Source organism: Streptomyces meridianus (assembly GCF_023703325.1).
GTDB classification, from domain to species: Bacteria; Actinomycetota; Actinomycetes; order Streptomycetales; family Streptomycetaceae; genus Streptomyces; species Streptomyces meridianus.
In genome coordinates, this window is the sequence record NZ_JAMQGM010000019.1 from 1 (window position 1) to 112,476 (window position 112,476).

General features: G+C 71.9%; 108 protein-coding genes, 1 pseudogene and 1 riboswitch (1 of these 110 only partly in view). Of the genes and pseudogenes, 53 read left to right on the forward strand and 56 right to left on the reverse strand.

What is annotated here, in order from left to right:
- Window positions 1-316: 316 nt before the first annotated feature.
- Window positions 317-1,003, reverse strand: coding sequence for a DNA-3-methyladenine glycosylase (locus M1E25_RS08920; protein WP_251412330.1), 687 nt, complete (start codon window positions 1,001-1,003; stop codon window positions 317-319).
- A 154-nt stretch (window positions 1,004-1,157) separates the two neighbouring features.
- Here M1E25_RS08920 and M1E25_RS08925 point away from each other — a divergent pair, with 154 nt between their 5' ends.
- From M1E25_RS08925 to M1E25_RS08935, 3 genes are all read left to right on the forward strand, one after another.
- Window positions 1,158-1,940 carry a sporulation protein gene (locus M1E25_RS08925; protein WP_251412333.1) on the forward strand — a complete coding sequence of 261 codons (783 nt, stop codon included), beginning with the start codon at window positions 1,158-1,160 and terminating at the stop codon, window positions 1,938-1,940.
- A gap of 294 nt (window positions 1,941-2,234) precedes the next feature.
- On the forward strand, window positions 2,235-2,768 hold the full coding sequence (locus tag M1E25_RS08930; RefSeq protein ID WP_251412335.1) for a YbhB/YbcL family Raf kinase inhibitor-like protein: 534 nt from the start codon (window positions 2,235-2,237) through the stop codon (window positions 2,766-2,768).
- Between the two features lie 171 nt (window positions 2,769-2,939).
- Window positions 2,940-3,443 carry an HNH endonuclease gene (locus M1E25_RS08935; RefSeq protein WP_251412336.1) on the forward strand — a complete coding sequence of 168 codons (504 nt, stop codon included), beginning with the start codon at window positions 2,940-2,942 and terminating at the stop codon, window positions 3,441-3,443.
- Window positions 3,444-3,527: 84 nt separating this feature from the next.
- On the opposite strand, the gene M1E25_RS08940 is transcribed toward M1E25_RS08935, so the two are convergent.
- The 4 genes from M1E25_RS08940 to M1E25_RS08955 form a co-directional block, all read right to left on the reverse strand.
- On the reverse strand, window positions 3,528-4,295 hold the full coding sequence (locus tag M1E25_RS08940) for a sulfite exporter TauE/SafE family protein (RefSeq protein ID WP_251412338.1): 768 nt from the start codon (window positions 4,293-4,295) through the stop codon (window positions 3,528-3,530).
- A gap of 59 nt (window positions 4,296-4,354) precedes the next feature.
- Window positions 4,355-5,293, reverse strand: coding sequence for an SPFH domain-containing protein (locus tag M1E25_RS08945; RefSeq protein ID WP_251412341.1), 939 nt, complete (start codon window positions 5,291-5,293; stop codon window positions 4,355-4,357).
- Window positions 5,294-5,371: 78 nt separating this feature from the next.
- A complete protein-coding gene (locus tag M1E25_RS08950) occupies window positions 5,372-5,794 on the reverse strand; it encodes an NfeD family protein (protein WP_251412344.1) in 423 nt (140 codons plus the stop codon).
- A 61-nt stretch (window positions 5,795-5,855) separates the two neighbouring features.
- Window positions 5,856-6,647 carry an ABC transporter ATP-binding protein gene (locus M1E25_RS08955; protein ID WP_251412347.1) on the reverse strand — a complete coding sequence of 264 codons (792 nt, stop codon included), beginning with the start codon at window positions 6,645-6,647 and terminating at the stop codon, window positions 5,856-5,858.
- Window positions 6,648-6,758: 111 nt separating this feature from the next.
- On the opposite strand from M1E25_RS08955, the gene M1E25_RS08960 reads away from it, so the two are divergent.
- On the forward strand, window positions 6,759-7,568 hold the full coding sequence (locus tag M1E25_RS08960; protein WP_251412350.1) for an Rv1486c family protein: 810 nt from the start codon (window positions 6,759-6,761) through the stop codon (window positions 7,566-7,568).
- A gap of 93 nt (window positions 7,569-7,661) precedes the next feature.
- On the opposite strand, the gene M1E25_RS08965 is transcribed toward M1E25_RS08960, so the two are convergent.
- Window positions 7,662-8,306: a response regulator gene (locus tag M1E25_RS08965; RefSeq protein WP_251412352.1), complete on the reverse strand. Its 645-nt coding sequence runs from the start codon at window positions 8,304-8,306 to the stop codon at window positions 7,662-7,664.
- Window positions 8,299-9,441 carry a GAF domain-containing sensor histidine kinase gene (locus M1E25_RS08970; protein ID WP_251412354.1) on the reverse strand — a complete coding sequence of 381 codons (1,143 nt, stop codon included), beginning with the start codon at window positions 9,439-9,441 and terminating at the stop codon, window positions 8,299-8,301. The genes M1E25_RS08965 and M1E25_RS08970 overlap by 8 nt, the downstream gene beginning before the upstream one ends.
- A gap of 600 nt (window positions 9,442-10,041) precedes the next feature.
- On the opposite strand from M1E25_RS08970, the gene M1E25_RS08975 reads away from it, so the two are divergent.
- Window positions 10,042-10,824, forward strand: coding sequence for a transglycosylase SLT domain-containing protein (locus M1E25_RS08975; RefSeq protein WP_251412356.1), 783 nt, complete (start codon window positions 10,042-10,044; stop codon window positions 10,822-10,824).
- A gap of 107 nt (window positions 10,825-10,931) precedes the next feature.
- Here M1E25_RS08975 and M1E25_RS08980 read toward each other — a convergent pair whose 3' ends face one another.
- The gene (locus M1E25_RS08980) at window positions 10,932-13,463 is read right to left on the reverse strand and encodes an ABC transporter ATP-binding protein/permease (RefSeq protein ID WP_251412358.1); all 2,532 of its coding nucleotides are present in this window, start codon (window positions 13,461-13,463) and stop codon (window positions 10,932-10,934) included.
- A gap of 323 nt (window positions 13,464-13,786) precedes the next feature.
- Here M1E25_RS08980 and serB point away from each other — a divergent pair, with 323 nt between their 5' ends.
- The gene (gene serB / locus M1E25_RS08985; RefSeq protein WP_251412359.1) at window positions 13,787-15,022 is read left to right on the forward strand and encodes a phosphoserine phosphatase SerB; all 1,236 of its coding nucleotides are present in this window, start codon (window positions 13,787-13,789) and stop codon (window positions 15,020-15,022) included.
- A gap of 115 nt (window positions 15,023-15,137) precedes the next feature.
- Here serB and M1E25_RS08990 read toward each other — a convergent pair whose 3' ends face one another.
- From M1E25_RS08990 to M1E25_RS09025, 8 genes are all read right to left on the reverse strand, one after another.
- Entirely contained in the window at window positions 15,138-15,686 is a 549-nt protein-coding gene (locus tag M1E25_RS08990; RefSeq protein WP_251412361.1) for a SixA phosphatase family protein, read from the reverse strand.
- Between the two features lie 191 nt (window positions 15,687-15,877).
- A complete protein-coding gene (locus M1E25_RS08995; protein ID WP_251412364.1) occupies window positions 15,878-15,994 on the reverse strand; it encodes an SGM_5486 family transporter-associated protein in 117 nt (38 codons plus the stop codon).
- A 97-nt stretch (window positions 15,995-16,091) separates the two neighbouring features.
- A complete protein-coding gene (locus tag M1E25_RS09000; protein ID WP_251412367.1) occupies window positions 16,092-17,405 on the reverse strand; it encodes a CynX/NimT family MFS transporter in 1,314 nt (437 codons plus the stop codon).
- Between the two features lie 50 nt (window positions 17,406-17,455).
- Window positions 17,456-17,818 carry a hypothetical protein gene (locus M1E25_RS09005; RefSeq protein WP_372500547.1) on the reverse strand — a complete coding sequence of 121 codons (363 nt, stop codon included), beginning with the start codon at window positions 17,816-17,818 and terminating at the stop codon, window positions 17,456-17,458.
- 187 nt (window positions 17,819-18,005) lie between these two features.
- A complete protein-coding gene (gene fabI / locus M1E25_RS09010) occupies window positions 18,006-18,776 on the reverse strand; it encodes an enoyl-ACP reductase FabI (RefSeq protein WP_251412369.1) in 771 nt (256 codons plus the stop codon).
- Window positions 18,777-18,780: 4 nt separating this feature from the next.
- Window positions 18,781-19,497 carry a 3-oxoacyl-[acyl-carrier-protein] reductase gene (gene fabG / locus M1E25_RS09015; protein WP_251412371.1) on the reverse strand — a complete coding sequence of 239 codons (717 nt, stop codon included), beginning with the start codon at window positions 19,495-19,497 and terminating at the stop codon, window positions 18,781-18,783.
- 163 nt (window positions 19,498-19,660) lie between these two features.
- A complete protein-coding gene (locus M1E25_RS09020) occupies window positions 19,661-20,047 on the reverse strand; it encodes a PIN domain-containing protein (RefSeq protein WP_251412636.1) in 387 nt (128 codons plus the stop codon).
- Between the two features lie 5 nt (window positions 20,048-20,052).
- A complete protein-coding gene (locus M1E25_RS09025; RefSeq protein ID WP_251412374.1) occupies window positions 20,053-20,340 on the reverse strand; it encodes a type II toxin-antitoxin system Phd/YefM family antitoxin in 288 nt (95 codons plus the stop codon).
- Between the two features lie 152 nt (window positions 20,341-20,492).
- On the opposite strand from M1E25_RS09025, the gene M1E25_RS09030 reads away from it, so the two are divergent.
- From M1E25_RS09030 to M1E25_RS09055, 6 genes are all read left to right on the forward strand, one after another.
- Complete coding sequence (locus M1E25_RS09030) at window positions 20,493-22,016, forward strand: TldD/PmbA family protein (protein WP_251412377.1); 1,524 nt, start codon at window positions 20,493-20,495, stop codon at window positions 22,014-22,016.
- The gene (locus M1E25_RS09035; RefSeq protein ID WP_251412380.1) at window positions 22,013-23,425 is read left to right on the forward strand and encodes a metallopeptidase TldD-related protein; all 1,413 of its coding nucleotides are present in this window, start codon (window positions 22,013-22,015) and stop codon (window positions 23,423-23,425) included. Before M1E25_RS09030 ends, M1E25_RS09035 begins: the two co-directional genes overlap by 4 nt.
- Before the next feature lie 86 nt (window positions 23,426-23,511).
- A complete protein-coding gene (tyrS, locus tag M1E25_RS09040; protein ID WP_251412381.1) occupies window positions 23,512-24,780 on the forward strand; it encodes a tyrosine--tRNA ligase in 1,269 nt (422 codons plus the stop codon).
- Between the two features lie 103 nt (window positions 24,781-24,883).
- Window positions 24,884-25,669, forward strand: a complete 786-nt coding sequence (locus M1E25_RS09045; RefSeq protein WP_251412384.1) for a GNAT family N-acetyltransferase — start codon at window positions 24,884-24,886, stop codon at window positions 25,667-25,669.
- A 232-nt stretch (window positions 25,670-25,901) separates the two neighbouring features.
- Window positions 25,902-26,303, forward strand: a complete 402-nt coding sequence (locus M1E25_RS09050; RefSeq protein WP_251412386.1) for a DUF3099 domain-containing protein — start codon at window positions 25,902-25,904, stop codon at window positions 26,301-26,303.
- 214 nt (window positions 26,304-26,517) lie between these two features.
- A complete protein-coding gene (locus M1E25_RS09055; protein WP_251412388.1) occupies window positions 26,518-26,763 on the forward strand; it encodes a hypothetical protein in 246 nt (81 codons plus the stop codon).
- On the opposite strand, the gene moaA is transcribed toward M1E25_RS09055, so the two are convergent.
- From moaA to M1E25_RS09070, 3 genes are all read right to left on the reverse strand, one after another.
- Complete coding sequence (gene moaA, locus M1E25_RS09060; RefSeq protein WP_251412389.1) at window positions 26,746-27,735, reverse strand: GTP 3',8-cyclase MoaA; 990 nt, start codon at window positions 27,733-27,735, stop codon at window positions 26,746-26,748. The genes M1E25_RS09055 and moaA overlap by 18 nt on opposite strands.
- Before the next feature lie 141 nt (window positions 27,736-27,876).
- Window positions 27,877-29,496, reverse strand: a complete 1,620-nt coding sequence (locus tag M1E25_RS09065) for a monocarboxylic acid transporter (protein WP_251412398.1) — start codon at window positions 29,494-29,496, stop codon at window positions 27,877-27,879.
- Window positions 29,493-29,837 (reverse strand): DUF485 domain-containing protein, encoded by a 345-nt coding sequence (locus M1E25_RS09070; protein WP_251412400.1) that lies wholly within the window; start codon window positions 29,835-29,837, stop codon window positions 29,493-29,495. The genes M1E25_RS09065 and M1E25_RS09070 overlap by 4 nt, the downstream gene beginning before the upstream one ends.
- 584 nt (window positions 29,838-30,421) lie before the next feature.
- Between M1E25_RS09070 and M1E25_RS09075 the strand changes: the two genes are divergently transcribed.
- A complete protein-coding gene (locus M1E25_RS09075) occupies window positions 30,422-31,963 on the forward strand; it encodes a S8 family peptidase (protein ID WP_251412402.1) in 1,542 nt (513 codons plus the stop codon).
- 181 nt (window positions 31,964-32,144) lie between these two features.
- Window positions 32,145-33,692, forward strand: a complete 1,548-nt coding sequence (locus M1E25_RS09080) for a S8 family peptidase (RefSeq protein ID WP_251412404.1) — start codon at window positions 32,145-32,147, stop codon at window positions 33,690-33,692.
- A gap of 91 nt (window positions 33,693-33,783) precedes the next feature.
- On the opposite strand, the gene M1E25_RS09085 is transcribed toward M1E25_RS09080, so the two are convergent.
- A complete protein-coding gene (locus M1E25_RS09085) occupies window positions 33,784-34,827 on the reverse strand; it encodes a zinc-dependent alcohol dehydrogenase family protein (RefSeq protein WP_251412406.1) in 1,044 nt (347 codons plus the stop codon).
- Between the two features lie 67 nt (window positions 34,828-34,894).
- The gene (locus M1E25_RS09090) at window positions 34,895-35,785 is read right to left on the reverse strand and encodes a sterol desaturase family protein (protein WP_251412408.1); all 891 of its coding nucleotides are present in this window, start codon (window positions 35,783-35,785) and stop codon (window positions 34,895-34,897) included.
- 260 nt (window positions 35,786-36,045) lie between these two features.
- On the opposite strand from M1E25_RS09090, the gene M1E25_RS09095 reads away from it, so the two are divergent.
- The 5 genes from M1E25_RS09095 (at window position 36,046) to M1E25_RS09115 (ending at window position 40,904) form a co-directional block, all read left to right on the forward strand.
- The gene (locus M1E25_RS09095; RefSeq protein WP_372500548.1) at window positions 36,046-37,065 is read left to right on the forward strand and encodes a DEDDh family exonuclease; all 1,020 of its coding nucleotides are present in this window, start codon (window positions 36,046-36,048) and stop codon (window positions 37,063-37,065) included.
- Window positions 37,066-37,129: 64 nt separating this feature from the next.
- The gene (locus tag M1E25_RS09100; RefSeq protein WP_251412413.1) at window positions 37,130-37,363 is read left to right on the forward strand and encodes a metallothionein; all 234 of its coding nucleotides are present in this window, start codon (window positions 37,130-37,132) and stop codon (window positions 37,361-37,363) included.
- An 82-nt stretch (window positions 37,364-37,445) separates the two neighbouring features.
- Window positions 37,446-38,234, forward strand: a complete 789-nt coding sequence (locus M1E25_RS09105) for an SURF1 family cytochrome oxidase biogenesis protein (RefSeq protein WP_251412415.1) — start codon at window positions 37,446-37,448, stop codon at window positions 38,232-38,234.
- Between the two features lie 124 nt (window positions 38,235-38,358).
- Window positions 38,359-40,143 (forward strand): glycoside hydrolase family 15 protein, encoded by a 1,785-nt coding sequence (locus M1E25_RS09110; RefSeq protein ID WP_251412416.1) that lies wholly within the window; start codon window positions 38,359-38,361, stop codon window positions 40,141-40,143.
- 5 nt (window positions 40,144-40,148) lie between these two features.
- Window positions 40,149-40,904: an SDR family oxidoreductase gene (locus M1E25_RS09115; RefSeq protein WP_251412418.1), complete on the forward strand. Its 756-nt coding sequence runs from the start codon at window positions 40,149-40,151 to the stop codon at window positions 40,902-40,904.
- Here the strand turns inward: M1E25_RS09115 and amaP are convergent.
- From amaP to M1E25_RS09140, 5 genes are read right to left on the reverse strand one after another with little or no spacing between them, the layout of a single operon-like run.
- Complete coding sequence (gene amaP, locus M1E25_RS09120) at window positions 40,850-41,518, reverse strand: alkaline shock response membrane anchor protein AmaP (RefSeq protein WP_251412419.1); 669 nt, start codon at window positions 41,516-41,518, stop codon at window positions 40,850-40,852. The genes M1E25_RS09115 and amaP overlap by 55 nt on opposite strands.
- A complete protein-coding gene (locus M1E25_RS09125; protein ID WP_251412421.1) occupies window positions 41,515-42,210 on the reverse strand; it encodes a DUF6286 domain-containing protein in 696 nt (231 codons plus the stop codon). The genes amaP and M1E25_RS09125 overlap by 4 nt, the downstream gene beginning before the upstream one ends.
- Entirely contained in the window at window positions 42,207-42,650 is a 444-nt protein-coding gene (locus tag M1E25_RS09130; protein WP_251412424.1) for an Asp23/Gls24 family envelope stress response protein, read from the reverse strand. The genes M1E25_RS09125 and M1E25_RS09130 overlap by 4 nt, the downstream gene beginning before the upstream one ends.
- 3 nt (window positions 42,651-42,653) lie before the next feature.
- Window positions 42,654-42,842 carry a hypothetical protein gene (locus tag M1E25_RS09135; protein WP_251412427.1) on the reverse strand — a complete coding sequence of 63 codons (189 nt, stop codon included), beginning with the start codon at window positions 42,840-42,842 and terminating at the stop codon, window positions 42,654-42,656.
- Window positions 42,843-42,888: 46 nt separating this feature from the next.
- Window positions 42,889-43,371 carry an Asp23/Gls24 family envelope stress response protein gene (locus M1E25_RS09140; protein ID WP_251412428.1) on the reverse strand — a complete coding sequence of 161 codons (483 nt, stop codon included), beginning with the start codon at window positions 43,369-43,371 and terminating at the stop codon, window positions 42,889-42,891.
- Window positions 43,372-43,563: 192 nt separating this feature from the next.
- On the opposite strand from M1E25_RS09140, the gene M1E25_RS09145 reads away from it, so the two are divergent.
- Complete coding sequence (locus tag M1E25_RS09145) at window positions 43,564-44,421, forward strand: hypothetical protein (RefSeq protein WP_251412430.1); 858 nt, start codon at window positions 43,564-43,566, stop codon at window positions 44,419-44,421.
- 33 nt (window positions 44,422-44,454) lie between these two features.
- Here M1E25_RS09145 and M1E25_RS09150 read toward each other — a convergent pair whose 3' ends face one another.
- From M1E25_RS09150 to M1E25_RS09180, 6 genes are all read right to left on the reverse strand, one after another.
- Window positions 44,455-45,240: an enoyl-CoA hydratase/isomerase family protein gene (locus tag M1E25_RS09150; RefSeq protein ID WP_251412431.1), complete on the reverse strand. Its 786-nt coding sequence runs from the start codon at window positions 45,238-45,240 to the stop codon at window positions 44,455-44,457.
- A gap of 120 nt (window positions 45,241-45,360) precedes the next feature.
- On the reverse strand, window positions 45,361-45,582 hold the full coding sequence (locus M1E25_RS09155; RefSeq protein ID WP_030544574.1) for a helix-turn-helix domain-containing protein: 222 nt from the start codon (window positions 45,580-45,582) through the stop codon (window positions 45,361-45,363).
- A 356-nt stretch (window positions 45,583-45,938) separates the two neighbouring features.
- The gene (abc-f, locus tag M1E25_RS09160; RefSeq protein ID WP_251412433.1) at window positions 45,939-47,537 is read right to left on the reverse strand and encodes a ribosomal protection-like ABC-F family protein; all 1,599 of its coding nucleotides are present in this window, start codon (window positions 47,535-47,537) and stop codon (window positions 45,939-45,941) included.
- A gap of 617 nt (window positions 47,538-48,154) precedes the next feature.
- Window positions 48,155-49,573 carry a hypothetical protein gene (locus M1E25_RS09170; RefSeq protein ID WP_251412434.1) on the reverse strand — a complete coding sequence of 473 codons (1,419 nt, stop codon included), beginning with the start codon at window positions 49,571-49,573 and terminating at the stop codon, window positions 48,155-48,157.
- Between the two features lie 85 nt (window positions 49,574-49,658).
- A complete protein-coding gene (locus M1E25_RS09175; protein ID WP_251412435.1) occupies window positions 49,659-50,786 on the reverse strand; it encodes an alpha/beta hydrolase family protein in 1,128 nt (375 codons plus the stop codon).
- 5 nt (window positions 50,787-50,791) lie between these two features.
- The gene (locus M1E25_RS09180) at window positions 50,792-51,517 is read right to left on the reverse strand and encodes a class II aldolase/adducin family protein (RefSeq protein WP_251412436.1); all 726 of its coding nucleotides are present in this window, start codon (window positions 51,515-51,517) and stop codon (window positions 50,792-50,794) included.
- Window positions 51,518-51,722: 205 nt separating this feature from the next.
- Between M1E25_RS09180 and M1E25_RS09185 the strand changes: the two genes are divergently transcribed.
- The 11 genes from M1E25_RS09185 to cbiE all read left to right on the forward strand — a co-directional run bounded on the left by M1E25_RS09185 (window position 51,723) and on the right by cbiE (window position 66,973).
- Window positions 51,723-52,949, forward strand: a complete 1,227-nt coding sequence (locus tag M1E25_RS09185; RefSeq protein WP_251412439.1) for an inorganic phosphate transporter — start codon at window positions 51,723-51,725, stop codon at window positions 52,947-52,949.
- A 27-nt stretch (window positions 52,950-52,976) separates the two neighbouring features.
- On the forward strand, window positions 52,977-53,225 hold the full coding sequence (locus M1E25_RS09190; RefSeq protein ID WP_251412442.1) for a hypothetical protein: 249 nt from the start codon (window positions 52,977-52,979) through the stop codon (window positions 53,223-53,225).
- A 147-nt stretch (window positions 53,226-53,372) separates the two neighbouring features.
- Window positions 53,373-53,567: riboswitch (cobalamin riboswitch) on the forward strand.
- 104 nt (window positions 53,568-53,671) lie between these two features.
- On the forward strand, window positions 53,672-54,622 hold the full coding sequence (locus M1E25_RS09195; RefSeq protein ID WP_251412445.1) for a cobalamin biosynthesis protein: 951 nt from the start codon (window positions 53,672-53,674) through the stop codon (window positions 54,620-54,622).
- On the forward strand, window positions 54,619-56,160 hold the full coding sequence (locus M1E25_RS09200) for a cobyric acid synthase (RefSeq protein ID WP_251412449.1): 1,542 nt from the start codon (window positions 54,619-54,621) through the stop codon (window positions 56,158-56,160). The genes M1E25_RS09195 and M1E25_RS09200 overlap by 4 nt, the downstream gene beginning before the upstream one ends.
- 58 nt (window positions 56,161-56,218) lie before the next feature.
- Window positions 56,219-59,890: a cobaltochelatase subunit CobN gene (cobN, locus tag M1E25_RS09205; protein WP_251412452.1), complete on the forward strand. Its 3,672-nt coding sequence runs from the start codon at window positions 56,219-56,221 to the stop codon at window positions 59,888-59,890.
- Window positions 59,887-61,998 (forward strand): putative cobaltochelatase, encoded by a 2,112-nt coding sequence (locus M1E25_RS09210; RefSeq protein ID WP_251412455.1) that lies wholly within the window; start codon window positions 59,887-59,889, stop codon window positions 61,996-61,998. Before cobN ends, M1E25_RS09210 begins: the two co-directional genes overlap by 4 nt.
- The gene (gene cobO, locus M1E25_RS09215; RefSeq protein WP_251412457.1) at window positions 61,998-62,594 is read left to right on the forward strand and encodes a cob(I)yrinic acid a,c-diamide adenosyltransferase; all 597 of its coding nucleotides are present in this window, start codon (window positions 61,998-62,000) and stop codon (window positions 62,592-62,594) included. The genes M1E25_RS09210 and cobO overlap by 1 nt, the downstream gene beginning before the upstream one ends.
- Entirely contained in the window at window positions 62,588-63,988 is a 1,401-nt protein-coding gene (locus tag M1E25_RS09220) for a cobyrinic acid a,c-diamide synthase CobB (RefSeq protein WP_251412459.1), read from the forward strand. The genes cobO and M1E25_RS09220 overlap by 7 nt, the downstream gene beginning before the upstream one ends.
- 8 nt (window positions 63,989-63,996) lie before the next feature.
- Window positions 63,997-64,728 (forward strand): precorrin-2 C(20)-methyltransferase, encoded by a 732-nt coding sequence (gene cobI / locus M1E25_RS09225; RefSeq protein WP_251412461.1) that lies wholly within the window; start codon window positions 63,997-63,999, stop codon window positions 64,726-64,728.
- A gap of 86 nt (window positions 64,729-64,814) precedes the next feature.
- On the forward strand, window positions 64,815-65,669 hold the full coding sequence (cobM, locus tag M1E25_RS09230; protein WP_251412645.1) for a precorrin-4 C(11)-methyltransferase: 855 nt from the start codon (window positions 64,815-64,817) through the stop codon (window positions 65,667-65,669).
- The gene (cbiE, locus tag M1E25_RS09235; RefSeq protein WP_251412462.1) at window positions 65,666-66,973 is read left to right on the forward strand and encodes a precorrin-6y C5,15-methyltransferase (decarboxylating) subunit CbiE; all 1,308 of its coding nucleotides are present in this window, start codon (window positions 65,666-65,668) and stop codon (window positions 66,971-66,973) included. Before cobM ends, cbiE begins: the two co-directional genes overlap by 4 nt.
- 35 nt (window positions 66,974-67,008) lie before the next feature.
- Here the strand turns inward: cbiE and M1E25_RS09240 are convergent, their stop codons facing one another.
- Window positions 67,009-68,229, reverse strand: a complete 1,221-nt coding sequence (locus tag M1E25_RS09240) for an RNA-guided endonuclease InsQ/TnpB family protein (protein ID WP_251412464.1) — start codon at window positions 68,227-68,229, stop codon at window positions 67,009-67,011.
- Between the two features lie 203 nt (window positions 68,230-68,432).
- Here M1E25_RS09240 and cobJ point away from each other — a divergent pair, with 203 nt between their 5' ends.
- The 3 genes from cobJ (at window position 68,433) to cobC (ending at window position 72,226) form a co-directional block, all read left to right on the forward strand.
- Complete coding sequence (gene cobJ, locus M1E25_RS09245; protein WP_251412466.1) at window positions 68,433-70,163, forward strand: precorrin-3B C(17)-methyltransferase; 1,731 nt, start codon at window positions 68,433-68,435, stop codon at window positions 70,161-70,163.
- A 70-nt stretch (window positions 70,164-70,233) separates the two neighbouring features.
- Window positions 70,234-71,166, forward strand: a complete 933-nt coding sequence (locus M1E25_RS09250; RefSeq protein ID WP_251412648.1) for a sirohydrochlorin chelatase — start codon at window positions 70,234-70,236, stop codon at window positions 71,164-71,166.
- Window positions 71,150-72,226, forward strand: coding sequence for an Rv2231c family histidinol phosphate aminotransferase CobC (cobC, locus tag M1E25_RS09255; protein WP_251412467.1), 1,077 nt, complete (start codon window positions 71,150-71,152; stop codon window positions 72,224-72,226). Before M1E25_RS09250 ends, cobC begins: the two co-directional genes overlap by 17 nt.
- A 32-nt stretch (window positions 72,227-72,258) precedes the next feature.
- Here the strand turns inward: cobC and M1E25_RS09260 are convergent, their stop codons facing one another.
- Complete coding sequence (locus M1E25_RS09260) at window positions 72,259-73,347, reverse strand: choice-of-anchor P family protein (RefSeq protein WP_251412469.1); 1,089 nt, start codon at window positions 73,345-73,347, stop codon at window positions 72,259-72,261.
- Between the two features lie 365 nt (window positions 73,348-73,712).
- Here M1E25_RS09260 and M1E25_RS09265 point away from each other — a divergent pair, with 365 nt between their 5' ends.
- The gene (locus M1E25_RS09265; RefSeq protein WP_251412651.1) at window positions 73,713-74,492 is read left to right on the forward strand and encodes an isocitrate lyase/phosphoenolpyruvate mutase family protein; all 780 of its coding nucleotides are present in this window, start codon (window positions 73,713-73,715) and stop codon (window positions 74,490-74,492) included.
- 75 nt (window positions 74,493-74,567) lie between these two features.
- Here M1E25_RS09265 and M1E25_RS09270 read toward each other — a convergent pair whose 3' ends face one another.
- Window positions 74,568-75,659, reverse strand: a complete 1,092-nt coding sequence (locus tag M1E25_RS09270; RefSeq protein ID WP_251412471.1) for an amidohydrolase family protein — start codon at window positions 75,657-75,659, stop codon at window positions 74,568-74,570.
- Window positions 75,660-76,044: 385 nt separating this feature from the next.
- Here M1E25_RS09270 and ectA point away from each other — a divergent pair, with 385 nt between their 5' ends.
- The 4 genes from ectA to thpD all read left to right on the forward strand — a co-directional run bounded on the left by ectA (window position 76,045) and on the right by thpD (window position 79,345).
- Window positions 76,045-76,599, forward strand: coding sequence for a diaminobutyrate acetyltransferase (ectA, locus tag M1E25_RS09275; protein ID WP_251412474.1), 555 nt, complete (start codon window positions 76,045-76,047; stop codon window positions 76,597-76,599).
- A gap of 49 nt (window positions 76,600-76,648) precedes the next feature.
- On the forward strand, window positions 76,649-77,917 hold the full coding sequence (ectB, locus tag M1E25_RS09280; protein ID WP_251412476.1) for a diaminobutyrate--2-oxoglutarate transaminase: 1,269 nt from the start codon (window positions 76,649-76,651) through the stop codon (window positions 77,915-77,917).
- Between the two features lie 57 nt (window positions 77,918-77,974).
- Window positions 77,975-78,379, forward strand: a complete 405-nt coding sequence (locus tag M1E25_RS09285; protein ID WP_251412478.1) for an ectoine synthase — start codon at window positions 77,975-77,977, stop codon at window positions 78,377-78,379.
- A 66-nt stretch (window positions 78,380-78,445) separates the two neighbouring features.
- Window positions 78,446-79,345 (forward strand): ectoine hydroxylase, encoded by a 900-nt coding sequence (gene thpD, locus M1E25_RS09290; protein WP_251412479.1) that lies wholly within the window; start codon window positions 78,446-78,448, stop codon window positions 79,343-79,345.
- 216 nt (window positions 79,346-79,561) lie between these two features.
- On the opposite strand, the gene M1E25_RS09295 is transcribed toward thpD, so the two are convergent.
- On the reverse strand, window positions 79,562-80,626 hold the full coding sequence (locus M1E25_RS09295) for an aminotransferase class V-fold PLP-dependent enzyme (RefSeq protein WP_251412481.1): 1,065 nt from the start codon (window positions 80,624-80,626) through the stop codon (window positions 79,562-79,564).
- 111 nt (window positions 80,627-80,737) lie between these two features.
- On the reverse strand, window positions 80,738-82,258 hold the full coding sequence (locus M1E25_RS09300) for an aldehyde dehydrogenase (NADP(+)) (RefSeq protein WP_251412483.1): 1,521 nt from the start codon (window positions 82,256-82,258) through the stop codon (window positions 80,738-80,740).
- A 262-nt stretch (window positions 82,259-82,520) separates the two neighbouring features.
- Between M1E25_RS09300 and M1E25_RS09305 the strand changes: the two genes are divergently transcribed.
- Window positions 82,521-83,693 (forward strand): TerD family protein, encoded by a 1,173-nt coding sequence (locus tag M1E25_RS09305; RefSeq protein ID WP_251412654.1) that lies wholly within the window; start codon window positions 82,521-82,523, stop codon window positions 83,691-83,693.
- A gap of 75 nt (window positions 83,694-83,768) precedes the next feature.
- Here M1E25_RS09305 and M1E25_RS09310 read toward each other — a convergent pair whose 3' ends face one another.
- Both M1E25_RS09310 and M1E25_RS09315 read right to left on the reverse strand, forming a co-directional pair.
- Window positions 83,769-85,208: an alkaline phosphatase PhoX gene (locus tag M1E25_RS09310; protein ID WP_251412656.1), complete on the reverse strand. Its 1,440-nt coding sequence runs from the start codon at window positions 85,206-85,208 to the stop codon at window positions 83,769-83,771.
- A gap of 138 nt (window positions 85,209-85,346) precedes the next feature.
- Entirely contained in the window at window positions 85,347-86,861 is a 1,515-nt protein-coding gene (locus M1E25_RS09315) for a hypothetical protein (protein ID WP_251412485.1), read from the reverse strand.
- Between the two features lie 187 nt (window positions 86,862-87,048).
- On the opposite strand from M1E25_RS09315, the gene M1E25_RS09320 reads away from it, so the two are divergent.
- Window positions 87,049-88,878 carry a DUF8508 domain-containing protein gene (locus M1E25_RS09320; RefSeq protein WP_251412491.1) on the forward strand — a complete coding sequence of 610 codons (1,830 nt, stop codon included), beginning with the start codon at window positions 87,049-87,051 and terminating at the stop codon, window positions 88,876-88,878.
- 80 nt (window positions 88,879-88,958) lie between these two features.
- Here the strand turns inward: M1E25_RS09320 and M1E25_RS09325 are convergent.
- From M1E25_RS09325 to M1E25_RS09335, 3 genes and pseudogenes are all read right to left on the reverse strand, one after another.
- Window positions 88,959-89,429, reverse strand: a pseudogene (locus tag M1E25_RS09325) (DinB family protein); the annotation flags it as partial.
- A gap of 44 nt (window positions 89,430-89,473) precedes the next feature.
- Entirely contained in the window at window positions 89,474-89,854 is a 381-nt protein-coding gene (locus M1E25_RS09330; protein WP_251412495.1) for a PIN domain-containing protein, read from the reverse strand.
- On the reverse strand, window positions 89,851-90,108 hold the full coding sequence (locus M1E25_RS09335) for a hypothetical protein (RefSeq protein ID WP_251412497.1): 258 nt from the start codon (window positions 90,106-90,108) through the stop codon (window positions 89,851-89,853). Before M1E25_RS09335 ends, M1E25_RS09330 begins: the two co-directional genes overlap by 4 nt.
- A 408-nt stretch (window positions 90,109-90,516) precedes the next feature.
- Between M1E25_RS09335 and rox the strand changes: the two genes are divergently transcribed.
- Window positions 90,517-91,986, forward strand: a complete 1,470-nt coding sequence (rox, locus tag M1E25_RS09340; RefSeq protein ID WP_251412499.1) for a rifampin monooxygenase — start codon at window positions 90,517-90,519, stop codon at window positions 91,984-91,986.
- A 169-nt stretch (window positions 91,987-92,155) separates the two neighbouring features.
- Window positions 92,156-92,677 carry a hypothetical protein gene (locus M1E25_RS09345; RefSeq protein WP_251412501.1) on the forward strand — a complete coding sequence of 174 codons (522 nt, stop codon included), beginning with the start codon at window positions 92,156-92,158 and terminating at the stop codon, window positions 92,675-92,677.
- 87 nt (window positions 92,678-92,764) lie between these two features.
- On the opposite strand, the gene M1E25_RS09350 is transcribed toward M1E25_RS09345, so the two are convergent.
- Window positions 92,765-92,980: a DUF397 domain-containing protein gene (locus M1E25_RS09350; RefSeq protein WP_251412504.1), complete on the reverse strand. Its 216-nt coding sequence runs from the start codon at window positions 92,978-92,980 to the stop codon at window positions 92,765-92,767.
- Window positions 92,977-93,804, reverse strand: coding sequence for a helix-turn-helix domain-containing protein (locus M1E25_RS09355; protein WP_251412507.1), 828 nt, complete (start codon window positions 93,802-93,804; stop codon window positions 92,977-92,979). The genes M1E25_RS09350 and M1E25_RS09355 overlap by 4 nt, the downstream gene beginning before the upstream one ends.
- Window positions 93,805-93,937: 133 nt before the next feature.
- Here M1E25_RS09355 and M1E25_RS09360 point away from each other — a divergent pair, with 133 nt between their 5' ends.
- The 4 genes from M1E25_RS09360 to M1E25_RS09375 all read left to right on the forward strand — a co-directional run bounded on the left by M1E25_RS09360 (window position 93,938) and on the right by M1E25_RS09375 (window position 97,448).
- The gene (locus tag M1E25_RS09360; RefSeq protein ID WP_251412509.1) at window positions 93,938-94,174 is read left to right on the forward strand and encodes a hypothetical protein; all 237 of its coding nucleotides are present in this window, start codon (window positions 93,938-93,940) and stop codon (window positions 94,172-94,174) included.
- Window positions 94,175-94,236: 62 nt separating this feature from the next.
- Complete coding sequence (locus M1E25_RS09365; protein ID WP_251412658.1) at window positions 94,237-94,416, forward strand: hypothetical protein; 180 nt, start codon at window positions 94,237-94,239, stop codon at window positions 94,414-94,416.
- A 149-nt stretch (window positions 94,417-94,565) separates the two neighbouring features.
- Window positions 94,566-95,948: an FAD-binding oxidoreductase gene (locus tag M1E25_RS09370; protein ID WP_251412518.1), complete on the forward strand. Its 1,383-nt coding sequence runs from the start codon at window positions 94,566-94,568 to the stop codon at window positions 95,946-95,948.
- A gap of 42 nt (window positions 95,949-95,990) precedes the next feature.
- Entirely contained in the window at window positions 95,991-97,448 is a 1,458-nt protein-coding gene (locus M1E25_RS09375; RefSeq protein WP_251412520.1) for an MFS transporter, read from the forward strand.
- 39 nt (window positions 97,449-97,487) lie between these two features.
- On the opposite strand, the gene M1E25_RS09380 is transcribed toward M1E25_RS09375, so the two are convergent.
- From M1E25_RS09380 to M1E25_RS09395, 4 genes are read right to left on the reverse strand one after another with little or no spacing between them, the layout of a single operon-like run.
- Window positions 97,488-98,087, reverse strand: a complete 600-nt coding sequence (locus tag M1E25_RS09380; RefSeq protein WP_251412522.1) for a GNAT family N-acetyltransferase — start codon at window positions 98,085-98,087, stop codon at window positions 97,488-97,490.
- Window positions 98,080-99,474 carry a hypothetical protein gene (locus tag M1E25_RS09385; RefSeq protein WP_251412524.1) on the reverse strand — a complete coding sequence of 465 codons (1,395 nt, stop codon included), beginning with the start codon at window positions 99,472-99,474 and terminating at the stop codon, window positions 98,080-98,082. Before M1E25_RS09385 ends, M1E25_RS09380 begins: the two co-directional genes overlap by 8 nt.
- Window positions 99,471-100,922: a DUF4145 domain-containing protein gene (locus M1E25_RS09390; protein ID WP_251412526.1), complete on the reverse strand. Its 1,452-nt coding sequence runs from the start codon at window positions 100,920-100,922 to the stop codon at window positions 99,471-99,473. The genes M1E25_RS09385 and M1E25_RS09390 overlap by 4 nt, the downstream gene beginning before the upstream one ends.
- A gap of 5 nt (window positions 100,923-100,927) precedes the next feature.
- The gene (locus M1E25_RS09395; RefSeq protein ID WP_251412529.1) at window positions 100,928-101,686 is read right to left on the reverse strand and encodes a TSUP family transporter; all 759 of its coding nucleotides are present in this window, start codon (window positions 101,684-101,686) and stop codon (window positions 100,928-100,930) included.
- Between the two features lie 262 nt (window positions 101,687-101,948).
- Between M1E25_RS09395 and M1E25_RS09400 the strand changes: the two genes are divergently transcribed.
- From M1E25_RS09400 to M1E25_RS09410, 3 genes are all read left to right on the forward strand, one after another.
- The gene (locus M1E25_RS09400) at window positions 101,949-102,584 is read left to right on the forward strand and encodes a DUF4291 domain-containing protein (RefSeq protein ID WP_285830565.1); all 636 of its coding nucleotides are present in this window, start codon (window positions 101,949-101,951) and stop codon (window positions 102,582-102,584) included.
- 127 nt (window positions 102,585-102,711) lie between these two features.
- A complete protein-coding gene (locus tag M1E25_RS09405; protein WP_251412535.1) occupies window positions 102,712-103,032 on the forward strand; it encodes a putative quinol monooxygenase in 321 nt (106 codons plus the stop codon).
- Between the two features lie 93 nt (window positions 103,033-103,125).
- A complete protein-coding gene (locus M1E25_RS09410; RefSeq protein ID WP_251412537.1) occupies window positions 103,126-103,503 on the forward strand; it encodes a YybH family protein in 378 nt (125 codons plus the stop codon).
- A 41-nt stretch (window positions 103,504-103,544) separates the two neighbouring features.
- Here the strand turns inward: M1E25_RS09410 and M1E25_RS09415 are convergent, their stop codons facing one another.
- The gene (locus M1E25_RS09415; protein WP_251412539.1) at window positions 103,545-105,155 is read right to left on the reverse strand and encodes an FAD-dependent oxidoreductase; all 1,611 of its coding nucleotides are present in this window, start codon (window positions 105,153-105,155) and stop codon (window positions 103,545-103,547) included.
- A gap of 209 nt (window positions 105,156-105,364) precedes the next feature.
- Here M1E25_RS09415 and M1E25_RS09420 point away from each other — a divergent pair, with 209 nt between their 5' ends.
- Window positions 105,365-105,781 carry a hypothetical protein gene (locus M1E25_RS09420; RefSeq protein ID WP_251412541.1) on the forward strand — a complete coding sequence of 139 codons (417 nt, stop codon included), beginning with the start codon at window positions 105,365-105,367 and terminating at the stop codon, window positions 105,779-105,781.
- An 11-nt stretch (window positions 105,782-105,792) separates the two neighbouring features.
- On the opposite strand, the gene M1E25_RS09425 is transcribed toward M1E25_RS09420, so the two are convergent.
- The gene (locus M1E25_RS09425) at window positions 105,793-106,407 is read right to left on the reverse strand and encodes a DUF6281 family protein (RefSeq protein WP_251412543.1); all 615 of its coding nucleotides are present in this window, start codon (window positions 106,405-106,407) and stop codon (window positions 105,793-105,795) included.
- A gap of 294 nt (window positions 106,408-106,701) precedes the next feature.
- On the opposite strand from M1E25_RS09425, the gene M1E25_RS09430 reads away from it, so the two are divergent.
- On the forward strand, window positions 106,702-107,091 hold the full coding sequence (locus M1E25_RS09430) for a TraR/DksA family transcriptional regulator (protein ID WP_251412545.1): 390 nt from the start codon (window positions 106,702-106,704) through the stop codon (window positions 107,089-107,091).
- 87 nt (window positions 107,092-107,178) lie between these two features.
- Window positions 107,179-107,754, forward strand: a complete 576-nt coding sequence (locus tag M1E25_RS09435) for a GDSL-type esterase/lipase family protein (RefSeq protein ID WP_251412547.1) — start codon at window positions 107,179-107,181, stop codon at window positions 107,752-107,754.
- Between the two features lie 185 nt (window positions 107,755-107,939).
- Here M1E25_RS09435 and M1E25_RS09440 read toward each other — a convergent pair whose 3' ends face one another.
- The 6 genes from M1E25_RS09440 to M1E25_RS09465 form a co-directional block, all read right to left on the reverse strand.
- Entirely contained in the window at window positions 107,940-108,569 is a 630-nt protein-coding gene (locus M1E25_RS09440) for a hypothetical protein (RefSeq protein ID WP_251412550.1), read from the reverse strand.
- Between the two features lie 74 nt (window positions 108,570-108,643).
- Complete coding sequence (locus tag M1E25_RS09445) at window positions 108,644-108,808, reverse strand: hypothetical protein (RefSeq protein WP_251412553.1); 165 nt, start codon at window positions 108,806-108,808, stop codon at window positions 108,644-108,646.
- 35 nt (window positions 108,809-108,843) lie between these two features.
- Window positions 108,844-109,293, reverse strand: a complete 450-nt coding sequence (locus M1E25_RS09450) for a hypothetical protein (protein ID WP_251412555.1) — start codon at window positions 109,291-109,293, stop codon at window positions 108,844-108,846.
- Window positions 109,294-109,615: 322 nt separating this feature from the next.
- The gene (dapD, locus tag M1E25_RS09455; protein WP_251412557.1) at window positions 109,616-110,605 is read right to left on the reverse strand and encodes a 2,3,4,5-tetrahydropyridine-2,6-dicarboxylate N-succinyltransferase; all 990 of its coding nucleotides are present in this window, start codon (window positions 110,603-110,605) and stop codon (window positions 109,616-109,618) included.
- A gap of 207 nt (window positions 110,606-110,812) precedes the next feature.
- On the reverse strand, window positions 110,813-111,661 hold the full coding sequence (locus M1E25_RS09460; protein WP_251412558.1) for an SAM-dependent methyltransferase: 849 nt from the start codon (window positions 111,659-111,661) through the stop codon (window positions 110,813-110,815).
- A gap of 178 nt (window positions 111,662-111,839) precedes the next feature.
- A protein-coding gene (locus tag M1E25_RS09465; RefSeq protein ID WP_251412560.1) for a CU044_5270 family protein crosses the window boundary here: on the reverse strand, window positions 111,840-112,476 show its 3' portion. Its footprint extends 314 nt past the window's final position; only the last 637 of its 951 coding nucleotides appear in the window; the start codon falls outside the window, past its right edge — the gene reads right to left on this strand; the stop codon is at window positions 111,840-111,842.

Genomic DNA, 112,476 nt, shown 5'->3' on the forward strand with positions numbered 1-112,476 from the left:
TTCCCTTCGGTGTCCCCGACACTACCAGACCCTTTTCCGTTCCGTTTCCGGTCCGAATTCGAATCCGATCCCCGTCGAGAGAGGGGTTCTTTTCGCGCCTTCCGGCGCGATCACCACTTTAGCGGTTCCCCCCCCGCGACTCATAATCGAGTCGACCGGTCCTGAATTCGGCATAGCGAAAACATTCCCGCAAGGGATCTTGTCGCCTGGTAGTGGTTTGTGCCGCTCGCAAGTGGTCTTCGAGGGGCTGAAGCCTGCCTCGAAGCGCTGCTCGATTCAGCGGCTCGTGCCACGTTACGCACCAGGAGTCCTCGCGTCAAGTCGCCTTCGGCTTCCGGCGTCTTGGGACATGGGCCCGGTACGGGCTGACCGTCGGCTCACCGGCGATCCAGAAACGCCAGTGATGGTGTGCGCCGGCCCCGCCCACACCCGTGCGCGGACCGCTGAGGATGTGCTCGGCGACCGCCGGACTCCCGGTCAGCAGACGCAGCGGTCCGTCCGGCCCTCCGCAGACATCGGCTCCGTCCAGCGTTCGGTCGATGTCGAGCGCGGTGGCCAGCCTCGCCGGACCGCGTGCCAGGTCACGGTCCTTGCGGGCCGCGTGGCGGCGCTCGTACGCGAGCTCCCGGCCGCGGACGATCTCGCCGGCCCGCAGCAGGACGCCGCTCGCCTCTCCTTCGGCTCCGCATACGAGATTGAGGCTGAACCACATGCCGTAGATGAAGTAGACGTAGGCGTGCCCGGGCGGACCGAACATGGTGGCATTGCGGGCGGTGCGCCCCCGGTACGCGTGCGAGCCCGGGTCCGCGGGGCCCGCGTATGCCTCGACCTCCGTCAGACGCAGTTCGATCGGGCCGAGCGGGGTGGGGCGGACCAGAGTGCGGCCGAGCAGATCGGGGGCCACCTCCAGGACCGGTCGGTCGAAGAACTCCCGCGCGAGCGGCGTAGTGTCGGACCCTGCGCGGGGCCTCGCGGGCTCGTCACCGGACGGTTGGTGCGGCATGCGGCCCGAGCGTAGTGGAACGTGCGGGTGCACGACCGGGCCGTCCTCCTCCCCGGGAGACCGAAACCGTTCGGCGGAGGACACGGAACCGCCCGCAGCCGTTCCGCGTTTACAGGGGAAGGCGAGACACAGGCTCGGCCTGGGAGGGAAGATCATGGGCTTCAGGAAGCTGCTGGCGAGCATGGGGGCCGGTGGGGCATCCGTCGAAACGGTGCTCACCGAGGCGAACGTCGTTCCGGGCGGGGTGGTGCAGGGCGAGGTCCGGATTCAGGGCGGCTCGGTGCCGCAGCAGATCGAGGGCCTGTCCGTGGGGCTTCAGGCACGTGTGGAGGTCGAGGGCGGCGACCACGAGTACAAGCAGGACATCGAGTTCCACCGTCAGCGACTGGGCGGGGCCTTCGAGGTCCAGGCCGGTGCCGTGCACAACGTCCCGTTCGGCCTCGAGATCCCGTGGGAGACCCCGATCACCACGTTCATGGGGCGTCACCTCACGGGCATGAACGTGGGTGTGGTGACCGAGCTCCAGATCGCCCGCGCCGTGGACTCGGGCGATCTCGACCCCGTCAACGTGCACCCGCTGCCGGCCCAGCAGGCCATCCTGGACGCGTTCGGCAGCCTCGGCTTCGGCTTCCGGAACGCCGATCTCGAGCGCGGACACATCCGCGGGACACGGCAACGACTGCCGTTCTACCAGGAGATCGAGTTCTACGCCCCACAGCAGTACCGCGGCCTCAACCAGGTGGAACTGACGTTCGTCGCCGACGACCGGGAGATGGACGTCATCCTGGAGATGGACAAGAAGCCGGGTCTCTTCACCGAGGGCAGCGACTCCTACCGGGCGTTCACCGTCGGCCTCTCCTCCTTCCAGCAGACCGACTGGGCGGCCTACATCAACCAGTGGCTGTCCGAAGTCGGCGGGCGTCGCAACTGGTTCTGAGCCCCCGGCACGACGTCTGGGGCCCTCTCGCCGCACCCGCCCCTCACGGCGGGCGACACCATCGGAGAGAGGGCCCGGGGCGTCTGGTGAAAGTGGCGTCGTCCGCCCTGGGGCAGGGCCCACGGCGCCCGGTGCGTGCAGCCGCCGGGCCCGGAGGACCGGCCTCGTAGTGGGCTGCTCGAACGGTTCGGCAGCGCGGCGGATGTGCGTGCCGGGCGCCGCGGGTCGGACGGGACTTCACCACAGCCTCTAGGCTCGGGCCCACAGAGATCCATCCGATCAGGAGGTTTCGACGTGACCGAGCTCAAGAGGCCGCCGCTCCCGCACGACTTCCATCCGTCCGTGCCGTCCTTCACCGTGGTGAGCGACGACGTGACAGACGGGGCCGTGCTGGGCGACGACCAGGTCCAGGCCCGCGGCAACCGTTCGCCCCACCTGCGGTGGGAAGGCTTCCCGGCCGGGACCAAGAGCTTCGCGGTGACCTGCTTCGACCCAGACGCGCCGACCGGTAGCGGGTTCTGGCACTGGGTGCTGTTCGACATTCCGGCCTCGGTCACCGAGCTGCCTGCGGGCGCGTGCAGCGGGGCCTTCCCCGGTCTGCCCGCCGGAGCGGTGCACGCACGCAACGACGCCGGATCGCACGACTTCACCGGCGCCGCCCCGCCGCCCGGCGACGGGCCGCACCGGTACCTGTTCACCGTCTATGCCGTGGACACGGAGAAGCTGGGGCCGGACGCGGACGCCTCGCCGGCGGCCGTCGGCTTCAACCTCCGGTTCCACGCGCTGGCGCGGGCCCACGTGATGGCGGAGTTCACTGCGCCCGGGTGATCCCGGCGTGCGCTCAGGCTGCCCCGGTCGTCGTCACGACGTCCGGGGCAGCGGCGTCTTCACCTGTCCTCGCCCGGTGGACGCGGGAAATTGCGTTGTCCCGAAGGACCCCTCCCGACAAGGTTGAAGCCGGGCCGCCGAGGGGCGGACGGGGACCGGGAGGTGGACGACGTGCGCGGGACGCTGGTGCTCAACGCGAGCTTCGAGCCCTTGTCGACGGTGACGCTGCGGCGCGCGGTGGTGCTCGTCATGCAGGACAAGGCCGTGGTCGAACAGGCTCACCCCGGGCTGCGCATGCGCGCCGCCGCCGTCGAGATGCCGGTACCCCAGGTGATCCGGCTGTGCCGGTACGTGCGGGTGCCGTTCCGAAGACAGGCGCCGTGGTCCCGCCGCGGGGTACTCGTCCGGGACCGCCACCGGTGCGCCTACTGCGGGCGGCGGGCGACCACCGTGGACCACGTGGTGCCGCGGTCGCACGGCGGCGCGGACAGCTGGCTGAACACCGTGGCCGCATGCGCCGAGGACAACCACAGCAAGGCCGACCGCACCCCGGAGCAGGCCGGGATGCGATTGCTCAGCAAGCCCTTCGAGCCCACACCGGCGGATACGCTGCTGTTCGCACTCGGGGCCGACGGCGACACCGGCCTGCCGGAGTGGCTCGCCGTGCCGGCCTGACCTTCCGGCGTGTCCCGGGATCAGCGATCCCGGGACACTGGCGCGGTGCCGGGCGAGGCGTCGCCGCCGGCGTCCGGCGGCTGTTCAGTTGAGCAGCAGCTGGACGATGGCGGCGACGCCGACGGCCACGATGACACCGCGGAGCACGGTCGGGGAAAGCCGCCGCCCGACCTTGGCGCCTATCTGGCCGCCCAGAGCGGATCCGACCGCGATGAGGACCACCGCGGTCCAGTCGAACTCCGCGACGAAGAGGAAGAAGACGGCGGCAACCCCGTTGACCAGGGCTCCGAGAATGTTCTTGACCGCGTTGATGCGCTGGAGGCTCTCGTTGAGCAGCAGGCCCATCAGCGAGAGGTAGAGGACCCCCTGGGCAGCGCCGAAGTAGCCGCCGTAGACACTCGCGAGGACCAGGCCGACGAGGAGGGCGGCACCGCCGTGGGGGTGGGCCTGGGTCCCGTTGCGTTCGCGCCGCTTCTGGACCGCGCGCGACAGCCGCGGCTGCAGCACCACGAGCACGAGCGCCAGCGCAATCAGCACCGGCACGATCGTGTCGAAGGCCTTGGACGGCAGCGCGACGAGCAGGGCGGCGCCGATCAGCCCGCCGACCAGTGCGGCGGCACCGAGGCGGAGGACACGTGCGCGCTGGCCCTCGAGCTCCCGGCGGTACCCGATGGCGCCGCTGACCGAACCCGTCACCAGGCCGAGCGCGTTGGAGACGTTGGCCGTGATCGGGGACAGGCCGGTGGCCAGCAATACCGGGAAGGTGATGAGCGTCCCGGAACCGACGACCGTGTTGATTCCGCCGGCCGCGACACCCGCGACGAAAACGGCCACGGCCTCCCAGATCCCCATACTGTGCCCTCTCCGCGATCAGTGCCCGATGCACCGATCATGCCTGAGGGCCGAACGGGTCAGTCGATCGGGGGCTGCTCCCGTCGCGGGGCAGGGGTGGTGCCGGTCTGCGGGGCACCGCCCAGCGGCCCGAAGTTGCCGATGGCACCGCTCAGTCCCTTGAGCGCGTCGCCGATTTCGCTCGGAACGATCCAGAGCTTGTTGGCGTCCCCCTCGGCGATCTTGGGGAGCATCTGCAGGTACTGGTAGGAGAGCAGCTTCTGGTCCGGGTCGCCGGCGTGGATGGACTCGAAGACCGTGCGGATCGCCTGCGCCTCGCCCTCGGCGCGGAGCGCGGCGGCCTTGGCCTCACCCTCGGCCCGGAGGATCGCGGACTGCTTCTCGCCCTCGGCGCGCAGGATCTCGGACTGCCGGACACCCTCCGCCTGGAGGATCGCGGCGCGCTTGTCGCGGTCGGCGCGCATCTGCTTCTCCATCGAGTCCTGGATGGAGGTCGGCGGCTCGATGGCCTTCAGCTCGACGCGGTTGACGCGGATGCCCCACTTGCCGGTCGCCTCGTCGAGCACGCCCCGGAGCGCAGCGTTGATCTCCTCACGGGAGGTGAGGGTCCGCTCGAGGTCCATGCCGCCGATGATGTTGCGGAGCGTCGTGACGGTCAGCTGCTCGATCGCCTGGATGTAGCTGGCGACTTCGTAGGTAGCGGCGCGGGCGTCGGTCACCTGGTAGTAGATGACCGTGTCGATGTTGACGACGAGGTTGTCCTGCGTGATCACCGGCTGCGGCGGAAACGGCACCACCTGCTCACGCAGGTCGATCCGGTTGCGGATCGAGTCGATGAAGGGGACGACGATGTTCAGCCCGGCATTGAGGGTGCGGGTGTAACGGCCGAACCGCTCCACGATCGCCGCACTGGCCTGCGGGATGACCTGCACCGTCTTCATGAGTGCAATGAAGACGAGCACCACCAGGATGACCAGGACGATGATGATCGGTTCCACTGGATGCTCCCCGTAACCCCTCGGTCGGCTGCTTGATCACGAGTCTGTCAGAGAGGCGTCCGCCGTGTGCCGGTTTCCTCACATGACGAGTGCTGTCGCCCCGTCGATGTCGACGACGTCCACCTGCTGTCCCGTTTCGTAGACCCGGTCGGTGTCGAGCGCCCGCGCGGACCAGACCTCGCCGGCGAGCTTGATCCGTCCTCCCTGGCCGTCCACCCGTTCCAGGACGAGTGCCTGACGTCCCTTCAGGGCGTCGATGCCGCTGGAGAGCTGGGGACGGCGCGCGGCGCTGCGCCGGGCGATGGGACGCACGACGGCGATCAGCGCCACCGAGACCACCGAGAAGACGAGCACCTGTGCCACCTTGCCGCCGCCCAGGACATCCGTCACCGCGGCCGCCACAGCGCCCACCGCGAACATGCCGAACTCCGGTACCGCGGTCACGACCAGGGGGATGCCCAGTCCGACGGCGGCGATCAACCACCACACCCAAGGGTCCACGCATTCATCGTAGTTGGGTGATCGCGGCGGGAACAGTGCGCGGATGCGCGGGAGCCGGCCTTCAGGACAGCGGAAGCCCCTGGGCGGTCCAGCGATCACCGGCGCGCTCGACCACGAGCGGCAGACCGAAGCAGCGCGAGAGGTTGCGGGAGTTCAGTTCCGACTCCAGCGGCCCGGCGACGAGGACCTTCCCCTGGCGGATCATCAGCACGTGGGTGAAACCGGGCGCGATCTCCTCGACGTGGTGGGTGACCATGACCATGGACGGTGCCTGGGGGTCACGCGCGAGCCGGCCCAGCCGGCGCACCAGATCCTCCCGACCGCCGAGGTCGAGACCGGCCGCCGGCTCGTCCAGCAAGAGCAGTTCGGGGTCGGTCATCATGGCGCGCGCGATCAGGGTGCGCTTGCGCTCGCCCTCGGAGAGGGTGCCGAACTTGCGGTCGAGGTACCCGGACATGCCCATCCGGTCGAGGAACTGGCGCGCCCGCTTCTCGTCGATCTCGTCATAGCTCTCGTGCCAGTGGGCGGTCATGCCGTAGGCCGCGGTCAGCACGGTCTGCAGAACGGTCTGGCCGTGCGGGAGCTTGTCGGCCATCGCCATGCCGGCCACGCCGATGCGCGGGCGCAGCTCGAAGACGTCGACGGCGCCGAGTTCCTCGCCGAGGATCCGGGCCTTGCCGGTCGTGGGGAAGAGGTAGCTGGAGGCGATATTGAGCAGGGTGGTCTTGCCCGCACCGTTGGGGCCGAGAATGACCCAGCGCTCGCCTTCGGCAACCGACCAGGAGACCTTGTCCACCAGAGCCCGGTCCTCGCGGACCACGGATACGTCCACCAGCTCCAGAACATCGCTCATGAGCGCGTTGTCTCCCCTTGCAGTCTCGGATGTCGCATACGCCGGACAGGCGCAGCTCCCAGGGAAAAACTTACGCCACCGCCTCCGGGGTCAAGTCCTTAGGCTGGACCCATGCTCACCGAACCCCGCTCAGGACGTCTGGCCGCATGGGGAAATGCCCTCCTTGCCGGACTCGTCTCCCCCGATGACGCCGTTCACCACGCGGTGGGCGACGACACCCGGCACCGCATCGAGGGGCTGCCCGGCGAGCCGGGTCCGGTGGGCCTCAGCCTCGGACTGGGGCGGCTGCGGGCGCTCGGCGCCGCCGGGCTTCGCATCGCCCTTCCCGTGCCGGGGCATCCGCTGGGACTCAGCGGGCCCGCCGAGTTCAACGCGCGGGCGCTGGAGGCCGGGGAAGCGGTGATCGCGATCGGGCCGCAGGCACTCGGTCTCGTGCCCGCGGTGACGACCGTGGGCCCGGAGGGCGACGAGCACGTCGAGGTGGTGTGGCACTGCATTCCGGTGCGTGATGCGCCGCCTGCCGACGTTCCCTCACTGGGCGAGGCCGAGCGCGAACTCGCCGAGGCGCTCCGCGAGGCGACGGAGGTACTGGCGCGGCTCGACCTCGCCGGGGCGGGCCCGGCCGCCGAGGCGGCGCTGGACGCGTACCGGGCCCGCGCCGAGGAGAACCGGGAGGTGCTGGCGCCGGGCTATCCGCCCCGTGCGGCACGGGTGCTGGCGCTCGCGCAGCGGGTGGGCGCGCTGGTGGCCATCGCGTTCGGCGAGCACGGGCCCGACGGCGACGGCCGGGAGCACGGGGCGGCCGTGAGCGCCTCGCAGATCGCAGCTCGGGCCGAGGCGCTGCGCCCGGTGGAACGGACGGCTCGGCGGGCGCAGGTCGCGGCGTACAACGCGTACGTGGAGGCGAGCGACCGGGGTTGAGGTGCGACCGGGGCGGTCGCCCCCGGACCGGGAGGTCCCGAGTCCCGCGTGTCGTCCGCGCTTCGGCAGGGTGCCCGGGCAGCGGCGGCCGCCTCAGGCCCCGTGGCGCACGGCCCAGAGCGCGGCCTGGGTGCGGTCGGCGAGATCGAGCTTCATCAGGATGTTCGACACATGGGTTTTCACGGTCTTCTCGGAGAGCACCAGCGCCTTGGCGATCTCACGGTTGGAGCGACCGTCAGCGATCAGTGACAGCACTTCGCGTTCACGCTCGGTCAGGTTGCCGCCTCTGCCGGGAAGCGCCTGCGTGTCCTCCTGGGCGAACAGGGCCGCTGCGACTTCGGGCTGGAGCAGGACGTGGCCGGCGTGGACCGACCTGATGGCCCGGGCGAGTGCCTCGGGGTCGATGTCCTTGTAGAGGTAGCCGGCCGCACCCGCACGCAGTGCGGGGACGACGGTCCGCCGCTCGGTGAAGCTCGTGACGATCAGCACGCGGGCCGGGTTCTCGAGGCCTCGCAGGGTCCGCAACGCCGCGATGCCGTCGGTACCGGGCATCTTCACGTCCATGAGGACGACGTCGGGACGCAGCTCCTCGGCCAGCTCGACGGCCCCGGCCCCGTCGGACGCCTCACCGGCGACCTCGATGTCGTCCTGCACTTCGAGGAAGGTGCGCAGTCCGCGTCGGACGACCTGGTGGTCGTCGACCAGCAGGACCCGGATCGTGCGGTCCCGGTCAGCCACCGGGCACCTCCGTTTCGATCGTGGTGCCCCGGCCCGGGGAGGAATTGACGGTCAGGCAGCCGCCGACTCCCGCGGCCCTGTCGCGCATCGAGACCAGACCGAGATGGCGTCCGGCGCGCCGGACGGCCTCGGGGTCGAACCCTCGGCCGTCGTCGCGCACGGTCAGCAGGGTGGTCCGGCCCCGGCGGGTCAGCTCGACGTGCACCTGCGCGGCGCCGGCATGCCGGAGGGCGTTGTGGAGGGCCTCCTGCGCGATCCGCAGCAGCGCCGCTTCCTGGGCGGCGGGCAGCGCGCGGACTCCGCGGGACGAGAAGCGGATCCGCGCCGAGTGGGCCCGGTCGAGCACCTGCACCTGGGCGCCGAGAGTGGCGGCGAGTCCGTCCTCGTCGAGCGCTGCGGGCCGCAGTTCGGTGACGGCTGCCCGCAGTTCGTCGGCCGCGTCCGCGGCGAGAACGGTGACCTGGTGCAACTCGCGCTTGGCCCGGGCGGGGTCGCGGTCGACGAGGGCCGCAGCGGCCCGGGCGGTCAACCGGAGGGAGAACAGCTTCTGCGCCACGGCGTCGTGCAGTTCGTGGGCGAGCCGGGCCCGCTCCCCCTCGATCGTCAGCTCCCGACTGCGTTCGTACAGGCGGGCGTTGGTGAGGGCGATGGCGGCGTGCTGGGCGATGATGCCGAGCAGCTCCTCGTCCTCGGCGGTGAACCCTCCGCTGCCGCCGGGCAGTTTGTTGGCGAGGAAGACGATGCCGAGGACCTCGTCGCCGTCCGCGATCGGCAGTCCCAGGAAGTCGGACATCTCGGGGTGGGCCCTGGGCCAGCCCTCGAATCGTGCGTCCTTGCGGACGTCGGCCAGACGCTGCGGAGCGGCGTCACGGAGCATGGCGGCGAGGATCCCGTGCTGCCGGGGCAGTGGGCCGATGGCCTTCCACTGCCGGTCGCTGATGCCGTCGACCACGAACTGGCTGAATCCGCCGTGGTCGTCCGGGACCCCGAGTGCCGCGTACTCGGCGTCCAGCAGGGTTCGGGCGGACGCGACGATCGTGTGGAGGACGTCGCGGACCTCGCGGTGCCTGCTCATCGCGAGGATGGCCGCGCTCACCGCGGCGAGACCCGACGGGGGCCGGGGTCCGGTGCTCATGGGGCTCACCGTACCGACGGGGGGCGGAGGGTGGATCGGTCCGCAGACGGTGCCGGACCGGGGCCGTGGTCCTGGTCCCGGAGCTGCGGCGGCCGCCCTCGGCGCCCGGCCGGCGCAGGAACGGACGGGCTCACCGTGACAGGCGCGCCGGGTCACCTCGGCCGGTCGGAGCGGGGGGCGGGCCCGGCCGAGGTGGGGCCGGCCGGAATGAGACGGTGACACCGCCATCCGGAGCGGAGGGGGAACGGAGGGTGCGTTCCACTCGACGCACGGTGAACCGGGAACCCTTGGCGGTGTGACCCCGCGCATAGGACGTACGTCACTTACGAAAACGCATAGTGGACATCCGGCCTGTTGCGGTCATTGTGCGACCGGAGGGGCAACCGGCTCGATGTCTGGTTTCAACGATCTGACGTAGTACGTCACACCTTTGCCACAACTTTTTCCGGCCACTAAGAATTGCCGAGTCGCACGGCGCTGCAGGTCCAGGTGCAGCGCCATTGCCGGACATACGGGCGTGAAAATCCCCGCGGGGACGGACGGTTCGCCCGGAACGGGCCGGCCTCTGCGACACAGCGATCGGAAGAGGTCTACCCACTCATGCGCATCCCCAACTTCTCTGGTTACAACCGCCTGTCCAAGACCCACCGGTACTCCGTCGCCGGCATTGCCGCCGCGGGTGCTGCGGCCATGGCCTTCGCGGTCGTGCCGGGACACGGTGATGGCGATTCCGGGCAGGCCCTCTCCGCCAAGCCCGTAGCGGCGGACGCCCATGCGTTCGGCAGCAAGGCCACGAAGGACGGCGTCAAGGCGCAGGCCGGTGCGGTGTCGAAGCAGGCCGCCAAGAACGGCCAGACGGACGAGGCCAAGAAGAAGGCCGCGCAGGCCATGGCCAACGCCAAGATCAAGTACGCGGCCGAGCAGAAGCAGAAGGCCGAGGAGGCCGCCAAGGCGAAGGCCGCCGCTGCTGCCAAGGCGAAGGCCGAGAAGGAGCGTGCCGCGAAGGCCGCCGCCGACCGCTCGGCCCGTGCGAAGGCGGCCAAGGCTGCCGAGCCGACTTACCCGAACAACCTGGACGGCTGGATCCGGGAAGCTCTCGCGATCATGAAGAAGGAAGGCATCCCCGGCTCCTACGAGGGGATCCACCGCAACATCATGCGTGAGTCCGGCGGGGACCCGAACGCCATCAACAACTGGGACATCAACGCTCAGAACGGTGTGCCGTCCATCGGTCTGCTCCAGGTCATCAAGCCGACCTTCGACGCCTACCACGTCAAGGGCACCGCGTACGACCAGCGCGACCCGGTGGCCAACATCGTCGCCGCGTGCAACTACGCCGCCGACCGCTACGGCTCGATGGACAACGTGAACTCCGCGTACTGAGCGGTCCTCCGGCAGGACCGCACGGTTCTCCGGCCCCGGCCGGAACGGACAGCACAGGGCGGCGGCAACCCGGTCCCGGGTTGCCGCCGTCCTCGCGTGCGTCCGGTCTACTTCCGCATGACCTCCGGCTCGTGGCGGCGCAGCAGACGGGCGACCGCGAACCCGCAGGCCACCGCGAACAGGGCGAGAACGAGCATGTCGATGCACCACTGGCCGGCCGTGTGCTCCCAGAGCGGGTCGAGATCGGTGGGGTTCTCCCGGTCCCACGGCGGCATGAGATGCGAGAGGTCGAGCGTCGTCCCGGAGGCGCCGACCGCCCAGCGGGACGGCATGAGCCACGCGATCTGCTCGAGACCGGGCTTGCCGAAGACCTGGAACAGCGTCCCGGTGAACACCAGCTGGACGATCGCGAACATCACCAGCAGCGGCATCGTCTTCTCTGCGGTCCTCACCAGCGAGGAGATGACCAGACCGACCATCATCGAGGTGAAGCCGATGGCGACGACCGTCACGCCCAGCTCGACCGTGGCGCTCATGATCACGCCCTCCTCGGGGATCTCCCGGACGGAGAAGCCGATGGCACAGATGATCACCGCCTGGAGGGTCGTGATCACCCCGAGCACGATCACCTTGGACATGAGATACGCGGACCGGGACAGGCCCGTGGCGCGTTCGCGTTCGTAGATGACGCGTTCCTTGATCAGTTCGCGCACGGAGCCGGCGGCGCCCGAGAAGCACATGCCGACCACCAGAATCATCATGACCATGCCCGCGCCGCTGTTGAAGCGGTCCGGTGGTGTCGGCGGCATCAGACCGTGCTTGGCGGGGATGACCGCGCTGACCCCGCCGAGGATGGCCGGCACCAGAAGGATCATCAGGCCGATGAATCCGCGGTCGGAGGCGATCACCGACAGATAGCGGCGGATCAGCGTGCCCAGCTGGGAGCCCCAGCTCTGCGGCTTGGGCGGCCGGGACATCGGCGACTGGGCACGGACGGGGTGCGGCGCCACGGCCTCGAGGTCCGCCGCGTACAGCCGGTAGTGCTGCGAGCCGCGCCAGCGTCCCGCCCAGTCGTAGTCACGGTAGTTCTCGAACGCGGAGAAGACGTCGGCCCAGGACTCGTAGCCGAAGAAGTTGAGCGCCTCCCCGGGCGGGCCGAAGTAGGCGACCGAGCCGCCCGGCGCCATCACGAGCAGCTGGTCGCAGATCGCCAGCTCGGCCACCGAGTGGGTAACCACGAGGACCGTGCGGCCGTCGTCGGCCAGGCCGCGGAGCAGCTGCATGACGTCGCGGTCCATGCCCGGGTCGAGCCCCGAGGTCGGCTCGTCGAGGAAGATCAGGGACGGCTTGGTCAGCAGCTCCAGGGCGACCGAGACGCGCTTGCGCTGACCGCCCGAGAGCGAGGTGATCTTCTTCGTGCGGTGAACGTCGAGCTTGAGCTCGCGCAGAACCTCGTCGATCCGGGTCTCGCGCTCGGCCTCCTGGGTGTCACCCGGGAACCGGAGCTTGGCCGCGTACTTGAGGGCGGTGCGGACGGTCAGCTCCTTGTGCAGGATGTCGTCCTGCGGGACCAGGCCGATGCGCTGCCGGAGTTCCGCGAACTGCTTGTACAGGTTGCGGTTGTCGTAGAGGACATCGCCCTGGTCGGCGGGCCGGTACCCGGTCAGGGCCCGCAACAGCGTCGACTTCCCGGAGCCGGAGGGGCCGATGACGGCGATGAGGGACTTCTCGGGGACGCCGAACGAGACGTCCTTGAGAATCTGCTTCCCCCCGTCGACGGTGACGGTGAGGTGGCGGGCGGAGAAGGAGACCTCGCCGGTGTCGACGAACTCCTCGAGCCGATCGCCCACGAGGCGGAACGTGGAGTGGCCGACACCCACGATGTCGTCCGGGCCGATCAGCCGCCGGCGGACCGGCTGGCCGTTGACGTACGTGCCGTTGTGGCTGCCCAGGTCGACGATCTCGAAACGGCCGTCGGGGGTGGCCCGGAACTCCGCGTGGTGCCGGGAGACCTGCAGGTCGGAGACGACGAGCTCGTTCTCGAGGGCACGCCCGATCCGCATCACCCGCCCGATGTCGATGCGGTGGAACGTCGTCGGGCTGCGGTCGCCGGGCCCGGTCCCGGCCGGCTGCTGCGCGGGGTGCTGCGGCGGGACGCTGTCCCCGGGCTCCTGCCGCCCGGTCTGCTGTCCGGAACGCGCTCCGGCCGACGGGGCGGACCCGGGCCCCCAAGCGGCCGCCTGGGCGGATGCTCCGGTCGACGGCAACGGCGTGCTCGGCGCGGCCGCGTCCTGCATGCGGAGAGCCTCGCCGCGGGGATGCGGGACGGCCTGTCCCGTCCCGGTGAACGCCACACGCGGCCCGTCCGTTGCGTTCCCGAGACGGACGGCCGCTCCCGCCTCGACCTCCACCTGCTGCATCCGACGTCCCCGCACATAGGTGCCGTTGGTGCTCCCCTGGTCCTCGACGACCCAACTGCTTTCCGCCCAGCGCACGGTGGCGTGCCGCCAGGAAACCCTCGGATCGTCGATCACCATGTCACCCTGCGGGTCGCGTCCGAGGGTGTACGTCCTGGACCGGTCGAGAGTCCAGGTACGTCCGTTCAATTCCAGTACGAGTTCCGGCACTCCATACCCCACTGCTTGTCCCCCGATCTCATCCGCTGCGCGGGGAGCCCAGGGATGCGAAGTTCGTGGGGGAACTATTTCAGGCGGACGAGCCCGTCCGGAAGCCGGGCCGTGGCCCCGGCGGCGGCGAGGGACACCGGGGGCCGGACTGTCCCGGGCCCGGACCGCCCTCCGGCGCACTCACCCGGGGTGAGACGCGGACCACGGTGCGCACGGATCACGTGGCTCCGCCCCACGACGGACCGCCCGGGTGGGCCGCCTGCCTCCGCGGCGGCCGTCCGTTCCGCGGGACGAACGCGCGAGGCGCCGAGGCGTCCGGATACGGTGGGAGCACCATGAGCGCATCGCACACCCCGCCGGCTGCGGCCGCCCCGGACGAGGACGCCCCGACCCTCCTCGTCAAGATCTTCGGCAAGGACCGTCCCGGTATCACCGCCGGGCTCTTCGACACGCTCGCCACCTTCTCCGTCGATGTCATCGACATCGAGCAGGTCGTGACCCGGGGCCGGATCGTGCTCTGCGCACTGGTCACCGCACCCGCCCGCCGGGACGCGACGGAGGGCGACCTGCGCGCCACCGTGCACACCTGGGCCGAGTCGCTGCGGCTCCAGGCCGAGATCATCTCGGGCCGGGGCGACAACCGCCCTCGGGGTCTGGGCCGTTCGCACGTCACCGTCCTCGGCAATCCGCTCACCGCCGAGTCGACCGCAGCCATAGCGGCCCGGATCACCGGCACCGGCGGGAACATCGACCGGATCTCCCGGCTGGCCAAGTACCCGGTCACCGCAGTGGAGTTCGCCGTCTCGGGCGCCGAGACGGAACCGCTGCGTACAGCACTGGCAACCGAGGCGGCCGCCCTCGGGGTGGACGTGGCCGTGGTGGCATCGGGGCTGCACCGCCGGGCCCAGCGCCTGGTCGTCATGGACGTGGATTCGACGCTCATCCAGGACGAGGTCATCGAACTCTTCGCCGCCCACGCGGACTGCGAGGACAAGGTGGCCGAAGTGACCGCGGCAGCCATGCGCGGCGAGCTCGACTTCGAACAGTCGCTGCACGCCCGGGTACGGCTGCTGGCCGGACTGGACGCATCCGTGATCGACAAGGTGCGCTCGGAGGTGCGGCTCACACCGGGCGCCCGCACCCTGATCCGCACGCTGAAACGGCTCGGGTACCAAGTGGGCGTGGTGTCGGGCGGTTTCACCCAGGTCACCGATGACCTGCAGGAACGCCTCGGTCTGGACTTCGCCTCGGCCAACACCCTGGAGATCGTGGACGGAAAGCTCACCGGCCGGGTCGTCGGCGAGGTCGTGGACCGCGCGGGCAAGGCCCGGCTGCTGCGCCGGTTCGCGGAGCAGGCGGGAGTTCCGCTGTCGCAGACCGTGGCGATCGGTGACGGTGCGAACGACCTGGACATGCTGAACGCGGCCGGCCTCGGCGTGGCCTTCAACGCCAAGCCGGTGGTGCGCGAGGCGGCGCACACCGCCGTGAACGTCCCCTTCCTGGACACGGTGCTCTATCTGCTCGGGATCACGCGCGACGAGGTCGAGGCCGCGGACACCCACGTCGGCTGACGGCCCGGGGGCGGCGCCGACGTTCCGGCCGTCAGCCGGTCCTGTCGCCGCGGGAACACCGGAACGGGGCCCCGCTCTCGGGAACGGGGCCCCGTTCGTCGTACCCGGACACGCCCTATGCGTGCGGCGCCCAGTAGTCGAGGAGCCGGCCGACGCCGTGCTCCACGGTCTTCCAGGACCCCTCGAACCCGACGACGGCCATGGCGGAGGTGGGGAATCCGACGCGGCTGAGCCGTGCCAGGCTGTCCCCCTCGGCCGAGCCCGTCAGAGCGTCTGCGAGGGCGTGCATGCCCGGGTTGTGGCCGACGAGCATCAGATTGTTCACGTCGTCGGGGGTTTCGTTGAGCAGGGCCAGGAGGTCACCGAGCGTGGCCTCGTAGATCCGGTCCTCGTAGACGGTCCGGGGCCTCTGGGGCAGCTCGTGGACGAAGAGCTTCCATGTCTCGCGGGTACGGGCGGCGGTCGAGCAGAGGGTCAGGTCGGGGCTGATGCCGGTGGTGGCGAGCCAGCGGCCTGCAACGGGTGCATCCTTGCGTCCGCGTTCGGCGAGCGGCCGGTCGTGGTCGGCGACGTCGGGCCAGTCGGCCTTGGCGTGGCGAAGCAGAACGATCTTGCGGGACTCCGAGGGTCCGGGAGTGGCTTCCCGGGAAGAAGCGGCGCTCATGCATCCCAGCTTCGCACGAAACGCCGCGTGCGGCTCGGGGTGTTGACATGGTCCCCCCGAGGGGTGACGGCACACCGCGCAGCCGGGAGAACGGAGCATCGACCGTGCAACTCCGGCCCTGCGCCGGGGACACGGGAGGTACTTCGGAACCCGCTGCCGATCGTGCTTGCGACGCGGCCCGGTGGGGCCGGTCAGGGCGAGGCGATGCTCGCGATCACGCCGATGACGACGGTGACGGCAAGCATCACGCCGAGGACGGCGAGCAGCTTCTTCTGCCCGTTCTGCGGGTTCGGCTCGAGCACTGGCATGCCCCCATGGTCCCACCCGTCCCCGCCGTCGGATCGCACAGGGCCCCGGGGCCGCACGGGCGCCTCTCCGCCGCCGGGTCTGCCACGCGGCCGACGCTCAGCACTCGTCCTCGACGACCCGGTCCCGTCCGGCGAGTACCCCCAGCGCGATCTGCGCCACCATGAGCCCGGCCATGACCGTCAGCGGCACGTCCCACCCGCCGCTGTGCTGGTACAGCGCGCCGATCACCAGCGGTCCGGGCACCGCGATCAGGTAGCCGGTGCTCTGCACGAAGGCCGACACCCGGACCACTCCCGCACCGGAGCGTGACCGCAGTCCGATCAGCGTGAGCACCAGCGGAAAGGCGCAGTTGGAGATCCCGAGGAGCAGGGCCGCCGGCCACGCCGTCGCCGCCGGGGCGACATGGAGGCAGATGTACCCGGCGAGACCGCAGAGACCGAGGGCTACGGCCAGGGCCCCCTGGTTGCGCATCCGGGCGGCGATCTGCGGCAGCACGAACGACAGCGGTACGCCGAGCCCCATCGTCACGGCGAGCAGCACACCGGCCGAGGCCGCCGGAACGCCCGCGTCCCGGAAGATCTGGGGCAGCCATCCCATGGTGATGTATGCCGAGGTCGCCTGGAGGCCGAAGAAGCAGCCGAGGGCACGGGCGGTGGGGCTGCGGGCGACGCGCAGGCCCGGCGGCCGGCGCTCGTCACGGGGCGTCCCGCCGTCCGCAGCCGGCTCCGGACGGCGGGCCAACGGGAACCAGCACACCGCCGCGACGACCGCCGGCACCGCCCACACGACCAGGCCGGCCCGCCAACTGCCGCCGGATGCGGTGGCGATGGGCACGGTGAGGGCGGCCGCGGCGGCGGTGCCGAGTGACACCGCCATCGAGTACAGGCCGGTCATCGAGCCGATGCGGTCCGGGAACCAGCGCTTGACGGTGACCGGCATCAGGACGTTGCCGAGCGCCATGCCTGCCAGGGCGAGAGCGCTGCACACGAGGAAACCGGCGGCGGCTCCGGTGAAGGGGCGCAGGAGGAGGCCGACGGCGACCGCGGCCATGGCGCCGCAGACCACGGGGGCAACGCCCCACCGGCGGGCGAGGCGGGGTGCTGCGGTCCCGAAGTGGCCGAAGCACAGGGCCGGGACCGAGGTCAGCAGGCCGGCCACCGTGCCGCTCATGCCGAGTCCGTGTCTGACCTCCTGCAGAACCGCGCCGAGGCTGGTGATCGCGGGGCGCAGGTTGAGTGCGGCGACGACGAGGCCGGTGGCCACCAGGACGCCGAGCCATCGGGGAACGCCCGCCCGTTGCCCGGGCCGCTGCGCGGTGCGACGGGGCGGCCCGTCCTGGGGTGAGGAGACCGGGACCCGGGTCCCGCCCGGCGCGGGCCTTCGTATGTCGGGGAGATCGTCGTCGGCCATCAGGGCAGCATACGGTTCGGGGTCCTCGATGCCGGAACGCCGCAGGAGCCTCAGCGTTCGTGGCTGACCCAGGCCTCGCGGACTGGCAGCCAGCAGCGTCCGGCCAGCCGAACCGTCTGTGCCGGGCCGGCCTCGACGGGGGCGGTGTCCACGTCCGGGTCCCACCAGCGGTCGCACTCGATGTGCAGCTGCACGTGATCACTGTCGGGATACGGGTTGTAGCAGTCGGCGGTGACGTCCGGACCGTCGATGCGGACGCGGCACTCCGCCCGGGCAGGGGACCTCTGGACGGTCGCCGGCCGGGCGCGTTCCGCGGCCATGGACACTGCCGGGCCCGTCGCTCCGGCGGGGGCGGCCATGCCGGCGAGAAGGAGCAGCAGGGCCGCGGCCGTGCGGCGGCGGGGGACGGACATGGCGGGACCTCCTCGGCCGTGCGGGGGCCGCTGCTGCACCACGAGAGGTCTCCAGGGTGTCCGGCGCACCGGCGGCGCGCCTGCGATGCTGCGCCGTACGGGTGAACGTGCGCGAACGCCCCGGCAGCGGTGGGTTCCGCTGCCGGGGCGTTGTGCGGCCCCCTTCGAGAAGGGGGCCGGGGAGGCTTCAGGCGCCCATCATGTGCACGCCGCCGTCGACGTGGACGATCTCGCCCGTGGTGCGGGGGAAGAAATCGGACAGCAGACCGACCACACCGCGCCCGGCCGGCTCCGGGTCCGCCAGGTCCCAGCCGATGGGAGCCCGGTGGTTCCAGACGTCGGCGAGCTCCTCGAAGCCCGGGATCGACTTGGCGGCCATGGACTTGATCGGTCCGGCGGAGATCAGGTTGCAGCGGACGTTCCTGCTGCCCAGGTCACGTGCCAGGTAGCGGCTGGTCGACTCGAGGGCGGCCTTGGCAACGCCCATCCAGTCGTACTTCGGCCAGGCGATCTGCGCGTCGAAGGTGAGCCCGACGACGGAGCCGCCGCGCGGCATCAGCGGCAGGCACGCCATGGTCAGCGACTTGAGGGAGTAGGCGGAGACGTGCACCGCGGTGCCGACGTCCTCCCAGCTCGCCTCGAGGAAGTTGAACGCGCCCTGGGGACCGAAGGCGATGGAGTGCACGATGCCGTCGAGGCCGACGCCTTCGCCGATCTCCGCGCGGACCTTGTCGGCCAGCCCGTCCAGATGTTCCTGGTTCGTGACGTCCAGCTCGATGACGGGAGCGGGTTTGGGCAGCCGCTTGGCGATGCGCTCGACGAGGGAGAGCCGGCCGAAGCCGGTCAGGACGACCTCGGCGCCCTCGTTCTGGGCGATCTTGGCAGCTTGGAAGGCGATGGACGACTCGGTGAGGACGCCCGTGACCAGAATGCGCTTGCCGGCGAGGATTCCACTCATGTGATCAGTGACCCATGCCCAATCCGCCGTCAACCGGGATGACGGCTCCAGTGATGTACGAGGCGTCGTCCGAGGCGAGGAAGCGCACGGCGGCGGCGATCTCCTCGGGCCGTGCGTATCGCGCGAGCGGCACCTGCTCCAGAATGCCCGCGCGCTGCTCGTCGCTGAGCTCGCGGGTCATGTCGGTGTCGACGAAGCCGGGCGCCACGACGTTGAAGGTGATGTTGCGGGACCCCAGCTCGCGTGCGAGCGAGCGGGCGAACCCCACGAGGCCGGCCTTGGAGGCGGCGTAGTTCGCCTGGCCCGCCGAGCCCAGCAGGCCCACGACGGAGGAGATCAGGACGACACGGCCCTTCTTGGCCCGCAGCATGCCGCGGTTGGCGCGCTTGACCACGCGGAAGGTGCCGGTGAGGTTGGTGTCGAGGACCGTGCTGAAGTCGTCCTCGGACATCCGCATCAGCAGCTGGTCGCGGGTGACTCCCGCGTTGGCCACGAGGACCTCGACCGGGCCGTGCTTGTCCTCGATCTCCTTGTACGCCTGGTCGACCTGCTCCGGGTCGGTGATGTCGCACCGGACCGGAAGGAAACCCTCCTTGGTGAGGACCTCGGGGTCGCCGGAGCGGTACGTGATGGCCACCTTGTCGCCGGCGTCGGCGAAGGCGCGGGCGATGGCGAGGCCGATGCCCCGGTTTCCTCCGGTGACGAGAACCGAGCGGCTCAACGGATCACCCTTTCTCTGGACGGTGCGAACACCTCGAACGTATCGGCCCGGGCCCCGTGACGACGGCTCCGGCTCCCACAGGCGCGTCCGGCCGTCCCTGTGGGGTCCCTACAGAACCGTGCGGGGCACGGCGGTCCTGCCGATGCCGGGTGGGATGCGTTTTTCAGCCGGTCACGCCCGGGGCGAAAGCAGCCAGTCCGGCCTCGCGCGCGGCGTCGAGCATCCGCTTGTCGTAGGTGATCAGACAGTCGAGGGCCTCTCCGATGGCCAGCGCACTCGCCACGTGGACGGCATCGAGAGAACGCAGCGAGGCCGGCACCCGGGTGGCCAGGTTCCTCACGTCCTCCGTGAGGAGGATTTCGGTCACCGTCCTGTCGAGGTCGGCCAGGGCGTTCGGATACGAGCCCACCTTGTCCAACTGCCGGACGGTCTCAACGAACCCGAGGGTGCTCGTCGCCATCGGGACTCCGGGCCGGGCGGCGAGGAATCTCCGCAGCTCAGCAGTGTTGGACCGACCGGTCAGCAGAGTCAGCAGAGCCGACGAATCCATGTAGATCACCGGTCCTCGTCCTCCCGCTCCGCGAGGAGGAGTTCGACCGCGTCAGGTGCATCGGCCGGGATGTCGTACCGGGGCAGACGGTCGAGATCGGAGGTCGTGGTGGCCTTCAAGCGGATCTTGCCCTGGGCAACGAGGTCGGAATACCGGGCCACGGGCCCAGAGCCGGGAAGCAGTATGGCGATGACGTTCCCGTGGCGCGTCACCTGGATCGCCTCACCCTTCTCGACACGGGCGAAGACGGCGCTCGGGTTGTAGGAGAACTCACGGACCGAAATCGTGCTCATCGGGTACCTCCCTCTGCATCCGCGACGTGTACCTACACTTTCGAGATTCTACCTACAACAAGAAAGCTCCGTGCCCGACAGCCGCGGCGAAGCTCCTGTGCGAGGACCTCACGCCGCGGCATGATGCGGTGCGACAACTTCAGGAGGATGCCGTGGCCCGTTCCCTCGACGAGTCCTTTACGTCGCTGCCGTTGCACGCGCTCGCCGACGCGGCGCTCGCCCGCGCCCGGTCGCTCGGCGCCGAGCACGCCGATTTCCGGCTGGAACGGGTGCGCAGTGCCGAGCGGCGGTTGCGCGACACGAAACCGGCGGGCTCCTCGGACACCACCGACCTGGGGTACGCGGTACGGGTCGTGCACGGCGGGAGCTGGGGGTTCGCCTCAGGCGTCGACCTGACCCCGGACGCCGCCGCCCGCGTCGCAGGGCAGGCGGTGGAGATGGCGAAACTCTCCGCGCTGGTGGTCGATGCCTCGGGGGCGGACGAGCGGGTGGAGCTGGCGGACGAGCCGGTGCACGCCGACCGGACGTGGATCTCCGCCTACGACGTGGATCCGTTCGGCGTCCCGGACACCGACAAGAACGACCTCCTCGCCGAATGGAGCTCCCGGCTGCTCGCCGCGGACGGCGTGGCGCACGTCGACGCCTCGCTCCTCGCCGTTCACGAGAACAAGTTCTACGCGGACACCTCCGGCACCTCGACCACGCAGCAGCGGGTGCGGATCCACCCGCAGCTGACCGCGGTGGCCGTCGACCCCGCCAGTGGCGAGTTCGACTCCATGCGCACCATCGCCCCACCGGTGGGGCGGGGCTGGGAGTACCTGACGGGCACGGGCTGGGACTGGGACGCCGAACTGGCCGAACTGCCCTCGCTGCTCGCCGCCAAGATGCGGGCGCCGAGCGTGGAACCCGGGTCGTACGACCTGGTGATCGACCCGTCGAACCTGTGGCTGACGATCCACGAATCGATCGGCCACGCGACCGAGCTCGACCGGGCCCTCGGTTACGAAGCCGCCTACGCCGGAACCTCGTTCGCGACCTTCGACCGGCTCGGCGAACTGAAGTACGGCTCCGAGATCATGAACGTGACCGGCGACCGCACGGCCGAGCACGGGCTGGCGACTATCGGTTACGACGACGAAGGTGCGGCGGCCCAGTCCTGGGACCTGGTGCGGGAGGGGACCCTGGTCGGCTACCAGCTCGACCGCAGGATCGCCCGGCTCACCGGCTTCGAGCGCTCCAACGGCTGCGCGTTCGCCGACTCCCCCGCGCACGTGCCCGTACAGCGGATGGCCAACGTCTCGTTGCAGCCGGCTCCCCGGGGACCCTCGACCGAGGACCTCATCGGCGGTGTGGAGCGCGGCATCTACGTGATCGGAGACCGCTCCTGGTCCATCGACATGCAGCGCTACAACTTCCAGTTCACGGGCCAGCGCTTCTTCAGGATCGAGAACGGCCGGATCGCCGGGCAGCTGCGCGATGTCGCCTACCAGGCCACGACCACGGAGTTCTGGGGCTCGATGGCCGCCGTGGGCGGCCCGCAGACGTACGTCCTGGGCGGTGCGTTCAACTGCGGCAAGGCACAGCCCGGCCAGGTCGCGGCGGTCTCGCACGGCTGTCCGTCGGCGCTGTTCCGCGGCGTCACCGTTCTCAACACCACTCAGGAGGCCGGCCGATGACCCGTACGACCAAGCCGCACGAGATCGTCGAGCGCGCCCTCGGCGTGTCCCGGGCAGACGGCTGCGTGGTCATCGCCGACGAGTCGTCCACGGCCAACCTCCGCTGGGCCCGCAATGCGCTGACCACGAACGGGGTGCCCCGCGGCCGTACCCTCACCGTGATCGCGACGGTGGACGGGGGCCGCGGTACCGCCTCCGGGGTGGTCTCCCGCTCCGCGGTGACGGCCGACGGCATCGAGCCGCTGGTGCGGGCCGCCGAGGCGGCCGCGCGCGAGGCGGGCCCCGCTGAGGACGCACAGCCGCTGGTGGACGGCGTACCCGCGTCGCCGGACTTCGCCGAAGCCCCGGCGGAGACCTCGTCGGCGGTGTTCTCCGCCTTCGCCCCGGCGCTCGGGGAGGCCTTCGCCCGCGCCCACGACGCCGGCCGCGAGCTGTACGGGTTCGCCAACCACGAGATGGTCTCCACCTATCTGGGGTCCTCGACCGGGCTGCGGCTGCGCCACGACCAGCCCACCGGCACGCTCGAACTGAACGCCAAGGCGCCGGGTGCCGACGGACGGACCCCGCGTTCGGCCTGGACCGGCCGTTCCACCCGGGACTTCGGGGACGTCGACCCGGCGGCGATGGACGCCGAGCTGGCGCAGCGGCTGGAGTGGGCGCGGCGCCGGGTCGAGTTGCCGGCCGGCCGGTACGAGACGCTGCTGCCGCCGACGGCCGTGGCGGATCTGCTGATCCATCAGATGTGGTCGTCCTCGGCCCGGGACGCGGTCGAGGGCCGTACGGTCTTCAGCCGGCCGGGCGGCGGAACCCGGATCGGGGAGAAGCTCTCGGGACTGCCGGTGAACATGCGCAGTGATCCTCGGGAACCGGGCCTGGAGTGCGCGCCGTTCGTGATCGCCCACGCGTCGGGGGACGACGTGTCGGCCTTCGACAACGGGCTGCCGCTGCGCGCCACCGAGTGGCTGCGGGACGGGGAGCTCGCGCACCTGGCGACGTCCCGGCACACGGCCGGGCTCACCGGCCTCCCGGTCGCCCCGGCGATCGACAACCTGATCATGGATGCCGGGGGCGCCCGTTCGCTGGAGGAGATGGTCGCGGACACCGGGCACCACGGGCGCGCCCTGCTGCTCACCTGCCTCTGGTACATCCGCGAGGTGGATCCGGCGACCCTGCTGCTGACCGGGCTGACCCGGGACGGCGTGTACCTCGTCGAGAACGGCGAGGTGGTCGCCGAGGTGAACAATTTCCGCTTCAACGAGTCACCGGTCGACCTTCTGGGCCGCGCGACGGAGGCCGGGCGGACGGTCCCGACGCTGCCCCGGGAGTGGAGCGACTGGTTCACCCGGGCGGCCATGCCGGCGCTGCGCGTCCCCGACTTCAACATGAGCTCCGTCAGCCGCGGGGTCTGAGCGCCCGGGCCGCCCCATAGACTGGCCGGGGCACATCGGAGCCGGGCGGTAGCGGCCCGGACACCTCCCGAAGGAGAGACATCACCGTGGCGGACATCGTCGACGAACTGAAGTGGCGCGGGCTGATCGCCCTCTCCACCGATGAGGACGCACTGCGCAAGGCGTTCGCGGACGGCCCCGTCACCTTCTATTGCGGCTTCGACCCGACCGCGCCGAGCCTGCACCTGGGCAATCTGGTGCAGATTCTCACCATGCGCCGGATCCAGCAGGCCGGGCACCGGCCGCTCGGCCTGGTCGGCGGGGCCACCGGTCTGATCGGCGACCCGAAGCCCACCTCCGAGCGCACCCTGAACGCCCCGGAGATCGTCGCCGGATGGGTGGAGCGGCTGGAGGCCCAGATCCGCCCGCTGCTCGACTTCGAGGGCCCGAACGCCGCGGTCATGGTGAACAACCTGGACTGGACGCAGGGGATGTCGGCGATCGCGTTCCTGCGCGACGTCGGCAAGCACTTCCGCGTCAACAAGATGATCGCCAAGGAGGCCGTCTCCCGGCGACTGAACTCCGACGCGGGCATCAGCTACACCGAGTTCAGCTACCAGATCCTGCAGGGCATGGACTTCCTGGAGCTGTACCGGCGGTACGGCTGCACCCTGCAGACCGGCGGCAGCGACCAGTGGGGCAACCTCACCTCGGGCACCGACCTGATCCACCGGGTCGAGCCCGGAGCGGAGGTGCACGCCCTGGGAACGCCGCTGATCACCAAGGCCGACGGCACCAAGTTCGGCAAGACGGAGAGCGGCACGGTCTGGCTCGACCCCGAGATGACCACGCCGTACGCCTTCTACCAGTTCTGGCTGAACGCCGATGACCGGGACGTGTCCAAGTTCCTGCGGATCTTCAGCTTCCGCTCCCGCGCGGAGATCGAGGAGCTGGAGCGGCAGACCGTGGAGCGCCCGCAGGCCCGGGCCGCCCAGCGGGCGCTGGCCGAGGAGCTGACGACGCTGGTGCACGGTGCCGCGCAGTGCGAAGCGGTCGTGGCGGCGTCGCGGGCGCTGTTCGGCCAGGGCGACCTGACGGAGCTGGACGAGGCAACGCTGTCCGCGGCGCTGTCGGAGGTGCCGCACGTGCGGGTGGCGCAGCTGGCATCCGTGGTGGACCTCTTCGCCGAGGTCGGCCTGGTCGCGAGCAAGTCCGCCGCGCGCCGCACCGTCAAGGAGGGCGGAGCCTACGTGAACAACGTCAAGGTACCCGCCGAGGACACCGTGCCGGCCGGTGACGAACTGCTGCACGGCCGCTGGCTGGTGCTGCGCCGGGGCAAGAAGAACCTGGCCGCGGTCGAGGTGGCCGCCGGCTGACGCCGTGCCGGGCCGTTCTGCATGCCCGGACGGCGGCCGCCGTCCGGGCACGGGGACGGAAACCCCATTGCCGATCGCCTCGTGCCGGTGCTGGAATCCGCGCATGGATGCAGCTGCGGCGCTGGCCGTCTTCGACGAACGGATGCGGCGCGGGGCGCGGCCCGACGGCCCCGGCGCATGGGTCGAGCGGGTCGGGCCGGTGGTCCGGCAAACGGATCCGGGCGGGTGGAACGGCGTGCTGTGGTCGGACCTCGAGCCCGCCGGCGCCGATACGGAGATCGCCGCCCAGGTGCGGCACTTCGCGGCGCTGGGCCTCGGTTTCGAGTGGAAGCTCTACGGGCATGACGGCCCGGCGGATCTGGCCGAACGGCTGCTGGCGGCCGGCTTCGAGCCGGAGGACGAGGAGACCGTGATGGTCGCCCGGCCGCACCGGGTGCCGGCCGGTCCGGAACCGCCCGAGGGCGTGCGACTGCTCCCGGTGACGGATGCGGCCGGGGTGGATCTGGTCGCCGCCGTTCACGAACAGGTCTTCGCCACTGACCCCGCCCGGCTGGCAAAGCAGCTCCGGGCCCGATTGGACGAGGGCGACGGCGCCGCGGCCGCGGTCGTGGCGATGGCCGGCGACCTCCCGGTGAGTGCGGCACGGATGGAGCTCGACCCGGAGGCCGGCTTCGCGGGTCTGTGGGGCGGCGGCACCCTGCCGGGCTGGCGAGGACGGGGCCTCTACCGGGCCCTGGTGGGCTTCCGTGCCCGTATCGCGGCCGAGCGGGGCTGTGACTGGCTGCAGGTCGACGCGTCGGCGATGAGCCGGCCGGTGCTGGAGCGGCTGGGCTTCACGGCGCTGACCACCACGACGCCGTACGTCTTCTGCGGTCCCCGGGGCGGGTGAGCCGTCACAACCGGCCCCCTGCCGGCCGGCCACCTCACGAGGCGCCCCGGAGGGCCCTGCCTGTTGCCGCGTTCCGGCCCGTCGCACGCCGCCCGGGGGCGGGGGCCGGCGCGGTCGAGGCCGGAGCGATCCCGCACCGGTGGAGGGAGCCCGCCCTCGTGGACAGCACTGTCGCGGCGTACCGTGAAGGACGGGGGCCGGGCGGTCCGGCCGGGGATTCAGGTGGTGGAACATGAGGCGGAAGCGGGACGACTCCGAGGTCTTCCGGATCACCGGAGCCCGGCAGGGACTCGCCGACGACGTCCGGGGCCGGCAGCGGCGGTACGTGATCTCGATGCTCATCCGGACGGTCGCGGTGGTGCTCGCCGCGACGCTGTGGAGCGTCGAACGGCACGTCGCGATCGTGGCCCTCGTGCTGGGCGCCGTGCTCCCCTATATCGCCGTGGTCATCGCCAACGCGGGCCGTGAGAACGCCCCTTCCCTGCCCTCCGCCCTGATCGCACCGGCCCGGCATGCGCTGCCGCGGAGCGCGCCGAACGGGCCGGAACGCTCCTCCGAACCGCCTTCCGGTCCGGGCCGGACGCAGGATCCCACGGTTCACGACGGGGAGGACCGCAGAGCCGCCGCGAGCTGAGGACGGCCGCCCTCAAAGCTCAGGAAAAGCTCAGATCAATCATGTTGTTCCGGTGCACTGCGCAGCCTCCCCCGTGCCATACTTCGTAAGCGCTCCGCATCCCCCGTCGGAGCGAATGACCGACGCCGGGCGGCTCCCCCCGTGGCTGCCCGGCGTCGCTTTGTCCCGACCCGGCCGCGCGCCCGCGCCACCGGAGTTGCGTATGGTTTCCCGGATGGACTCCCCCGATCACGCTTCCGACTCCGCCGCCGGCACGGCACCGATCTGTTCGGCGAAGGGCTGCCGGACCGCAGCCGTGTGGGTGCTCGCCTGGAACAACCCGAAGCTGCACACACCCGAGCGGCGCAAGACCTGGCTGGCCTGCGACGAGCACCGGGAGCACCTGTCGACGTTCCTCGGCGCCCGCGGCTTCCTCAAGGACGTCGTGACCCTCGACGCGTGGTCAGCCGCCGATCGCTGACATCGGGCGCTCGGGCTGCAGGAACGCCGGGTCGTCCAGACCGGATCCGGCCTTCTTCCCCCACATTGTCCGCTTCCACAGGGCCGCGATCTCCTCGTCGGACGCACCCGAGCGCAGGTGTCCGCGCAGGTCGGTCTCCTCGGTGGCGAAGAGACAGGTGCGGACCTGGCCGTCGGCGGTGAGCCGGGTGCGGTCGCAGGCGCGGCAGAACGGCCGGGTGACCGAGGCGATGACGCCGACCCGCGCCGGACCGCCGTCCACCAGCCAGCGCTCGGCCGGAGCCGATCCCCGGGCGTCCTCGCCCTCCGGGGTGAGATCGAAGCGGGTTCGCAGGCTCTCCAGGATGTCCCCGGCAGTGATCATGCCCTCGCGCTTCCAGCCGTGCTGGGCGTCGAGGGGCATCTGCTCGATGAACCGGAGTTCGTAGTCGTTCTCGACTGCCCAGGCCAGCAGGTCGGGCGCCTCGTCCTCGTTGAGCCCCGGCATCAGCACGGCATTGACCTTGACCGGAGTGAGACCGGCGGCGCGTGCCGCGGCGAGCCCGTCCAGGACGTCCTGGTGGCGCTTGCGGCGGGTCAGCGCCCGGAAGACGTCCGGGCGCAGGGTGTCGAGGGAGACGTTGACCCGGTCGAGCCCGGCTCCTCGCAACGCCTCGGCGGTGCGTCCGAGGCCGATGCCGTTGGTCGTGAGTGACATGCGCGGGCGCGGTCCGAGCGCGGCGCACCGCTCGACGATGCCGACGAGACCGGGGCGCAGAAGGGGCTCCCCGCCGGTGAAGCGGACCTCGGTGATGCCGAGGGTCGTGACGGCGATGCGGACCATGCGGACGATCTCGTCATCGGTGAGGAGGTCGGGTTTCGCGAGCCACTGCAGCCCTTCCTCGGGCATGCAGTAGGTGCAGCGCAGGTTGCAGCGGTCCGTGAGCGAGACACGCAGGTCGGTGGCGGTGCGACCGTAAGTGTCGATGAGCATGCAGCGACCCCTCCCACGATGTGCCGTCGGTCCGGCGGCCGAAGCCACTGGCCCCGCTCTCGCAGCCTACGCGACGGACCCGGGTCCCGACCGTGCCGGGACCCGGGTCCGTCGTTCACGCGGGTGACGGGAGCTCGCCGGTCAGGCCGATCCGGCTCCGGTGAGGGAGCGGACCTCGAGCTCCGCGTACTTCTCGGTGTCCGGTTCCTCCTTGCCCACGACCGAGCCCAGCCAGCCGAGCAGGAAGCCCAGCGGGATGGAGATCAGACCCGGGTTGTTCAGGGGGAACCAGTGGAAGTCCACCGACGGGAACATCGACGTCGGAGCTCCGGAGACCACCGGCGAGAACAGCACCAGGATCACCGACGAGAACAGACCGCCGTAGATCGACCACAGCGCGCCCTGGGTGGTGAAGCGCTTCCAGAAGAGGCTGTAGAGGATCGTCGGGAGGTTGGCCGAGGCCGCCACGGCGAAGGCCAGGGCGACCAGGCCGGCGACGTTGAGGCCACGGGCGAAGACGCCGAGGGCGATGGCGACCGCGCCGATGCCGACGGTGGCCCAGCGGGCCGCCGCGACCTCCTCCTTTTCGGTCGCCTGCCCCTTGCGGATGACGTTCACGTACAGGTCGTGCGCGAAGGAGGACGAGGAGGCCAGGGTGAGGCCCGCGACCACGGCGAGGATCGTGGCGAAGGCGACCGCGGAGATGACGGCGAGCAGGACCGCGCCGCCCGCGGAGCCCGCGCCGCCGCCGATCTCCTGGGCGAGCAGCGGTGCTGCCGTGTTGCCCGCCGGGTTGGACTCGATGATGGTGTCGGGCTTGATCAGGGCCGCGGCGCCGAAACCCAGCGCGATGGTCATCAGGTAGAAGCCGCCGATGATCCCGATGGCCCAGTTCACCGACTTGCGTGCGGCCTTGGCGGTGGGAACGGTGTAGAAGCGGATCAGGATGTGCGGCAGACCGGCGGTGCCCAGTACGAGGGCGACGCCCAGCGAGATGAAGTCCAGCTTCGACATCGCGGTGACGCCGTACTTGAGGCCGGGCTCCAGGAAGGCCGAGCCCTTGCCGCTGTTCTCGGCTGCGGCGCCGAGCAGCTCCGAGACGTTGAAGCCGAACTTGAGCATGACCAGCACGGTGATCAGCAGCGTGCCCGCGATGAGCAGCACCGCCTTGACCATCTGGACCCAGGTGGTGCCCTTCATGCCGCCGATGGAGACGTAGAGGATCATCACGACGCCCACGAGGATCACGACGAGAATGTTCCCGACCTCACCGGTGATGCCCAGGAGCAGGGTGACGAGCGCCCCGGCGCCCGCCATCTGCGCCAGCAGGTAGAAGATCGAGACCACGATGGTGGAGGTGCCGGCCGCGGTGCGGACCGGGCGCTGGCGCATCCGGTAGGCGAGCACGTCGCCCATGGTGAACCGGCCGGAGTTGCGCAGCGGCTCGGCGACGAGCAGCAGGGCGACCAGCCAGGCGACGAGGAAGCCGATGGAGTAGAGGAAGCCGTCGTAGCCGTACAGCGCGATGGCGCCGGCGATGCCGAGGAACGAGGCCGCGGACATGTAGTCCCCGGAGATCGCCAGGCCGTTCTGGAAGCCGCTGAACTGGCGTCCCGCGGCGTAGAAGTCCTCGGTGCCCTTGGACTGGCGTCCGGCCCAGACGGTGATGGCGAGGGTGGCGAGGACGAAGGCCACGAACAGCGAGATGGTCAGAACGCGGTGCTCACCCGAGCCGGAAGCTGCGAGCTGGAACGTGGTCATGCGTCGCCCTCCAGGCGGGTCTTGATGGCCTCGGCGCGCGGGTCGAGTTCGGCGGCGGCGTGGCGGGAGTACCACCAGGCGATGAGGAAGGTGGTGGCGAACTGCGCCAGACCGAGGACCAGGGCGACGTTGATGTTGCCGACGAGCTTCGTCCCCATCAGGCCGCCCGCGTAGTTGGACAGCAGTACGTACATCAGGTACCAGGCGACGAATCCGACCGTCAGCGGGAAGGCGAAGGAACGGTGTGCCTTGCGCAGTTCGCCGAATTCGCTGCTCGCCTGGACCGCGCTGAGTGATTCCCGGCCTGATGTCCCCTCGGGCGGGGCTGGTGCGGTGTCCACGGTCTCTCCTGTGGGGGTTGCGTCTGTGGCTACGACTGTCGGAGCCCGTGAGCTGCGTCACTCCCGGGCCTGGATTCGGCATCGTAGGGCCGGGGCGGGTGACCCCGACAGGGGGCGGGTGAACCCAATCCGCAAACGTTCGAGCTGCGGCGACACCGGGCGCGTGTCCGATCGTTGACCGACATGTGAGCACGCCGCCGACTTCCCCCGCCCCACGGCCCGCACGACGCCCGTACGGCCTGGTGGCTCTGGCCGCACCGGTCGACGCGGCGCCTGCCGTCCGGGCGCCGGTACCCCCGCGGCCCGGCCGCTGGTTCGGGCCGGAGGTGTCCCTGCAGCCGCTGAGCGTCGAAGCCCTGCGCCGCACCCGTCGGACGGACGGCGGGCGGGCAAGGGCCTGACGCCCCGTCGACGGGTGCTGCTCCGCCTCCCGTTCGGCCATCCGGCCCATACACCCGCGACGATTCGGACGCTGGGTCGGATTTGAATAATAAGATCAGCATTTGAACCTTGTTTCCCGTCGCCACGCATCCGTGTGCGCGCGGCCTGCGCGCGGACGGCACCTCGGAGGATGTGGAGAACCCATGGCTGATCCCCGGTCCGGACACCGCCGCGCACTCTCGCTGCCGGTGGGACTCGTACTGACCGCCGCCCTCGGCTTCCTGCCGGGCGTGGCCACCGCCGGCCCCCTCGAAAAACAGGAAAGGGCCACCCCGGTCGCGGCCGCCGGCCCACAGCTGTCGTACGTCGTCAACACCACCCCGAGCCGCGCCGCGGTGAACCGGGTGAAGAAGGCGGTCGTCCGGGCGGGCGGCACCGTGGTCGCCTCACACCGGCGCATCGGAGTGGTCGTTGCCCATGCTGCGACCCCCGGGTTCGCCCGGACGATGCGCGCCGTCGAAGGCGTGCAGTCCGCGGGCGCGACGCGCACCGCCCCGCTCCGCTCGGCCTCCTCACTCCAGGTGGGCCGGCCGGAGAAGGTCGAGGAACGGCGCAGCGGAGCCGCCGTGCGCGCGGCCAGGGCCGCCGGCAAGGAACCCATGGAGGAGCTCCAGTGGGACCTCGCCGCCGTGAAGGCGGACCGGGCGGCACGGATCGACCCGGGCAGCAGGGACGTCACCGTGGCCGTCATCGACACGGGAGTCGATGACACCCACCCCGACCTCGCCCCCAACTTCTCGGCCGCCCAGTCCGCCAACTGCGTGGGCGGAACGGCCGACACGAAGGCGGGCGCCTGGCGGCCGTACGACGCCGACGAGGACTACCACGGCACCCATGTGGCCGGTGAGATCGCCGCCGCGCGCAACGGCGTCGGCGTCGCCGGCGTCGCGCCGGGCGTCAAGGTCTCGTCCATCAAGGTCAGCGAGGCGGAGACGAGCCTGTTCTACGCGGAGTCGGTCGTCTGCGCGTTCATGTTCGCCGCCGAACACGACGTGGAGATCACCAACAACAGCTACTACGTGGACCCGTGGCTGTTCAACTGCGAGGACCACCCGGACCAGCGGGCCATCGCCGAGGCGGTCGGCCGCGCCGCGCGCTACGCCGAGGGCAGGGGCGTCCTCAACGTGGCGTCAGCCGGGAACTCGAACGCCGACCTGGCTGCGGACTCGCTCGACGACGACTCCAGTCCGAACGATTCCACGCCTGCCGACCGCGAGATCGATCCGGACTCGTGTCCGGACGTGCCGGCTCAGCTTCCGGGTGTGGTAACGGTCGGGGCGACCGGTGCCCAGGGGCTGAAGTCCTACTACTCCAACTACGGGTTGGGGCAGATCGACGTGGCGGCTCCGGGCGGGGACAAGTACCAGTCGCCCAGGAAGCCGGCCGAGGACGGCCGGATCCTGTCCACCATGCCGGGCGGGGACTACGCCTACCTGCAGGGCACGTCGATGGCCGGGCCGCACGTGGCCGGCGTCGCCGCCCTGGTGAAGAGCCGGCACCCGGACGCGGGACCCGAGGAGGTCCGGCGCATGCTCACCGCCCAGGCGGACAACCCGGGTTGCCCGAGCGGCCGTTACGACCCCGACGGGGACGGCGAGAGAGACGCCGTCTGCACCGGCACCCGGCGTCTGAACAGCTTCTACGGAGCCGGCGTCGTCGACGCCCTGGACGCCGTCACGCGCTGACGCCCTGCAGGAAAAACGGGCCCGACCGGGAGGAACGGGTCGGGCCCGTCCCTTCGTTGTCCAAACGTCACCATCCCGGCTCTTGTTCGTCTGCTCCGGGCCCGGCTAGCTTCCTCCGCCAGGACCATCCGCATATCGGCCGCGACGGTCCGCATGCGGATACGGATGAACTGGAGACCCCATGACATTGCGCTCTGCGCGCACGCGTCGCGCCGTCGTCATCCCGGTGGGCATGGCGATGGCCACCGCGTTGGCCTTCCTTCCGGCCACGGCCTCCGCCACCTCACGTGACGCCCTCGGTCCGGTGGACAGCGCCCCGGCGGCCGGGCTCGCAGACGGCGGGCAGATGAGCTTCGTCGTCAACATCAAGCAGAATCAGGGCACTTCGCAGCACGTCAAGAAGGAGATAGTCGAGGCGGGCGGGACCGTCTTCCAGTCCTACGACCGGATCGGCGTGATCGTCGCGCATTCGGATGCCCCGGACTTCGCCGAGAAGATGCGCAAGGTGCGCGGTGTCGAGTCCGCGGGCGCGACCCGGACCACCCCGCTGCCCGCCCAGTCCACCACCGACGCGGACAAGCCGGTGGCGCTGTCGTCCCGCCAGGCGAAGGCCGCCGAGGCCCGGGCCGAATCCGGCCAGGACCCGCTGGAGCCGCTGCAGTGGGACCTGCCGGCCATCAAGGCCGACAAGGCGCACGAGAAGACCCTGGGCAGCAGCAAGGTGACTGTCGCGGTCATCGACACGGGTGTGGACGACACCCACCCCGACCTCGCCCCCAACTTCGACCGCAACGCGTCGGTCAACTGCGTCAGCGGCAAGCCGAACACGGCCGACGGGGCCTGGCGCCCGGGTCCGCAGGAGAGCCCGCACGGCACGCACGTCGCCGGTGAGATCGCCGCGGCCAAGAACGGGATCGGCATGACCGGCGTCGCCCCGGGCGTCAAGGTCTCGGGCATCAAGGTGGCCACCGAGGCCGGGTACTTCTTCACCGAGGCCGTCGTCTGCGGCTTCGTGTGGGCGGCCGAGCACGGCGTGGACGTGACGAACAACAGCTACTACGTCGACCCGTGGATGTTCAACTGCAAGGACGACCCGGACCAGGGGGCCCTGGTCGACGCCATCGGGCGGGCGACGCGGTACGCGGAGAAGAAGGGCGCGGTCAACGTCGCCGCGGCCGGGAACTCCAACTTCGACCTGGCCTCGGACTCCATCCAGGACGGTTCGAGCCCGAACGACTCCACTCCGACCGACCGCGAGATCGACCCGAGCACCTGCCTCGACATCCCGACCCAGATCCCGGGCGTGGTGACGGTCGCGGCGACCGGCGCCAAGGGGCTCAAGTCGTCGTTCTCCAACTACGGTCTCGGTGTCATCGACATCGCGGCCCCGGGCGGCGACGCCACCCGCTACCAGGCGCCGGAGCCGCCGGCCGTGGACGGCCGGATCCTCGGCACGCTGCCGGGCGGCGGCTACGGCTACGCGGCCGGCACGTCGATGGCCTCGCCGCACGTGGCCGGTGTGGCGGCGCTCATCATGAGCACCTACCCGAAGGCCTCCCCGGCCGCGGTGAAGGCGCTGCTGAAGGTCGAGGCCGACGACGTGGCCTGCCCGGAGCCGTACGACATCGACGGTGACGGCGAGGCCGACGCCGTCTGCGAGGGCAACGCGCGGCAGAACGGCTTCTACGGAGCCGGGATCGCGGACGCGCTGGACGCCGTCCGGCGCTGACACGGCACGGGGGACACCCATCGGGTGTCCCCCGCACAGGAACGAGGGCCGGGGGCCGGCGGCGAGTGTGCCGCCGGCCCCCGGCCGCACGTCAGTTCCGCATGAGGACCTTGAGGGCCGCCCGCTCGTCCATCGCCTTGTAGCCGCCCGGAACACCGTCGAGGTCCACCGCCAGGTCGAACACCGGCGACGGGTCGAGCGTGCCGTCCAGGACCTCGGGCAACAGCTCCGGGATGTAGGCGCGCACCGGGGCCACCCCACCGCGGACCGCGATGTTGCGGTCGAACATCTCGCTCAGGTCGAGGCCGCTGCCGCTGCCGTGCGGAACACCCACGAAGCCGATGGAGCCTCCGTCCCGGGTGATCCCGACCGCGGTGCGCATGGACTGCTCGGTGCCGACCGCCTCGATCACGGCGTGGGCTCCCTGGCCCCGGGTCAGCGCGCGCACGGTTTCCACCGCGGCCTGCCCGCGCTCTGCGACGACGTCGGTGGCGCCGAACCTGCGCGCGAGAGCGGTGCGGGTCTCGTGCCGTCCCAGCGCGATGATCCGTTCCGCTCCGAGGCGCCGCGCGGCGAGAACGCCGCACAGCCCGACCGCGCCGTCGCCGACCACCGCGACCGTGCTCCCGGGCCGGACTCCGGCCCCCAGAGCGGCGTGGTGCCCCGTGCCCATCACGTCCGAGAGGGTGAGCAGGGCGGTCAGCAGCCGGTCGTCCGACGCCGCCTCGGCGGGCAGGCGGACGAGGGTGCCGTTCGCGTGCGGGACGCGGACCGCCTCGCCCTGGCCGCCGTCGTGGCCCACCGAGCCCCAGAAACCGCCGTGCTCGCAGGAGGTGGTCAGACCCTCGGTGCAGAAGTCGCAGACGCCGTCGGACCACATGAAGGGGGCGACCACGAGATCGCCCCGTCTGACCTCGGTCACCTCCGGTCCGGTCTCCTCGACGACGCCGAGGAACTCGTGGCCGATCCGCTGCCCCGGCTTCCGGGCCGCCTCCCCCCGGTAGGCCCACAGGTCGCTGCCGCATATGCAGGCCAGGACGACCCGGACGATCGCGTCACCGGGCCTTTGGACCACGGGATCGGGCACCTCCTCCACCCGGATGTCGTGGGGGGCGTGGATGACGGTGGCTCGCATGGGCGGCGTTCCTCTGGCGCTGGCGCAGGGGTCCGGTTCCCTGCGCGTGGACGTTGTGTGCAGCGCTCTACGGTACGGCGGGGCCGCCCATGCTCCCGACCTGCGGGGGCTCGGGGGCGGACGGCGCCGGTGCGGGGTTCCAGCCCGGGCCCCTCAACAGCCGGCCGAACCGCTCGCGCCAGTTCGCCGCGGACCTGAGGTCGCGGGCGATGGCCAGGTACTCGTGCGTGGCGACCCGCAGCGGGTTGTGGGTCGAGATGTTCTTGGTGAGCCCGTAGACCGGCCGCTCGGTCTCCGGGGTGAAGGTGCCGAACATCCGGTCCCAGACGATCAGCATCCCCGCGTAGTTGCGGTCCAGGTAGTCCCCCTGGGAGGCGTGGTGGACCCGGTGGTGGGAGGGGGTGTTGAGGACGAACTCGACCGGCCGGGGCAGCTTGTCGATCCGCTCGGTATGGATCCAGAACTGGTAGACGAGGTTGACCCCGGCGCAGAACGCGAGCACCGCGGGGTGCACACCGAGCGCGATCATCGGCACGTAGAACGGCCAGACGGTCCAGGTCGTCCACGGCTGGCGCAGCGCGGTGGTGAGGTTGAACTTGCGGCTGGAGTGGTGCACCACGTGGCAGGCCCACAGGATGCGGATCACGTGGTGGCTGCGGTGGGACCAGTAGTAGAGGAAGTCCTGGAGGAGCAGCATGAGCGGCAGCGTCCACCACAGCACGGACACCCGGAGCGGGGTGAGTTCGTAGACCGTGGCGTAGATGGCGACGATCGGGATCTTCCACAGCGCGTCGAAGACGAGGCTGCCCAGGCCCATGCCGATGCTCGTCGCGGCGTCCTTGGACTCGTAACCCGCGGCGTCGTCGTCGGGACGGAGGCGGTAGCTCACCATCTCCAGGACGGTGAGCAGGATGAACGCGGGTATGGACCACAGCACTGCATCGGGAAGGTGCGGCATGTCCGCACCTTAGGGGCGGCCCGGCGCCGGCACCAGAGGTTGTTACCGATCGGTATTGGCAAGGTTCGACAAAGGCCGATCACTCGCTGCCACGGACTTGACTTGACGGAGCGTCATCTTGACGGGTGCCGCCGCCCTTGAATCCGGGTACAGATCAACAAAGCGGAACAATCGACCTATTGTGCCGTCAACTCTGCGCAGCCGACGGGACGATACGGGGCTGCACGGGCTGTCGGAGCCGCCCGGTATCTTCCATGACCATGCTCGAAGACGACGCGGCGACCGCACCGACCCTCTCCACGGAGTACCCGGATTCCGCGGGCTCACCGTGGCCGGCCGAGTATCCGCGGAGTTACGCGGTCGTCGACGTGGAGACCACCGGCCTCGCCCGCGACGACCGCATCGTGTCGGCGGCGGTCTACCGGCTCGACGCCCGGGGCGAGGTGGAAGACCACTGGTACACCGAGGTCAACCCGGAGCGAGACCCCGGACCGGTCTGGATCCACGGGCTCACGTCCGAGGTGCTGGACGGTGCCCCGCTCTTCCCGGAGATCGCCGGCGACTTCGCCGAACGCCTCGAGAACCGGGTCCTGGTGGCCCACAACGCGGCGTTCGACTGGTCGATGATCGCCCGGGAGTACGCCCGGGCCGGGCGTACCGCCCCCGTCCGGCAGCGGCTGTGCACCATCGCCCTCGCCAAGGAGCTCCGGCTGCCGCTGCCCAACCACAAGCTGGAGTCGCTGGCCGCCCACTACGGGGTCGTCGCCCGCCGCGCCCACCACGCCCTGGACGACGCCCGGGTGCTCGCCGAGGCGTTCCGGCCGAGCCTCCGTCTCGCCGCGGATTCCGGTGTCCGGCTGCCGCTGCTGTCCTGCCAGCCGCTGACGGAATGGTCCGACCGCCCGGCGCACTCCCGCCCTGCCATCGGCCACCAGCGCGGGCCCCGCTCGGGCACGTGGCGGCCCAGCCGCAAGCGTCCGGCCTGTCCCTACCCGAACCCCGGCCGTTACGCGGCCGGCCAGCGGCTGACACAGGGGATGCGGGTGGCGTTCTCGGGCGACACCTCGGTGGACCGGGAACTGCTGGAGGATCGCGCCGTCGAGGCCGGGCTGCACGTCGCGACGAGCCTGTCCCGGCTGACCAGCCTGCTGGTCACCAACGATCCGGACGCCGGGACCTCGAAGGTCGCCAGGGCCAGGTCCTTCGGCACGCCCGTGATCGACGAGGCGGCGTTCATGCAACTGCTCCAGGATGTGGCACCGGCGCCCTCGTCCGGGTGAACGCGGGGCGACGCGCCAGCCCGGCACCCGGGCGGCGGCGCCCTCGCCGCGCACTCTGTGGCGCATGGCACGATGCGAAGTCTGCGGAAACGACTACGGAATGACGTTCGAGGTGCACGCGCAGGGCGCCGTCCACGTCTTCGACTGCTTCTCCTGCGCCATTCACCGGATGGCTCCGGTCTGCGAGCACTGCCGCTGCCCCATCATCGGACAGGGTGTCCAGGCCGACGGCCAGTTCTTCTGCGGCGCACACTGCGCGCGCGAGGAGGGGAAGGTGGGTGTCGTCGACCACGTCTGACTCCCTCCGGCCCGCGGGCCGGCGTCCCCTTCCGGCTCCCCCTCCCTCCGGACACCCCACGACCGAGTTGTACGGTCGTGGGGTGTACCGCTTCCTGTTGTCCCGGCAGTGGGTGATCCTCACCCTTGTGGGCCTCGTGCTCATCCCCGTGATGATCCAGCTGGGCTTCTGGCAGCTGCACCGCCACGAGCACCGTGTCGCGCAGAACGAACTGATCTCCGGCAACCTGGCCGCCCGCCCGGTCCCGGTGCAGAAGCTGACCGCCCCGGGACGGACCGTGCCCCGGGCCGAGACCTACCGGCCCGTGACGGCGACCGGGTCCTACGACACCCGGCACGAGGTGGTCGTCCGCCAGCGGACCGCGGCCGACGGGCAGAAGATCGGCTATCACGTGCTGACCCCCCTGGTCCTGCCGGACGGCCGGGCCGTGCTCGTGAACCGGGGCTGGATCCCGTCCGGAGACGACCTCACCGAGTTCCCGCAGGTCCCCGCCGCGCCCAAGGGGAGGGTCACCGTCACCGGGCGGCTGATGCCCGACGAGACCACCGCCGCCAGCGGCATCAAGGACCGCACCGGTCTGCCTCCCCGCCAGGTCATGCTGATCGACAGCGGACAGCAGGCGAAACGGCTGGGCCGGCCGGTGACCGGCGGCTATCTGCAGCTCACCGCCACGTCGCCGGAGCCCTCCGGCCAGGGACCCGAGCTGCTTCCGGAGCCCGACCACAGCAGCATCGGCCCCCACATGGCGTACGCCGTGCAGTGGTGGCTGTTCGCCGCCGGGGTGCCCGTCGGCTGGGTCGTCCTGGTGCGGCGGGAACTGAAGGACCGCCGCGCTGCCGTCCGCGACGAACGCGTCGGCGTCGCCGCCTGACGCCCCGGGCTCGCCCGGCCCCGTCGGGCGGGCAGCTCCCCCGCACACCGAGGGGCTCCCCCGGCATGCGACGGTCACCCCGGGGGCAGGGGTGATGACGACAACCTGGGGAAGGACGGCCATCGTGCCCGGACGTATCGAGGACTATGCGGTCATCGGGGACTTGCAGACCGCGGCGCTCGTCGGCAGGGACGGGTCGGTCGACTGGCTCTGCCTGCCGCGTTTCGACTCGGGCGCCTGCTTCGCCGCGCTGCTCGGTGACGAGAACAACGGACGGTGGCGGCTGGCCCCGGTGGCCGCGCAGACCTGTACCAGCCGCTCCTACCGCGGCGACACCCTCGTGCTGGAAACCCGCTGGGAGACCCCGACCGGCACGGTGAAGGTCATCGACTTCATGCCACAGCGCGACCGGGCACCCGACCTCATCCGGATCGTCGAGGGGGTCTCCGGCCAGGTCGAGATGGGCAGCGACCTGCGGCTGCGCTTCGACTACGGCAACATCGTGCCGTGGGTGCGCCGCTCTGACGGGCACCGCATCGCCATCGCCGGACCGGACTCCGTCTGGTTTCGCAGCGAGCCCCCGGTCACCCTGCGCGGCGAGGACTACAGCACCCGGGCCGACTTCACGGTCTTCGAGGGCGAACAGGTCGCCTTCGTCCTCACCTGGCACCCGTCGCACGAGAAGCGGCCGCGACGCATCGACCCGTTCAAGGCACTCGAACAGAGCGTCGCGGGCTGGGAGAAGTGGTCGGCTCAGTGCCGCTACCAGGGGCCTTGGCGGGACGCCGTGATGCGCTCCCTGATCACTCTCAAGGCACTCACCTACGCGCCGACCGGCGGCATCGTGGCCGCGGCCACCACCTCGCTGCCGGAGGAGATCGGCGGGGTGCGCAACTGGGACTACCGGTTCTCCTGGCTGCGCGACTCCACGCTCACCCTCAACGCCCTGGTCTCCAGCGGCTACCTGGAGGAGGCCACCGCCTGGCGGGACTGGCTGCTGCGCGCGGTCGCCGGCGACCCGAAGGACCTGCAGATCATGTACGGGATCGCAGGTGAACGCCGCCTGCCCGAGTTCGAGGTGCCGTGGCTGCCCGGCTACGAGGACTCCGCCCCGGCGCGGGTCGGCAACGCGGCCGTCGACCAGCTCCAGCTCGACGTCTACGGCGAGGTGCTCGACTCGCTCCACCTGTCGCGCCTGCGCGGGATGGAGAGCGAGGAGCACGCCTGGGACCTGCAGCGCACCCTGATGGAGTTCCTCGAATCGCAGTGGCGCGAGCCCGACGAGGGGCTGTGGGAGGTGCGCGGCCCCCGTCGCCACTTCGTGCATTCCAAGGTGATGGCCTGGGTGGCGGCCGACCGGGCCGTCCGCACCCTGGAGGGCCTGCCCGGACTCGGTGGGGACGCCGGCCGCTGGCGCGCCATGCGTGCCGAGGTGCACGACGAGGTCTGCCGCCGCGGATACGACGCGGGCCGCAATACCTTCACCCAGTTCTACGGCTCGGACGAACTGGATGCGGCGACCCTCCTGATCCCGCAGGTGGGCTTCCTGCCGCCCTCCGACCCGCGCGTCGTGGGCACGGTCGACGCCGTCCGCCGCGAGTTGCAGCACGGCGGGTTCGTCCGCCGCTACACCATCGGCGAGAGCGCCGTGGACGGGCTGCCCGGAAGTGAGGGGGCTTTCCTGGCCTGTTCGTTCTGGCTGGCCGACGCGCTGCACGCGACCGGGCGCTCACAGCAGGCCCGGGAACTGTTCGAGGCGCTCCTGTCGATCCGGAACGATGTGGGGCTGCTGGCCGAGGAATGGGATCCGGAGGCAGGCCGTCAGCTGGGCAACTTCCCGCAGGCATTCAGTCACGTCGGCCTGGTCAACACCGCCCTCGCCCTGTCCGGAGCGGGCAGGGCAGGATAGGCGCCATGGATTTGGGACTTCAGGACCGTGTGTACATCGTCACGGGTGCCAGCCGGGGCCTCGGCCTGGCAGCCGCCCGTGAACTGGCCGCCGACGGCGCCAAGGTGGTGATCAGCGGCCGCGACGAGAAGACGGCGGCCGAGGCCGCCGCGTCCATCGGCTCGGGAGCGGTCGGCCTCGCTGCGGACAACGCCGACCCCGGCACCCCGCAGCGGCTCATCGACACCGCGCGCGAGCACTTCGGCCGCTTCGACGGGATTCTCATCAGCGTCGGCGGGCCGCCGCCGGGGCTGGGCACCGACAACACCGACGAGCAGTGGCAGACCGCCTTCGACTCCGTCTTCCTCGGCGCGGTGCGCCTGGCCCGGGCAGCGGCGGCCGAACTGGGCGAGGGCGGCGTGATCGGGTTCGTCCTCTCCGGTTCCGTCCACGAGCCGATCCAGGGACTGACGATCTCCAACGGCTTGCGCCCGGGCCTCGCGGGCTACGCGAAGACGCTGTCCGTCGACCTCGGCCCCCGCGGTATCCGGGTCATCGGCCTGCTTCCGGCGCGGGTCGACACCGACCGCGTGCGCGAACTGGACGCGCTCTCGGGGGACGCCGAGGCCTCGCGGGCCCGCAACAGCGCGAAGATCCCGCTCGGCCGTTACGGGCGGCCGGAGGAGTTCGGCAAGGCCGCGGCCTTCTTCCTCTCCCCCGCCGCGTCCTACCTCACCGGCGTGATGCTGCCGGTGGACGGCGGGTCCCGCAACAGTTTCTGACGGCCGCCGGGCGGGGCGTTCGCGGCCGGGCGCCGGGCGGCACGAAGACGGACCTCGGCGGGGAGCCGGTCCAGCCCGGACGACTTCCTGGCGTGGAGGAGCGCCTCACCGCTGACCCGGGCCAGGGAGCGGGCGGGCCGGGCGCGTGCCTCGAGCAGCATCGCGAGCCTCGCCCGGGGTTGCGTGCGCCGGCCGGTCAGACGCACCTGGGTGCGGGAGATGCCCTCGAGCGAGTCCGCTTCGGCCGCGATGGCGTTCTCCAACGCGCGCCCGCGCAGCACGGCGCCCGCGCCGTCCCCGCTCTCGACGAGGATCTCGGCGATCCGGTACCTGCGGAACTGCGCGAGCAGCCACCACAGGAACAGGGCGAGGAGGAGACCCAGCACCGCGAAGACCACGGGCCACCACCATCCGTCGTCGCGGAAGCGGGTCCGGCCCTCCTCGCCCAGCAGCACGTCGTCCGGCCCGCGGAAGGGCCACCAGCCCGGCAGCGAGAAGTCCCACCGCGCAGCGAGGTCGAGGCTTCCGACGAGCACGGAACCGCCCAGGACGAACAGGCCGAGCCCGGCCAGTCCCAGCAGTACCCGGTTGACCTTGCCGATCACGCGGTTCACCTCTTCCTCGGACGCCGGACGTGGACGGCCAGAGACGGCTGCCGGGCCAGGCCCAACTCCGTGATTCCCTCGGCCAGGACGGCGTCGAGATCGGTCCTCACCTCGTCGAGGTCGCGGAAGTGGGCGACCGCCCGCGCGGTGACCTTGCGCCGTCCGACGTCCACCCGCGCCGACTGCACGCCGGGCACGTCCACGGCCCGGTCCCGGAGGACCAGGGCGGCGGCCGCGCGGTCGAGAGCGGCACGGACATCGACCCCCGCCGGATCCCCGGCCGGCCGGCGCATGGCGAGCAGCGCACGCAGCCCCGGGGTGACGGCCAACACGAACAGCCAGATGCCCACGGCCATGGCCGCCGACGCGCCCCCGATGATCCACGGATCGTCGAGCGGACGGGTGGCCAGTTCGTCGGCCAGCCGGCGGCGCCACAGCATCGCGGGCCGCCCGGCCCGGACGGCAGCCACGTCGTACAGGAGCAGCCCGGTCCCGGCCACGCACACCAGGGCGACGATCCCGGCCGGCACCCGGCGCGAGGACCAGAATCGGCGGGCGGGGCGGCCGGAGCCGTCCTCCGCGGTGCGGTCCCCGCCGGGGGTGTAGGCCGCGGTGGACGCGGACTGGCTCATCCCCTGCGGCGTCTGCTTGTCCAGGGTGGGCAGCTTCCGGGTCGACCCCTCGGGTTCGCTTTCGCTCATCTCGCCCTCTCGCCGCCCGCGCGCTGGGAGTGCACCGAGTGCAGCCGCTCCACCGTCACGGCGACCTCGGGCACGTCCATGTCTGCCAACGCGCCTACCCGCTGAACGACATGACGACGCACGGCATGGCATTGCGAGCCGATGTCGGACGGGTAGGCGAGTTCGACCGACACCCGTACCCGCGCTTCCTGCCGGGGCTCGGGGCGGGCCCGGCCTGCGCCGTCCCCGCCGGAGGTGCGGGAGTCCTCGCGTCCCCGCCGGACGGTCACCGTGGCGTGCGGGGGCGCCGGATCCTCGGCCAGCCACGGCGGCTGAAGGGGTTTCAGGGCCTCCCGGGCCGCCTGGGAGGCGATCTTCGCAACGACGCGGTCGGCAATGCGCGTCGCGCCCCGGCCGCCCGGGGCCACCGCACCGGCAGGGGCGGCCTCGCTGCGGGCCACCGGTCACCCCCGCCGGCCGCGGTCGCGGGGCCGGAAGAAGTCCCCGGGCTCCCAGTCACCGTCCAGGAACCGCCCGGCAACGAAGCCGACCGCTCCCAGCGCCGCCACCAGCAGGAACGCGCCGAACCCGCCGAAGTATCCGGCGAACCCAAGCGCCATTCCGGCGATCAGACCGACCACGGCCATGCTCATCGTGCGCTCCCTCGATAGCGACTGCGCCGGCGGCCAGGGGCCCCGGCTACTGGATCCGTGGCTGTTCCTCTTCCTCGTCCGGCTCGTCGGGCAGCTTCACGTCGCTCACCGCGATGTTGACCTCGACGACCTCGAGTCCGGTCATGCGCTCCACTGCAGAGATCACATTCTCGCGCACGGCGCCCGCGACGTCCCGGATCGAGACGCCGTAGTCGACGACGATCTCCAGGTCGAGGGCCGTCTGCACTTCGCCGACCTCGGCCTTCACGCCGCGGGCGACGGAGCGCCCGCCGGGCACCCGGTCCCGCATGGCGCCGAAGGTGCGGGCCATCCCGCTGCCCATTGCGTGAACACCCATCACATCACGGGCCGCCAGGCCGGCGATCTTCTCCACCACGCCGTCGGCGATGGTGGTGCGGCCCCGCACTGCCGGGTCCCCGGTGCGCCGGGGCCCGAGGTGCTTCCTGCCCTCTCCGGCGAGTTCCGGACCGGAGGTCTCGGGCCGGCCTCGTTCTCCCGTATCGCTCATGCCCATCGTCCCTTCCGGAGGTGAGATGCGGCGTTCCGCTGTGATTTCTCACCCTAAGCACGTTCCCGCGGGAGCGCTCCGGTTATGCGGCAGGAGTGGGACCCGGGCGCGCCGTACGGGTGGCGTGGCGGCCCGGCGGTGCCGGGTGCGGCACGCTGGACGGACGCGCCGGCGCGGCAGAGAGGTGGATCCGTGGCGTCCGACGGATGGGCACAGGCGGTACGCGAGCAACTCGGCCCGGGAAGACTGCTCCCCCTGGGCGCGCCCGCGGACGGGGCCTGGATCACCGAACAGGCAGCGGTACGCGTGCTCGCCCATGCCGCCGTCCGGGTGCCCGGAGTGCGTCCGGGGGCGATGCGGCTCGGCCTGGCGAAGGCCGGTTCGCGCGAGGAGCCCGTCGTTCCGCCGCCCCTGGGTGCGCTGCCGCCGGGCCCATTGGTGATCACTGCCGAGTTCGGTGCCTCCACCGCCCGGCCGCTACCGGAATCCGCCGAACAGCTCCGCCGGACGCTGCTCGCCGCGGCCGGCGGCCGGCTGGGCCTGCGGGTGGCCGAGGTCGATCTGCACATCACCGAACTGCTGGACGAGCACGAGGAGTCGGGGCACGGACACACCCGCCCCGAGGAGGCCGCGCTGGCGTCGCACCCGCACCGGCACGCCCGGGGAGGCAACGGCCACGGAGCCCACGACGGTGAGGGCGCACCGGCCCCCCACGGGGCAGCCGGGCGCCCGGACCGGCCCGGTCCGGACATCACGGACCGGCTGGCCGTCGCGGCGGCGACCGTGCCGGGGGTCGAGCGTCTGGCGTCCGGCACATCGCGGGACGGGGAGACCGCCGTCGTCGAGGGCGTCCGGTTCGCGCGAGCCCTGACCGTGGACGATCGCCCGGGGGGACGGCATGTGGAGGTGCGGCTGGCACTGGCCCCCGGCCACCGCGCGCTGGATGTCACCCGTGCGGTACGGGCCGCCGTCGCGGTGGCGGCCCGCCGGGGCGCTCCCGGTCCGGTGACCGTCACCGCTCTCGTCACGTCGATGGGCGAGGACGACTGAGGGATGCGGCGCGGGCCCCCGCGCCACGCCGTGTCATTCGCCGAGGCCGGCCAGATCCCGCAACCGCCGTGCCTGGGCGGCACGTTCGGCCACCCGCTGCTCCTCGTAGGAACGGTCGAGGGCTCCGCGCAGCAGCGCCTTGGTCTCGACCACTGCGTCACGGGGTGCGGCCAGCAGCGCGGCGGCGAGGTCCTGCACGGCGGCGGCGAGGTCCGCGGCGGGGACGACCAGGTTGGCGAGGCCGATGCGCTCGGCCTCGTCGGCGTGGACGAAGCGTCCGGTGGCGCAGATCTCCAGAGCGCGGGCGTAGCCGACCAGGCCGACGAGCGGGTGGGTGCCGGTCAGGTCGGGCACCAGTCCCAGGCTGGTCTCGCGCATGGCGAACTGCGCGTCGTCGGCGCACACCCGCAGGTCGCAGGCGAGGGCGAGCTGGAATCCGGCGCCGACGGCATGCCCCTGAACGGCGGCCACGGTGATCAGGTCGTTCCGGCGCCACCAGGTGAACGCCTCCTGGTATTCGGCGATGACCGCGTCCAGGTCGGCATCGGTGCCGCGCGCCAGGTCGAGGAACGACGGCTCGCCGTCGAAGCCCTCGGGGGTGAACGCCTGCCGGTCGAGCCCCGCGGAGAACGACTTGCCCTCACCGCGCAGCACCGCCACGCGGACGCTGCCGGGAAGCAGCCGCCCGGCCTCGACCAGCGACCTCCACAAGGCGGGCGACTGAGCGTTGCGCTTGGCCGGGTTGGTCAGGGTCACGGTCGCGACGTGAGCGCTGTCGTCGAGGGTGAGCCTGACGCCGTCCTTGTCGAGCAGGGTCATGTGGTGCCTCCGGATCGGCCGCGTCACGAGTAAGTGACTGAACAGTAACCACCCGGGCGATCACACGATCGACCGGGTGGGCACTGCCACACCTGCCGGAGTTCCGGGCCGTGCTCCTCGTCAGGCCGAGGCGGCCTTCTTGCCCCGTGTGGCACCGCCGCGACCACGGAGGGTCACGCCGGACTCGCTCAGCATCCGGTGGACGAATCCGTAGGAGCGACCGGTCTCCTCGGCCAGCGCTCGGATGCTCGCACCGGAGTCGTACTTCTTCTTCAGGTCAGCCGCGAGCTTTTCGCGCGCGGAGCCGGTCACCCGGCTGCCCTTCTTCAGAGTCTCGGCCACCCGTGCCTCCTCATGGGAAGTGCGCTCTGTGACTCTCATGATCACCCCTCCGCGGCTTCCTGGCCACCCATTCGGCAAGTTCCGTGGGACAACCTTTCCGTCCCCGGCGGGGGACGACGGATGCGGACGGGCACGCTCCGTGTCCGCCGGTCGCCGTTACTGTGCGCAGTGGACACCGAAGAGCCAGGTCAGAGGCGGGGACCGGGGCCGACGGCCGGATTCGGCGGGTACCGAAGCAAGCGCTGCCCGCGGCGACAGGGGGCGCGCCGGAGTACGACACGGACTCACCCATATGAAGGATCAAGCGTCCGCCGAATGATCCATGACAGGGATCGCTCCGGGAGCCGCGCGCGTCGTCAGGCGAGGGCGACGAGGTCCGCGTAGCCCTGGCCCCACAGGTCCTCGACGCCGTCCGGCAGCAGGATGATGCGCTCGGGCTGGAGCGCGTCCACCGCGCCCTCGTCGTGTGTCACGAGGACGACAGCGCCCGCGTAGGTGCGCAGCGCGCCGAGGATCTCCTCGCGGCTGGCCGGGTCGAGGTTGTTGGTCGGCTCGTCCAGCAGCAGCACGTTCGCGGAGGAGACCACCAGGGTGGCGAGTGCCAGCCTGGTCTTCTCCCCGCCGGAGAGCACACCGGCCGGCTTGTCCACGTCGTCGCCCGAGAACAGGAAGGATCCGAGGGTCTTGCGGATCTCGACCAGATCGAGGTCGGGGGCGGCCGAGCGCATGTTCTCCAGGACGGTGCGGTCGGGGTCGAGCGTCTCGTGCTCCTGGGCGTAGTACCCGAGTTTCAGCCCGTGCCCGGGTGTCACGGCTCCGGAGTCGGGTTTCTCGACGCCCGCGAGCAGGCGCAGCAGGGTGGTCTTGCCGGCGCCGTTGAGGCCGAGGATCACGACCCGGGAACCCTTGTCGACGGCCAGGTCGACGTCGGTGAAGATCTCCAGGGAGCCGTACGACTTCGACAGGCCCTCCGCGGTGAGAGGCGTCTTGCCGCAGGGCGCGGGCTCGGGAAAGCGCAGCTTGGCGACCTTGTCGGACCGGCGCACCTCGTCCAGGCCGGCGAGCAGTTTCTCGGCGCGCCGGGCCATGTTCTGGGCGGCGACGGTCTTGGTCGCCTTGGCACGCATCTTGTCGGCCTGGCTGTTGAGCGTGGCGGCCTTCTTCTCGGCATTGGCCCGCTCACGCTTGCGGCGCTTCTCGTCGGCCTCGCGCTGGGCCTGGTAGAGCTTCCAGCCCATGTTGTAGATGTCGATCTGGGCCCGGTTGGCGTCCAGGTAGAAGACCTTGTTGACGACCGTCTCGACGAGTTCGACGTCGTGGGAGATGACCACGAATCCGCCGCGATAGGTCTTGAGGAAGTCGCGCAGCCAGACGATGGAGTCGGCGTCGAGGTGGTTGGTCGGCTCGTCCAGCAGGAGGGTGTCGGAGTCGGAGAACAGGATCCTGGCGAGTTCGACCCGGCGCCGCTGGCCGCCGGAGAGGGTGTGCAGCGGCTGGGCGAGCACCCGGTCGGGCAGGCCGAGGCTGGCGGCGATGGTCGCAGCCTCCGCCTCGGCCGCGTAACCGCCCTTGGTCAGGAACTCGGTCTCGAGCCGCTCGTACTTCTTCATGGCCCGCTCGCGCGTGGCGCCCTGGCCGGTGGACATCCGGTGCTCGTTCTCGCGCATCTTCCGCAGCACGGTGTCGAGTTCACGTGCGCCGAGGATGCGGTCGCGGGCGAGGGTGTCGAGGTCGCCGGTGCGCGGGTCCTGCGGGAGGTAACCGACCTCTCCGGACCGGGTGATGGTGCCGGCGGCGGGGACACCCTCCCCGGCGAGGCACTTGGTGAGGGTGGTCTTGCCGGCCCCGTTGCGACCGACCAGGCCGATCCGGTCACCCTTGGCGATGCGGAACGAGGCGGATTCGATGAGGACGCGGGCGCCGGCGCGCAGCTCGAGGCCGGTGGCGGTGATCACGGAAGGACTCTCCAGGGCATAGCGGGATGGACGTCGGGCGTTTCGAGCGGCCGACGCCGTCTAATGCACGAGGAGGATTGCCATGCGGGTCAGTCTAACGGCGGGTCGCGGCGGTCCGGGCCCGGCGTGGCGCGGGTCACGGCGGCGCTGTGTCGCCGGCCTCCGGCGCGGGTCGCACCCGGCCGGGAGATGGTGAGGTGGATCACCCTGCGGGCCCGGTGTCCGAGGGGAGCGGGACGTGATGGTCAGCAGAACGAGGCAGGCCCGGCCGTCCGCCCCACGCTGTTGTACGCGCACGCGAAGGCCGCCGTCCGCCCGACGGATACCTCCGGTTTCACCGGGGTCGACGTCCATGCCGACCGCGACGTGGTGGTGCACGCCGAACTCGCCCACGGCACCGGCGTGGTCATGCTCGGGACGAGGGGGCCGGACAGGTGCTTGCGCGCAGGCCGTGCGAGGTGACGGCCCGTCCGGGGTGTACGTCGTGGTGGACGAGCCCGGCGCCGGTCACCACAGGGCGGTGGAGCACGCGATGTCGTGGCAGGCGACGCCGAGGGGAACGTGTGGAGCTTCGGGACGCACATGCCCGGGACGCCCCGCTGAGCGATGGCCGGCCGTCACCGGCCGTCCGTACCCGTCTCGGCGTCTCCGGTGTGCACCTGGAAGGCCGCCCGGCGCACGGCCTTGGCGAGCGCCGGGTCCGGGTGGGCAGCCGCGAGGGCGACGAGCACCTGGACCGTGCGGGGGTGCGCGACCTTCCGCACCTCCTTCAGCAGGAGGGGCACCGTGCCCTGCACCGCGGCATCCAGATGGCGGACCAGCAGCGACGCCTCGCCGTGGTCGGCGATCGCCGCCGCGGTGTCCACCCAGAGCCAGGTGGCCTCCTCGCGGGAGAGCACGTCCGGGTCCTCGGGATCCCCGCCGTCCTGCTCCGCGAGCCACAGCAGGGCGTAGGGGCGCAGCCCGGGTTCCTCCGCCGCGGCCCGGACCGCGGATTCGGCGGGGGCCCCGACCACGCGGAGCGCCTCGAAGGCGAGCCCCCGCAGCAGCGCGTCGTCGCCGCGGGCGGCGCCGAGGAGTTCGGTGACGGCCGCGGCCGACGGCCGGGCGGCGAGCCAGGCCCGGTACTCGGCCCGCGCCGGGCCCGGGGTCAGGCGCGCGCACCCGCGGAGCATGTCCTCCGCGGACCGCTCGATGTTCCCCGCCGGGCTCTGGGCAGCGACGCAGATCTGCTCGAGCTTGACCCACACCGCCCAGTTGCCGAGGGCCGTCAGCGTCGCCTGCTCGTCGTGGAGGGTCAGGGCCCCGGCGCCGGCCAGCCCCTCGAGGGCCCAGTCGAGCAGGTCGGACGGCGGCGGGCCGGACGCGGGCGCCGGGGACTCGCCGTTCGGGGCTCCGGCCGAGCCGTAGGGGACCTCGCAGCGCTCGGTACGCAGCTCGGCGACCCGCTGGGCGAGCAGGTCCATCAGCGCCGGTACCGTCACGGGGCCGGCCGACAGCTGGAGCAGGGAGAGCAGTTGGGGCACTGCCTCGACCACTTCGGCCACCGCGGTCGGGGCGAACGCCGTCGGGGCGGGCAGCGCCAGCGACCAGGCGTCGAACAGGGCCACCCAGCCGCGGAGTGCCGCGTTGTCGTCCCGGTCCCAGGCGCGAAGGCGCCATCCGGGGCGCGCCGTGTCGCCGTGCAGTTCGACGAGACCGGCGAGGCGGGCGCGGTCCCAGTCGGCGCGGACCTGCGCCGGGGGCAGGCCGAGCTGGGCGGCGGCCCGGCGGACGGCGTCGTCGGTGAGGGCTCCCGCGGGCCCGGTCACCAGCGGCGAGCTCCCGCCGCGTTCGCTCTGCACCCAGCGGGCGATGCGGACGGCCCCGGCCAGCGAAACCCGTGCCTGCCGGGCCAGTTCGGACCGCGCCGGTGTGCCGGCCGGCGGCCGGGGAGCCGGACGGGCCCGACGGGCCGTCACCACCCGTCGGGCGGCGGCGATCGGTCGTCGGGGCACGAGGCGGAGCCGGGAGTCGCGCGGAGTACGGGACGTCACGCCAGCAGTGTCCCGGGTGGGCGCCGGAAAGCCCAATCCGGGGGTGGGTAAGGGGGTGCCCGGTGGGCTCCGCAGGGCGGACGGTTCACAGCAGGGGGGTGAGGAAACGTCTGAGGATTTCCTCGTAGCGGGCCGGTCCGGCGTTCCACATCGCCGCGTGAGGTGCGCCGTCGACCTCGTGCAGGACCACCCGGCCCTCACGGCGGGCCGCGAGCGTGCGGCTCGCGGCCCACGGGGCGACGGCATCGTCCGCGCCGTGGAAGACCAGGGTGGGCACGTTCAGCAGCCGCGGATCACAGGCTTCCGCGAGATGGTCGGTGTGCAGACCGGTGCGTCCCTGGACCGCCCGGAGGGCCAGCGGGACCAGCACGGCGGGGATACCGGCCGCTGCGGCGAGGGCGCGCACGGTGGCCCGCCAGTCGAGGACCGGCGAATCCAGGACGAGTCCGCAGACGAGGTGACGCAGCGGCGAGTGAACCACGGCGTGCAGCGCCATGGTGGCGCCGGTGGACCAGCCGTGCAGGACGAGGCGCTGGGCGCCGTAACGCACGGCGTAGCGCATCGCCGCGTCCAGGTCGCGCCACTCCGTCTCGCCCAGGTGGCTCAGGCCGTCCTGGGTGCGGGGCGCTCCGAGGTCACCGCGGTGACTCACGTCGAGCTGGGGCAGTTGGAGGTCGTCGTAGAACGGCATGAGGACCATGGGGTGTTCGCGGGTGGTTCCCCAGCCGTGCGCCGTGATCACCCAGGTGTCGCGGGTTCCCGGGACGAACCAGGCGGGCAGGCGGCCCAGCTCCCCGGGGATGTCGACGTCGGCGTGGTCGAGCCCGTGCACCGATCCGGGATCGCCGATGTGGACCTGGGGGGTCAGCCACATCCGCGCCCCGGTCTCGAGGGTGCCCTGGGTGACCCGTTCGAGCCGGCGCACGACGGTGTCGGCGGAGTGCTCGGCGGTGTCCACGGGCGAGCCGACGACGGCGTGGCAGTCGCGGCCGGTCAGTCCGTAGCGGCCGGGTCGCAGGGACGCGAGGCTGCGGGTGAGCGTGACCCGGCCGGGTGCGGTGGAGTGCACCGTGAGGGGTGCGTCGCCCGGGAACGGACGGGCCCGGGATGACTTCAGGGCCGCGTCACAGGCGTACCGTCCGGCCGCCACTGCGACCGACCCGGCACCGAACACAGTGGCGGCGGCCGCAGCGGCCGCTGTTCGCTGGCGCATCCCCCTCAGTGTGGTGGGGTGGCGGTGGAGGGGCCAGCGGATGCGGGCGGGAGGGTGACCGGCGGGGTTCCGGGACCGGGGCTGCGCTGCCCGTAGCCGCTCAGCTTCGCGCCTGCCTCGCGCAGCTGGCCGTCGGACAGCAGGGTGGGCGCGAGCCCGGGCACGGACGAGGCGGCGAGCCACACCCGGCACATCCACTCGAGCTGGGCGGTCCGGTCGTAGGCCTGGGCGAGGGTGGCGCCGTGGGCGAGGGTGCCGTGGTTCCTCAGCAGGCACGCGCTGCGCCCCTCCAGGGCGCGCAGCATGTTCGCGGCCAGCTCGTCGCTGCCGTAGAGGGCGTAGCGGGCGACGCGGACGGGCCCGCCGAGGGCGGCCGTCATGTAGTGGACGGGCGGCAGCTCGTCGACGAGCGTGGACACGGCGGTGGCGTGGACGGCGTGGGTGTGGACGACCGCGCGGGCTCCGGTGCTGCGGTGGACCGCGAGGTGCATGGGCAGTTCGCTCGTGGGGTCGAGCCGGCCGATCGTCTGCCGGCCGTCGAGGTCGACCCCGACCATGTCCTGCGGGCCGAGCCGGTCGTAGGGGACGCCGGTCGGGGTGACCAGCACCGTGTCGCCGACGCGTACGGAGACGTTGCCGGACGTGCCGACCACCAGCCCCTCGGCCGTCGTTCGCCGCGCCGTCACCACCAGCTCCTGCCAGGCTGCGGTCCGTGACTGGCTCTCCGTCATCCGGCTCACCTCCGAACCTGATGCTGACACGCGCCGATCACCTCAGGAAACCTGACCATTAATAGATAATATGTCCTGATTATTCGGAGGACTGCACGGACCCCCCGGGATGCAGCACCGCAAAGCCCGCTCCAGTTCACCTTCCGTTCACCCTGCGTCCCTACGTTCACCGTGCCACTGACCAACTCAACGATTGCCTGGGTGAATGGAACACGTCACGCTTCTCATCGGGATCGTGATCATCACGGCCTTGGTGTTCGACTTCACGAACGGTTTCCACGACACGGCCAACGCCATGGCCACCACCATCTCGACCGGCGCACTGAAGCCCAAGACGGCGGTGGCGATGTCGGCCGTCCTCAACCTCGTCGGTGCCTTCATCTCCGTCGAGGTCGCCGCGACCATCTCCAAGGGCATCGTCGACGAGTCCGGCATCCAGCCGGAAGTGATCTTCGCAGGACTGGTGGGTGCCATTCTCTGGAACCTGCTGACCTGGCTCGCCGGTCTTCCCTCGAGCTCCTCGCACGCCCTGATGGGCGGTCTGATCGGCGCGGCCGTCGCCTCGGCCGGCATCGGCGCCGTCCACGTCGACGAGGTGATCGTCAAGATCCTGCTGCCGGCTGTCGCCGCACCGGTCGTCGCAGGCATCGCCACCGTACTCGCGACCCGGCTGACCTACCGTGCCGCGCGCAACGCCGAGCCGGACGCCACCGCCAAGGGCTACCGCGCCGGCCAGATCGCCTCGGCCGGCCTGGTCTCCCTCGCGCACGGCACCAACGACGCCCAGAAGACCATGGGTGTGATGACCCTCGCCCTGATCACCGGTGGCGTGCTGGCCCCCGACGCCGACCCGCCGCTGTGGGTCATCGCCTCGGCCGGCATCGCCATCGCGCTCGGCACGTACCTGGGCGGCTGGCGGATCATCCGCACCATGGGCAAGGGCCTGACCGACATCCAGCCCCCGCAGGGCTTCGCCGCGCAGACCGGCGCCGCGGTCACCATCCTGGCCTCGTCGCAGCTGGGCTTCGCCCTGTCCACCACCCAGGTGTGCTCCGGCGCCGTCATGGGCGCAGGCCTCGGCCGCAAGGGCGGCGTGGTCCGCTGGTCCACCGCGACCCGGATGTTCGCGGCCTGGGGTCTGACCCTGCCGGCGGCCGGCGCGGTCGGCGCGGCCGCCGCAGTCCTCGCCGGCCAGGGCAGCTGGGGCGTCCCGGCCGTCGCCACCATCGCGATCGTCTCCTGCGCGGCCATCTGGGTGGCCTCGCGCCGCAAGCCGGTGGACCACACCAACGTCAACGACCTCGGGGACGAGCCCGCGGGCGTCGTCACCGACGCCGTCCAGAGCGTTTCCCCGCCCCCGGCCCGCAACGGGCAGGAGCCGGCGGACGACGACTCCGCCACCCGGCCCACCTCCGCACGCGCCTCCCTCTGATCCTCCTGACCTAAGGACAGCATTCTCATGAACATCGACTGGGCAGCCATCGGCCAGACCTTCGGCGTGTGCCTCCTGGCGACGGTGGGACTCGTGGGCCTGTTCACCGTCGGCATCGTCGGCACGTCCCGTCGCACCGCCGTCCAGGGGAACGGCACCGCCACCGTCACGACGGCCGGCTCCACGGCCGCCGCGGCCCGCTTCGCCGGCTACGCCGCCTTCGCGGTGTGCACCGCGGCCGTCGGGTACGGCCTGTACCTGATCACCGCCGGCTGAACCTCCGTCCCCCGGACGGGTGATGAGCCCCCGGGGGAACTCCGCAGCCCTGGGCCGCCGGGCGGGAACGCTCCCCAGCGTTTCCCGCCCGGCGGCTCGTTGTGTGCCCCCACACACTTTCCGCCGCAGGTCAAGGGCAGGTTGACGGGCGATCGCGGCCGTGGTGGACTGCCGAAGCCAAACGGCGGCAAGGGAGGAAGCCGGTGCGAATCCGGCGCGGTCCCGCCACTGTCACCGGGGAGCGCTCCCCAACCAGGAGTCACGGCCCGCACCACGCGGGCTGGAAGGCCTGGGGATGCGCGGATCCGGGAGCCAGGAGACTCTCACCGCCGGTCGAGTCGAACCAGGGCGCGGACCCTGAGTGAGGACGAGTCCCATGCCCGGCTGCCGCCGAACACCCCCGCTGCATCCGACACTTCACCGAGGCTGCACGGCGCGCTGATCCGATGCGTGCCGAGCACAAGTCCCACGTGTACGGCACCGCCCTCGGGTTCGTCTGCGATCTTCTCGTGGGCGATCCGCGGCGCGGACATCCCGTGGCCGCCTTCGGACGGGCCGCGGCCGCCGTCGAGCGCCGGCTGTGGCGCGACCACCGCGGCCGGGGCGCCCTGTTCACCTTCGTCTGTGCCGGCGGGGTGCTCGCCGCGGCGGCCGGCCTCTCCCACCCGCTGCGCCGTGCCCCCGCAGCGGCGACCGCGCTGACCGCCGCCACCACCTGGGCCGTCCTGGGCGGAACGTCGCTGGGCCGTGAGGCGCGGGCCGTCGGCGACGCTCTGGCGGCGGACGACCTCGAAGCCGCCCGGCGCGGTCTGCCGCATCTGTGCGGGCGCGACCCGTACGCCCTCGACGTGCAGCAGATCGCCCGCGCCGTGGTGGAGTCCGTCGCCGAGAACACCTCCGACGCGGTCGTCGGCGCTCTGGTCTGGGGAACCCTGGCCGGCGTGCCCGGCATGGCGTTCTTCCGCGCGGTCAACACGCTCGACGCGATGGTCGGTCACCGCTCGCCCCGCCACCGGCACTTCGGCTGGGCATCGGCCCGGCTGGACGACGTGGCGGGGTGGCCCGGCTCCCGGCTGACCACCGCTCTCACCGTCCTGTGCGGGCCCGACCCGCGCGGCGCGCTGCGCGCGGTGCGCGCCGACGCACACCGGCATCCGAGCCCCAACGCCGGCCCGGTGGAAGCCGCGTTCGCCGGGGCGCTCGGGGTACGCCTGGGCGGCACGCTCGCCTACACGGGCCGGGTGGAGAACCGCCCGGTACTCGGCCGGGACAACCGACCGGTCGGAATCCGGGACATCGAACGCGCGGTGCGGCTCTCGCGGCGGGTGAGCGGCCTTGCACTGGCCGTCTGTGCCATTGCGCGGCTCGGCACGCGCAGGAACAGGGGGAACGCATGAGTGGCGGACTGCTGGTCGCAGGCACCACGTCGGACGCCGGAAAGAGCGTCGTCACCGCGGGGATCTGCCGGTGGCTGGTGCGGCAGGGGGTGAAAGTCGCCCCGTTCAAGGCCCAGAACATGTCGCTCAACTCGTTCGTGACCCACGAGGGCGCCGAGATCGGCCGCGCCCAGGCCATGCAGGCGCAGGCCGCCCGGGTCGAGCCGTCGGCGCTGATGAACCCGGTCCTGCTGAAGCCCGGGAGCGACCGGAGCAGCCAGGTCGTGGTCCTCGGAAGGCCGGTGGGCGAGTTCAGCGCCCGCGGATACTTCGGGGACGGGCGCGGGCCCCGCACCGGAGGACCGGGCGGGGGCCGCGAGGAGCTGCTCCGCACGGTCGTGCAGTGCCTGGACGAGCTGCGCGACACCTACGACGCCGTCATCTGCGAGGGGGCGGGCAGTCCGGCGGAGATCAACCTGCGGCGCACCGACATCGTCAACATGGGCCTGGCCGGGGCGGCGCGGCTGCCGGTCGTGGTCGTCGGCGACATCGACCGCGGCGGCGTGTTCGCGTCCTTCTTCGGCACCACCGCCCTGCTCTCCCGCGAGGACCAGGCGCTCGTGGCCGGCTACCTGGTCAACAAGTTCCGCGGCGACGTCTCACTGCTGGAGCCGGGGCTGGAGACGCTGCGGGGACTGACCGGCCGTCGGACCTACGGCGTGCTGCCGTACCGCAACGGCCTCGGCATCGACGAGGAGGACGGGCTGCGGGTGTCGCTGCGCGGCGCCGTCCGGGAGTCGGCGGTCGCCCCGCCGCACGGCGAGGACCTCCTGCGGGTCGCGGTGGCCGCGGTTCCGCTGATGTCGAACTTCACCGACGTGGACGCGCTGGCGGCCGAACCGGGCGTCGTCGTCCGCTTCGTGGACCGGCCCGAGGAACTGACGGACGCCGACCTGGTGATCCTGCCCGGGACGCGTGGCACCGTACGGGCCCTGGCCTGGCTGCGCGAACGCGGGATCGCCGACGCGGTGGTGCGCCGCGCGGCCGAAGGACGTCCGGTGCTCGGCATCTGCGGCGGCTTCCAGATGCTCGGCGAGCGCATCGAGGACGACGTCGAGTCGCGGGCCGGGACCGTGCCCGGCCTCGGACTGCTCCCGGTGCGGGTGCGGTTCGCGACCGGAAAGACGCTCGCCCGGCCGGCCGGCCGGGCCCTCGGCGAACACGTCGACGGCTACGAGATCCACCACGGGGTGGCCGACGTCGCGGGCGGTGACGAGCCGTTCCTCGACGGCTGCCGGACGGGCTCCGTGTGGGGCACCCACTGGCACGGCTCCCTGGAGAGCGACGGGTTCCGGCGCGCCTTCCTGAGCCGGATCGCACAGGTCGCGGGACGCCGCTTCATACCCGCCCCCGGCACCGACTTCGCGGCTCTGCGCGAGCGGCAACTGGACGCCCTGGGCGATCTGGTCGAGGAACACGCGGACACCGCTGCCCTGCTCCGGCTGATCGAGGACGGCGTGCCGGCCGGGCTTCCCTTCCTTCCGCCGGGCGCCCCGTGAACGCCCCCGTGCCGGGCCCGGGAAAACCTGCCCCCGAGACCACACCGAGAGAGGCACCGTGAGCGACCTGCTGTTGCTGTCCACCGCCGATACGGACCTGCTGGCGGCCCGTGCTTCCGGCGCGCCGTACCGGATCGCGAATCCGGCCCGGGTCGCCGTCGAGGACGAACTGCCGCGTCTGCTGGACGGCGCCGGGGTCGCGGTCGTCCGGCTGCTCGGCGGCAGACGCGCCTGGGAGGACGGCCTCGAGGTGCTGCGCGAGTCCGGGGTCCCGGCCGTGCTGCTGGGCGGCGAGGCCGTGCCCGACGCCGAGCTGATGGCCGAGTCGAGCGTGCCCTCGGGTGTGGTCTCGGAGTCGCTGCGCTATCTGGTCGAGGGCGGGCCGGAGAACCTGGCGCAGCTCGCCGGGTTCCTCTCCGACACCGTGCTGATGAGCGGCGAGGGCTTCGAACCACCGCGCCCGATGCCGGCGTTCGGGGTGCACGGGCAGCGTGCGCACGACCCCGGACGTCCGACCGTGGGCGTGCTGTTCTACCGGGCGCACCATCTCTCCGGGAACACCGCGTTCGTCGACGTGCTGTGCGACGCCGTCGAGGCGAAGGGCTCCAACGCGCTGCCGGTGTTCTGCGGTTCGCTGCGCGACGCCGAGCCGGAGCTCTACGACCTGCTGGGACGCGCGGACGCCCTGGTCACCACCGTGCTGGCGGCGGGCGGCACCCGGGCGAGCGACGCGTCGGCGGGCGGCGACGACGAGGCCTGGGACGTGGGCGCGCTGGCCGCGCTGGACGTGCCGGTGCTGCAGGGCCTGTGCCTGACGACGTCCCGCGCGGCCTGGGAGGAGTCGGATGCGGCGCTGTCGCCGCTGGACGCCGCGATGCAGGTGGCGATCCCGGAGTTCGACGGGCGCCTGGTCACGGTGCCGTTCTCGTTCAAGGAGACCGGCGAGGACGACGTCCCGGTGTACGTCGCGGACCCGGAGCGGGCCGCCCGGGTGGCGGGCATCGCCGTCCGCCATGCCGCCCTGCGCCACCGGGCGAACGCGGACAAGAAGCTGGCACTCGTCTTCACCGCCTACCCGACGAAGCACTCGCGGGTCGGCAACGCGGTGGGGCTGGACACCCCGGCCTCGGCGGTGCGGGTCCTCGACGCGCTGCGGCACGCCGGGTACACCGTCGAGGGCCATCCGGCGGAGGGCGACGAGCTGATCCACCGGCTCATCGCGGCCGGCGGCCACGACGTGGAATGGCTGACCGAGGAGCAGTTGGCCGCGGCGCCCGCCCGGGTCCCGCTGAAGGACTACCGGGAGTGGTTCGCCCGGCTCGACCCGGCACTGCGCGAGCCGATGCTGGAGCACTGGGGTGAGCCGCCGGGCTCGCTGTACGTGGACGGCGACGACATCGTGCTGGCCTCGCTGCGGTTCGGCAACGTGGTCGTCATGATCCAGCCGCCGCGCGGCTTCGGCGAGAACCCGATCGCGATCTACCACGACCCGGACATGCCGCCCTCGCACCACTACCTGGCCGCGTACCGGTGGCTGGAGACCGCGGAGCCGGACGGGGGCTTCGGCGCCGACGCGATCGTCCACATGGGCAAGCACGGCACCCTGGAGTGGCTGCCGGGCAAGGGGCTCGGCCTGTCGGCGTCCTGCGGCCCGGACGCGGTGCTCGGCGACCTGCCGCTGGTGTACCCGTTCATCGTCAACGACCCCGGTGAGGGCACCCAGGCCAAGCGGCGCGGCCACGCCACGGTGGTGGACCACCTGGTGCCGCCGATGGCGCGCGCCGACACCTACGGCGACCTGGCCAAGCTGGAGCAACTTCTCGACGAGTACGCCCTGGTGAGCGATCTGGACCCGGCGAAGGCCCCGGCGGTCCGGGCGCAGATCTGGACGCTGGTCAAGGCTGCCGAGCTGCACCACGACCTGCACGTCGACGAGCAGCCGGACGACGACGACTTCGACGAGTTCGTCATGCACATCGACGGCTACCTGTGCGAGATCAAGGACGTCCAGATCCGCGACGGGCTGCACGTCCTCGGCGGCGGGCCGGCCGGTGAGGCCCGGGTCAACCTGGTGCTGGCCGTGCTGCGCGCCTCGCAGGTGTGGGGCGGGCAGGCCGCGGCGCTGCCCGGTCTGCGGGCTGCCCTCGCCGGGCTGTTCGGGCTGGACGAGAAGGTTCTGCTGGCCGGGCCGGGGGCCCGGGCGGACGTCCCCGCGTCGCTGACCGCGCTCGTCGACGGACCCGCCCGGACCGCCGCGGACGCGATCGACCTGCTGGAGCAGCTGTGCCGCCGGCTTGCGGAGGGCATGGAGGCCCGCGGCTGGCAGCCCGGGGCCGTCCCGGGCCTCGTGCACGAGGTGCTCGACGGGCTCGAACCGCCCGCCGCCGTCGACGTGCTGCGGTTCGCGTGCGACGAGGTCGTGCCGCGGCTGGCCCGGACCACGGACGAGATCGGCAACGTGCTGCACGCGCTGGACGGCGGGTACGTCCCGGCCGGGCCGTCCGGCTCGCCGACCCGCGGGTTGGTCAACGTCCTGCCGACCGGGCGGAACTTCTACTCGGTGGACCCCAAGGCCATCCCGTCCCGGCTGTCCTGGGAGGTCGGGCAGTCCCTCGCGGACTCGCTGATCGCCCGCTACGTGGCGGACACCGGCGGCTTTCCGAAGTCCGTCGGGCTGACCGTCTGGGGCACCTCCGCGATGCGCACGCAGGGCGACGACATCGCGGAGATCCTGGCGCTGCTCGGCTGCCGCCCGGTGTGGGACGACGCGTCGCGCCGGGTCACCGGTTTCGAGGTGCTGCCGCCCGAGGAGCTGGGCCGGCCGCGGGTGGACGTCACCGTCCGCATCTCCGGCTTCTTCCGGGACGCCTTCCCGCACGTCGTCGGGCTGATCGACGACGCGGTGCGGGCGGTGGCCGAGCTGGACGAGCCGGCGGACGCCAACTACGTGCGGGCGCACGCCGACCAGGACACCGCCGAGCACGGCGACCGGCGGCGGGCCACCGCCCGGGTCTTCGGTTCGAAGCCGGGCGCGTACGGCGCGGGGCTGCTGCCGCTGATCGACGCCCGCAACTGGCGCTCCGACGCCGACCTCGCCGAGGTGTACGCGGTGTGGGGCGGCTACGCCTACGGCCGCGGGCTCGAAGGGCGAGCGGCGCGCGGGGACATGGAGGCCGCCTTCCGCCGGATCCAGGTGGCGGCGAAGAACGTGGACACCCGCGAGCACGATCTCGTCGACGCCGACGACTACTTCCAGTACCACGGCGGCATGGTGGCGATGGTCCGCCACCTGACGGGCGGCTCGCCCGAGGCCTACGTGGGCGACAGCGCGGCGCCCGACCAGGTGCGGACGCGGACGCTGGGTGAGGAGACGCACCGGGTCTTCCGTGCCCGGGTGGTCAACCCCCGGTGGATGGCGGCGATGCGGCGGCACGGCTACAAGGGCGCCTTCGAGATGGCCGCGACCGTCGACTACCTCTTCGGCTACGACGCGACGGCCGGGGTGGTGGACGACTGGATGTACGAGAAGTTGTCCGCCGAGTACGTCTTCGACCCGGAGAACCGGCAGTTCATGGAGAAGTCCAACCCGTGGGCGCTGCGCGGCATCACCGAACGGCTGCTGGAGGCCGCCGACCGCGGCCTGTGGGCCGAGCCGGACGAGCGGACCCTGGAACAGCTGCGCGCCACCTATCTGCAGATCGAGGGCGAACTGGAAGGAGACGACGCATGAGCGACCACGTCCCGAACTACCCGTTCACCGCGATCGTCGGCATGGACGATCTGCGGCTCGGGCTGCTGCTCAACGCGGTCTCGCCCGCGGTGGGCGGGGTGCTCGTGCGCGGCGAGAAGGGCACTGCCAAGTCCACGGCGGTGCGGGCGCTTTCGGCGCTGATGCCGCCGGTCGCGGTGGTGCCGGGCTGCCGGTTCTCCTGCGATCCGCTCTCCCCCGACCCGGGCTGCCCGGACGGGCCGCACAGCGCGGCCGAAGGGCCGGGCGCGCAGCGTCCGGCACGGATGGTGGAGCTGCCGGTCGGCGCCTCCGAGGACCGCCTCGTCGGGGCCCTCGACATCGAGCGGGCCCTGTCGGAGGGCAGGAAGGCGTTCGAGCCGGGCCTGCTGGCGGATGCGCACCGGGGCCTGCTGTACGTGGACGAGGCCAACCTGCTCCACGACCACCTGGTCGATCTGCTGCTGGACGCGGCGGCGATGGGCGCCACGTACGTCGAGCGCGAGGGCGTGTCCGTGCGGCACGCCTCCCGGTTCCTGCTGGTCGGCACGATGAACCCGGAGGAGGGCGAACTGCGTCCGCAACTGCTGGACCGGTTCGGCCTCACCGTGGAGGTCGCCGCCTCGCGCGAGCCGGACGAGCGGGTGGAGGTCGTCCGGCGTCGGCTGGCGTACGACGAGGACCCGGCCGGTTTCGCGGCCCGCTGGGAGGGGCGGGAGCAGGCACTGCGCGAGCGGATCGCCGCGGCCCGCGACCTGCTGCCCTCGGTACGGCTCGGGGACGGTGCACTGCGTCAGATCGCCGCCGTGTGCGCGGCGTTCGAGGTGGACGGCATGCGCGCGGACATCGTGACGGCGCGCACGGCCACCGCACTGGCCGCCTGGGCAGGACGGACGGAGGTCCTCGCCGAGGACGTGCGGCAGGCGGCGCTGCTGGCCCTCCCCCACCGGCGGCGGCGCAACCCGTTCGACGCTCCGGGACTGGACGAGGACAAGCTCGACGAGTCGCTCGAGAGCTGCGGCGGCCAGGGATCCGGCGCGGACGACGCGGTCCAGGGGGACGACGACCCCGATCCCGACGGCCCCGGCGGCGGCCACCCGCCGGCCGACGACGACGGCGGCGGCACGGGGCCGGAGACCGGCCCGGCCGAGCCGTCCGTGCCGGATCCCCGTACCGACACCGCCCACGCCGAGAGCGCGGACGCCGGTCGCGAGCGGGCCTCGACGGGCAGCGGCGAGAACGGTGCGGCGGGCGAGCAGCAGGCCGTCGGCGCCGCCGAGCCGTTCCGCACGAAGGCGCTCAGCGTGCCGGGGATCGGGGCCGGCGCGGCGGGACGGCGTTCCCGCGCCCGCACCGATCACGGGCGCACCACCGGAGCCCGGCGCCCCCAGGGGTCGCTGACCAAGCTCCACCTGGCCGCAACGGTGCACGCCGCCGCACCGCACCAGCAGGCGCGGGGCCGTTGCGGGCCCGGGCTGCTGGTACGGCGGGACGATCTGCGGCAGGCCGTGCGGGAGGGACGCGAGGGCAACCTCGTGCTGTTCGTGGTGGACGCCTCCGGGTCGATGGCGGCCCGGCAGCGGATGGGCGCGGTCAAGGGCGCGGTGCTGTCCCTGCTGCTGGATGCCTACCAGCGGCGCGACAAGGTCGGGCTGATCACCTTCCGCGGTACCGGCGCCGAGCTGGTGCTGCCGCCGACGTCGTCGGTCGAGACGGCGGCGGCCCGGCTGGAGAAACTGCCCACGGGCGGCCGGACGCCGCTGGCGGCCGGGCTGTTGAAGGCCCGCGAGGTACTGCGCGTCGAACGGTTGCGGGATGCCGCGCGCCGCCCGCTGCTGGTGGTGGTGACCGACGGCCGGGCGACCGGCGGGGGCTCCGAGCCGATGGCCCTGGCGTCGCGGTCGGCGCGGCTGCTGGCGGCCGGGGGCACGGCGTCCGTGGTGGTGGACTGCGAGTCCGGTCCGGTGCGGCTGGGCCTGGCCGGCGTGCTGGCCCGCGATCTGGGGGGCACGGCCGTCACCCTCGACGAACTGCGTGCGGACGGCGTCGCCTCGCTGGTCCGCGAAGTACAGGGCTCCCCGGGGGCCGACGGACGACGGAGGGCAGCGTAATGCCGCAGGGACAGCCGAGTGTGGTGCCGGACGACGGGCTGACGACCCGGCAGCGACGCAACCGGCCGCTGGTCGTGGTGCACACGGGTGCCGGGAAGGGCAAGTCCACCGCAGCCTTCGGGCTCGCCCTGCGGGCCTGGAACCAGGGCTGGCCGATCGGGGTGTTCCAGTTCGTCAAGTCCGCGAAGTGGAAGGTCGGCGAGGAGCGCGCGCTGCGGGTTCTCGGCGCCTCGGGCGAGGGCGGGACCGTCGCCTGGCACAAGATGGGCGAGGGCTGGTCGTGGGTGCAGCGCGACATCGCCACCAGTGAGGAGGCCGCCCGCGAGGGCTGGGAGCAGGTCAAGCGCGATCTCGCGGCGGAGACCCACCGGCTGTACGTCCTGGACGAGTTCGCGTACCCGATGCACTGGGGCTGGGTGGACACCGGCGAGGTGGTGTCGGTGCTGCGCGAGCGACCCGGCACGCAGCACGTGGTGATCACCGGCCGCAACGCGCCGCAGGCGCTGGTGGACGCGGCCGACCTCGTCACCGACATGTCGAAGGTCAAGCATCCGATGGACGCCGGGCAGAAGGGCCAGAAGGGCATCGAGTGGTGACCGGCTCGATCCCGAGACTCGTGATCGCCGCACCGGCCTCCGGCAGCGGCAAGACGACCGTGGCGACCGGCCTGATGGCCGCCTTCGCCGAGCGCGGCCTCGCCGTCTCCCCGCACAAGGTGGGACCGGACTACATCGACCCGGGCTACCACGCGCTGGCCACGGGCAGGCCGGGCCGCAACCTGGACGCCCGGCTGTGCGGCCCGGAGCTGATGGCTCCGCTGTTCCTGCACGGCGCTGCCGGGTCCCGACTGGCCGTCGTCGAGGGCGTGATGGGCCTCTACGACGGCGCCGCCGGACAGGGCGAACTGGCATCGACCGCGCAGGTCGCGAAGCTGCTGCGGGCCCCGGTGGTGCTGGTGGTGGACGCCTCCTCGCAGGCCCGGTCGGTGGCCGCGCTCGTGCACGGGTTCGCCTCCTGGGATCCGCAGGTGCGCATCGGCGGGGTGGTCCTCAACCAGGTCGCCTCGGACCGGCACGAGGCGATGCTCCGTGAGGCGCTGGACGAGTCCGGGGTCCCGGTGCTCGGCGTGCTGCGCCGCGACGAGCGGATCGGCACGCCCTCGCGGCATCTGGGTCTGGTACCGGTGGCCGAACGGCGGGCGGAGGCCGTGGAGTCGGTGGCGTCCCTGGCCGCGCGGGTGCGGGAGGGCTGCGACCTGGACGCACTGCTCGCCCTGGCCCGTACCGCCCCGGCACTCGACGCCCGGGCGTGGGACCCGGCAGCGGAGGGTTCCGCAGGGCCCGGCCGTCCGGTGGTCGCCGTCGCCGCGGGCCCGGCGTTCACCTTCGCGTACGCCGAGCACACGGAGCTGCTGTCGGCGGCCGGGGCGCGGGTCGTCCCGTTCGATCCGCTGCGCGACGAGGGGCTGCCGGAGCGGACCGCCGGGCTGGTCATCGGCGGCGGTTTCCCCGAGGTGTACGGCCCGGAGCTGTCCGCGAACGCCACCCTGCGCACGGCCGTCGCCCGGCTGGCGGCCTCGGGGGCGCCGGTGGCGGCGGAGTGCGCGGGACTGCTGTATCTGGCCCGGTCGTTGGACGGGCTGCCCATGTGCGGGGTGCTGGATGCCGAGGCCCGGATGTCGCAGCGGCTCACCCTGGGTTACCGCGACGTCGTCGCGCTCGGCGACAGCGCACTCTTCCCGGCCGGGACCCGGGTCGCCGGCCACGAGTTCCACCGCACGCTGCTGGAACCGGCCGCCGGACCGGCACCGGCCTGGGGCGTCACCGGGCCGCAACGGCGGGTGGAGGGCTTCGTGCAGGACGGCGTGCACGCCTCCTACGTGCATGTGCACTGGGCCGGTGTCCCCGGCACGGCCCGCAGATTCGTCGGACGGTGCACAGAGCTCTCCGAGAACACCGAGAACACCGAGCACGCCGAGAACGGGGAGTGAGGTACGGCATGAACGGGCTGTTGACCGGGGTCGGGGTCGGCCCCGGCGATCCGGAACTGGTCACCGTCAAGGGCGTGAACGCGCTGCGGGAGGCCGCCGTCGTGGTGGTCCCGGTGATGGAGGACGGCGGAACGGGACGGGCCGAGGCCACGGTGCTGCACTACGTGGACCCGGCGAAGGTGGTCCGCGTCGTCTTCGCGCTGAACGAGCGCGGCGACCGGGCCCGGCGCGAGCGCGCGTGGGACGCGGCGGGCCACCGGGTCGCCGGACTGCTGCGCGAGCACGGCTCGGTGGCGTTCGCGACCATCGGCGACCCCAACGTGTACTCCACGTTCACGTACCTCGCGCAGACCGTGGCGGAACTCGTGCCGGGCACCGGCGTGCGGACCGTCCCGGGGATCACGGCGATGCAGGACCTGGCCGCGCGCAGCGGCGCGGTGCTCACCGAGGGCACCGAGCCGCTGACCCTGGTACCGGTGACCGCGGGGTCCGCGGTGCTGAGGGAGGCACTGGAGGGTCCGGGAACCGTCGTCGCCTACAAGTTCGGGCGGCTGGCCGACGAGGTGGCCGGCGCACTGCGCGACACCGGCCGCACCGAGGGCGCGGTGTGGGGGTCGGCGCTCGGCCTGCCCGGGGAGTCGATCCGCCGGGCGGCCGAACCGGCGGGCGGGCCGCTGCCGTACCTGTCCACGCTCATCGCCCCCGCCCGGCGCGAGGACGGACGCGGAGGCAAGCTGTGACCGCTTCCGCCGACCGCGCCGCCGACCGCACAACCGACGGCACCCGAACCGGGACCGAGAACCCGGCGACGAACAGGAACCCCACCATGCCCGAACGGCCCTGCGGCAAGGTGACGTTCGTGGGCGCCGGCCCCGGCGCCGCGGACCTGCTGACCTTCCGCGCCGCCCGCGCCCTCGCCGACGCCGACGTGGTCGTCTGGGCGGCCAGCCTGGTGCAGGCCGAAGTCCTCGACCACGCCCGCGCGGACGCGGAGGTGCTGGACTCCGCGGCCATGTCCCTGGAGGACGTCCTCGCCGTCTACCGGCGGGCGGTGCGGGACGGGCTGCACGTCGCCCGCGTGCACTCCGGTGATCCCGCGCTGTGGGGCGGCACGCAGGAACAGCTCGACCGGTGCGTGGAGATGGGCCTGGAGGTCGAGGTGGTGCCGGGGGTCTCCGCGTTCTCCGCCGTCGCCGCGATCGCCCGGCGGGAGCTGACGATCCCCGAGGTCGCCCAGTCGGTGATCCTGACCCGGCTCGGCGGCGGGAAGACGCCGATGCCTCCCGGCGAGGAGGTCCGGGAGTTCGCCCGGCACGGCACCACCATGGCGCTGTTCCTCTCCGCCGCCCGCTCCGGCCGGCTGGCCGCGGAACTCCTCGAGGGCGGCTACCCGGAGGACACTCCGGTGGTCGTCGCCCACCAGGCCACCTGGCCGGAGGAACTGGTGGTGCGCTGCACCGTCGGCACGCTGGAGGAGACGGTCAAGGAACACCGGCTGTGGAAGCACACGCTGTTCCTCGTCGGCCCGGCCCTGTCGGCCTCCGGCACCCGCTCGCACCTCTACCACCCGGGCCACTTCCACGGATTCCGCCGGGCCGACCCGGCCGCGCGCCGGGCGCTGCGCGGGCGGGCGGTCCCCGGCGCCGACGGGCCGCGCGGCGGAGCGGGGCACCGGCCGTGATCAGTGTCATCGGCACGGGCACGGGTGCTCCGCTGCCCGCCGGGGCCGCGGAAGTCCTGGCCTCGGCGCGGCTCGTGGTGGGAGCCCGGCGTCATCTCGACGCCGTCGCGCTGCCGTCGGGCGCGCGCCGGATCGTCCTCGGCCCGCTCGCCCCCGCGATCGACGCCGTGGAGGAACGCCTGAGGACCGCGGCGCCGGCCGGCCCGGGCGAGGTGGTGGTCCTCGCCTCCGGCGACCCCGGGTTCTTCGGCATCGTCCGGGCTCTGGCCAGGCGCTTCGGCGCCGCCGCCCTCGACGTCCACCCGGCCGCACCGTCCGTGGCGGTCGCCTTCGCCCGCATCGGCCTGCCCTGGGACGACGCCGTGGTGGTCAGCGCGCACGGCCGCGACCCCCGCACGGCCGTCAACGTCTGCCGGGCGCACCCCAAGACGGCCGTGCTGACCGGACCGGGCGCGGGCCCCGGCGAACTAGGCGCGGCACTGGCCGGAACCGGGCTGGAACGCACCCTGGTCGTGGCCTCACGCCTGGGTGACCCGGCCGGTGAGCGCGTGGAACGGCTGACCCCGGACGAGGCCGCCGCCCGCAGCTGGCCGGAGGACGTCTCCGTCGTCCTGTGCCTCGACGAGGGCCGGGCGTACCCGCCCGGCGCGTCGCTGACGGCGGCGGGCGCCCTGCGTCCGCCCGGTCAATGGGCCCTTCCCGAGGCCGACTTCGAGCATCGCGCCTCCCTCGTCACCAAGTACGAGGTGCGGGCGCTCGCCCTGGCCCGCCTCGGCCCAGGGCTCGGCGACCTGGTGTGGGACGTCGGCGCGGGCTCGGGCTCGGTCGCGGTGGAGTGCGCCCGGTTCGGGGCGGCCGCGGTGGCCGTCGAGAAGTCCGCGGACGACGTCCGCCGGATCCGGGCGAATGCCGCCGCACACGGTGCGGACGTTCAGGTCGTGCACGGCGAGGCACCGCACGCTCTGGCCGGACTCCCCGCCCCGGACGCCGTGTTCGTCGGCGGCGGCGGCCGGGATCTGGCCGCGATCACCGCAGCGTGCGCCGGACGCGCGCGGCGCAGCGTCGTGGTCGCGCTCGCGTCCCTGGACCGGGTGCCGGCCGCCCGTGCCGCGCTGGAGGAGGCGGGCCTGGCGACGGACGGGGCGCTGCTCCAGTCGTCCCGGCTGGCCCCGCTGCCCGGTGGGGTGTCGCGGCTGGCCGCGGCCAACCCGGTCTTCCTGCTGTGGGGCACGCGCCCCGCGGCGGGCCCGACTCCCGGCAGCCCCGGACGGGCTGCCTCCGGAACCGAAGGAGCATCGACTTGACATCCTCCCCTCCCTGGAGGGAGGGGATTCATGGCTCAGGCTGCCTCCGGGAGCAGCGCTCCCGGGGGTCTTACGCCCTCGGCACCAGCCGGGTTGAGACCAGCCCGGACCAGCATCACGCGGGCGGAGTTCTTGTCCCTGGGGGATACGACTCCGCACGCGGTGCAGGTGTAGGTACGTTCCGAAAGAGGAAGTGCGTGCTTGGTTCTCGCTCCGCACGCCGCGCAGTCCATGGTGGTGTGTGCGGGGTGCACGAGACGCACATCGCGTCCGTGCTTGCGGCCCATCTCGATCAGGGCCGTCTTCGTGGCGCCGATCGCCGGGTCGGCGGCTTTGCGGGCCATGGTGGTCTTGGCCAAGAACTTCGGCCGGAAGTCCTCGACGGCGATCGCGTCATGGTCCCGGACGGCCTTCTTCGCCCACTTGCGGGCAGTGTCCTGCCGCTGCCGGGCGACCTTCTTGTGCAGCTTCGCGGTCTGCGCCTGGGCCTGCCGGTAACCCTCGGACGCGGCCTGCCCCTTGGCGGGCCGCCGCCGGGCCATCATCCGCTGATAGCGCGCGAGGCGCCGAGCGGCGTTCTTCCCGTGCTGGACATGGGGGAGGTCGTGGGCGTCGCTCGTGGTGGTGGCGGTCTCCCTGACGCCCCAGTCCACGCCGAGGATGCGGCCCGTCGCGGGAAGCGGCTGGGTCTCGGTGGCGACGACGAAGGAGGCGTACCAGTGGCCGATGGAGTCCTGGTACACGCGTACCGAGGAGGGTACGGCCGGCAGTTCGCGGGACCACACCACCGTCAGGACGATGCCGCCCGCGAGGTGCAGGCGGCCGTCCTTGAGGCGGAAGCCCCGGGTGGTGTAGTTCAGCGTGGGCGGCGCGTCACGCTTCCGCTTGATCCGGGGCATCCCTGCGCGCTGCCACATCGGCAGCCCGGCCTTGATGTCCTTCATCGCCTTGGCGCGGGACTTCGCGAAGTCCCGGACGGTCTGCTGCTGCGGCACCGAGGCGCCCTCACGAAGCCATGCCATCGCAGTGCGGGCATCGGTCAGCATCCTGTCGAGCTGAGCCGGGCCGCACGTCGCTTTCTCGGCCGCATCCCGGTTCAGGGCGTGGACCTTGCGGGGCATGGCCACGCATTCGTTCCAGATCCACCGGCAACGTGCCCACTCGGCCATGAGACCGGCGCGGGCGGCCGACGACACGCGGAGCCGGTGGGTGTACCGGGCATGCCCGGCATCCTCCGCCTTCGCTTCCGTCGTCATGCCCGACAACCTATCCGGGAGCACTGACAGTTGAGAGTTCTTGATCAAGTGGCCTACCTAACCACCACCGTGGTGAACGCCGAATCGCCCTGGCGGCGATTCGCCTTTCCCTGCCCTGCTCCGCAGGAGCTTCGTTTCTCCCCCGCAAGCGGGAGGCACCCCCACCCCGGCCTTCAGGCCGGGGCATCCACGAAGGAGATCTGGTGATCGGCCTCATCTCCGCCACCGCCGCGGGCGCCGCCGCCCGCGACCGGCTGGCCGCCGCGTGGCCGGACCGTACCCGGGTCTACGACGGGCCGGTCCGCGCGGCCGTGGAGCTCGCGTTCGCCGAGTGCGGCCGACTGGTCTGCTTCCTGGCCGCCGGTGCGGTCGTCCGGCTGACCGCCCCGCTGCTCGCGGACAAGGAGACCGACCCGGGTGTGGTGTGCGTCGACGAGGCCGGGCGGCACGCCGTCGCCCTGCTGGGCGGCCACGCGGGCGGTGCGAACGACCTGGCCGAGGCCGTGGCCGAGGTGCTGCCGGGCTGCCGGCCGGTGGTGACGACGGCGACCGACGCGGTGCACCTGCCCGGCCTGGACACCCTGGGGTGGCCGGTCGAGGGCGCGGTGGCCGCGGTGACCCGGGCAATCCTCGACGGGCGGCCGGTCGCGCTGCGCTCCGACGTCACCTGGCCGCTGCCCGCGCTCCCGGTCAACGTCCGCCCCGGTACGGCGGGTTCGGCACAGGACGCGGCGGCTCTGTACGTCACCGATCGAGCCATGGAACCGGACGCGCACACCGCTGTGCTGCGCCCGCCGTCCCTCGTCGTCGGTGTCGGTGCCAGCCGAGGGGCCCCGGCCGACGAGGTCCTCGGGCTCGTCGCGGAGACGCTGGCCGATGCGGGCCTGTCCGCGCGTTCCGTCACTGCCCTGGCGACCGTGGACGCCAAGGCCGGCGAGCCCGGTCTGGTCGAGGCGGCCCGCCGGCTCGGCGTGGAGCTGCGGACCTTCCCGGCGCCGGAACTGGCCGCGGTGGAGGTGCCCAACCCGTCCGGGGCCCCGCTCGCGGCGGTGGGCACACCGAGCGTCGCCGAGGCCGCCGCGCTGCTCGAGGCCGGGCCCGGGGCCGAACTGCCGGCCGCCAAGCGGAAGTCCGCGCCTCGTGGCCGCCCGGCGATGGCCACGGCGGCCGTCGCCCGCAGGAGGCCGCGAGGCCGGCTCGCCGTCGTCGGCCTGGGCCCGGGCGCCCGTGACCTGCTCACCCCGCGGGCCCGCGACGAACTGCGGCGGGCGTCGACCGTCGTGGGGCTCGACCAGTACGTGGATCAGATCCGCGATCTGCTGCGCCCGGGAACCCGGGTGCTGGAGTCGGGGCTCGGCGCCGAGGAGGAGCGGGCCCGCACGGCCGTCGCGGAGGCCCGCGCGGGTCATGCGGTGGCGCTGGTCGGCAGCGGAGACGCCGGGGTGTACGCAATGGCCTCCCCAGCGCTGGCGGAGGCCACGACCGCACCGGACGGCTCGGGGATCGACGTCGTGGGGGTTCCGGGCGTGACCGCGGCCCTCGCGGCGGCGGCCGTCCTCGGCGCCCCGCTCGGCCACGACCACGTGTACATCAGCCTGTCGGACCTGCACACGCCCTGGGAGGTCATCGAGCGGCGGGTGCGAGCCGCCGCGGAGGCGGACCTCGTCGTGACGTTCTACAACCCGCGCAGCCGGGGCCGGGACTGGCAGTTGCCGAAGGCGCTCGGCATCCTCGCCGAGCACCGCGCACCCGGGACCCCGGTCGGCGTGGTGCGCAACGCCAGCCGCCCCGACGAGCGCACCCTGCTCACCACGCTCGCCGCACTCGATGCCGGGGTGGTCGACATGATGACGGTGCTCCTCGTCGGCAACACCGCTTCCCGCGATGTCGCGGGACGGATGGTGACCCCCCGCGGCTACCGGTGGCAGACCTGATGCCGCCGCCCCGCTCCGCACGGCCCGTGCCGTCGTCCGCAACCACCCCGCGTATGCCGTTTCGAGGAGAATCATGACCACCACGCCCGCGCTGCTCGTCGCCGGTCACGGCACCCGCGACGAGGGCGGCGCCGACGCGTTCCGCGACTTCGTCCGGGAGCTGGGTGAACGCAACCCCGGACTGCCCGTGGCGGGCGGCTTCATCGAACTGTCGCCGCCGCCGCTGGGCGACGCCGTCGCCGAACTCGTCGGGCAGGGGGCGCGCGCGTTCGCCGCGGTTCCGTTGATGCTGGCATCGGCGGGCCACGCGAAGGGCGACATCCCCGCGGCGCTGGCCCGGGAGAAGGAGCGCCGTCCCGGCATCACCTACGTGTACGGCCGGCCCCTGGGCCCGCATCCGAAGCTGCTGGAGGTGCTGGAGCGGCGGCTCGACGAAGCCCTCGGCCAGGCGCGGCGCACCCCGCAGGACCGCGAGGACGTCATGGTGCTGCTGGTGGGCCGCGGTTCGACGGACCCCGACGCCAATGCCGAGGTGCACAGGGCGGCGCGGCTGCTCTGGGAGGGCCGCGGCTACGGGGGCGTGGAGACCGCGTTCGTGTCGCTCGCGGCGCCGGACGTGCCCTCGGGTCTGGAGCGCTGCCGCAAGCTGGGCGCCCGGCGGATCGTGGTCCTGCCGTACTTCCTGTTCACCGGCATCCTCCCGGACCGGGTGCGCAGCCAGACGGAGGGCTGGGCCGATGCCCACCCGGAGCTCGAGGTGGTGTCGGCCGATGTCATCGGCCCCGCCGAGGAGTTGCTGGACCTCGTCATGGAGCGCTACCGGGAGGCGGTGCAGGGCGACATCCGGATGAACTGCGACGCGTGCGTCTACCGGATCGCCCTGCCCGGTTTCGAGGACAAGGTGGGCCGGCCGCAGCTGCCGCACCACCACCCGGACGACCCGTCGGGTGCCGGGCACGGGCATCACCACCACGATCACGACGGTCATGCCCACGCGCACTGAGCCGGCGCCGGGCGTGCACGATCTGCGGCATCACGGCGACGCGGAGGTCCGGGGCGCGGAGGCCGGGTTGACGGACCTGGCGGTCAATGTCCGGGACGGCACACCCCCGCTCTGGCTGACGGAGCGGATCGCGGCCTCGCTCGGCGCGCTCGCCGCCTATCCGGACGGCCGGGCGGCGCGGGAGGCGGTGGCGGCCCGGCACGGTCTGCCGGTGGAGCGGGTGCTGCTGACGGCCGGGGCGGCCGAGGCGTTCGTGCTGATCGCGCGGGCGTTCCCGGCCCGCCGTCCGGTGGTGGTGCACCCGCAGTTCACCGAGCCGGAGGCGGCGCTGCGGGATGCCGGGCGGCCCGTGGAGCGGGTTCTGCTCGGCGAGTGCGACGGGTTCCGGCTGGACCCGGGCGCGGTTCCGGCCGATGCCGACCTGGTGGTGGTGGGGAATCCGACGAACCCCACCTCGGTGCTGCATCCTGCTCGCGTGCTGGCCGAGTTGGCCCGGCCGGGCCGGACGCTGGTGGTGGACGAGGCGTTCATGGACGCCGTGCCGGGCGAACGCGGGTCCCTGGCGTCCCGGACGGACCTGCCCGGTCTGGTGGTGCTGCGCAGTCTGACGAAGACGTGGGGGCTGGCCGGACTCCGCGTCGGCTACGTGCTGGCCGGTCCGGACGAAGTGACGGCTCTGGAGCGGGCCCAGCCGCTGTGGCCGGTCTCGAGTCCCGCGCTGGTGGCGGCGGAGGCGTGCTGCGCTCCGGCCGCTCTGGCGGAGGCGGCGGACGCCGCGCAGCGGATCGCCGCGGACCGGGCCCATCTGCTGGGCCGACTGGGCGAGTTGGACGGTGTGCGGGTGTGCGGGCCGGCCGAGGGGCCGTTCGTCCTGCTTCGGGTGGCGGACGCGTCGGGCGTACGGGCCCGGCTCAGGGAGCGCGGGTTCGCCGTACGCCGGGGAGACACGTTTCCCGGCCTGGGGCCGGAATGGCTGCGGTCGGCGGTCCGGGACTGCCGGACCACCGACCGGTTCGTGACTGCCCTCCGGTCCGTGCTGCGGCCGGAGGGGGCCCGGTAGGCGGGGGTTCGCCCCCGCCCACCGGCGCCGGATCAGTCCTGCTGGGCCGTGGCGGCCCGGCGGCGCCTGGTGAGGACGAGCGCGCCCGCACCGGCCACCATCAGCACACCCGCGCCCGCGGCGAGGTAGGGGGTGCTGGAGCTGCTGCCGGTCTCGGCGAGGCCGCCGCCACCGGTCGAGGCACCGCCGTCGTCACCCGCGGTGTCACCACCGGCCGTGCCGGTGGTGGTGCCTTCGGTGTTGCCGCCGTTGTCGTCGCCCTCAGTGGTGCCGCCGTCGGTCTGGCCACCGTCGGTGTTGCCCTCGGTGGCACCACCATCGGTCTGGCCGCCGTCCGTCTGGCCGCCGTCGGTGTTGCCGCCGTCGGTCTCGCCACCGGTCGTGTTGCCGCCCGTGGTGTCACCCTCGTCCGCCAGCGGAGCGCGGCAGGTCGCCTGCGACAGGATGACCGAGCCCTTGACCTTCGTCTGGGCGAGCGTGTGCACGGTGACGTTGAGGCGCACGGCGGTGGCGATGGCGTTGCGCTCGGTGGTGCGGGTCTCGGCGAGGCCCAGGGTCACACGGCCGACGCCCGTGACGGGGACCGTCCTGGTGCCGTGGAGATCGCCCTTCACCGGCTTGCCGAGGACCGTGAGGCCGACGACCTTGGAGTGGGCGCGCGGCTTCGCACCGGCGACGCACGTCGCCTTCGCGGTGGCCAGCTCCACCCTGACCAGCGGATCTCCAACGTTCAGGCCCGGCAGGCGCACCGTGGCGTTCGCCAGCTTGGCCTCGCCGACGGCCCGGCGCTTGTTGACCTTGGCGTCGGCGGTGGCGACCTGGGCCTTGATCATGTTGAAGGATTGGCCGCCGTTGATGCCCTTCACCTTCGCGTCGAGCAGTTTCTCGTTCTCGTTCTTCGGCGCGTCCACGTCGTTCAGGACGAGGTTGAGCGGCACCTCGGCGACGTTGAGCGCCTTGACTTTGAGGTTCGCGCGGAGGACGACCGCACCGGCCTTGCCGTCGCGGGGTGCGGCATTCGCCGGCGCCGCGCCGAAGAGCACGGGACCCAGGGCGATGGCGGCGGTGGACAGCGCGGCCGCGGTACGGCGTGCGGGCGTGCTGAAGGCGGAGCTGTTCAAGGTGTGGAACCCCCACAAGAGACGTAAGTGCCGCACGTGTCGCCTCGAAATGGCCCAGGGGGACACCGCGACGCGAACGGCTTCGACTCCGTACATGATTGCGCACGCTGGGTGAAGAACTGGCCACTTAGCGCCAGTTCACTCGAACGGGTGGTTTTCTTTCGCGACATTCGAATTACCACTCTCGGTGTTCGCAGCGGCCCCAGACGTCACATGACGTGACCGCCGAACCCGTGATCACCGACAACGGACCCCGTCACGGCCCGCTGCGACCCGACAGCGACGGCTACCGCCTCGCACAGAACCATCGGACAAGACCACAATCCGGCCGCTGCACCCACGGTGCCGACCACCCACAAGTGCCCGTGAGTCACGGCGACCGGCCGCTCCTCCTGGCGAACGCCTGGGACCACGCCTCGGGCGCGGCGCTGGCCGCCCGGGGTTTCGCGGCGATCGGCACCACGAGCCTCGGCGTCGCGGCGGCGGCCGGACTGCCCCGACGGAGCCGGGGCCACCCGCGAGCAGACCCTGGCCCTCGGCCGCGGCCCGGCCCGTCTCCCGGTGCCGGTCAGCTTGGACGTCGAGGGAGGCTGCGGCGGCGGCCCGGAGGAGGTCGGCGAGCTGGCGGCAGAGCGCTCGACGCGGGGGCGGCGGGAATCAACCTCGAGGACGGCCGACCGGACGGTTCACTGGTGCCGACGGCCCGGCAGTGCGAGGTGATCACCGCCGTCAAGGAACGCGCCCCGGAGCTCTTCGTCAACGCCCGCACCGACACCCACTGGGTCACTCTCGGTTCGCCGTCGGGTCCGCTGCCGGGCACCGTCGAACGCGCGGAGGCCTACCAGGGGGCGGGGGCCGACGGCGTGTTCGTCCCGGGGGTGGGCGACGCCGGCGAGATCGGGGCACTCGTCCGGGCGCTCGACGTGCCGCTGAACGTCCTGTTCACGCCGGGCGGGCGGACGTTCGAGGAACTCGCCGACCTGGGTGTGGGGCGCGTCAGCTGTGGTTCGCTGCTCTACCGGGCCGCCCTGCACCGCGCCGTGGAGCCGGCCTGGGGCATCGGGCACCCCGGCGCCCCCGAGCCCGGCATCCCGGGCTACGCGAGGACCGCCGCGCTCGCCGAGGCATTCACCGGCCGGCACTGAGCCCCGACCGGCCACCGCACCGGGGCGGACAGGGACGGGCGGCAGGGAAACCTCGGATCCGGCCCCGGGCCGGGTTCAGCCCACGACGCGTCCGCCGAGCAGCACCCGGTCCGGCGCCGCCAGAACGCGGACGTCCTCGCGCGGGTCGGCCTCGTAGACGACCAGGTCGGCGGGCGCGCCCTCGGCCAGCCCCGGCCGGCCCAGCCACGCGCGTGCTCCCCAGGTCGTGGCCGACAGCGCCGCCAGCGGCGGAATACCTGCCGTGACCAGCTCGGCGACCTCGGCGGCCACCAGGCCGTGCGGCAGCGATCCTCCGGCGTCGGTGCCGACGAAGACCGGGATGCCCGCGTCGTACGCCGCGCGGACGGTGTCGTAGCGGCGCTCGTGGAGCCGCCGCATGTGGTCCGACCAGCGGGGGAACTTCGCCTGGCCGCCGTCGGCGAGCTTCGGGAACGTGGCGATGTTCACGAGCGTGGGCACGATGGCGACCCCGCGCTCGGCGAACAGCGGGATCGTCTCCTCGGTCAGGCCGGTGGCGTGCTCGATGCAGTCGATCCCGGCCTCCACCAGGTCCGTCAGGGACTCCTCGGCGAAGCAGTGCGCCGTGACGCGGGCCCCCAGCCGGTGCGCCTCGGCGATGGCCGCCTCGACCGCTTCCCGCGGCCAGCAGGCACCGAGGTCACCGGTCTCCCGGTCGATCCAGTCGCCGACGAGCTTCACCCAGCCGTCGCCGCGGCGGGCCTCCTGCGCCACGTAGGCGGTGAGGTCCTCCGGCTCGATCTCGTGCGCGTAGTTGCGGATGTAGCGCCGGGTGCGGGCGATGTGGCGCCCGGCACGGATGATCCGCGGGAGATCTTCGCGGTCGTCGGTCCAGCGGGTGTCGGAGGGCGAGCCGGCGTCCCGCAGCAGGAGCGCTCCGGCGTCGCGGTCCGTCAGGGCCTGCTTCTCGGTGGTCGAGTCGTCGACCGGGCCGTGGGCGTCGAGGCCGACGTGGCAGTGGGCGTCCACCAGGCCTGGCAGTACCCAGCCGGTGAGGGTGCTCGCCTCCCGGGCCCCGGCGGGCCGCTCGAAGGTGATGCGCCCCTGCGCCACCCACATCTCGTCCCGGACGTCGTCGGGCCCGACCAGCACCCGCCCCTTGATGTGCACCACCGCGCCGTCGCTCATGGCTCGCACTGTACGAGGCGCCGGCGGAAGGGGACAGCGGTTGCGGGAACGAGAAATCGAGATATCTTTTGCAGGCGCCTTTCCCAATTCCTTCGGCGGCCAGCTTCCCGTCTTCTTCTGCCCGGATTCCGCGACCTCAAACGCGCGATTTTTCACCCGTGCAGACCCGGGCGAAACGGTCACGTGAGCTACGCGTGAGCGGACCGTTACCCACATGTGATGGGCTTCACAAGTCGCCCGGTTCCGCCCGGAAAATCGCTGAAAATCCGCATGAAACCAGGGTCGAGCGCCCTCGCGCTCGCGCGTACGCGATACCATATGCACACTGGTTTTGTAACCCGTTCCCGCGATGCAATTTTGGATTTCGCTGGGTAAATTCAAATACATGACCGCCGCACAAGCAGACGTTGCACGTGCCCATGAATTCCACGAAATGCCGGAGGGGCTGAAGCTCGATGCACCGCGCCTGGAGGACGGGAGCGCCCTCTGGCGCATAGCCCGCGACTCCCGGGTGCTCGACCTCAACTCCTCGTACAGCTACCTCCTGTGGTGCCGCGACTTCGCCGCCACCTCCGTGGTGGCACGTGACGCGGACGGCGACCCGGTCGGCTTCATCACCGGCTACCTGCGCCCCGACCAGCCGCAGACGCTCTTCGTGTGGCAGGTCGCGGTCGACGAGGCACAGCGCGGCCGTGGACTGGCCGGCGCACTCCTCGACGGGCTCGCTGCGCGCGTCTGCGCGGCTCACGGCGTCCGTGCCCTCGAGACCACCATCACGGACGACAACGCCGCCTCGATCCGGCTGTTCACCTCGTTCGCGCAGCGGCACCACGCCTCCGTGAACCGCGACGTGCTCTTCGACTCCTTCCCGGACGAGGGGCACGACCCCGAGGTGCTGTACCGGATCGGCCCGATCGACGTGTCGCCGGCCCCGCGCTGAAGCCATAGGACTTCCCCGAACCCCGCCTCCCACATCCCAGGAGCCTGTCGTGACCATCACCCCGCCCGCCCTCAGCGTCTTCGAGACCCTCGAGTCCGAGGTGCGCAGCTACTGCCGCAGCTGGCCGGCCGTGTTCGACCGAGCCCAGGGCAGCTACATGTACGACGAGGACGGTCACACGTACCTCGACTTCTTCGCCGGTGCCGGTGCGCTGAACTACGGCCACAACAACCCGGTTCTCAAACGCGCCCTGCTGGACTACATCGAGCGCGACGGCGTCACCCACGGCCTCGACATGGGCACGACCGCCAAGCGCGCCTTCCTGGAGTCCTTCCAGAACACGATCCTGCGCCCGCGCGACCTGCCCTACAAGGTCATGTTCCCGGGCCCGACGGGCACCAACGCGGTCGAGGCCGCGCTGAAGCTGGCCCGCAAGGTCAAGGGTCGCGAGGCCATCGTCAGCTTCACCAACGCCTTCCACGGCATGTCGCTCGGCTCGCTCGCCGTCACCGGTAACTCGATGAAGCGGGCCGGCGCCGGTATCCCGCTGGTCCACGGCACCCCGATGCCGTTCGACAACTACTTCGACGGCACCGTCCAGGACTTCCTGTGGTTCGAGCGGCTGCTCGAGGACCAGGGCTCCGGCCTGAACCAGCCCGCCGCGGTGATCGTCGAGACGATCCAGGGCGAGGGCGGCATCAACGTGGCCCGCGCCGAGTGGCTGCGCGCCCTGGCCGACCTGTGCGAGCGGCGCGACATGCTGCTCATCGTCGACGACATCCAGATGGGCTGCGGCCGTACCGGTCCGTTCTTCTCCTTCGAGGAGGCCGGGATCACGCCGGACATCGTCACCCTCTCCAAGTCCATCAGCGGCTACGGCATGCCCATGTCGCTGACGCTCTTCAAGCCGGAGCTGGACGTGTGGGAGCCGGGCGAGCACAACGGCACCTTCCGCGGCAACAACCCGGCGTTCGTCACCGCGACCGCCACGATGGACACCTACTGGGCCGACGGCCAGATGGAGAAGCAGACCCTCGCGCGCGGCGAGCAGGTCGAGCAGGCTCTGCGCGCCATAGTCGAGGAGCACCCGCGGCTCGGCGGCACCTACCGCGGCCGTGGCCTCGCCTGGGGCATGGAGTTCACCGACAAGGAGCGCGCGAACAAGATCGCCCGTCGTGCCTTCGACCTGGGCCTGCTGATCGAGACCTCCGGTCCGCAGAGCGAGGTCGTGAAGCTTCTCCCGCCGCTGACCGTCTCCCCCGAAGAGCTGGACGAGGGCCTGCGCATCCTCGCCCGCGCGGTGCGCGACACCGTCTGAGGCCGACGGCCGGACGTCCCGCCCACCGCATCCGCAACAGAAAGGCAGACAACCACCGTGATCGTTCGTTCCTTCAAGGACATCGAGGACACCGACCGCCACGTCAAGTCGGCGTCGGGCACCTGGGAGAGCAAGCGCATCGTGCTCGCCAAGGAGCGCGTCGGTTTCTCCCTCCACGAGACCGTGCTGTACGCCGGCACCGTGACGTCGATGTGGTACGCCAACCACATCGAGGCCGTGCTCTGCGTGGAGGGTGAGGCCGAGCTCACCAACGACGAGACCGGTGAGAAGCACTGGATCACCCCCGGGACGATGTACCTCCTGGACGGGCACGAGCGCCACACCATGCGGCCGAAGACTGATTTCCGCTGCGTTTGCGTCTTCAATCCTCCGGTCACCGGCCGTGAGGACCACGACGAGAACGGCGTGTACCCCCTGCTGACCGAGCCCGAGGACGGCTGAAACGTTCCTGACGGGGCAGGAACGTGAGAGCAGGCACGTACACGAGAGGAGAAAAGGAGCAGCGCCATGACCACCGCACCCGAGCGAACGGCCGATCTCTATCCGACGCGCGGAGCCACGGAGGTGATGACCCCCCGTCAGGATCCGGTCGTCTGGTCCGAGCCGGGGGCTCCCGGTCCGATGAGCCAGGAGGACATCCGCGGCTACGACCGCGACGGCTTCCTCGCCATCGACCAGCTCATCACCCCGGACGAGGTGGCGAAGTACCGCGCCGAGCTGGACCGCCTGACCTCCGACCCCCTGATCCGCGCCGACGAGCGCTCGATCGTGGAGCCGAAGAGCCAGGACGTGCGGACCGTGTTCGAGGTCCACAAGATCAGCGAGGTGTTCGCCGATCTGGTCCGTGACCCCCGGGTCGTCGGCCGCGCCCGGCAGATCCTCGGGTCCGACGTCTACGTCCACCAGAGCCGGATCAACGTCAAGCCCGGGTTCGGTGCCAGCGGCTTCTACTGGCACTCGGACTTCGAGACCTGGCACGCCGAGGACGGTCTGCCGAACATGCGGACCGTGTCCGTCTCGATCGCGCTGACCGAGAACCACGACACCAACGGCGGCCTGATGATCATGCCGGGTTCCCACAGGACGTTCCTCGGGTGCGCGGGGGCCACCCCGAAGGACAACTACAAGAAGTCGCTGCAGATGCAGGATGCGGGCACGCCCTCGGACGAGGCGCTCACGGACTTCGCCGGCCGGCACGGCATCAAGCTGTTCACCGGCAAGGCGGGTTCGGCGACCTGGTTCGACTGCAACTGCCTGCACGGTTCCGGCGACAACATCACGCCGTTCCCGCGCAGCAACGTCTTCATCGTCTTCAACAGCGTCGAGAACGAGGCCGTGGAGCCGTTCGCGGCACCGATGCGCCGGCCGGAGTTCATCGGCGCGCGGGACTTCACCCCGGTGAAGTGACCGCACTCCGAAGCGACCGGCTCCGGCCGGGTGGTCTCTGCCGGAGATCTCCCGGCCGTGCCACGGCGGGCGGATCCGATGTTCCGCCCGGTGGTCGGACCGCCGGGCGGGACCTGGGACCCGCTCGTCACAAGAGCCCCGCCCGAGCTGCCTCGTGCAGCCGGGCGGGGCTTCGTGCGTTCCGCGTCGTTCGCTCGCCGCCCGGGGTGCCCGGTGTCAGCGCTGCGGAGGGAAGCCCTCCAGGACGTCCAGCACCCGGTCCACGTCGGAGCGGGTGTTGTACAGGTGGAAGGCGGCCCGCAGGTTCCCGGCCCGCACGGACAACTGCGCTCCCGCCTTGACCAGCGCCTCCTCGGCATGCCCGAGGCCGGGGACGGACACGATGGCGGATCCGGGCGCCGGCACCGGCCGGTGGCCCAGCCGAGTGAGACCGTCCCGGAACCGGTCGGCGAGCGCCCGGTTGTGGGGTCCGATGACCTCGGGGGTCACCTCCTCGACGACGGCGAGGGAGTGCTGGGCGGCGAGGTAGGGCAGCATGGCCGGGCTCTCGTCGTAGCGGCGCGCGGACCGGGCGAGGGGCTCGACGACCCCGTAGGTGCTGCTCCAGGGTTCCTCCGCGGCGGCCATGCCCGCGAAGATCGGCCGCAGGCCGTCGTCCTCGCCGGGCACGACGAGGAACGAGGTCCCGCGCGGGCAGAGCAGCCACTTGTACGCGCCGCACACCGTGTAGTCGAAGTCGCCGGCCCGCAACGGCAGCCAGCCGGCGGACTGGGTCGCGTCCACGAGCGTGCGAGCCCCGTGGGCCTCGGCGGCGGCACGGATCGCGTCCAGGTCGGCGATGCGCCCGTCCGCGGACTGGACGCTGCTGACAGCGACGAGCGCGGTGCCCGGCCGGACGGCGTCCGCCACGTCCTCCAGCGGCACGCTGCGCAGTTTCAGGTCGCCGCGGACGGCGAACGGGTTGACGAGGGAGCTGAAGTCGCCGTCGGCGACGACGACCTCGGCCCCGCTGGGCAGGGCGGAGGCCATCAGGCCGACGTGGACGGCGACGGCCCCGGCCACGGCCACCCGCCCGGCCGGCACCCCTACCAGCCGGGCGAAGGCCGCACGGGCGACTCCCGCGGACTCGAAGCCGGCGCCGGGCACCGGACGCCCGGCGACGCAGTCCTCGACGGCCCCCCGGAGCGCGGCGGCCGCCCGTTCCGGCAGCAGGCCGGCGGTGGCGGTGTTGAGATAGACGGTCTTCGGCGCGAAACGCGCGCCCCCCGGACTGTTTTCCATAACGGCCAATATGCGTCCCGCAGCCCCGTCCGTCCATGGCGCATGGTCCGGCCCGCGTTCCCGCGAACGTCCCGACCGGGGATGATGCCGACGTTCCGGCGGCCGGCCGGTTCAGCGTTCCGGACGGCCGTCGACGCGCCGGGGCAGTCCGAGTGGGTTGTCCTCGCGGAGCTCCGGCGGCAGCAGGGCGGCCGGGGTGTTCTGGAAGGCGACGGGCCGTTGCCAGCGCTCGATCGCCGTGCTGCCCACGGACGTCGAGGTGGACGTGGCCGCCGGGTAGGGGCCTCCGTGGTGCTGCGCCGGGGCGACGGCCACGCCGGTCGGCCAGCCGTTGACGACCACCCGGCCCGCGAGGGGAGTGAGCCGGGCGAGGAGCCGGGACCCCGCCCCGCTGTCCTCCTCCTCGGCGACGTGCAGGGTCGCCGTGAGGTTGCCCGGCAGCCGGGCCAGCACCGCGGCGATCTCGTCGTCGTCCTCGTAGCGCGCCACCACGGTGACCGGGCCGAAGCACTCCTCGAACAGCAGGTCGTGGCCGGTGTCGGCCAGCCGCGCGGCCCGGACGGAGAGGAAGCCCGCGCTGACCGCGGTCTCCCCGCTCTGCCCGGGGGTCACCGGGCTCTCCACGCCGGGCAGCTGCAAACGGTCGCGGACGCCCGCCACGAACGCCTCGCGCATGCGCGAGTCCAGCATGACGCTCTCGGTGCTGTCGCTGAGCTCATCGGTCAGCGCGCCGACGAGACGGTCGCCGTCCTCGCCCGAAGGGGCCAGCACGAGGCCGGGCTTCACGCAGAACTGGCCGGCTCCGAGCGTGACCGACCCGGCGAGCCCGGCGCCGATGGTGCCGCCCCGCTCCGCAGCGGCGGCGCGGGTGACGACGACGGGATTGAGACTGCCCAGTTCACCGTGGAAGGGGATGGGGACGGGCCGGGCCGCCGCCGCGTCGAACAGGGCTCGTCCGCCGCGCACGGATCCGGTGAACCCGGCCGCGGCGACCAGCGGGTGCTCCACGAGGTCGACTCCGGCGCGGAAGCCGTGGACGAGTCCGACCACCGCCTCGGGCAGCCCGCAGGCGGCAGCCGCCCGGCGCAGTACGGATGCGCACAGTTCGGACGTTGCGGGATGATCCGGGTGCGCCTTGACGACCACGGGACAGCCGGCGGCCAGTGCGCTGGCGGTGTCGCCGCCCGGCACGGAGAAGGCGAGCGGGAAGTTGCCGGCGGCGTAGACGGCGACGACGCCGAGGGGCACCTTGTATCGGCGCAGGTCGGGCCGCGGGACGGGCTGCGCGCCCGGGTCGGCGTGGTCGATCATCACGTCGAGGAAGGCGCCTTCGTCGACGATTCCGGCGAAGGCCCGCAACTGGTGGCAGGTGCGCGCCAGTTCGCCGTTGAGCCGGCCGGGTCCGAGCGCGGTCTCGGCGTCGGCCGCCTCGATCACGTACTCCCGGGACGCCTCGAGGAGGTCCGCTGCCGTGCGCAGCAGGGCGGCACGGGCCGGCCGGTCCGCGAGCGCCTCCCTGGCTGCGTGGGCCGCGCGGACGGTGTCGTCGACCTCTTCGGCCGTGGCCTCGTCGGCAACGTGCTCGCGCTGCTTACCGGTTCGGGGGTCGATACTCCAGACCGCTGCTGTCACCGCGCATCCTTCCCTGCTGCCGCGCGGGGACGTCGGACGCTCAAAGCGGGTCGGCGTCCCCGGTGATGACCCCCTTGCGGACCCTAAGTGGCCCGCGACGAGAGGGTCAAGACTGCTCACCACCTGCACCGATGCCTCCCCGACGGGGTTCGGCACACCACGGCGGCGGCCGTGTGCGGGGCGGCGGCGGCCCGGCGGCGCCGTCCGGCGTGGGGCGTGGAACCGCGAACCGGGGTCGTTCGTTACCCCGGGCATGACCGCAATGACCCCTGGCTCGAACCTGCCGCTGCCCGTTCCGAACGTGACGGTGGACGTCAGCGCGCCGGTGCCGCTCGATGTGTCGGGCCTGCTGCTCGCCGCCGACGGCAAGGTGCGCTCCGACGACGACTTCGTCTTCTACAACCAGCCCGACGGTCCCGGTGTGACGCACCGGGCGGGCGGCGGCGCGGGGCCGGATTCCGTGACAGTGGACACCGCCGCGATTCCGGACGGCATCGAGAAAATCGTGGTGACCGCCAGCCTCGGCGCACCGGGGACCACCTTCGCCGGGACCGAGCCGACCGCGACGGTCCGCAGCGCCGGGGACGGCAGCGTCATCGCCACGTTCACCCCGCCGCAGCTCGGCACGGAGACGGCGCTGGTCGTCGTGGAGGTGTACCGGCGCGGCGGGGCGTGGAAGGTGCGCGCTGTCGGCCAGGGCTACGCCGACGGGCTCGCGGGCATCGCCACCGACTTCGGCGTCAGCGTGGAGGAGCCGGCCGCCGCACCGGCCCCGACGGCTCCCCCGCAGCCCGCAGCCGCTCCCCCGGCGCCCGCCGTCGCACCGGCACCTGCGCCCGCCCCGGGCGCGGGCGCGGGCAAGATCAACCTCGACAAGGGCCGCGTCAGTCTGCAGAAGAACCAGACGGTGTCGCTGGTGAAGGGCGGCGCCCCGTTCATGGCGTCGGTGCGGATGGGGCTCGGCTGGGAGCCGGCGTACCGGGGCAAGGACATCGACCTGGACGCCTCGGTCATCGCCTACGGCCCGGACCGCAAGAAGATCGACGCGTGCTACTTCGGCAAGCTCGCCATCCTGGGCGGCGTCATCCAGCACTCCGGGGACAATCTCACCGGTGAGGGCGGCGGGGACGACGAGGTCATCACGGTGCATCTGCGCGATCTGCCGCAGCAGGTCACCGGCCTGGTGTTCACCGTGAACTCGTTCTCGGGCCAGAAGTTCACCGAAGTCGCCAAGGCCTACTGCCGCCTGCTGGACGCCGGATCGGGAGAGGAGCTGGTCCGGTTCGATCTGACCGGTGCCGAGCCCCGTACCGGCGTCATGATGTGCAAGCTCATCCGCCAGTTCTCCGGCGAATGGGAGATGACGGCGATGGGCGAGTACGTGGACTCGCGGACCGTGCGCGGCATGGTCAAGCCGGGCGGCCAGGCCCTCTGAGGGCCTCGACATCTCCGGAGCAACGCCGTCGGTCCGTACCGGCACGGAGGGCCGGTACGGACCGCGGGCGGCTGCTCAGCGGGGCTGGCGCTTCCAGGGCCCGCTGATGGCCAGCATCAGTCCGGGGTCCTGGATGTTGGCGTAGAGGGTCTTGCCGTCGGGCGAGAAGACGACACCGGTGAACTCGCTGTACACCGGCTCGGATTCGCTGCCGATGTTGATCTCGTTGCGGGCGATGGGGTAGGTGCGTCCGCTCTCGGTGGCACCGAACAGGTGCTGGATGCCATCGCCGTCCTCGGCGATGACGAGCCCACCGTACGGGGAGACGGTGATGTTGTCCGGGCCGTCGAAGGCGCCGTCCTTCGACGGGTCCGGGTTGACGCCGAAACGCACCTTCAGCGTGAGGGTCCGGCGGCGCGGGTCGTAGAACCACACCTGGCCGTCGTGCGCGACGGGGCTCTCCTCACGGGCGAACGACGAGACGAAGTACGCGCCGCCGTCGGCCCACCACATGCCCTCGAGCTTGCGGGCGCGGGTGATCTCGTGGTCGCCGAACTGCTTGCGGATCGGCGTGGACCGGGCGTCCCGGTCCGGCACCTCGGCCCAGTCCACCCCGTAGACGGTGCCGACCTCGGTGGCCCGCGACAGGTCGTCGACGAAGCGGCCGCCGGAGTCGGTGCACACGGCCGCGGCGAGCACGCCGGCGTCGTCGGCCAGGGTGCGGAACTTCCCGCGTCCGTGGGTGTAGCCCTCCGGCGGAGTCCAGCGGTAGAGCAGCCCGTTGGGGCCGGAGGAGTCCTCGGTGAGGTAGGCGTGGCCGCGCTTGGGGTCGATGACGACGGCCTCGTGCTCGAACCGGCCGAGCGCCTTGACGGGCTTCGGGTCGCGGTTGGCACGGCGGTCCTGCGGGTCGACCTCGAAGGCGTAGCCGTGGTCCTTGGTCATGCCGTTCTGGCCGGCCTTGTCGGCGTTCTCCTCGCAGGTCAGCCAGGTGCCCCAGGCAGTGCGCCCGCCTGCGCAGTTGGTCGACGTGCCCGCGATGCCGACCCACTCGGCGACGTGGGCGCCGTCCACCTCGACGACCGTGCAGCCGCCGGCGGCGGCAGGATCGTAGACGAGCCCGTCGGTGAGCGGCACCGGGTGCTCGACGTCGGCCCGCGGGCCCTTGATCTCGTGGTTGTTGACGAGCAGCGTCACGCCCCGGGGGCCCTCGAAGGTGGACGTGCCGTCGTGCTTGGCCGGCGTCGGCTCACCGGATTCGAGCTTGGTGACGCCGGTCCGCGTGATCACGCGGTAGGAGAAGCCGGCGGGCAGGGCGAGGACGCCCTCGGGATCGTCGACGAGCGGGCCGTAACCGAGCCCGGAGGCGTCGCGGGCCGGCTCCTCCCGGTCGGAGTCGCTCGGGACGCCGATGGCGCCCGGTGCGGTGGCAAGCACCCCGACGCTGCCCGCCAGGGCAACGCCGGCGCCGGTGTAGGCGGAGCGCTTCGCGAACTCTCTGCGGCTGAGCGGCATGGTCATCTCCCGGATGGCCGAGTCTGTCCTTGTGTTCTGCGGCCACGCTGTCCCCCGAGGGGGAACAGCGGTTGAACACGACACGTCATCCGGGCGGACCCGTCGCCAATCCTCACCGGCGCCGGGCGGCCGACGGCCTCATCCCCCGTGTCGGGAGCGCGCCTTGAAAGCGGCCTTGCGGGCCTCCTTCGCGACCGCACGGTCCGGGTGGAGCCGGCCCATCGCCTCCAGCACGTCGGCCGTCGCCGGGTGGTCGACCCGCCAGACGGTGTCGAAGAAGCCGCTGTGTCCGCTCACCAGTCCCTGGACGAGCTCCCGCAGTTCGGCGGAGTCGCTCTGCGCGGTCAGCTGTGCGGCGATGGTGTCCACGGTCAGCCAGAAGACCATGTCCTGCGGGGGCTCGGGGACGTCGGCCGCGCCGTTCTCGGTCAGCCACACCCGGGCGAGCCCGCCGAGGTGGGGGTCGTCGAGCACCTCGCGCAGGGCCGGCTCGGCTTCCCGGCCGACCAGGGAGAGAGCCTGCTGGCAGCCCAGCCGGCGCAGGGGTGCGCTCTCGTCGTCACCGCGTCCGGCGGCGAGCAGTTCGCGGGCGGCCGAGGCTGCGTCGCGCCGGGCCACCCACAGCTCCACCTCGGCGCGCGCGGCGGACTCCGGGTAGTGGGGCAGCCGGTCGAGGAGGACGTCGGCGCCCTTGTCGCTCAGGTCCCCCACCGCCGGGGCCTCCACGCCGGCGTCGAGCATCCGCGAGCGCATCCCGTAGACGCCGAGGGGCGTGAGCCGCACCATGCCGTAGCGGGTGATGTCCTCCTCGTCGCCGAGCGCGGCTGCGTCCGCCCCGTCCCGGTCGTCGCCGATCTCCTCGACCAGCGCCTCGTCCATGGGTCGGTACTCGACGAAACCGATGGGCGCGAGCAGCCGGAACTGGTCGTCCAGGCGCATCATGGCCGTCGACACCTCCTCGAGGACGTCGTCGGTGGGCTCGTCCATGTCGTCGGGGACGATCACGGATGCGGCGAGGGCCGGGAGCGGCACGGCCCGTTCACCCGCCTCGTCCTCGAGCGCGGTGAGCAGGTAGAGGTTGCCGAGGACGCCGTCGAGGAAGGCCGCCTCCTCGTCGGCGTCCCAGTCGAGCTCGTCGAGGTCGGGTTCGCCCCCCTCGGCGATGCCGTCCAGCAGATCCTCGAGATCGGGCGCGCAGGCGTCCGCGAGAACGCCCTCGAGCCCGTCCAGCCAGATCTCGAGGACGTCGTGGGGGGAGCCGGAGGTGAGCAGGTCTTCCGCGTCCTGGCCGGGTTCGGCGTAGGCGGGGACCGGTACGGGGGTTCCGTCCTCGCCGACCGGGCCGGCCTCGCCGCCCGGGACGTCCTCGGCGTCGGCTTCGACCAGTTCGACGAGACCGGTGTCCACGGCGAACCGCCAGGCGTCGTCGGCATCCGCCGGGCCCGTGTCGTCGTCCGCGAGCCCGAGGTGGGCGACGGCCTCGTTCAGCTGCTTCTCCAGGAGCGTCCCGGTCACGCCGACGGGGATCCGGGGCCCGGACCAGCGGGCGAGCCGGACGGCCCGGGAGTAGAGCGGAGCCGCGAGGGCCTCCCGGGCGAGCTCCGCCTCGGAGGGCAGCCGCACCGGCGGCATGGTGGTGCGTTCTCCGGACATCAGGGGGGTCTCCTCGAAGCTGCGGGACCGGACGGTGCCCAAGCGTAGACGGATATGACCGCATGCCGCCGGTCCGCAGCCCCGACATACCCCGCACTTCGCCGGTCTCTTGACAACTACCGTACGCACACACGAGATTGACGCGCGTAGACGTCTTGCTCCGTTTCCCTTCACCTTCGGAGACCCCATGCCCGCACACTCCCACCGCAGACCGGCAGCCGTCGGGGCCGCCGCAGCAGCCGCGATCGCGGCCGGACTGCTCGCCGCGCCCGGAACGGCCGGCGCCGCGGAGCTCCGGATCCACGACATCCAGGGCGACACCCGGATATCGCCGCTGGCCGGTCATCAGGTGACCGAGATCCCCGGAACCGTCACGGCCCTCCGCGCCTTCGGCTCGGCCCGCGGTTTCTGGGTCCAGGACACGGCTCCGGACGGAGACCCGGCAACGAGCGAGGGCATCTTCGTCTTCAACGGGTCCAGGACACCGGACGTGAAGCCCGGCGACAGTGTCCTGGTCTCCGGCACGGTCTCCGAGTACTACCCGGGCGGTTCGGCCGCCGGAGGCCAGTCCGTCACCGAACTCACCAAGGCCACCTGGAGCGTCGTCTCCTCCGGCAACCCGCTGCCGGCTGCGTTCCCGCTCAAGCCCTCGACGATTCCCGGCCGTTACGCCCCCGAGACCGGCGGTGACCGCAACATCGAGCGGCTGGCGCTGCGCCCGGGCTCGTACGCGCTCGACCGCTACGAGTCGCTGGAGGGCATGCGGACCCGGCTGCAGGACGCGAACGTCGTCGGCGCGACCACGAAGTACAACGAGCTGTGGGTGACGGCCGAACCGCACGAGAACCGCACCTCCCGCGGCGGCACGCTCTACCGATCCTACGGGGACCAGAACGGCGGCCGGGTCAAGGTCGTCTCCCTCATCCCGTTCGCCGAGCGGCCCTTCCCCGAGGTCAACGTGGGCGACCGGCTGACCGGCGCCACCGCCGGGCCGCTCGACTACGACCGGTTCGGCGGCTACACCCTCCAGGCCACGGAACTCGGCGAGCACGAGCACAACGGGCTGGAGCGGGAGACCACCCGCCGTCAGTCCGCGGACGAACTCTCCATCGCCACCTACAACGTGGAGAACCTGTCGCCGAAGGACTCCGCCGCCAAGTTCGCCCGGCTCTCCGAGGCCGTCGTGACGCACCTGGCCTCGCCGGACATCATCGCCCTGGAGGAGGTCCAGGACGACAACGGCTCCACCAACGACGCCGTGGTCTCGGCGGACGCCACGCTGAAGAAGCTCACCGACGCGATCTCGGCCGCCGGCGGACCGTCGTACGCCTGGCGGCAGATCGATCCCGAGGACGACCGGGACGGCGGCCAGCCCGGCGGCAACATCCGCGTGGCCTTCCTCTACAACCCGGAGCGCGTGTCGTTCGAGGACGTCGCGGGCGGTGACGCGACGACGCCCGTGACCCCGGTGAAGCGGGACGGCGCGGTGACGCTGTCTGCCAACCCCGGCCGGATCGACCCGCAGAACCCGGCCTGGGAGGACAGCCGCAAGCCCCTCGCGGCCCGGTTCACCTTCCGCGGCGAGCCGGTGTACGTCGTCGCCAACCACTTCAACAGCAAGGGCGGGGATCAGGGCCTCGACAGCCGCTTCCAGCCGCCGACGCGCAGCTCCGAGACCCAGCGCATCGCCCAGGCGGCCATCGTCAACACCTGGATGAAGTCGCTCCTGGATCTCGATCCGAAGGCGCGCGTCGTCGTCGCGGGCGACCTCAACGACTACGCCTTCTCCCCCGCCCTGGACCGGCTCACCGACGGCGGTGTCCTCACCGACCTGGTGTCCCGGCTGCCGCGCGGCGAGCAGTACGGCTACGTCTACAACGGCAACTCGCAGGTGCTGGACCACATGCTCACCAGCCGCTCGCTGAGCCGCGCGGACTACGACGTCGTCCACATCAACGCGGAGTTCGCCGACCAGGCGAGCGACCACGACCCCCAGGTGCTGCGCATCCGCCCGTAGCACCGCTTCCCGCCCGCTGCCCGGCCGTCCCCCACCGGCCGGGCAGCAGCCTGTGGGGGGCCGTGCGCCGTTCGGGGCGGCTACTGTCCGACCCGTCCGTCGATCCGGTCGCGCAGGAAGTCGGCGTGGCCGTTGTGCCGGGCGTACTCCTCGATCATGTGCACCAGCACCTCACGGAGTTGGATCGGGTCCGCACCGTCGAGGCCCGTGACGTCGAGATCGGGTGCATCGCCCACGAACCGTTCCGCGAAGGCGACTTCGGCCCGCCGGGTCGCCCACGCATCGGCCACCACGTCGGGGTCGGGCAGAGCGCCGTCGAAGTCGCCGTCGGGGTCGTCGTCGGTGCGGTAGTGCCGCGAGATGTTCTCCCCCGCCATCACGCGCCGGAACCAGTTCTGTTCCACGCCCGCCATATGACGCACCAGGCCCAGCAGGGACAGGTTGGACGGCCCGACCGAGCGGCGGGCCGACTCGATGGCGTCGAGACCGGAGCACTTCATCTCCAGGGTCAGACGCTGATCTCGCAGATAGCCGACGCGGACGGCCCGTTCACCATCGGCCTCTGCTCATGCGGCCACGAGAAGCGTCCGAACGGTCAAGGGCTCAGGTCGAGGACGCGGACCGCCTTGCCCTTCCACTCCTGCGGGACGGCCGTCGCAACAACCGCTCCGTCGGGGCGCTCGGGAGTCGGCTGGGCTGCGTGTTCCGTGTGAGCCGGGGCCCAGGTGTCCTCCCGCGCCACCGCCAAGGCCGTGGGAAGGTCCATGTCGAGGACGATGACACCTGGCAGGGCAGCGACGTGCTCCGCTGTGCCGGGGCGAGCGCGGTCCGCCTCGACGAGAGCACAGGCCGGAGCGTAGAGGAACCAGCCGGGCTCCGCGTGGGCGCGGTGGATCAAGCGGGAGGCCAGGATGTTGCCCTGGCCGGCGGCGACCATGGCCGCACCGTCGAAGACGATGTGCAGGACATCGTTCACCGGTCAACCGCCTCGCGAAGTCGTCTGTCCAGCTCGGCGTCGAGGTTCGCAGCATCGGCGTCGGTCGGGTTGTAGCCGTTCCATTCGCGTAGGGACTTGCGGGCCCGCTCAGCGCGGGCGGCCCGCTCGGCTGGAGTCAGGAGCGTATCGGCAAGTCGAGCAAGATAAGCGCGCAAGGACATTCCCTCTGCGGCTGCTATGTCAGCGAGCCGGTCACGTGCCTCGGCGGGAATCCGGATATTGGCATCGGCCACGCGGGCCCCCTTCCAGTCACCGCACAGCATACGGGTACGCACCCGTACCCACGAAAGGTCTCCCCGTTCCGTCGCTGTCGGACCGCGAGGACACAGTCGCCGGCTTGTGCCTCGGGGTGAGGAGATCGGAGGCCCCAGCCGGCGGCGGGAGGGCGAGCCCAGGCCATCGGAACCTTGCCGTCACGCAGGGGGAACCGCATCGGGTGGCCCCGCGGCCTCGGCACAGCTCTTCGCCCCGTTGCTGTGCGACTACCCGCGTCGATCGAGGGGCGGCAAAACGAAAGGCAAGGAGAACTGCCGCTCCTTGCCACTCTCAACGTATAGCGCATGGGGGGCCTTGCGGCAAGACCCCCGTTGTGCTGCACAATCACCGGCTGTACCAGGAATCTGCGCACATGGGGGGACCCGATGATCGACGTGATCGTGGCCGGCGGCGGACCGACCGGCATGATGCTGGCCGCCGAGTTGCGGCTGCACGGCGTGCATGTGCTCGTGCTGGAGAAGGAGACGGAGCCCGCGCCGTATGTCCGCTCCCTCGGCCTGCACGTGCGCAGCATCGAGGTGATGGACCAGCGTGGTCTGCTGGAGCGGTTCCTCGCGCAGGGTCGGCAGCACCCCCTCGGCGGTTTCTTCGCCGCCATCCCCAAGCCCTCGCCCGACCGGCTGGACACCGCGCATCCCTATGTCCTCGGGATCCCGCAGACCATCACCGATCGCCTGCTGGCCGAGCGCGCCACCGAGCTCGGCGCCGAGGTCCGGCGCGGCTGCGAGCTGGTCGGGCTGAGCCAGGACGACCAGGGGGTGACCGTCGAGCTGGCCAATGGGGGCACCCCCGCCCACGAGGGCGTAGCCGGCGGGAGAGGGACGCAGGTGCGCGCGCGCTGGCTCGTCGGCTGCGACGGCGGACGCAGCACCGTGCGCAAGCTGCTCGGCATCGGCTTCCCCGGCGAGCCCGCCAGGGTCGAGACGCTGCTGGGCGAGATGGAGGTGGCCGCGGATCCGGAGACGGTGGCCTCCGTGGTGGCGGAAGTCCGCAAGACCCAGGTGCGGTTCGGCCTCGGACCTTTCGACGAGAACGGGGTGTACCGCGTGGTCGTACCCGCGGAGGGGGTGGCCGGGGACCGCACGGTCCCGCCGACCCTCGAGGATTTCAAGCGACAGCTGCGGGCGCTGGCCGGCACCGACTTCGGCGTGCACTCACCGCGCTGGCTGTCCCGCTTCGGCGACGCCACCCGGCTGGCCGAACGCTACCGCGTCGGCCGGGTGCTGCTGGCCGGAGACGCGGCGCACATCCACCCGCCGACCGGCGGGCAGGGCCTCAACCTCGGCGTCCAGGACGCGTTCAACCTCGGCTGGAAACTGGCCGCCGAGGTGAACGGCTGGGCACCGGAGGGGCTGCTGGACAGCTACCAGACCGAACGGCACCCGGTGGCGGCCGACGTCCTGAACAACACCCGTGCCCAGATGGAGCTGATGTCCACCGAGCCGGGCCCCCAGGCGGTGCGCCGGCTGATGTCGGAACTGATGGACTTCGAGGAGGTGAACCGGTACCTGATCGAGAAGATCACCGCGATGGCCGTCCGCTACGACTTCGGCGAGGGGCATGAACTGCTGGGCCGGCGGATGCGCGACATCGGGCTGAAGCAGGGCCGCCTCTACGCGTTGATGCACTCCGGCCGCGGGCTGTTGCTGGACGGGACCGGGCGGCTCTCGGTGGAGGGCTGGGCGGACCGCGTCGACCACGTCGTGGACATGAGCGAGGAACTGGACGTGCCCGCGGTGCTGCTGCGGCCGGACGGGCACGTGGCGTGGGTCGGTGACGACCAGGAGGATCTGCTCGACCGGCTGCCCGTGTGGTTCGGCACTGCCGACCACTGAACTGCGCGGACCGGCCGCCGGTAGGGGTACGTCCCGGGCTTCGGCTCCGTGAGCTGCTCGGAGTGGTGAGCTCTCACGGAGTCGACGGCCGGGACGAAGGACACCAAGGCTTTGCCCATCCGAGAGCATGAGGGCGATTGTCACTCAACACACGCTGCGCGAGGTGTCCTTGAGCAGGTTGCTGGACGTATTCGAGACCCTGATTTCTCCGAGTTATCGCATCTTCGGTCTGGTTGATGCGAGTGTCGATACGTATGCACCGCATGCAGATCGCACGAACTGGCTCCTTACCGCCCCTGGCATGGTCTATCTGCAGGTGCCACCCCAAGTGATCCGGGTATTGGTGCGGTTGGAGAGTTGGTCGACCGCCCCTCCGGAAAGCGATGCCCAGTGGTCTGGTGCGGAGGATGTGGAGGTGGAGATCCCCGGCGGCGATCTCGCGCTGGAAACCATCGACGGGGGGCAGAAAGGGATCCCCTTGATCCTGCCCGCCGTCGGCTTGCATCGGATGCGATGGCAGTGGACGTTCAATCGCGCCGGCGGGCCTTTCACCTCTCCGCTGGCGGGACACCGAGATCCCTTGCCCATGCCACCGGGGCACGACGAAGAACTGAATGGCGCAGATCAATTCTGCCTGGTCCAGATCTGGCGCACAGGCGCCAGTGAAGCTGGATCGGCTTCTCGGTCCTGAAGGGATCGAGCCTGCCATGCAGTTCCTTCGCCACCGGTTCGATCGGGCCGGGAGCGCCTCCGGTTGCAACAGGCGGCCGCCAGCGGCTCAGAACACTGTCAGCGCACCACGTCGGACAGCGGTGACGAAGGACGCCCAGCTGTCGGCGGGGAAGGCGAGCGCCGGGCCGTCGGGGTCCTTGCTGTCACGGACCGGCACAACGCCCGGAAAGCCGTCCGCGACCTCGATGCAGTTGCCGCCTTCACCGTTGCTGTACGACGACTTGCGCCAGAAGGCGGTTCGCAGCTCATGTGCTGTGATCACGTCACGTAGTCCTTCGCCACCGATTCGATGAGGGTCAGGGAGGCCTCTGGAGCCAGCGCGGCAGCCCTGGCGAGATCGTATGATGCCCTGTAGCGCTCCACCACCGCCGACTCGTCGATGAGTTGACCGATGTGAGCGCCTTCGACATAGGCGACAGGCGGAGCATCCTCGAAGGTCATGAGCGAAACCATGCCCGTCATGAAGGTGTGCGCCCCCGCCGAATAGGGATGCACTTGGACCAGGAAGCGCCGGGACCGAATCCCCTCGGCGAGGGCGAGCAGCTGCTCGTGCATCACCTTGGGACCGCCCACCGGCACCCGCAGTGCCGCCTCGTGAATGATCTCCCACAACTTGGGCGCTGTTGGGAGAGTGAGAAGTTGGGCTCGCTGCATACGGGTCCGGACATGCCCCTCCACGTCCTCGTCGGCCGCCAGGGGCAGCGTGGCACGGGTCAGCGCACGTGCGTACGCCTCGGTCTGCAGAAAACCCGGCACCAGCATGGGCGCGTACTCGCTGATGGTCCGGGCCAGTTTCTCCAGCTCGGCGGCGTCCGCGAAGTACTCGGCGTGCTGGGACTGGCGGGCCAGCTCGCACAGTCGCCGGAAGTGCTCACCACAGCCCAGGACTTCGTCGAACAGCCGGGACACGTCCGGCTGCGGCCGTCTGGTCGCCGATTCGAACTGGCCGACGTACGTGCCCGAGCAGAACACCCGCTCCCCGAGCTGCTCCTGCGACAGCCCGGCGGCCTCGCGCAACCGGCGCAGCTCAGCGCCGTAGAAGGCCTTGGGCGAGGTGTACGGGTCCACGTGTTTGGGCTGAGTCATGTCCGGCTCCCCCGACAGCGTGCTTGCTGGGTCGACTCCCCTACCCAACGTAGCCGCACGGGGTCAGGCTGTGTGTGAGTTCGTGACGAACCGTCACAACTGACCACGCCGCGCCCCGAAAGGCCCCGCCTCCATGCCGTTGCCGCCATCCGAAGACGCCGTCACCGAAGCCATCAGCTCCGCGACCGAAGCCGTCATCGAGCTGCGAGAGGCCCTGACCGCCGCACGCGTCACCCTGCCGTCCCTGTCGATCGACCTGGTGTCGTGCACGAGCCTCCTCGAACCCCGTCCGCTCGTCGACCTGGGCCGCTGCAACCTCGACACCACCCGCGCACTCGCCACGGCACTCCGCAAGGGGGCGCCCCGGTGAACGCTGCGCCCGGGCCGGGGCCCGTCCCCGAGCCCACGGTCGGCGCCGTCGTCGTGGACGAGATGCAGGGGCGGATCGGTCAACTCATGGACTGTGAGGGCGGGTTGCTTCAGCTGCGCCCGCTTCGCGGCGGCCGGGAATGGGACGCCGACCCGGCCCGCGTCCGCCTGGCGACCCCCGCCGAGCGACTCCGTGCAGGCGTAGCCGCTGCAAACGCCGCGAGCCGAGGCGCGCTGAAGTGACCCTGTGCAGCCGTCTGCTGACCCCAGCAGGAAAAACTGACCGATGCCCTACACACCCGTAGGCACGCGCCGTCATGGCAGCTAGCGTCGCTGTTCGCAGGTGGGAGCACGGGAACAGAGGACCCGGAAAACGAACGGAAGGAGCGGTCTTGCCGGCGCAACAGCTTTCGGCGGCGCTGCCCGAGGGGCGGGTGGTGACCGATCCGGCCGCCGTGCAGGGCTACGTACACGACGAGGCGGAGTGGGCGCCGTACGAGCCGCCACTGGCCGTGGTCCGGCCCCGTAGCACCGCGGAGGTGCAGGCCGTCGTCCGGTTCTGTCTGGAGCACCGGGTGCCCCTGGTGCCCCGCGGAGCCGGGACCGGCCTGTCGGGCGGCGCGAACGCCACCGCGGGCTGCGTCGTCCTCGCACTGGACGGCATGCGGGAGATCGTGGAGATCGACCCGGCCGAGCGGCTGGCGGTCGTCCGGCCCGGAGTCGTCAACGACGATCTGCGCGCGGCCTGTGCCGAGCACGGCCTCTGGTACCCGCCGGATCCGGCGAGCGCGCCGTGGTCGACGATCGGCGGCAACGTGGCCACCAACGCGGGTGGCGTGTGCTGCGTGAAGTACGGCGTGACCGGCGACTACGTCCTCGGCCTGGAGGTGGTCAACGGGCTCGGCGACGTCGTGCGGCTGGGCCGGCGGACGGCGAAGGGCGTCGCCGGGTACGACCTGTGCTCGCTGATGGTCGGCTCCGAGGGGACGCTGGGCGTCATCACCGAGATCACCCTGCGGCTGCGCCCGCAGCGCCCGCCCGAGCGGACCGTCGCGGGCTACTTCGACAGCGTTGTCGACGCGGGGCGGGCGGTGAGCCTGGTCGCCGCGGCCGGGATCGTTCCCTCCGCCCTGGAACTGGTGGACCGGCACTGCCTGGAGGCGGTGGACGCATGGAAGCGGATGGGGCTGTCCGTCGAGGCGAACGCCGTCCTGCTGGGCCGGACCGACGCCCCCGGGGCGGCGGGCGACGACGAGGCCGCGCGGATGCTGGAGTGCTTCGAACAGGGCGGCGCGACGTGGGCGGCGCAGTCGTCGGACCAGCAGGAGGCCGACGCGCTGTTCGCCGCCCGCCGCCTGGCCTATCCGGCGCTCGAACGGCTCGGCCCGGTGCTGACCGAGGACGTCTGCGTGCCGGCGGCGAAGGTGCCCGAGATGCTCCTGCGGATCGAACGGGCCGGCGCCGCGCACGACACCCTGATCGCGAACATCGCGCACGCCGGCGACGGCAACCTTCACCCGCTGCTCATCACTGCGCCCGGGGACGCCGAAGCCCGCATCCGGGCGCAGGCGGCATTCGAAATGATCATTGCCGACGCCCTCGACCTCGGCGGCACCGTGACCGGCGAGCACGGCATCGGACTGCTGAAGCGGGCCGGGCTCGGACGTGAGCTCAGCGCCCCCGTCGTCGAGATGCACCACGCCGTCAAGAACGCCCTCGACCCGCACGGGATTCTCAACCCCGGCAAGGCGATACCCGACCGGTCACCAGGCTGACCCGGTCCGCACACCACCCACCGACCTCGACGGAGGAGGAACATGTCAGCCATCGCGTCCGGCCGGCCGGCCGGAGACGAGGAACTGGGGCGACGCGTCGTCGCCAAGGTCGCCCGTCGCCTGATCCCGTTCATGATGCTGCTGTACTTCGTGAACTACCTCGACCGGACCAACATCGGGTTCGCCGAGCTGCGGATGAGCGACGACCTCGGCCTCACCGCCACCGCATACGGGCTGGCGTCGGGGCTGTTCTTCATCGGCTACCTGTTCTTCGAGGTGCCCAGCAATCTCGCGCTGCACAAGTTCGGGGCGCGCCGCTGGATCGCGCGGATCATGCTCACCTGGGGGATCGTCGCCGCCGGCATGGCGTTCGTGCCGAACGCCGGGGCCCTGTACGCGATGCGGGTGCTGCTCGGCATCGCCGAGGCGGGCTTCTTCCCGGGGATGATCCTCTTCCTCACGTACTGGTTCCCGCGCCGGGAACGGGCCCGCTTCACTGCCCTGTTCCTGGCGGCGATCCCGCTGTCGTCGGCGTTCGGCGCACCGCTCTCCGCCTCGATCATGGAGTACGGCGACGGCCTGTTCGGGCTGGACGGCTGGCGGGTGATGTTCCTGATGGAGGGAGTTCCCGCGGTGCTGCTCGCCTTCGTCACCTGGTTCTACCTCACCGACCGACCGGAGAAGGCCGGTTGGCTGACGGACGAGGAGCGCGGCTGGCTGACCCGGGAGATGGAGCGGGAGAAGGCGGACACGGAGAAGCGCTTCCACTGGCCGCTGCGCAAGTCGCTGACCAACCCGCGGATCCTGGCGTTGTCGTTCGTGTACTTCGGCGTGGTCTACGGCCTGTACGCGCTCAGCTTCTTCCTGCCGCAGATCGTGGCCGGGTTCTCGGAGACGTTCGACACCAAGTTCTCGCTGACCGAGACCGGCCTGATCGTCGCGGTGCCGTACCTGGTGGGCACGGTGGCGATGGCCCTGTGGGGACGCCACTCGGACCGTACGGGCGAGCGCGTCTGGCACGTGGCGCTGCCGACAGGGCTGGCTGCGCTGTCCATCCCGGTGGCCCTCTACCTCGACTCGCCGTTCGCGGTGATGGTCGCGGTCACGCTCACGGCGATCGGCATCTGCGGGGCACTGCCGGTGTTCTGGTCACTGCCGAGCGCGTTCCTGGTCGGCGCGAGCGCGGCCGGCGGCATCGCGCTGATCAACTCGCTGGGCAACCTCGCGGGCTTCGGCGCACCGTTCCTCACCGGCTGGCTCACCGACATCACCGGCAGCCAGAAGGCCGGGCTGTGGCTGGTCGGCATCGTGATGATGGCGGCGGCCCTGGTCGTGGTGGCGCTGGGCATCAGCCCGAAGCCGGACGCGGCCGAGGACGGTGACGGCGGCGGTGACGCTGCGGGCAGCACGGCCGGAGCGGCGGACGTCAGCGCTGCGGCGGCTGCCGGTACGGACAGTCCCGGTGCGAGCCCGGCCGGTGAGCCGTCCGCGGAGCGCTGACCCCTCGGGCGGAACCGTGGCGCCCCGTCCGGCAGGCCCTCAACGGGCCCTGCCGGATGGGGCGTTCACGTCGGCAGCGGCGTTCCTGATGTGGAGATGCCCCTCGAGGGGATACGGCGGATGGGGCGGGAGCACGTCGGCGAGCGGATAGCCGGCCTTCTCGGCGACGCGGCAGGAGGCCGGGTTGTCCACCTGGTGGATCAGCGCCACGTGGGCGAGCCCATCGGCGGCGAAGGTCTCGAAGGCCCAGGCGGTGAGCGCGGCCACGGCGCGCGGAGCCGTCCCCCGGCCCCGGGCGGAAGCGGCCGTCCAGTAGCCGACCTCGGCGCCCGTCCCGTCGAAACCCGGCCGCTTGAGCACCACGTTGCCGACCGGCCGGGCGTCGGCCCCACCGTCCGCCCCTTTTTCGAGTACGGCGAAGGCGAGACGTTCCCCGGTCGCCCAGCCGTGCCGCTGCTCCTCCAGCCACCGCCGGCCGTCCGCGTCGCTCTCCCACCGCAGCCGCGTCCACCGGCGCAGCGCCGGGTCGCGGACCGCCCCGGCCAGCCACCCCAGGTCCCCCTCCTCCCACGGCCGCAGCAGCAGCGCGGGCGCGGAGCCCGCGGCATCCACGTGCAGGTGCTGTACCGGGTCACTCATCGTCGTTCCCGCTGCCGGTCCGTGGCGCGCCGAGGGGCCGGGGCCGGCTGCCGCCGCGCAGGGACGACAGCACCAGCCGTCCGTAGCGGGTGGTGAGTGCCGCAGCGGTGGCGGCCACGGACAGCCCGAGCGCGACGAGCAGGTGCGCCGGGGACTCGTCCCCGAGGACCTGGAGGATGCTCAGGGCCGTGCCGAGCGGCAGACCGAGGATCGTCAGCACGCCGAGCGCACCGCTGATCTGCTGGCTCTCCTGGGTCTGCACCAGCCGGCTGTAGTCGGCGGCCTCGGCGAGGATCTCGCCGAAGCGCACCGGCAGCCGGTGCTGCGACTGAAAGGCGAGCAGCAGTTCGTTCGCGGGCCCGTGAGCGGTCAGGTGCTGGCGCCAGTAGGTGCTGCGGAACAGTGCAATGTTCCGCTCCAGCCCGGCGACCCGGGCTGCCAGCCGGGAGCCGTCGAAGACACCGGAGAGCTCCTCGGTGAGTTCGTCGATGTGGTCGCGCTGGAGGGACCCGAGCAGCAGGGCGTCCAGGTAGACGGTGCGGGCGTGCAGCGCCCCGAAATCGAAGAAGTCGCCCTCGCCGGTGTCCGCGCGGTGGCCGAGGAACGCGGCACCGTGCCGCAGTACCAGGGCACTCCAGTCGGCGGAGATGCGCACGGTCCGGCCGAGCTGCTCCGCGGCAGTCTCCGGGGCCAGGGGGTAGTCCGCCGGTGTGGAGCGGGAGGCGAGTTGCCACAGCCACCGGTCGGCGCTCGTGGGCAGCTCCGCATCGGGGGCGGGCCGCAGCGCGGGGGTGTGCCCCACGTCCGGGGTCAGGAAGGCGATGGTGTACGGGCGGCCGAGGGCGAACGGGTCGCTGCCGGTGCGGACTTCCGCGACATCTCCGAGCAGCAGCTCGGGGGCGAACGGCCCGGTGAGCGGGTCCGGGCCCGCTGCCGGCCGGTGGCCGACAGCACGCAGCAGGGGCAGCAGTGGCCGCGTCGCGGTGAAGTGCAGTACGGCGAGGGCGTGCCGGGGGTTGCGGGAGGTGGCCGTGCGCAGCAGCTCCAGGCCGTGGAGGCGCAGCCCGTCGTGGTCGACGGTGACCGCCCGGTGCCAGCGGCAGGGACGGCCGGGCATCCCGTAGAGCACGCGGGCCGATGCCGGGGCGAAGTAGGTGGCCCGGGTGGCGGCATCGGTCCGCCTGCTGCCGAGTTCGAAGGGAAAGGGTCCCTCGTCCCAGTCGGGGGCCTGCCGGAGACGCACCGGCAGCACGACGGTGACGGCCTGCCGAACGCCGGTGACGTCGTCCAGGTCGGCAGAGCGCCCGGGGGCTGCGGTGACGGGCGCGGGGCCTGCCGCAGCGGGGTCGAGCCCGTCGCCCGCGCCGGGCAGCTGCACCTCGGTCATCGCTGCCCCTGCACACCGTGACCGCAGTGCGGGCAGGCCTTCCACGAGGCCTGGACGGGCTCGCCGCAGGCCCCGCAGTCCCGCCGCCGCACCTGCGCACAGTGCGGACACGCGACCCAGCTGTCGTCCTCGATCGCCCTCCCGCACCGGGCGCAACGGGGCAGTTGCTGTGCGGTCTCCTGCTGGAGCCATTCGAGGATCTCGACGGTGAGCCGGTAGGCGGTCTCGGCGTACTGGACGGCTTCGCGGCCACGGTGGGCGGAGTCGTTGCGCAGGTTGCGCAGCCAGTGCGCGGCGGCGGCCGCCCGAGTGGGCATGACGCCGAAGCGGCTGAGCTCGTCGATGGCGCCGCTGATGGCCCGGGGCGGTGTCCGGTCGAAGCAGCGCTCGTAGAAGTCGGCGAGCTCCTGCTCCACGATCTTGCCGGCTTTCATCACGGCCAGTTCGGGCTCGGGGGAGATGAGGGTGCGGATGCTGCGCAGGGCCTTGCGGTAGTCCTCGTCGAGCGCGGCGATCCGTTCCACGATGCGGCTCTCGCTGTCGGTGTCGTCGAGGCCATTGGCCCGGAACAGCCGTGCGTGCCGGCCGAGGAGGATCGGGGCGCACATGATCGAGTCGGAGTAGCCGAGGCGCAGTGTGCGGGCCCGGTCGGGGTCCTCGCTCTCGGCCTCGTCACCGAGGTGCGCGACGGCGTCGGCGAGATCCGGCAGGTTGCCGGAGATCAGTCCGGCGGACACCAGGAAGTCGCGCGACGCCCGGAGGGATGCGGTGATCTCGTCCCGCCGTCCGGTCGGCGAACTCTCGGCGGAGTCGGCCCATTCGATGCCGTCGCGCAGGATCACCTCGCACTCGGACTGGGAGAGGCTGTCTCCGAAGACGCCCTGGAGGAAGTGGAGTTCGCTGCGGGAGACGCCGTCGTTGAGTTTGTGCGTCGCCTGGTCGTGGGTGCGCAGCAGGGCGCGCAGTGCGGGTGCCCGTTCCCGTAAGGCCTCGCTGCTCGCGCAGACCAGGTTGAGCTGGTTGCCGGACTCCCGGCCGGTGAGGACGCGTTCGCCGCCGAGGCGGACGGCCAGGGTGGTGTAGGGCTCCCAGCAGGCTATTCCGTCGATGAATCCGGCCTTGAACGCCATGACCTGGTCGTTCGGGGGGAGATCGACGAAGACGGGTTCGCGGTCGGTCCGTGTTGCCCAGACGTGGGCGATCTCGTGGCCGGTGCTGCCGGAGACTGTGCCGATCCGCGGCCGGGTCGGGGGTTGTCCGCGGGTGACGACGGCGTGCCCGGTGCCGAGCCGCTGGGCGATTCCGATGGCGCGGACCGGAAGGCCGTAGGCGTAACCGAGGAGGAACGGCGTCGACCCGAAGTAGGCGGCGTCCAGCGTGCCGGTGAAGAACTTGAGCATCGACTGCAGGCCGGACGTGGCGAAGGTGAAGTCGACCGAGCTGGTCACGGTGTTCAACCCCTGCTTTCCCAGATGGCGTTGTAGGCGGCGAGCAGGACGGACAGGGCGACGACAGCGCTGTTGACCGCGGCCAGGGTCCGGGCCGAGGTCCTGCGGGACATCCGGCTTCCGAGAAGGATCCCGATCAGCTGCATGGGCAGGCAGACGAGCGTCAGGAGCATGGCCGGCCCGATGTCGTCCTCGACGACGAGGAAGGTCAGCACCCGGACCACGGCGGAGACCAGCAGGACGCGGGTCACCACGATGCGCAGGTCGTGCGGGGTGAGGACGCGCTGGAGGTAGATGACCAGCGGCGGACCGTTGATGCCCGTGATGCCCCCGATGATTCCGGCCGTGAGGCCGACCGCACCGCCCTTGGATCCGAGCTTCCGTGACTCCTCGACCGGGCCGCGGAGTTGGGCCATGACGACCGAGGCCAGGCCGATGAGTACCGCAAGCACCAGCACCGCGGCGGCCACGACGCTCGGCACGAAGCTCAGGACCACCACCCCGGCCACGGTTCCCACGGCCATGGCGGCGCCGACGAGGAAACCCTCACGTCCCTTGCGGATCTGCGGATCGGTGGCGGTCATGGCCGCCCCCGAGGTCGCGTCCAGGGCTCCGGACGCGGCGACTGCGAGCGGCTGGTCGAACAGCACGGACGCGACGGGGACGAAAAGCAGCGCCGGTCCGAATCCGGTGAGGCCCTTGAGTCCGTAGGCGAAGAGCGCCACGACGAGGATGACGGTCAGGTGTTCCGCGCTGAAGGTCATGTGGTCCGCTCGTCCCGGGAGGCCGGGCGGGTGCCACGGAGCCGTGACCGGGCGGCCCTCGGTGCTCTCAACGCGACCTCCCCCTCCGGTGGTTGTGCCGGGGGACGATGTCCGCCCACGTGGTCCCGGTCTGTCGGGCGAGGTGCGCCCGTGCCGGGTCCGTCGACGATGCCGTGTCCCCCGGAGGTGATCGTATGACGTGCCGGGGTCCTCCACCAGCGGTCCTCCGGTCACGCGCCGGACGCCCGCGGTGCCGTCGCGAATGCAGTGGCCCACCGGGCCCGTTGGGCTTCATGCTGCTGCCGTGGAACAACCGAAATATCAGGTCCGTGCGCGGCACACCGCCACGACGCTCACCGTCTACCAGGCATACCCGCCGGGGATCGGCCGCCCGGCGGCGCGCGACAACCGCTTCCCCGCAGCCTGGAAGCGCGACCGCATGACGTGGATCAAGCCGTCGTTCCTGTGGATGATGTACCGCTGCGGCTGGGGGACGAAGGAGGGCCAGGAGACCGTCCTCGCCGTGGAGATCTCCCGGGACGGCTTCGCGTGGGCGCTGCGGAACGCCTGCCTGTCGCACTACGAGCCCGGGCTGCACGCCGACCGTGCCGCCTGGCGGCAGCAACTCAGGCACTCCCCCGCCCGGGTGCAGTGGGACCCCGAGCGCGACCCGCAGCTGCGCCCGCTGCCCCATCGCTCGCTCCAGCTCGGTCTGAGCGGCGAGGCCGCGGCCCGCTACGCCGACGAGTGGCTGGTCGCCGTCACCGATGTGACGCCGCTCGCCCGGGAGATCCACGCGCTGGTGCGTTCCGGGGACGCGGCGGCCGCGGACCGGCTGCTGCCCGTCGAACCTCCGTATCCGGCGGGCGACGGGCTACTGGACCACCTGATGCCCTGAGCCGCACGGGGGCCGGCCCGAGGGGAGGGAGCTGTGCCACGGAAAGCCGGCCGACCGCCCGCGAGGCTCATGCTTCGCCCACGAGCGGGCAGGCAGACTGGGACAGAACGACCGACGAAGGAGACCGATGATCTTCATCACCGCCAAGTTCCGTGTCCGGCCCGAGCACGCCAATCAGTGGCCGGAGATCGCTGCGGACTTCACGACGGCGACCCGCAACGAGCCCGGGTGCCTGTGGTTCGACTGGTCGCGGAGCATCGAGAACCCGGCGGAGTACGTTCTGGTCGAGGCCTTCCGTGACGAGGACGCGGGCGCAGCCCACGTGCAGTCGGACCATTTCAAGGCCGCCCAGCAGACGCTCCCGCAGTACCTGGACGAAACGCCACGTGTCGTCAACACGACCGTACCCGGTGAGGACTGGTCGGAGCTGGGCGAGATGAGCGTCTGAGCGTACGGGCCCCGGCCGCGCCTCGAGTGGCGCGGTCGGGTTGACCTGACAGGCTCAGCCATCTGCTCTGTCGCGAACGGGGAGAAGAACCAGTTGATACCGGAACCCACTGCCGCGCTCACCGAGTTCGTCCGTGCCTATGAGACGGCCACCAACAGCCACGACACCACCCAGCTTCTCCCGCTGATCTCTCCCGAAGCCGTCTACTGGTTCTCCGACGGATCCCACCATGGCCGGGAAGCCGTCCTCTCCGCCATCGCTGAGACCTTCAGCACTATTCGTGACGAGGTCTACCGGATCAACGACCTGGAGTGGATCCTCCACAGCGATGACCACGCGGTCTGCCGCTACCGATTCACCTGGACCGGAACGATCGACGGCCGGCCTCGATCCGGAAGCGGACGCGGCACCAACGTCCTCGTCAACAACGCCGGAACCTGGCAGATGCTTCACGAACACCTCAGCGCATGACCAGAACTGGACCCTTGCAGTTTCGCTGAGCCTGATCCCCCTCAGTACCCCCGCACCTCCGGCCAGGCGAGTTCGACGCCCTGCCGGACCAGCTCGGCCCGGAAGTCCGCCAACCGGGCCTTTTCACCGTGAACCTGCTGCGGTTCGAGGCGATGTTCCAGGCAGTGCGCGGCCAGCGCGCCCGCGGCCTCGCCGATGTTCCACTCCACGGGGTGCAGCCGGTAGCAGCCGTTGGTGATGTGCGTGGTGCCGATGTTCTTCGCGGCGGGCAGCAGGTTCCGCATCCGCACCGGCAGCAGCGCGCCGAGCGGAATGCGGAACGGCAGGCTGGGGATATCGATGTAGTTGTCCCCACCGGTCGACGGGTGCAGGTCGATCCGGTAGCTGCCGACGCCGACGGAGTCCTCGAACGGGGTGGCGCCCCGGTCGCCCCGCACGGCCAGCGACACGTCGTTCTCCGTGACGGTGGTGACCGCCTCGATGCGGCGGGACTCCCTGATGTACGCGGCCTTGGCCAGCCCGTCACGCGTACCGGTGACGTCCGGGCGCAGGCGCACACCCGGGAAGCCGGTGCCGCCGTCCGGGCGGGGGGCCTCGGTCTGCAGCCAGTACAGCACGCTGAGCGACAACTGCCGCGCCTGCTCCAGGTGACGGGCGGCGCTCGCCTCGTCCACCTCGATCACGTTGCCCAGCCAGTAGTCGTTCAGCGGCCAGTTGACCAGCGTGACGTCCGAACCGAACGCCCCCGGACGGTGGTTGTCGCGGCTGAGGATGCGCCGGAACAGCCAGAGGTCGGCGTCCCCCTTCTCCTTGCCCTCGGCTACGCGGGCGGCCGTCGCGGTGTCCGGGTGGGGCACGAAGCGGCGTCCCATCGGCTCGAGCGTGGGCGGGTCGGGGGCCGTGAGGCCGAGCAGCGGACCGGGCCAGAACTCCGGACGGAAGTCACGCCAGAACGCGTAGTCGCGCGGCCGGTCGATGACGTGGTTCTCCCCGTCCCGGTGGTCGACTGCGAAGCACACCGTGATGCTCTGCATGTTGGCCGGGTCGGCGACGTCCGGTGCGTGCGGTTCGCCGTGCCGGTCGCGGCTCTCGGCGCCCGTCACGTACTCGGCGCCGGCCAGCGGCAGGAGGTCCCCGGTCTCGGTGGCGTCCAGGACGTAGTCGGCGGCGACCGTGATCTCGTCGCCGGAAGCGGCGTCCCGCAAGGTGACGGCGCGGACGGTGTCGCCGTCGGTGTGCGCGGCGGCGGGTTCGTGTCCGAGCAGGACGGTCAGCCGGCCGGACGCCCGGTGCGGGGCGAGCATCGACTCGATGACGGCGAGCGCGACCCGGGGCTCGTGGCAGAGCTTGCTCACCCGGCCGTCACCGGGGTTGAGGTTGCGGGCACCGCGGGCGGCCTCGGTCAGCGGGTAGTGGCTGCGGTAGTAGTCGCGGATGCCGTCGCGCAACTGCCGGTAGGAGGCAGTGCAGCCGAACTGCTCGATCCAGGGGTGCTCGTCGGGCGGCACGGCCTGGCTGGTGAGCTGGCCGCCGAGCCAGTCGGTCGGCTCGCTGAGCACGACGCTGCGACCCCGGCGGCAGACGGCGAGTGCGGCGGCGACGCCACCCAGTCCACCGCCGACGACGAGCACGTCCGTACGCCTCTCGGGCACGGTTCTCCTTCCGGTCCGGTGCCCGGTGCAGGTGCACAGGTGTCTCGGTGCCCGGGCCTCCGGTCGGGGGTATCAATCGCGCCGACTCCCCCACAAGGGCATGTCCACCCCCTGGACTGCAGTGGCCTTCCGGGTGCGGAAAAACACCGTGCGGCGCGTACCGCCGGCCCGTTACCGTGCCGCCATGATGCGACGACACCGAAAGGTCCGTGCCGCGTAGGCGGCCGCACGCTCTGCGGAGCGCCCTTCACGCCCGACGCCCCTCCCGGCCGCGGCATCCGGCCATCGACCGGCTGTCCGGCTCGTGCCACGCCGCCATCGCCCGGCTCGAACGCGAGTCGCTGTGGCCAGGAGCCGTCTTCGAGGCCTTCCACCGGTGGAAGGCGTTCGCCCACGGCCCGCAACGGAACCTGACGGACATCCCCGTCGCCGGCTGCAGCATCCCCGAGTGCTGCGGTGCGCCGGATGCGGACCGGGACGTCCTCGAAGCGGCTCTGCACCGACTGCCCAGGAAGCCGGCGCTCGAACTACGCGTGCTGGTAAGCGTATTGGACGAAACCGTCCTCGCCAGGGCCGTGGTGATCCCTGGGCACCCATCCGACCAGCGCTGGTGGCGAAACTGGTGACCGTGCGCGGATCAGCGGGCGAGCGCGATCTCGTCCACCTCGAACCGCTCCCCCTCGCAGTGGGCGACCACCGTGACCGGATGGTCCTCACCGAGCGCCTGATGCACGAAGTCCCGGGACGGGACCGGGGAGGTGTCGCTGGTGACGCGCGCCTGGATCTCCACAGTGGTCCAGCGGACGAGCGGCAGCCCGGTTCCCTCACGCGCCCTGAACCTGGCGTTGTACGGCGGGTGCAGTACGTCGTTGCCGTCCTCCTCGGCGTCCGCACCGAGCCAGGTCCCGGTGAACCGCGCGGTACCGGCGCACGGCACCTTCTCGTTCGCCTCCCGCAGCGAATCGGGCAGCCTGTCGCGTCGGCCCGTGACCCACACGTAGCCGTTGACCATGAGTGCATCGGCGACGGGAATCCCGTCGACGCGCGACACACGGACACGGTCCGCCACGGTCTTGCCGTCGCACTCCGGGATGATCCCGGTCCCGAGCGCACCGTCCGTCCGTGGCATCCGCACGAGGCGCACACCGTGGTAGGTACGACCCTCGAAGCGCAACCGGGCGGCGCAGTCCTTGCTCTCCGGGTACAACGGGCCCCCCGTGCCGCTGACGGTGCAGCCGGTCGCAAGAAGCACGGCACTGACGACCGGCAGGAGCGGTCGCACCAGAGCGTGCAGTCCGCCATGTCTGCATCGCGATGTCATGAGAAAGTTCTGCCCCACGAGAGGCACATGTGGCGATACATCACCGAATCGCAATCTCATCGGCATGGTTCCGAGTTGTCTCCCCGGAGGCCGGAACGGACGCCGCCCGGGCCCGTCGGCGCTCTCGGCGCCGGGAGGGTGACTCCCGGAACGGACGGATCCCGTTCTCGATCGAACGAACGGGGGCGCGGAATGCGGAACACCCGCCATCGCGTTGTGAACGACATGACCGATTCGCCCGATCAGGCTGCTCTCCCGGTCTCCGAGCGGGAGCACATCCGCCGGCGGTTGGCGGCCGAGCGGGAGGAGACGAATGCGCGGATCGAGGCGCTGAGCCGGGACTTCGAGGGGATTGTCGAGGCGAACGCCCTGGTGGCGGTCGACGACGAGCACGACCCGGAGGGATCGAGCACCGCCTTCGAACGGGCCCACGTCGCCGCCCTGCTGGCTCAGGCCCGGGACCAGCTGCACGGCCTGGACCGGGCGCTGGAGCGTCTGGAGCGGGGCGTCTACGGGCGGTGCGAGGTGTGCGGGGAGCCGATCCCGATGGAGCGCCTGGAGGTCCGCCCCGCGGCGCGAACCTGCGTGCGCTGCGCGGAGAACCGGCCACGGTGATCCCGTGCCCGGACGCCTGTCGGGAGCCCGTCGCCGGTCGGGTACGGTCCGGGAGTCCCACCGGCAACCACAGGGATGGGCTCCACCGTGGTCGGCAGCACACGCGTGTTCTTCATCGGCGACTCCTTCGTCCAGGGCATCGGCGACCCCGGACAGCGCGGCTGGGTCGGCCGGGTGCTCCAGGCGTCACACGCGCCCGGCCGTGATCTCACCGGCTTCAACCTCGGTGTGCGCCGGAACACTTCGGACGATGTCCTCGCCCGCTGCTGGGACGAGGTCTCCCGGCGGACCGACCCCGCTGCGGACCACCGGCTGGTCGTGTCGTTCGGGATCAACGACGCGGTGGAGGAGTGCGGCGCGGTCCGGGTCCGGCACGAGCGCACGGTGAGCAATCTGGCGGAGCTGCTGGCCGGGGCGTCCCGACGCGGGATGGCCGCACTCGTCGTGGGACCACCACCGGTGATCGCCGGCGGCCGAAGCCACCTGGACCGGCTGCTCGCCCTGGCCGACGGCTTCGACAGGGTCTGCGCTCAGGCGGAGACGCCGTACATCCCGGTCACGCAGTTGCTCGCGGCCGATGACACCTGGCAGGCCGAGGCAGGAGCAGGCGACGCGCCCACCCCGGGGCCGCCGGGTACGACCGGCTGGCGGCGCTGGTGCTGAGGGGCGGCTGGCAGCACTGGCTGCCTGCCGGTGAGACGAACTCAGGACTGCAGAACGGCGGTTGAGTCCGATGGACCCCGGGTGTCCGATCGTCGTCCTCACCGGTCCTGCTCATCTGCGAGGCATGGGTTCCGGCGTCGCCCCTCGTCCACGGCAGGCGAGTCACGGGACCTCGTGGACACCGGTCAGCCGGTGTGCGTCTCCTGGCCTGCCGCTGCCGTCCGGCCCCGCACGAGCCTGTCCGTGACGGGCGCTGCATCGAGAACCGTCGACGGCTCGATTCCGAGCGCCCGGCGTGCCGTGGTCACGAACTCCTCGCTGGTGGTGGACCGGGCGCGCAGAACGCCGGCGCGCGCCGAGGGATCGAGGGCGGCAGCGCTGTCCGTGGTCCCCGGGTGGGAGCGCACGATGCGTGCGTGCAGCCGGAACTCCTCGCCGACGCTGCGGACCACGTCGGCGCCCCGCTCGGCGACGTTGTCGGGACCCACCAGACGGACGCGGACGTATGCCTCGTCCAGTGCCCTTCGCGCGGCGAATCCGGCTTCCCACGGATCCGACTCGGGGAACGGCCGGGCCAACCAGCCCTCGTCCAGCACGCGGTAAACGGCGTCGGCCTCGGACAGGAACCGCTCATACGAGTCCCGACGCATCTCCCGAGAAGTGATCGCCCGCTGCTCGGCCCGCTCCTCGCGCGCCAGCAGCCCCTGATGCCGTAGTTGCCTGCCGGTGACCCACGCCGAGACCGAACCTGCCAGGCCCGCAGCGGTGAGCGTCGACAGCGAGGTGATCAAGGCAACCGCGACCGTGTCCTTCACAGCAGCCATTCTGTCGCCCCCGCGGACCCGGGGCAGGTGAACGGCACTTGCCGACCGGGCACTTCGCGGGCGGATCACCGACCGTTCTTCTCCGCCTGGTGCCGAGACCCGGCGTCCTCGATCGCTGACCAGCGACGCGCACGCTCCAAGTGATGCCCGATGCGTGCCGCTCGTTCCTGCTTCTCGGCGGAGAAGCGGAAGCCGAGATCGGCCGCTTCCTCATCACGCTCATCCGTCATGACCTCCGATCCCGCTGCCGCTCATGGGCATCTGCTCACGACATCGTCCACTCACGGACATACCAGTGCTGGAAACGCCGTGGCATGACGCTCACCAGCCGGCGTTTGCTCCGAGGGGACAGGGCCGCGTACGCGCTGAGGCTCGTGACCGTGGTGAGAGTGAGACACAGGGTCAGGAGCATGGCCACGGTGTCCGACCCGACCTCCGTGTATCCACCGATGACCAGGCTCTGCACCTCGAGCCGCTCGCCTGCTCTGCCGTCGGGCCAGTGCAAACCTGCGTGCTCGTCCGTCCACGTGCCGCTCTCGGGGACGAAGGTTCCGGCGCAGACCCTGGTCCAGCCGCCCTTGGTGCCGCGTTCCATGTGGCATTCCCGAGCCGTGAACTCCCCGCGCTCACCGGTCCATCCCAGTGCCGCCGTCGCTGCCACCCCGGTGGCGAGAGCACCCATCAGGATGATCGCACTCGCAAGCATCCACAGCACGCGCTTCCACAACCTGCTGCTCTCGCGTTCGATGCGCCAAAGCTGAGGAGACTTGGCGTCTCCTTCTCCGGCATGCCGCAGGACGGACGGCGGAGCAGCAGCCGTTCGTCTTCTTCGGCCTCTTCGACGGTTGCGCGATCGGCGTTTCCTCCGGCTCATCAGCCCGTTGTACCCGGCTCCGTCTGCGGTGGACAGAGGGCCTGATGTCGGAACGGCCGCCCCCGCGGCAGCGCCGCTGCACGACGAGCGCCCTCCCGGCCCGCTGCGGGTGGGAGGGCGCTCGATGGCATTCCGGCTGCCGTCAACGACGGTGCCGATCCGCTCAGTTGTGGCTGTGCAGGGCCTCGTTGAGGCCGCCCCACGAGCCGGTGCGCTGCAGCGCCTCGACCGTCCCGGTCGTGGAGTTGCGGCGGAAGAGGAGGTTGTTCGCGCCGGACAGCTCCAGTGCCTTGATGATCTGACCGTCCGGAAGGGTCACCCGGGTTCCGGCGGTCACGTACAGGCCGGCCTCGACGATGCAGTCGTCACCGAGCGCGATGCCGATGCCCGCCTCGGCGCCGAGCAGGCAGCGCTCGCCGATCGAGACGATCTGCTTGCCGCCGCCCGAGAGGGTGCCCATGACCGACGCGCCGCCGCCGATGTCGGAGCCGTCGCCGACCACGACGCCCGCGCTGATCCGGCCCTCGACCATGGAGGTGCCGAGCGTGCCGGCGTTGAAGTTGACGAAGCCCTCGTGCATGACCGTGGTGCCGGCAGCAAGGTGCGCGCCGAGACGGACGCGGTCGGCGTCGGCGATCCGGACGCCGGCAGGAGCCACGTAGTCGGTCATCCGCGGGAACTTGTCGACGCTGGTGACCTGGAGGTGCAGACCCTCGGCGCGGGCGGCGAGGCGGACCTGTTCCAGGCTGTCGACGGCGACCGGGCCGATCGAGGTCCAGGCGACGTTGGCGAGCAGCCCGAAGATCCCGTCGAGGTTCTGGCCGTGCGGCTTGACCAGACGGTGGCTGAGCAGGTGCAGGCGCAGGTACGCGTCGTGCGCGTCGAGCGGCTTCTCGTCGAGGGAGGCGATGACCGTACGCACCGCGACGATATCGACGCCGCGGCGCGCGTCGGTGCCCAGGGCCTTGGGGGCCGCGGCGCCCAGCAGCTCGGCCGCGCGCTCGGCGGAGAGCCGCTCGGTACCGGCCGGGCCTGCGTCCGTGACGAGCTCGGGCGCGGGGAACCAGGTGTCGAGGACGGTCCCGTCGGCGGTGACGGTGGCGAGGCCGGCGGCGACGGCGCCGGTGGAACGGGTGGCGGTGGTGTCGGTCATGGTCAAACGCTAACCGGACCTCCGGCCCGGCGGCCAACCGGTCCCGCCGTACGCCACGGGCCCGTGGCACCGGCGCGAAGCCGTCGGTGCGGGCCCTCGGTGGCGACGGGCCCCGCCGGTCCGGCCCGAGGGTCTCGCCGGGAGCGGCTCCCCCCCCGGGGGGCCGGACCGACGGCTCCGGACCGTCGCGTCCGGCGTTCTCCGCAGCTACGGCTTGATGGCGACGCCCACCCACAGGCTGGTGTTCGCATCGGTGAGGTCCTCCCCGACCACCGCCATGCCCTCCGCCGACTCCGGCCGCCACCGGTGGGCGACCGAGACACCCGGTTCGATCAGGTCCAGCCCGGCGAAGAACTTCGCCACCTCGGCCCTGGTGCGCATCGCCGCCGGCGTGCCGGATGCCCGGTAGACGTCGGCGATCGCGCTGATCGCCACCGGGTCGAAGTCCCCGGTGACGTGCGAGATCGCCAACGCCGACCCGGACGGCACGGCGTCGACGAGGCGCCGGACGACCCCGTAGGGGTCCGTGTCGTCGGGCATGAAGTGCAGCAACGCGTTCAGGCTGACCGCGATCGGACGGTCCAGATCGAGGGTCTCGGCGAGCTCCGGCGCGGAGAGGATCGACTCCGGGTCCCGGGCGTCGGCCTCGATGTAGGCCGTCCGGCCCTCCTCGGAGCTGGTCATCAGCGCCTGTGCGTGGGCCAGCACGATGGGGTCGTTGTCGGCGTACACCACGCGGGCGTCCGGCACCACGGACTGCGCCACCTCGTGCAGGTTCGGCGAGGTCGGGATGCCGGTACCGATGTCGAGCCACTGCCGTATGCCGTGCTCGCGGGCCAGGACCCGGGTGGCCCGGTGCATGAAGGCCCGGTTCTCGCGTGCTGCGACCATCGCGTCCGGCCAGACCGAGAGCGCCTTGACCGCCGTGGCGCGGTCGGGGGCGTAGTTCGTCTTGCCGCCGAGGTAGAAGTCGTACATCCGCGCGCTGTGCGCCTGGTCGAGGCGCAGGTCCTTCGGCTCCCGCTGAGCCTGTTCCATGAAGCCTTCCCCTGCCATGTGCCGTCCTCCGTGCGGTACGAGAGCGATTACAAACCCCCCGACTACGCGGCAGCGTACGCGCTCTCCGGACCCTGGAGCAGCCCAATCACCTTGCATTTGCTGGTAGTTGACGACAAAAAGCGGGAGCGGCCCGCTCCCCTCCGCCCGGGCCGCTCCCTCATCGGTCCGCCCGCGGTCAGGGACGCTGCCCCTTCCGATCGACCAGACCGGACTCGAGAACGAGCGAGTTGATCAGGACGTCGCCGGCCTTGGTGTCGTCCGGGTGAAGCGGGTCCGCCTTCCCGAAGGAATAGGCCTTGGTGGCCACCACCCGCTGTCCCACGCAGGTGAACGTCTGCGGGTCGAAGAGCATCTGGTCCTGGAAGGCGTCGTCGCGCTCCGGAAGGTAGACCGCGATGGCGCCCCGCCCGCGGGCGTCCTCGACGAGACGGTCGACGACCTTCAGCCCGTCGATGGTCGCCATGGCCCGGTAGAGCCGCGCCAGCCCGCCGGGCGGAACCGGATAGGTGTCGGCCAGGACCCGGGAGGCGCGGAAGCTGTGTGCGCTGCGCGACTCCCCCTTGATCGGCGGGTACGAGGCGCGCGCCGTGGCCAGCGTCCTTTCCGGGTCCGCGGGGAGGCGGTCCACCAACTCGTAGCGCTCACGGAAGGAGTGGTCGTCGCCCTCCTTCCCGTTCTCGAACCGCGGGTCCACGTACGGGTACCAATGTTCCTGCTCCGCCGGACCGGACTGCGGTTTCGACTCGTGGCCGCGCATGGTCTTCTGGTACACCCACTGCCCTGCACGCGGCTTGGGGTCGGGCAGACGCTCG

Bases quoted from the DNA above. Each gene is read 5' to 3' on its own strand.
- dapD (WP_251412557.1), bottom strand. From the start codon at position 110,605: ATGACCGACACCACCGCCACCCGTTCCACCGGCGCCGTCGCCGCCGGC.
- thpD (WP_251412479.1), top strand. From the start codon at position 78,446: ATGACCACCGCACCCGAGCGAACGGCCGATCTCTATCCGACGCGCGGA.
- M1E25_RS08995 (WP_251412364.1), bottom strand. From the start codon at position 15,994: ATGCCAGTGCTCGAGCCGAACCCGCAGAACGGGCAGAAGAAGCTGCTC.
- M1E25_RS09025 (WP_251412374.1), bottom strand. From the start codon at position 20,340: ATGAGCACGATTTCGGTCCGTGAGTTCTCCTACAACCCGAGCGCCGTC.
- cobC (WP_251412467.1), top strand. From the start codon at position 71,150: ATGCCCACGCGCACTGAGCCGGCGCCGGGCGTGCACGATCTGCGGCAT.
- M1E25_RS09050 (WP_251412386.1), top strand. From the start codon at position 25,902: ATGAGGCGGAAGCGGGACGACTCCGAGGTCTTCCGGATCACCGGAGCC.
- M1E25_RS09045 (WP_251412384.1), top strand. From the start codon at position 24,884: ATGGATGCAGCTGCGGCGCTGGCCGTCTTCGACGAACGGATGCGGCGC.
- M1E25_RS09100 (WP_251412413.1), top strand. From the start codon at position 37,130: ATGGCACGATGCGAAGTCTGCGGAAACGACTACGGAATGACGTTCGAG.
- M1E25_RS09430 (WP_251412545.1), top strand. From the start codon at position 106,702: ATGACCGATTCGCCCGATCAGGCTGCTCTCCCGGTCTCCGAGCGGGAG.
- M1E25_RS09375 (WP_251412520.1), top strand. From the start codon at position 95,991: ATGTCAGCCATCGCGTCCGGCCGGCCGGCCGGAGACGAGGAACTGGGG.
- M1E25_RS09000 (WP_251412367.1), bottom strand. From the start codon at position 17,405: ATGGCCGACGACGATCTCCCCGACATACGAAGGCCCGCGCCGGGCGGG.
- M1E25_RS09355 (WP_251412507.1), bottom strand. From the start codon at position 93,804: ATGACTCAGCCCAAACACGTGGACCCGTACACCTCGCCCAAGGCCTTC.
- M1E25_RS09195 (WP_251412445.1), top strand. From the start codon at position 53,672: ATGCGTGCCGAGCACAAGTCCCACGTGTACGGCACCGCCCTCGGGTTC.
- cobM (WP_251412645.1), top strand. From the start codon at position 64,815: ATGCCCGAACGGCCCTGCGGCAAGGTGACGTTCGTGGGCGCCGGCCCC.
- M1E25_RS08975 (WP_251412356.1), top strand. From the start codon at position 10,042: ATGCGCATCCCCAACTTCTCTGGTTACAACCGCCTGTCCAAGACCCAC.
- M1E25_RS09180 (WP_251412436.1), bottom strand. From the start codon at position 51,517: ATGACGGAGAGCCAGTCACGGACCGCAGCCTGGCAGGAGCTGGTGGTG.
- M1E25_RS09295 (WP_251412481.1), bottom strand. From the start codon at position 80,626: ATGGAAAACAGTCCGGGGGGCGCGCGTTTCGCGCCGAAGACCGTCTAT.
- M1E25_RS09240 (WP_251412464.1), bottom strand. From the start codon at position 68,229: ATGACGACGGAAGCGAAGGCGGAGGATGCCGGGCATGCCCGGTACACC.
- M1E25_RS09320 (WP_251412491.1), top strand. From the start codon at position 87,049: ATGCCCGCACACTCCCACCGCAGACCGGCAGCCGTCGGGGCCGCCGCA.
- M1E25_RS09305 (WP_251412654.1), top strand. From the start codon at position 82,521: ATGACCCCTGGCTCGAACCTGCCGCTGCCCGTTCCGAACGTGACGGTG.
- M1E25_RS09075 (WP_251412402.1), top strand. From the start codon at position 30,422: ATGGCTGATCCCCGGTCCGGACACCGCCGCGCACTCTCGCTGCCGGTG.
- M1E25_RS09460 (WP_251412558.1), bottom strand. From the start codon at position 111,661: ATGGCAGGGGAAGGCTTCATGGAACAGGCTCAGCGGGAGCCGAAGGAC.
- M1E25_RS08955 (WP_251412347.1), bottom strand. From the start codon at position 6,647: ATGAGCGATGTTCTGGAGCTGGTGGACGTATCCGTGGTCCGCGAGGAC.
- M1E25_RS09360 (WP_251412509.1), top strand. From the start codon at position 93,938: ATGCCGTTGCCGCCATCCGAAGACGCCGTCACCGAAGCCATCAGCTCC.
- cobO (WP_251412457.1), top strand. From the start codon at position 61,998: ATGCCGCAGGGACAGCCGAGTGTGGTGCCGGACGACGGGCTGACGACC.
- M1E25_RS09210 (WP_251412455.1), top strand. From the start codon at position 59,887: ATGAGCGACCACGTCCCGAACTACCCGTTCACCGCGATCGTCGGCATG.
- M1E25_RS09380 (WP_251412522.1), bottom strand. From the start codon at position 98,087: ATGAGTGACCCGGTACAGCACCTGCACGTGGATGCCGCGGGCTCCGCG.
- M1E25_RS09270 (WP_251412471.1), bottom strand. From the start codon at position 75,659: ATGAGCGACGGCGCGGTGGTGCACATCAAGGGGCGGGTGCTGGTCGGG.
- fabI (WP_251412369.1), bottom strand. From the start codon at position 18,776: ATGAGTGGAATCCTCGCCGGCAAGCGCATTCTGGTCACGGGCGTCCTC.
- moaA (WP_251412389.1), bottom strand. From the start codon at position 27,735: ATGCTCATCGACACTTACGGTCGCACCGCCACCGACCTGCGTGTCTCG.
- M1E25_RS09405 (WP_251412535.1), top strand. From the start codon at position 102,712: ATGATCTTCATCACCGCCAAGTTCCGTGTCCGGCCCGAGCACGCCAAT.
- rox (WP_251412499.1), top strand. From the start codon at position 90,517: ATGATCGACGTGATCGTGGCCGGCGGCGGACCGACCGGCATGATGCTG.
- M1E25_RS09175 (WP_251412435.1), bottom strand. From the start codon at position 50,786: ATGCGCCAGCGAACAGCGGCCGCTGCGGCCGCCGCCACTGTGTTCGGT.
- M1E25_RS09080 (WP_251412404.1), top strand. From the start codon at position 32,145: ATGACATTGCGCTCTGCGCGCACGCGTCGCGCCGTCGTCATCCCGGTG.
- M1E25_RS09185 (WP_251412439.1), top strand. From the start codon at position 51,723: ATGGAACACGTCACGCTTCTCATCGGGATCGTGATCATCACGGCCTTG.
- M1E25_RS08940 (WP_251412338.1), bottom strand. From the start codon at position 4,295: ATGGGGATCTGGGAGGCCGTGGCCGTTTTCGTCGCGGGTGTCGCGGCC.
- M1E25_RS09085 (WP_251412406.1), bottom strand. From the start codon at position 34,827: ATGCGAGCCACCGTCATCCACGCCCCCCACGACATCCGGGTGGAGGAG.
- M1E25_RS09310 (WP_251412656.1), bottom strand. From the start codon at position 85,208: ATGCCGCTCAGCCGCAGAGAGTTCGCGAAGCGCTCCGCCTACACCGGC.
- M1E25_RS09365 (WP_251412658.1), top strand. From the start codon at position 94,237: ATGCAGGGGCGGATCGGTCAACTCATGGACTGTGAGGGCGGGTTGCTT.
- M1E25_RS09065 (WP_251412398.1), bottom strand. From the start codon at position 29,496: ATGACCACGTTCCAGCTCGCAGCTTCCGGCTCGGGTGAGCACCGCGTT.
- M1E25_RS09385 (WP_251412524.1), bottom strand. From the start codon at position 99,474: ATGACCGAGGTGCAGCTGCCCGGCGCGGGCGACGGGCTCGACCCCGCT.
- serB (WP_251412359.1), top strand. From the start codon at position 13,787: ATGAGCGCATCGCACACCCCGCCGGCTGCGGCCGCCCCGGACGAGGAC.
- M1E25_RS09190 (WP_251412442.1), top strand. From the start codon at position 52,977: ATGAACATCGACTGGGCAGCCATCGGCCAGACCTTCGGCGTGTGCCTC.
- M1E25_RS08920 (WP_251412330.1), bottom strand. From the start codon at position 1,003: ATGCCGCACCAACCGTCCGGTGACGAGCCCGCGAGGCCCCGCGCAGGG.
- M1E25_RS09125 (WP_251412421.1), bottom strand. From the start codon at position 42,210: ATGAGCGAAAGCGAACCCGAGGGGTCGACCCGGAAGCTGCCCACCCTG.
- M1E25_RS09005 (WP_372500547.1), bottom strand. From the start codon at position 17,818: ATGTCCGTCCCCCGCCGCCGCACGGCCGCGGCCCTGCTGCTCCTTCTC.
- M1E25_RS08990 (WP_251412361.1), bottom strand. From the start codon at position 15,686: ATGAGCGCCGCTTCTTCCCGGGAAGCCACTCCCGGACCCTCGGAGTCC.
- M1E25_RS09135 (WP_251412427.1), bottom strand. From the start codon at position 42,842: ATGAGCATGGCCGTGGTCGGTCTGATCGCCGGAATGGCGCTTGGGTTC.
- M1E25_RS09095 (WP_372500548.1), top strand. From the start codon at position 36,046: ATGCTCGAAGACGACGCGGCGACCGCACCGACCCTCTCCACGGAGTAC.
- M1E25_RS09055 (WP_251412388.1), top strand. From the start codon at position 26,518: ATGGACTCCCCCGATCACGCTTCCGACTCCGCCGCCGGCACGGCACCG.
- M1E25_RS08925 (WP_251412333.1), top strand. From the start codon at position 1,158: ATGGGCTTCAGGAAGCTGCTGGCGAGCATGGGGGCCGGTGGGGCATCC.
- M1E25_RS08970 (WP_251412354.1), bottom strand. From the start codon at position 9,441: ATGAGCACCGGACCCCGGCCCCCGTCGGGTCTCGCCGCGGTGAGCGCG.
- M1E25_RS09150 (WP_251412431.1), bottom strand. From the start codon at position 45,240: ATGACCCTGCTCGACAAGGACGGCGTCAGGCTCACCCTCGACGACAGC.
- M1E25_RS08960 (WP_251412350.1), top strand. From the start codon at position 6,759: ATGCTCACCGAACCCCGCTCAGGACGTCTGGCCGCATGGGGAAATGCC.
- M1E25_RS09140 (WP_251412428.1), bottom strand. From the start codon at position 43,371: ATGAGCGATACGGGAGAACGAGGCCGGCCCGAGACCTCCGGTCCGGAA.
- ectA (WP_251412474.1), top strand. From the start codon at position 76,045: ATGACCGCCGCACAAGCAGACGTTGCACGTGCCCATGAATTCCACGAA.
- M1E25_RS09400 (WP_285830565.1), top strand. From the start codon at position 101,949: ATGCAGTGGCCCACCGGGCCCGTTGGGCTTCATGCTGCTGCCGTGGAA.
- M1E25_RS09115 (WP_251412418.1), top strand. From the start codon at position 40,149: ATGGATTTGGGACTTCAGGACCGTGTGTACATCGTCACGGGTGCCAGC.
- M1E25_RS09035 (WP_251412380.1), top strand. From the start codon at position 22,013: ATGACCCGTACGACCAAGCCGCACGAGATCGTCGAGCGCGCCCTCGGC.
- M1E25_RS09315 (WP_251412485.1), bottom strand. From the start codon at position 86,861: ATGTCCGGAGAACGCACCACCATGCCGCCGGTGCGGCTGCCCTCCGAG.
- cobI (WP_251412461.1), top strand. From the start codon at position 63,997: ATGAACGGGCTGTTGACCGGGGTCGGGGTCGGCCCCGGCGATCCGGAA.
- M1E25_RS09020 (WP_251412636.1), bottom strand. From the start codon at position 20,047: ATGGATTCGTCGGCTCTGCTGACTCTGCTGACCGGTCGGTCCAACACT.
- M1E25_RS09395 (WP_251412529.1), bottom strand. From the start codon at position 101,686: ATGACCTTCAGCGCGGAACACCTGACCGTCATCCTCGTCGTGGCGCTC.
- M1E25_RS09200 (WP_251412449.1), top strand. From the start codon at position 54,619: ATGAGTGGCGGACTGCTGGTCGCAGGCACCACGTCGGACGCCGGAAAG.
- M1E25_RS09090 (WP_251412408.1), bottom strand. From the start codon at position 35,785: ATGCCGCACCTTCCCGATGCAGTGCTGTGGTCCATACCCGCGTTCATC.
- M1E25_RS09445 (WP_251412553.1), bottom strand. From the start codon at position 108,808: ATGACGGATGAGCGTGATGAGGAAGCGGCCGATCTCGGCTTCCGCTTC.